We start from the raw sequence: 114,524 nt of genomic DNA on the forward strand, positions 1-114,524 counted from the left end.
CCCGTACCGCATCTACGGTGGCCAGCGCTTCTTCGAGCGTGCCGAGATCAAGAACGCCATGGCCTACCTGCGCTTGCTGGAAGGCCGCGGCAACGATGCGGCGCTGGAGCGGGTGATCAACATCCCGGCCCGTGGCATTGGCGAAAAGACTGTCGAAGCCATTCGCGACCACGCGCGCCATGCCGATGTGTCGATGTGGGAAGCCATGCGCTTGCTGATCGCCAATAAAGGCCTGACCGGCCGCGCCGCCGGGGCGCTGGGTGTGTTTGTCGAACTGATCGAGAACCTCGCCGCCAAGTGCGCGGAAATGCCTCTGCACTTGATGACCCAGACCGTGATCGAGCAGTCCGGGCTGATCGCCTACCACGAAGCGGAAAAAGGCGAGAAAGGCCAGGCCCGGGTAGAAAACCTTGAGGAACTGGTCAGCGCCGCCCGTGCGTTCGAAAACACCGAGGAAGACGAAGAGCTGACACCGCTCGCCGCTTTCCTCGGCCATGCGTCGCTGGAAGCCGGCGATACCCAGGCCGATGAGCATGAAGACAGCATCCAGTTGATGACCTTGCACAGCGCCAAGGGCCTGGAGTTCCCGTACGTGTTCCTGGTGGGCATGGAAGAAGGCCTGTTCCCGCACAAGATGAGCCTGGAAGAGCCGGGCCGTCTTGAGGAGGAGCGCCGCCTGGCCTACGTGGGCATCACCCGCGCGATGCAGAACCTGGTGATGACCTACGCCGAGACCCGACGCCTGTACGGCAGCGAGACCTACAACAAGGTGTCGCGTTTCGTACGTGAAGTGCCGAAGGGGCTGATCCAGGAAGTGCGCTTGTCCAACAGCGTCAGCCGCCCGTTCGGCGGAGGTCAGCAGCAGAACTCCAGCAGTATGTTCGCCGGTTCCGAGATTCCGGAAACCCAGTTCAGCCTTGGCCAGCAGGTCAGGCATTCGGTGTTCGGCGAAGGCGTGATCCTCAACTTCGAAGGCGCCGGTGCCCAGGCGCGGGTGCAGGTGAATTTCGCCGAAGGCAGCAAGTGGCTGATGATGGGTTACGCGAAGCTCGAAGCCATCTGACTGTGGCGAGGGCGCTTGCTCCCTCACCCCAACCAGCCCCTCTCATGAAACACTGCGTTACATGAAGATCATGGGCCCGCCCTTGTTTTAGACGAGCGCGGGCCAATATCTGTAATAAGTCCTACAGACCATTCTGAATCGGTCCTACGCAAAAGCCCGAAACATTATGTCGCTAGCCACTGTCACTACACCTGTGCAACATGGCGCGCGTGCAATCCACAAATGGGAATTCCCTTTATGAAACGTTTTCTTAGCATCGCCATGGCGTTGTGCATCGGCCTGACGATGAGCATCGACGCCAACGCCAAGCGCTTTGGTGGCGGCAAAAGCATGGGCTCGGCACCGACTCACCAGACCAGCCAAATGGCCCCATCCGCCGGTGCCGGCGGTGCTGCGGCTACCGCAGGCGCAGCCGGTGCTGCAGGCGCCGCTGCCAAGGCTGGCGGTGCTTCGCGCTGGTTGGGCCCTCTGGCCGGTATCGCCGCCGGTGGCCTGCTCGCTTCCATGTTCATGGGCGGCGGCTTCCAGGGCATGCAGATCTTCGACATCCTGATCATGGCGGTCATCGCCTTCCTGGTCTTCCGCTTCATCGCTGCCCGTCGCCGCAAGCAGCAGGAGCATCTAGCTCCCGCTGGCGCGCCAATGCAGCGTGAAGTGTTCGAGCAAAAACCAGCCATGGGTTCGATCTTCGGTGGTTCGGCAGCACCTGCTGCGGCCCGTCCGGTGATCAACGCACCGGCCTGGTTCAACGAAGAGCGTTTCGTCGAAGCGGCCCGCAGCCACTTCCAGTCCCTGCAACAGCATTGGGACGCCAACGAAATGGACAAGATCTCCGAGTTCGTGACCCCGCAACTGCTGGAGTTCCTCAAGCGCGAACGTGCCGACCTGGGCGACGCGTTCCAGTCGACCTACATCGACGACCTGCGCGTACAGCTGGAAGGTGTGGATGATCGCGCTGACAAGACCATCGCCACCCTGACCTTCAGCGGTGTATCGAAGACTTCGCGCTTCGACCAGGGCGAAGTGTTCAGCGAAAGCTGGAACATGGAACGTGCCCAGGGCGACAACCAGCCTTGGCTGGTCGCCGGTATCCGCCAGAACGGCTGATCCCTGCGCGCTTAGCAAGCAGATACAAAAAACCCCGGACCTGTCCGGGGTTTTCTATTTCACGGTTGCACTTATAGCGAGCTACTGTATAAAACGCCCCTATAAACCGCGCCATCTAGCAAGAGGATCCCGGCCGTGGAAGAAATCATCGAACAATTGCGTGAAGCCAACGAACCGGTTCCGGTTCCGCTGGAACTGCCTGACGAAGACCAACTGGTGGAAATCGAGGAACAACTGTTCATCGACATCCCGTTTGTCTTCCGTGAATTTTTGCTGACCGTCAGCGATGTGGTGTACGGCAGCCTGGAGCCGGTGACCGTCACCGACCCGCAATCCCATACCTACCTGCCGGACGTGGCCGCCAACGCCTGGGATGCCGGTGTTGATCGCAGCCTGATCCCTATCTGCCAGGACGGCGACGACTACTATTGCGTCGAAGAAGACGGCACCGTGGTGCTGTGGTCCGGCGAAGAAGAAATCGTCACCGAGGAAACCTGGGAATCCGTGTGGCACTGGGCCCGGGACGTCTGGCTGGAAAGCTGACCGGGCTTGCTGTAGTGAGCGGGCTTTGTGGTGAGCGGGCTTGCCCCGCGCTGGGCTGCGAAGCAGCCCCATAGCCTCACATCGCCAAACCTGAAAGAACGCGTCGCCTGGACCGGGCCTGCTACGCAGCCCAGCGCGAGCAAGCTCGCTCACCACAAAAAGCCCGCTCACCACCGTAAGTGGCCCGCCTACTTTAGTGCTCCGGCGTATCCTTGTGGTTATCCAGGGTCTCCAGCAAAGCGACCTGCATCCGCGTATGCACGCGGATGAACCACCGCCAGAGCACGGCCGCCACCGCTGCCGTGACGACGGCGATCAGCACCAGCAACTTGTTGGTCGGCAGGATACTGGCCGACAAGGCGGCCAATAGCAGGAAGATCACCAGCAGCGAGAGGATCGGGATCAGTTCCGCGATCACCCTTCGTACACGCTGGGTGTGTCGCCCAGCCATTTCCGGCTTCACGCTCATCTCCGCCAGCAGCATCGACAGCGCCTTGAGCTTGCGGTACGCCGCGATCAGGAATGGCAGCGACAACAGCAACGCCCCGCCCCAGATCAGCGCCTTCTGCCAGCTTGGATCGCTGATCCAGCCCTCCAGATACCCACCGATGCGCGCCGCAAAAAAGCTGCCGGCAAAGAAGATCGCGATCACCAGCGCCAGGTTTACCCCCACTTGCAGGATGATCTTGCGGATCATCGACGCCAACATGGCACCCTCGCCCTGAGGCTGGATGCTGCGCAACCATTCGCCGTACATGCCGAACACCCGGCTCATGCGCTTGGGCATGATTGCCGCAATCTTCAGCGACAGCGGGTCAGCGCCGCGAATCAAGTACGGCGTGAGCAGCGTGGTAATCGCTGAAACCGCCACGGCGACGGGATAAAGGAAATCACTGGTCACCTGCAGCGTCATCCCCAGCGCCGCGATGATGAAGGAAAACTCACCAATTTGTGACAGCCCCATCCCCACGCGCAATGAGGTCCGGCCATCATTGCCGGCGATAAATGCCCCCAAGCCGCAGGACAGCATCTTGCCGAGCACCACCGCCACGGTGATCACCGCAATCGGCCAGGCGTATTGCAGCAGGATCTGGGGATCGATCATCAAGCCAATGGCCACAAAGAAGATGGCGCTGAACATGTCGCGAACCGGCTCGATCAGGCGCTCGATCTTAATCAACTGTCGGGACTCGGCCATGATTGCGCCGATCAGGAACGCGCCCAGCACCATGCTGTATTCCAGCTTGACCACCAGCAGGCAGAAACCGAAACACAAGCCCAGTACGGTGATCAGCAACATCTCGTTGCTTTCGAACTTGGCCACGTAAGCCAACAGCCTCGGCACCAGCAAAATACCGATGACCAGCGCAACGATCATGAACAGCGAGAGCTTGCCGACCGTGGAAAACACCTCGCCGGAGCTGACCGTACCGCTGACGGCGATGCTCGACAGCAAGGCGATGATGCCGATGCCGAGGATGTCTTCCACAATCAGTACGCCAAAAATCAGCTGGGCGAAGCGCTGGTTTTTCATCTCCAGGTCGTTAAGCGCCTTGACGATGATGGTGGTGGAGGAAATCGCCAGGATTGCGCCGAGGAACAGCGAGTCCATGGTGTTCCAGTCAAACCAGCGGCCAATCTCGTAGCCGATCCAGATCATCAGGATGATTTCCAGGAAGGCTGCGATAAACGCCGTGGCGCCGACCTTGAACAGCTTGCGCAGGCTGAACTCCAGGCCCAGGCAGAACATCAGGAAGATCACCCCCAGCTCGGCGAGGGTCTTGATGGTGTCTTCATCGTGAATCAGGCCGAAAGGTGGGGTGTGGGGGCCAATGATGAACCCGGCGACGATGTAGCCCAGCACCACTGGCTGCTTGAGGCGGTGAAACAGGATGGTGACAACCCCTGCCACCAGCATGATCACGGCCAAGTCCTGGATAAAGCTGATGGCGTGCATGGCGAGGGGCTCCTTGAGGGTACTGGCGCTTTTCCCACTTCCGCCCGCGCCTTTGAAATATCGCAAAGTGCGGAAGGAAAAGTCTGCCTTGATCGTAAGAAATACCCTGAGACGGGCTTTTGAAGGTTAACACCGCGACTTCCGCCGGAAAGCCGGTGCAATATATGGAAACAGATCGGAGAGCGCGTGACGGCAAGGCGCCTACCGGCGTCCCGTTATGGATGGCGCTGTAAAGATTCCAGCACCCGCAGAGGTGCGCCCCCAACCAATGCCTACAACCCGTGAGTGTGCTATGGAACCCGGAAACGCCCAGCTGTCGATGACGGTATTGATGACCCCTGATATGGCCAACTTCTCAGGCAATGTCCACGGCGGCACACTGCTCAAGTACCTCGACGAAGTGGCCTACGCCTGCGCGAGCCGTTATGCCGGCCGCTATGTCGTCACCTTGTCGGTAGACCAGGTGATCTTTCGCGAGCCGATCCATGTCGGTGAGCTGGTGACGTTCCTCGCATCGGTCAACTACACCGGCAACACGTCGATGGAAGTGGGCATCAAGGTGGTGACCGAGAACATCCGCGAACGCTCGGTGCGCCATACCAACAGTTGCTTCTTCACCATGGTGGCCGTGGACGACCAGCGCAAACCGGCCGCCGTGCCACCGCTGCAACCTCACAATAGCGAAGACAAGCGCCGGTTCGTGCAGGCCCAGCAGCGCCGGCAGATCCGTCAGGAGCTGGAAAAGCGCTATCAGGAAATCAAGGCAGACGCGCTATAGGCCATGCCCCCCCGTGTAGGAGCGAGCAAGCCCGCTCCTACAACCTCCAGCACCCATCGTAGTGGGCACACACATCAAAGCGCTGATCCAACTGGCTCATGCGCTCCATGTGATGGTTCACGATGTCCACCATCACGGCTTTGCTGGTGTTCGTGTAGTACTGCGCCATCAACTTGTCGTTAGCCTTGACGCGCTCGACAACGGCGGCGTCCGTCGGGTTCTGCCATTGCTCCAGAATCGCATCTTCGGTGCCGCTCAGGCGCATGCGGTAAACCCGCTCATAAAGCTCCAGCGTACGCGCCTTGCGGCCAGCCATTTCCTGATTCACCCGTGCATAGTTCTGACGGAACTGAACCCAATAGGCCTCAGGTGGCGTGAATGTGCCTAATTTCGCCTTGCGCTCGGCGATCGCCTCTTCGGTAGCTTGCGGGCGCTGCGCGGTGTCAGGCTCCATCAACGTGATGAGCTGCATATGGGTTTCAACGATTGCGTTGATCAACGCGGTACGGTGTGGCGTAGCCGGGATCACCTTACCGAATATCGGGCTCTTGCCCGCGCACGACGGCATACCGTTCTCGAATATCGGCTGGGGGATGCGCACATCCTTGCCATCCGAGCGCGTCAGGCGCTGAAACGAGGTCGTGCACATGCCCCGTTCCATGTCGAAGGTCACTTCATACTCTTCCCCGGCCTTTGGCGTGATGCTCATTGATTTGCCGCAGACATAGCTGCCGCCATTGGTGTTGATCATCAGCATGGTTTCTTTGCCGGGTGCCAGCTTGAACTCCAGCAAGCCTCTGGCCTTGACCGGTGGGGGCACAGACATGCCGACACGCCGCCGGGTATCGACCAAGAAAATATTGTTGAGCATGCCAGTGGTCTGGCCCATGCAGTGCTCAGCGTCGTAGACGTCGATGGTGGTATTGGACGTATTAGAGATGAAGCGCAGTTTGGCGGCATCAGCCTCAGTGGCATCAGGGTAAGTGCCGTTCACACTGCAACCGGCCAGCAACGACGTCAGCACCAGGGCGGTCAGCGCCCGCGGCGAAGGGAATACGAGGGACATGGATCTTCCTTGAAAGCACAGTGGACTAGAAGGCGCCCGATAGTACCGGACGCCCTTTGCCTGGCTCAATCAGGAATATTCCTACAACTCGATGGGTGTCGCTTCGAAACGTACGCGAGGGTGGGCGATGCGATCCTGGGCCCGCACCAACTCCAGCTCGTAACTGGCGCAAGCCTGGGTTTCCAGCAGCACTTCGTGTACGGCGGCAGCGGTGAATTCGAAGGCGGCCAACAGGCTGTCGCCCAACAGAACACGCGCCAGGAACAGGCCCGAGGTCAAATCGCCGACACCCACCGGCTGACGCGCAAACGCCAACAGCGGCCGGCGCAAGTGCCAGCTGCCTTCGGCGGTCACCAGCAGTATCTCGAAACCATCCGGCAACTTGCCGGGATAATCCAAATGCTTGACCAATACAGCCTTCGGCCCGCGCGCCAGCAACGCCTTGGCCATGGCCAGGCAATCGAACAGCGATTGCGGCTTGCGCCCGGCAAAACTGTCCAGTTCCAACTGGTTGGGGCACAGGAAGTCGGCCATTGCCGCGGCTTCGTCCAGCAGGAAATCGCTGACTTCCTGGGGCACGATGCAGCCCTTTTCCGGATGGCCCATCACCGGGTCGCACAGATACAAAGCCTTGGGGTTGATGGCCTTGATGCGCGCCACGCCGGTCAGGATCGCCCGGCCCTGATCCGCACTGCCCAGGTAGCCGGACAAAATCGCGTCGCAGTTGCCCAACTCGCCGATCGCGGCGATGCCCTCCACCAACGCCGGAATCTGCTGCGGCGCCAACACTTCACCCGCCCACTGGCCATACTGGGTGTGGTTGGAGAACTGCACGGTGTTCAGCGGCCACACGTTCACCCCGACGCGCTGCATGGGGAACACGGCGGCGCTGTTTCCGGCGTGGCCGAAGACCACATGAGACTGGATCGCAAGCAAATGAGGTGTGCGTTTCATGCGGGGGATTTCCGTAAAGCCGTTGAAATTCTGGCCGCGCAGTATGCGACTAAAAGCAGCCTATACGACAGACCGGCGACACAGTTAAGCTGCTCTCACTTTGTTGGAGTCTTTCGCATGCTGACCCTGGGAAACATCTTCGTGTTGATGCTGCTGGCGACCGGTGCCGCCTGGGTGTGGCACAACCACGGCCTGCGCGAGCGTGCGCTGGAGCGGGTCAAGCAGCATTGCGCCAAGCTCGACATTGAACTGCTCGACGGTGCGGTGGCGCTCAAGCGGATCGGGTTTGTGAAGGATGCCAATGGCCGGCGGCGCCTGGCACGTATCTACAACTTTGAATTCACCGTCACCGGCGAAACCCGCCACCCAGGGACCATCACCCAATTCGGCGCCCACAGTGCGCAGATCGAACTGGCGCCCTACCCGTTCGAGATCAAGACACCACTGCCCAGCGCCGAAGTGATCGAGCTGAGCCAGTGGCGACAGGACCACGGCACCAAGAACCGTCAGTAACGACAGGCCGCCAGCGCGGTCTGCAATGCCGCCACGTCCTGTGGGTCGCTGAAAATCAATTCGATACGCGAATCGCGCCGCCATTCGCTGGTTTGCCAGGCGAGCGGGCTGTTATCCACAGCGTTGGCCGACAACCAGCCTTCGGCGCTGTGGATAACCAGCTTGGCGCGGTGCCACTCAAGGCTTGCCAGCCAATGATGCAGGCGCTGGGCATCGAATTGCTGGCTCGGGTGCCAGCGCCAACCGATGCTCCAGCCGCCCTCTTGTTCCTGGCTCAGGCAGATCGGTTGCGCGGGATCGCTCCAAATGGCCGGCATCTGCGCCAGCCCCTTGGGCACTTCGAAGTTATCCACAGCCGCAGCCGCCTGTGCGTTCAGCCCTGGCAACTGGGCCAGCGGCAAATGCGCCTGCCGGGTCCAGTAAAACGGGCAATCCGGTAACTGCTGTTCAATGGCGTGGCGCTGCGCGGCGTCCAGCGCTTCCTCCTTGTTCAATACCAGCAGCCCGGCACTCGCCAAGGCTTCCTGCTGCGCCGACGGCAAGGGTTTACCCGCCGCCAGCGCCTGGGCATCCAACACCAGCACACAGGGCTGCACTGCCAACACGTTCTGCCACGGCGCCTCTCGCAACTGCTTGAGCAATTGCGCCGGATGGCCCAGGCCTGACGGTTCGATAAACAGCCGATCGGGTTTGGCCTTACGCAACAAACGCCCAAGTCCTACCTGGAACGGCGCGCCATTCACACAGCACAGGCAGCCGCCAGCGACTTCGCCCAAGGCAATGCCGTCGTCATCCTGAGTGAGCAAGGCGGCGTCCAGGCCTATTTGCCCGAACTCGTTGATCAGCACGGCCCAGCGCTCGTTGGCTGGGCGCTGGGCAAGCAGGTGCTTGATGAGGCTGGTCTTGCCGGCGCCCAACGGCCCGGCAATCACATGAGTGGGAATGTTCTGCAGCATGAGGAGCATCGTTCAGACCGTGTAGAGCGTTTGATCCTACGCGGTTATGCGAGCCAATCCAGTGTCAGGATCAAGCGGCGTTCGTCAGCCTTGAGTGCGGGCGAACGGTGAATCAGGCCATGGCCTTCATTGCCATGCCACTTGGTGCCCTTGAGCAGGGCGACTTCCCCGCACTGGAGCTGCTCGATTCGGTCGCTGGGTTCGGCGTCCGGCTGGCTCAACTGGCGACGGTCCATCACGCCTTCACGCAACCACTGGCTGCCGATCCCGGCATAGGTGGTGATCAGCCGCACCGGCACATGGTCGACGTGAAAACGCGGGCACATGGCTTTATCCAACAGGCGCAAGCGCACGCCGATACGCTTGGCACCCAGCAAACAGGCAAACGCGCTGACCAGCCAAGACACATCGGCGATAAAGCCTTCGTAGCCTTCCAGGTCGCGGCAACTGGACGCCAGCCCTTGCAAGTCGGGCGCGGCGTCTTCGTTATTGAGCTCAATCACCCTGGAATCGGCCAACGGCTCATTGAGCGCTACCAGCAAGGCGCCGAACTCGGCGATGTGCAGGGGCAACTGGCGCTGCCACACCGCCAGGTTGACGCCGTCTTCAAGGATGTCGGACAGCGCCAGCGGAGTTTCACCACGGGTCTGGCGAATCACGGGACGCAGGGGAATCACCGGGGCCAGCATCAGGCGGCTGCCTCCTCATACCAAGGGCCAAAGGGATCGGCCAGCAGGCGCCAGCCTTCGACGCCCAGGGCCATTTCTTCATCGTCGAGCAAGCAGGCGTCCAGCTCGGCGCGCAGCTGGGTGAAGTCGATGTTCTGCCCGATAAACACCAGTTCCTGGCGACAGTCACCGGTGCTCAGTTGCCAGTTGCCCATGATCGCCGCGACGCTTTCCTCATCCTGGGGCCACTGGCTTTTTGGCACAAAGCGCCACCAGCGACCGGCAAACCCATGGCGCATCAAGCCGCCCGCCTGAGACCAACTGCCTGCATCCTGGTGCTTGCTGGCCAGCCAGAAAAAGCCCTTGGAGCGCAGCAGTTTGCCGTTGACCCACGGACGGTCGATAAAGTCGAAAAAGCGCTGGGGATGAAAGGGGCGGCGCGCACGGTAAGCGGTGGAGGCGATGCCGTACTCTTCGGTTTCCGGCACATGTTCACCCCGCAACGCCTGCAACCAGCCCGGGGCCTGCGCGGCGCGTTCAAAGTCGAATCGGCCAGTGTTGAGGATCTTGTTCAGCGGTACTTCGCCCATCACCATCGGGATGATTTCCGCCTGGGCGTTGAGGCGCTCAAGGATTGCCATCAACTCTTCACGCTCGCGGCTGCTGATAAGGTCGATCTTGCTGATAAGGATCACGTCGGCGAATTCGATCTGCTCGATCAGCAGGTCGGTGATGGAGCGTTCGTCTTCTTCACCCAGGGTTTCACCCCGGGAGGCGAGGCTTTCGGCGGCCTGGTAGTCGAGCAGGAAGTTCATGCCGTCGACCACCGTGACCATGGTATCCAGGCGTGCAATATCGGCCAGGCTTTGCTCGTTTTCGTCGCGGAAGGTGAAGGTTTCAGCCACCGGCAAGGGCTCGGAGATGCCGGTGGACTCGATCAGCAGGTAATCGAACCGACCTTCCTTGGCGAGTTTTCCGACTTCCTCCAGCAAGTCTTCCCGCAAGGTGCAGCAGATGCAGCCGTTGCTCATCTCCACCAGTTTTTCTTCAGCGCGGTTGAGGGTGACGTCGCGCTGGACTTCGCTGCCGTCGATGTTGATTTCGCTCATGTCGTTGACGATCACCGCCACCCGCAGGTTTTCGCGGTTGCGCAGGACGTAATTGAGCAGCGTGCTTTTACCGGCGCCGAGAAAGCCGGACAACACAGTAACGGGGAGACGGTTGGGCATCAGGTATTCCTCATCAAGGGTGGCCGGTCAAACTGTCCGTTTATGGCGTTCGCGCAGCTCTTCACGTTCTTTGGCTTCGATACAGAGTGTCGCAGTGGGACGTAGCAGCAGGCGTTGCAGGCCGATGGGCTCACCCGTATCGCGACACCAGCCGTATTCGCCGCGAGCCAGTAATTCGAGGGCATCGTCGATCTTGTCCAACAGCTTTTTTTCCCGTTCCAGCAGACGCAGCTGCCACTGGCGCTGCTCTTCGGCGCTGCCGACATCGGCCGGGTCGCTGTTGGTTTCCTGCTCGCGCAGTGCCAGGAACTCGGCGTCGATACGCACTTGCAGCTCATGGCGCTGGGTCAGCAGCAACTCACGGAAGAACCCTTGTTGGGCTTCGTTCATGTAGTCGGCGGGCGGCTGGGCCAGCAGGTCTTGTTTGGTCATGGGGAGCGGGTCACGGGTCAGGCTGTGCTTTAATGTTATAGTATAACAGTTCAAATAAGCCAATCCCCTCTTGCTCACCACGACGAAGGGCGCAATGCTTGAATACTTCCCTGCCTCGAGAAGCCCGATGAAATATTTGCTGTGCGCCCTGTTATTGGCTGCGGCAGGACCTGCCTGTGCCCAAGCGCCGAGCCTGCTGGCCAACTGCACGCGCAGCGCCAACCTGCTCGCATGCGTCGACCCACTGGGTAATGCCTACAGCGTGGCGACGGTCGGCAGCACCACGTATTTGCGTGGGTATGAGGTAATCGGCAAACGCTACTGGGCACAGACCAACAGCCGCTACGGGCAGCTGACGTTCTTTACCGGGTTGGCGTCGGACGGTGAGGCGTGGGTCGGCTATACACGGCGCGTGGGCTGGACCACCCTTAACCGGTTTTCCAGTTCGGGTGGCGCCAGCGCCAAATTCACCTGCAGCCGCATCACCGGCTGTTAGACCTGGGCGCTCTTCTGTTCCTGCACCCATGCCATGTAGCTGTTCATCGGCGGGTTCTTCTGGAAGTATTTTTTCAGGCCTTCGAACAGGCCATCGGCAACCGCCTGTTGATGCCGCGCGGTGACCAGGCGCGCACTGTCACGCGCATTGGAGATAAACCCGGTCTCCACCAGGATCGACGGCACGTCCGGTGACTTCAGCACCGCGAAACCCGCTTGCTCCACGCGCTTCTGATGCAAGCTGGTGATGCCCTCCAGGCTGCCCAGGATCGAGCTGCCGAGTTGCAGGCTGGAGGCGATGGTGGCGTTCATCGACATATCCAGAATCACCCCGGCCAACATCGGGTCCTTGTCCTTCAGATTGAGCAGACGGGTGGCGCCGAGCAGATCGGCACCGTTTTCTCGTTGCGCCATGAAGCGTGCGGTGGCTGACGTCGCACCGCCTTCGGACAACGCATACACCGAAGCACCCGACGCGGTGATGCGCGGTGCCGCATCCGCATGCACCGAGATAAACATGTCGGCATTGTGCTTGTGGGCGATCTCCACCCGTTTGCGCAGCGGCACGAAGAAGTCGTCGTTGCGCACCAACTTCACGTCAAAACCCTTCTCGCGCTTCAGGCGTTTGGCCAACAGCTGAGCGATGGACAACACCACGTCTTTTTCGCGCTGGCCCTTGGAGCCGACTGCGCCGGGGTCCTTGCCGCCGTGGCCGGGATCGACCACCACGATGATGTCGCGCTTGGGGTGCGCCTTATCCACCAGGGGCTTGGGCTCCGACGCTATTTGACGAGGCGCCAGGGTGGCGCTGGTCAGATCCAGCACCAGACGATGACCCTGCCCATCCTGGGGCGGCAACACAAAGCTGTTGAGCTGCATCGGCGCAGCCAGGTCGAGCACGATGCGCGTGTCGCCCTTGCCGAAATGCCCCGAGCGGATCGAGGTGATCCCGCTGTTCGTCAACGCCAGCTGAGAGAAATCACCACTGAGCCCGGCGCCGCTCAGGTCGATGATCAAACGCTCCGGCGCGCTCAGGGTGAAGGTCTTGTACTGCACCGGGCCGCTGAGGTCGAACACCAGCCGCAGCTTGTCGTCAGAGCGCCACAGGCGGGCGTTGCGTATCTGTGTGGCGTGGGCCGCAAACGGCAAGGTGAAAAGAGGGCTGGCCAGAAGCAGGTTAAGGAGCTGACGTCTGTGCATACAAATACCGCAAATAAAGGAGCGTCCCTACTCGACATGACTGAAAAAAGGCAGGAGCAGAATATTCATCGTCGACTCTATTGTTATACTATAACATGTCAAATCATTTCCAACGATGGACCTGCTCATGAATGCGCTGACTCTGCCGGATATCGCCGCGCAGGCTTCACGCCAAGCCTTGCCACTCGACTGGGTGGGGATGTGCGGCATCGCCCTGCCGATCCTTATCGACGGCCAACGCCTGACCGCCACCGCCGATGCCGGCGTGAGCCTGGACGACGGCGCCGCCCGTGGCATTCATATGTCACGCCTGTACCTGGCGCTGGAGATGCTCGACCAGCAGCCGCTTACGCCTGCACTTCTGCGTAATGTACTGCAGCGTTTTCTCGACAGTCATGAAGGTTTATCTAATAACGCCTACCTGCGTATCCACACCGATCTGCTCCTCAAACGCCCGGCGCTGGTCAGCCCACTGGCCGGTTGGAAACGCTATCCGGTGAGCATCGAAGCGCGTCTGGAAAACCAGATGTTCCACGTGGAACTAAAAATTGACGTTACTTATTCCTCAACCTGCCCTTGCTCTGCTGCACTCGCCAGGCAGTTGATTCAGCAGCAATTTCTTGATGACTTCGGCGACACATCGTTGCGGCATGAGGACGTGTTGACCTGGCTCGGCAGCGCCAACGGCATCGTCGCCACGCCCCACAGTCAGCGCAGCAGCGCGCAACTGTTGATCACATTGGACGGTGACCAAGCCGGCCTGCCCATCAATGACCTGATCGACAACGTCGAAGCCGCCCTCGGCACCGCCGTACAAACCGCCGTAAAACGTGCGGACGAACAAGCCTTCGCCCTGGCCAACGGGCAGAACTTGATGTTCTGCGAAGACGCCGCCCGCCGCCTGAACCTCGCCTTGAAACGCTCGGATGCCGTCAAAGCCTTCCACCTGAAAGTGATCCATGCCGAAAGCCTGCACGCGCACGATGCCGTGGCTGAAAGCCGCTGGACGAGAAACCCTGCATGATCACCTGCACCGCTTTGCGCTGGGGCGCCCCCGGCCAACCGCTGACGCCAGCCATAGATCTCACCCTGGAACAAGGCAGCCTCACCGGCATCATCGGCGCCAACGGCACCGGTAAAAGCAGCCTGCTCAAAGTCATTGCCGGCCTGCAAAAGCCCTTGGCAGGTAAAGTCTCGGTGGATGTTCCACGCCGTGGCGGCCTGTCGTTTCTGCCTCAGCAACAGCACCTGGACCGTCAGTTCCCCATCAGCCTGCAAGAACTGGTCGCCGCCGGATTCTGGGGTACCCAACTCACCCCGCAACAACGCAGCCAGCGCCTTGAAGCGGTGCTTGAAGACTGGTGCCTCAGCGGCCTGGAGCACCGCCCGTTGATGGCCTTGTCCGGTGGCGAATTGCAACGCGCCCTGCTCGCCCGCATGAGCCTGGCCGAAGCGCCGGTGTTGTTGCTCGACGAACCCCACGCCGCGTTGGATGAAGAAGGCCAAGCGCTGTGCTGGAAACACATCCATGCCTGGCACGACCAAGGCCGCACGTTGATTGTCGTCTGCCATGACCTCGCATCCGTTCGCCATCACACCCAGCAAGTGGTGCAGATCAAAAACACCGGCTGCGTCTTCGGGCCCAGTAAAGAACTGATCCGCCCGCAACCCCACATGCAGGTGGCCTGATGCACTTTGCCGCCCACCTGTGGATGCCCTTCGTCGACTTCGTCTTTATGCGCCGCGCGCTGATCGGCGGCCTGGTGCTCGCCTGCAGCACTGCGCCGCTGGGGGTGTTTCTGATCCTGCGGCGCATGAGCCTGATCGGTGACGCTGTGGCCCACGGCATCCTGCCCGGCGCTGCCCTTGGCTTCTGGTTCGCCGGCCTGAGCCTGCCGGCCCTGACCATCGGCGGCCTCGGCGCCGGTCTGAGCATGGCCGGCCTGTCCGCCTGGATCACCCGCCGCACCGGTCTGCGTGAAGACGCCAGCCTCGCCGCCATCTACCCCATCTCCCTCGCCGCCGGTGTACTGATCCTCGGCATCGCCGGCAAGCGCCTGGACCTGCTGCACCTGCTGTTCGGCTCCGCCCTGGCCGTCGACGAAACCACCCTCACCGGCATGCTCTGGGTCTCCGGTTTCAGCCTGATCGCGATGGCCGCGATCTATAAACCGTTGCTGCTGGACACCCTCGATCCGTTGTTCCTGCAAACCGTCAGCCGCCTCGGCCCGCTCGCCCATGGGTTGTTCCTGACCTTGGTGGTGCTGAACCTGGTGATCGGTTTCCAGGCGATCGGCGCCTTGATGGTGGTGGGCTTGATGATGTTGCCCGCCATCGCTTCACGCTTCTGGAGCCGGCGCTTGCCGGTATTGATCGCGGTATCGGCAGTGCTGGGATGCCTGTCGGTATGGCTGGGTTTGTTGCTGTCGTTCTACTACTCGTTGCCCAGCGGCCCGGCCATCGTGCTGGTGGCGGGCGCCGGGTATCTGCTGTCCGTGGTCTTCGGTCCGGTGCACGGCTTGCTGCGCCGCCCGCCTTTGCTGTCATCCCAATGAGGTGTTTCCCGATGCGCGCTCTACTCGTGCTGTTCAGTCTAATCCTGTCGTTATCGACGGCTCAGGCCGCAGACAAGCTCCAGGTGGTTACCAGCTTCAGCATCCTGGATGACATCACCCACCAGATCGGTGGCGATCACATCCAGATCAGCAACATGGTCGGCCCCGATGCCGATGCCCATACCTACGAACCGACACCCGACGACGCCAAGGCGCTGCTCAAGGCCAAGGTCATCATCAAGAACGGCCTGGGCTTCGAACCCTGGCTGGACCGCCTGGTGACCAGCACCGAAACCAAGGCCACGGTCGTCACCGCCAGCAAAGGCGTGATCTCCCACACCATGGAAGAGGACGGCGAAACCATCCCCGACCCACACGCCTGGCACAACCTGGCCAACGCCGAAATCTACGTGAACAACATCACCAAGGCGCTGGTGGCCGCCGACCCGGCCAACAAGGCTGACTACCTGCGCAACAGCCAGGCCTACCTCAAGGAAATCTACCGCCTGCTCGCTGAGGCCAAGACCAAGTTCGGCGCGTTGCCACCAGGCAACCGCCGCATCGTCACCTCCCATGACGCCTTCGGCTACCTGGGCCAGGCATATGGCATCGAGTTCCTCGCGCCTCAAGGCCTGTCCACCGAACGTGAGCCGTCCGCTGCCGAAGTCGCCGCGCTGATCACTCAGATTCGCAAAGATAAAGTCAAAGCCGTGTTCATGGAAAACATCAAGGATTCGCGCCTGCTCAAGCAGATCGCTGACGAAAGCGGCGCGCAGATCGGCGGCACGCTGTATTCCGACGCCCTCGCCGCAGAAGGCCCGGCCAGCACCTTTACCGGCCTGTTCGAATACAACCTCAACACGCTGTGCGCGGCGTTGAGCAAGCCATGAACTTGAGCATGCTCGACCTGGAAGGGGCTGCCGTCGGCAGTCGCTTTCCACTCGAACAGGTGCTGGATGCCCTGCCGTGGAACAGCGATGGCTTGGTGGCCGCCATCGCTCAGCAACATGGCAGCGGCGAAGTCTTGATGCTGGCCTGGATGAACCGCCGGGCCCTCAACGAAACCCTGCTCACCGGGCAAGTCTGCTACTGGTCGCGCTCGCGCCAGCAGTTATGGCGCAAGGGCGAAAGCTCGGGCAACTGGCAGCAGTTGGTGGAGGCGCGCCTGGATTGCGACGGCGATGCGGTACTGCTGATCGTCAACCAACTGGGCCCGGCGTGTCACACCGGCCGCCCCACCTGTTTCTATAACGCCATCGACGGCGACCACGTCTACATCATTACGGAGCCCGCTGCATGATCCGCAAAAACCCTTCCGGCGATCTGCCGGTCATTGCCGAATCGGCCTACGTCGACAAAACCGCGATCATCTGCGGCAAGGTCATCATCGGCGAGAACGTCTTCGTCGGCCCCTACGCCGTCATCCGTGCCGATGAAGTCGATGCCAGCGGCGCCATGGACCCGATCACCATCGGCGCCAACTCCAATATCCAGGACGGCGTGGTCATCCACTCCAAGTCCGGTGCGGCGGTCAACATCGGCGAATTCACCTCCATTGCCCATCGTTCCATCGTGCACGGCCCCTGCACCGTCGGCGACCGTGTGTTCATCGGTTTCAACAGCGTGCTGTTCAACTGCGCCGTGGGCGACGGCTGTGTGGTGCGCCACAACTCGGTGGTCGACGGTCGCGATTTGCCCGCCGCTTTCTACGTGCCCTCCACCACCCGCATCGGCCCCAACACCGACTTGTCGCAATACCCGCCGGTGAGTGTGAGCGCCTCGGAGTTTTCCGAAGACGTGGCACGCACCAATGTCGATCTGGTGCGCGGCTACAAAGCCCTGCAAAACGAGTTCTGAACCATGAGCCGCCTGCTGATTCGCAATGCCCGCCTGGTGAACGAAGGCCAGGAATTCGACGCCGATGTGCTGGTCGCCAACGGCCGTATCGAGAAGATCGCCAGCAGCATCGAGGGCTGCGACGCGCCCTTGGCCATCGACGCCCAGGGCCAATGGCTGCTGCCGGGCATGATCGATGACCAGGTGCACTTTCGCGACCCCGGCGCGCCGGACAAAGGCAGCTTTTACAGCGAATCCCGGGCGGCCGTGGCCGGCGGTATCACCAGCGTCATGGATATGCCCAACACCCAACCCGCTACGCTGACCTTGCAAGCCCTGGCCGATAAAAAGCGTCGCGCGGGCCTGCATTCGGTGGCCAACTATGGCTTTCACTTTGGCGTGAGCAACGACAACCTCGACCTCGTCGCAGCGCTGGACCCGCGGGAAGTGGCCGGCGTCAAAGTGTTCATGGGGGCCTCGACCGGCAATATGCTGGTGGATGATCCACGGGTTCTGGAGCGGTTATTCGCTGAAGTGCCGACCCTCCTGCTGGCCCACTGCGAACATACGCCGAGTATCCAGGCCAATGAACAACGCCTGCGTGAGCGCTTTGGCGACAATATTCCTGCCGTGGCCCATCCGCTGATTCGCGATGCCGAAGCGTGCTATCGATCGTCCTCTCTGGCCGTGGAATTGGCCCAGCGCCACGGCACACGCCTGCATGTGCTGCACCTGACCAGCGCCCGCGAGCTGGTGTTGTTCGAAGACAAGCCCTTGGCGCAAAAGCGCATCACGGCCGAGGTCTGCGTGCACCATTTGCTGTTCGATGACCGCGATTATCATCGGCTCGGTCATCAGATCAAATGCAACCCGGCAATCAAGACACGCGCCGACCGCGACGCGCTGCGCCAAGCCTTGTTGAGTGATCGTCTGGATGTGATTGGCACTGACCACGCGCCGCATACCTGGGCGCAAAAACAGTTGGGCTATCGCGAAGCGCCGTCGGGTTTACCCCTGGTGCAGCACGCGCTGCCGGCGTTGTTGGAGCTGGTCGCCGATGGGCTGCTACCGCTGACGACCCTCGTGGCGAAAACCAGTCACCGCGTGGCCGACCTGTTCGCCATCCCGGAGCGGGGTTATCTACGCGAAGGGTATTGGGCCGACCTGGTGTTGATCAACCCGGAGCCCGAAGGCAAGCCCGTCAGCAGCGAGCCGATCCTGGCCCGCTGCGGCTGGACGCCTTTTGCCGAGCGCAGCTTTCGCCACAGCGTCAGCACCACGCTGGTCTCCGGCCACCTGGCTTGGCACAACGGCCAGGTGGTCGACAGTTGCCAGGGCTTGCCCCTGCATTTCCTGCGTTAAGCGCGAGGCTTGACCGTCCCGCAATCGTTACCCAGCCACTGGGCATGGCTGTCCAGGCTGCCCTTCTGCTGAATACCGGTGGCATTGAAGGTGCCGTTGACGGTGGTGGTGAATTCTTTCTGGCTCTGGAAAGTAGCGACGCCGGTGCCCTGGGCTTTCGGGCAACTGAAGCGGAATTTCCACTGGTTACCGGTCTTGTCGGTGACTTCCTGTTTACAGCCCGATTGCGGGTCGGTCAGGGGGATCGAATCGGACGCGACCTGCGCCGGTGTCAGGCACACCTGCACGCCTTTGCCGGCCATGGTGATGCCTTGTTTTTCCAGCATGGCGCGCTGTTCAGGGGTCATCTGTTGCTTGAGTTGACCGAGGATCAGCGACAAGTCCGGCAGGTCCTGGTTATCGACCTTCATATTGCTGGTGGTCAATTCCCACAAGCCCGGCGCCAGCATCTGCGCCTGTGCTGCCACGGGCAGTGACAAACCAATAACCATGGCTAAACCAAGCAGACGAGCATTCATCGGGTAACTCCTGGGCAATTGTTGGCGTTAGACGCCGCGAAGGCGCCAGTGTTGCACGGCAAATAAAATAGCGACATTCGTCAGCGAACATGGTCTGTTAGGCACTCGATTGCCTGGAGTACCGTCGTCCATGGATTTTTTTGGCCCGCACCTGCTCGCCTACTTCATCGCCACGCTGCACTTTCTCGGGACACTCGCCGCGATCCACGCGGTGCTGACCGTCAGGACCGCCCAAGGCTCGATCGCCTGGGCCTTGTCGCTGATGTTCATGCCGTACCTCACGTTGATCCCCTACCTGATTTTCGGCCGCAGCACGTTCGACGCCTACATCCAGGCCCGTCGCCAGGCCAATCAGGAAATGCACACCGCCATCACCGCGCTGAACTGGCGGCCTTGGGTCGAGGAAGCCCTGGCCGCACGTAACTCCAGCGCCTACGCCTCCCTGCGCGCCATGCCCAAGCTGGGCCGCATGCCGTGCCTGGCGAACAATGAAGTGCATTTATTGATCAATGGCGATGCCACGTTCAGCGCGATCTTCGAGGCGATTCGCAACGCCAGGACAGCCGTGCTTTTCCAGTTCTTCATCATTCATGACGACGAGCTTGGCAGACAGTTACATGCCTTGTTGAAGGAAAAGTCCGCCGAAGGCGTAGCCATTTACGTGTTGTATGACCGCATCGGCAGCCATGCCCTGCCCCATCGCTACGTGCAATCCCTGCGCGACGCCGGTGTACAGGTCAAGGCGTTCGCCACCCGCAGCGGCTGGCTCAATCGCTTCCAGGTCAACTTCCGTAACCACCGCAAAATCGTGGTGGTGGACGGCATTACCGGGTTTGTCGGCGGGCATAACGTCGGCGATGAATACCTGGGCAAGAAGCCCCCGCTGGCGCCGTGGCGCGATACCCATGTGCAGGTCACCGGCCCGGTAGTGGCGTGCTTGCAGGAGTCGTTTGCCGAAGACTGGTTCTGGGCCGCGCGCGAGTTGCCACCGTTGATCCTGCCGGACGCCTACCCCGAGGATGGCGTGCTCTGCCAATTACTCGCCAGCGGCCCGGCCGACCCGTATGAAACCTGCTCACTGTTCTTCGTCGAAGCCATCCACGCGGCGACCGAGCGCGTGTGGATCACCAGCCCGTATTTCATCCCCGACGAAGCCGTGTTTGCCGCGCTGCGCCTGGCGGTGTTGCGGGGAGTGGACGTGCGCCTGCTGCTGCCCTCGCGACCCGACCACCGCATCGTCTACGCCGCCTCCAGCCTTTACGCGATCGAAGCGGTGCGCGCCGGCGTGCGGGTGTTCCGCTATACGCCGGGCTTTCTGCATCAAAAGGTGGTGTTGGTGGACAGTGAAATCAGCGCCATCGGCAGTGCCAACATGGACAACCGTTCATTCCGGCTGAATTTCGAAGTGATGTTGCTGACGGTGGACGAAGCCTTCGCCAAAGAAGTTGAGCACATGCTGCTCGACGACTTTGCCCTGGCCCATGAGGTCAGCCAGGAAGAAAGCCGCGAAACCCGCCGCCTGCAACAACTGGGCATGCGAGTTGCGCGGCTTATTTCACCGATTCTCTGACAAACGACGCGGTGAACTATGTGGGAGGGGGCTTGCCCCGATAGCGGAGGATCAGTGCCTGATGAGCTAGCTGACACACCGTCATCGGGGGCAAGCCCCCTCCCACATTTGGATCTCCAGTAGTGTTGAAATTCAGCGGTAGATATCTTCCCGCGTCCACGGCAGTTCATGGCTGCCATCGGCATGGGGTTTCACCGCCAGTATCTGGTGCAGGTTGATCCAGCCCCGTGCAAACGCGTACGCGCAACCGGCCAGGTACAGCCGCCAAATACGCAACGCTTGCTCCGGCACCATCGTCGCTGCCGCTTCCAGGTTGTCTTCCAGGCGCTCGCTCCAGTGGTCCAGCGTGCGCGCGTAGTGCAGGCGCAGGCTTTCGACGTCGACCACTTCCAGCCCGACTTCACTGATCTCTGCGGTCATCATCGCCAGGTGCGGCAGCTCGCCGTTGGGAAACACATAACGCTCGATAAACTCCCCGGCGCCACGGCCTACCGGACGGCCATCGGTGTGCTTGGCGGTAATGCCATGGTTCATCACCAGGCCGCCTTCGCGCACGGCGCCGTACAACGTCTTGCAGTACTCCGCCAGGTTGGCGTGGCCGACGTGTTCGAACATGCCCACGCTCACGACTTTGTCGAAACGACCGTCTTGCGGCAGGTCACGGTAGTCGAGCAGTTGCAGGTCCACCTGGTCTTCCAGGCCTTCGGCTTTCACCCGTTCCCGGGCCAGCGCCAACTGCTCCTTGCTCAGGGTGATGCCAAACACTCTGACTCCAAACTCCCGTGCCGCAAACCGTGCCAGCCCGCCCCAGCCACAGCCGACGTCGAGCAGATACTCGCCCGGCTGCAGCCGCAGTTTGCGGCACAGGTGGCGAAATTTGTCTTGTTGGGCCTGGTCGATGGATTCGCTGCCGGTTTCGAAGTAGCCGCAGGAGTACGCCATGTCCTGATCCAGCCATAGCTGGTAGAACTCGTTGGACAGGTCGTAATGGTAGGAAATGGCTGCTGCGTCAGTGGCCTTGTCGTGGATCGAGCGCACCGGACGACTCCCCTCGTCGTCCTCGATCAGGGCGTGACTCAATTCGTCACAGACCCGGATGACCTCGGAAATGGAGCCTTCCAGCTCCAATTTTCCCTCCACGAAGGCTTCGCCCAGTGAATCGAGCGTTGGATGGGTCAACTGGGACACGACCGTGGGGTCCTTCACCACGATGGTCACACTGGGCTCGGGGCCCAAGTTGAATTCATGGCCGTCCCAGAGTCGAAGACGCAGCGGTAGCTGAAGATTCTGTAAGGCCGGTGGAAGTTGCGCGAGCATGAGTAATCCCCCCTTGTTTCAGACGTCTGCTGTGAGGGTAGACCATCCCAAGACAAAGTAGGAGGCTATCGATTTGATAGCGCTCTCCTATGGGGCTCGGCGCTCGAGCAAACCGTCCTGGACCCACTGTTTCAGCCATGTAACGGCTTGCAGTGGCGCACCCTCTGCGTAACTGACTGCCAACGCTGCGCACAGTTCGGCAAAGTTCCAGCCGGTCGTCACCATCCCCGCCAGGGCGCAGGCCTCTTCAGGCTCCAGGCTACGGTAATGGCACACATTCTGATGACGCCATACCAGGCAGACTTCCGTCGGAGACAATGCCTGGCTGGCGGGAAAGGCTGACGCGTCCTTACTCGCACGCCAGATCGCTACGGTATTGAAATGGCACAGCAGCAGCTGCACCGACGGCGCCAGGGTCACTTGCAACAGCGGCCACGCTTCGGGCGGCAACACCGCCATCTCATTCAGCGTCAGCGGTTTGCCCTGCGGTGCATCAAACGCCAGGGTAAACGCCCATTCCAAACGCGCCAGTTCCGCCAGCGGCGCACTTTGCTCCGCCACCAGATGCTCAAGGATAAATGCCGGGAAACGCTCACCCAGCCAACGCAGACTGTAGTGGGCCGAAGGATAACGGCGCACAAAGGCCTCGGTCAGCGTTGCAAACTCATCATCACCCAACCAATAGCGGATGGCATTGAAGTCATGCCGCAAAACCTCCTGCAATCGCGAGATATAGGCGTTGTGGTAAATCGCCAGGCCCGAGTCCACATCCAGCGTCGGCCCGCCCAGCAGGGTGGCCGCGAAGTCACTGTTGGCCACTGGCGTTTCGGACAACAGGTGCTGCTCGAAGGCCAACTGCCAATCGGTCAGGCGCATAACGTTCTCCTGGCCAACGCCATGGCCCCCAGTTCACGGGCCTTGCTCAGTTCGGTGAGCAGATCTTCAAAGGGTGGAAAATGGTCGTCGCGCTCCAGTAGCGTCGATACGGGCCCCAGGTGCTCCAGCGTCTGTTCATAAAGCGCCCACACCGGATCGCATACCGGGTGGTCATGGGTGTCGACCACGTAGTCGCCATAGTCCATATGCCCCGCCAGGTGCAGTTGGCGGATGCTCTGCGGTGGCAGGTTGCGGATAAACGTCCAGGCATCGAAGCCATGGTTGCGCGAGCTGACATACACGTTGTTGACGTCGAGTAACAACTGACACCCTGTCAGATGCGCCAGGGCGTTGAGGAATTCCCACTCAGTGAATTCGTCCGCCTTGGAGCGCACATAACTGGAGACGTTTTCCAGTACCAGCGGGCGCTGCAACGCGTCCTGCACTTGGCGCACGCGGGCGGCCACGTGGTAGAGACTTTCTTCGGTGTAAGGCAGCGGCAGCAGGTCGTGCAATTGGTGCGCGCTGCCGCGACTCCAGCACAGGTGATCAGACACCCACGCCGGGCGGATTCGCTCGGCGAGCTGTTTGATTTGCTTCAGGTAATCGGTATCGAGGGCATGGGGACCACCGATGGACAGGGACACGCCGTGCATCACCAGGGGATAACGCTCGGCGATCGCGTCCAGGTAGTACAAGGCTTTACCGCCCTGGACCAGGTAATTCTCAGAGATCACCTCGAACCAATCCACAGCCGGCGATTGTTCAAGGATCTGTTCGTAGTATTCGTTGCGTAAACCCAGGCCGTAACCCAGGAAGGGAAGAGACGTGGCCATCATGGACTCCTGCAAACGTGTCCGCAGCGGCGGGGAACGTCGCTGCGGTTGCACTCGGCTTCTACTTACTCGCCGACTTTACCGCCGGCGGCGTCGCAGGCAGCCTGGGTCATGGCCTTGAAACCGTGGCCCTTGCAGACAGCCTGGCCTTTGCAGGCGTTTTCAGCGGTCTTGCAGTCGTTCATGCCTTTGCAGGAAGTCACGCCGTAGCAATGAACGGTAGCGCCGGCGGCCTGTGCCTGGGTAGCGACACCGGCGAACAGAGTGGCGGCTGCGATAGCCAGGGCAGCACCGGACATAGCATTCTTGATGTTCATTGTGTAGTCCTCATCGATCAGTAGGTGGGTCGGTCTGAACGGATTGCTCAGTCTCGACACACCACTAGAGTGAGGTCCCCCAACGGCGTTACAGCGTTCCCCAAAAATTTCTGAACATTAATCTTCTAGCTTTAACAGTGGCTCCTGAAAGCGCAGCAAACGCCCGGCATTCCCCAGTACCAGCAAGGTGCTGAGGTTGTGCAGCACCGCCGCGATCATGGCGCCGGCCGCACCCAACCAGCCAAACGCGGCAAACACGACAATTGCCAAGGTCCAGCCCAGGCCGATGATCACGTTGACCTGCAACGTCTGCCGACACTGACGGCTCAAGCGCACACAGGTACCCAGGCGCCGCAGGTCGCTGCCGATCAACACCACATCCGCCGACGCCAAGGCAATATCCGCCCCGCCCGCGCCCATGGCCACACCAACCACGCCAGCCTTGAGCGCGAGCGAATCGTTGATGCCATCCCCTACCACCATCGGCCGGAAGCCGCTGCCGATCTCGCCCAGCACGCGGTTGAGCTTGTCTTCCGGCAAGGCCTGGGCTTCGACATCGCTGATGCCCACCTCCAGCGCCAGGCTGTCAGCCACGCTCTGGCGGTCGCCGGTGAGCAACAGTTGGCGGCCGAGGCCAAGGTCACGCAGCTCTTGCAGCGCTTGGCGCGCTTCCGGCTTGACGCTATCGGCCAGCAACAACCAAGCGAGAAACACCCCGTTCAGCGCCAACCCGGCGATGGGGCCATCGTGATTCGGGACGGCGGTGGTGAGGATACCCAGTTGCTCGAACAACTCCGGCCGCCCCAAGGCCGCTTCACCCTGCTCGGTCTGCGCCACGACACCCAGGCCCTGGCGCTCGCGAATATCCGTCAACGCCAGCATCTGTTCCTGCGTCGCCAACCCCGCCAATGCCCGGCTGACCGGGTGGCTGCTGGCCGAGCCCAAGCTGGCCGCCAGGTTCAGCAACACCTGCCGGTCCGGCGCCGTGGTGTCGATGGCGTGCAGGCGCAAGGTGCCGAAGGTCAGGGTGCCCGTCTTGTCGACCACCAACGAGGTCAGGTCCGCCAGCTCTTCGAGGAACGCCGAGCTGCGAATCAGGATGCCATGCCGCGCCGCCACGGCGATCCCGGCAATCGCCGTGGCCGGCGCCGACAGCACCAACGCACACGGACACGCCGCCACCAGCACCGCGAGCATCGCCTGGGCGTCGTTGGTCACAAACCAGGTGACCGCCGCCAGCAGCAACACCAGCACCATATAGCTGCCGGCATACCGCTCCAGTAGCCGCGTGATCGGCGGCTTAGAGCGCTCGGCGTTCTGCATCAGCGCGATGACTTTGCCCAGGGTCGACTCATTGCCAGTGCGGGTCACCTCAAGACGCAGCAGGCCGTCGAGGTTGATCGCCCCGCCAAACACCTGCACGCCCACACTCGCTTCCAGCGGCACCGACTCGCCGGTGATCGGCGCGGTGTCCAGGCTCGCCTGCCCCGATAGCACCACACCGTCGGCGGGCACGCGGTCACCGGCGCGCACTTCGACGATATCGCCAGTATTCAGCGTGCTGTTATCCACTTCGATAATGCTGCCGTCAGCCTGCACCAGCCGCGCATGGCTGCGGGTCAGTTTGCCCAGGGCATGGATCGCTTCCTGGGAACCGATCACGCTGCGCTCTTCCAGCACATGGCCAAAGATCATGATGATCGGCAGCAGCGCGGCGGTCAGCAGATCACCCGTGGCCCAGGCGCCGAGCATGGCCAGGGCGATCAGTTGATCGGTGATCCCGTGCAGGCTGGGGAACCGCAGGCTGTACCAGGCCGAACGCATCACCGGCACGGCCACCAAGAACGACGCGACACCCAGCAGCAATTGGCTCACGCCGGTCTGGTCAGGCGCCAGCCAGCGCCATATCAGGCCCAACACCAGCAAGCCCAAGGCAAGCATGGCCAGGGTCAATTGCCGGGCAGCGCTGCGCTGCTCGGCGGAGGTCAGCATAGGTGCGCTCATTGTTCGGCTCCCTGGATGATCAAGCGGGAGTCGTCTTTAGGATCGACCGTGGTCACGGAGCCGGCCTGGCCGAGAATCTTCGGCAGGCGCTCGCGGTACAGGCGCAACATCAGGCCCGGGTCTTTTACCTGGGCCAGGCTGGCGACCGTGGCGGTTTGCGCCTGGGCATTGGCCAGGCGTTCGCTGGCCTGGGCGTGGGCGACTTGCACCAGGCGATCGGCTTGCTGAGTGGCGGTCTGGGTGAGTTTTTCCGCGTCGTTACGGGCATTGGCCACGGCTTTATCGGCCTGCTGGCTGGCGGTCAACACCGCATTGAACGCGTTCACCGCCGGGCCTGGCAGGCTCGATTGCACATCCACGCGGGTGACCTGGATACCCAATCCCAACCCGGTGGACGTCAACTCCGCCAAGCGTTTATTGATGCCTTGCACCAAGTCGCCGCGCAGCCGTTCGCGGCGTTCAGCAGCGCCGTTATCAGTACCGATCAATTCCGGCCTTGCCACCAAAATCGTGTCCAGGTCCCGCGCCGCCGTGAGGGCAACCGCGCTGCGGGTCACGAGTCGATCCAAGGCAGGCAACACATGCTCGCCCTGCAGCACAAACGCATAAGGTTCGGTGACTTTGTAAAACACCCGCACATCCAGTTGCACCACGCCGGCATCGCCGGTCAGCAGGTAACCGGAACCGGCCAATGCATCACTCAACGGCGTGGCAAACGTGGCCACGCGGTCGGCCTGGACCGCCGCGTCAGAACGCAGCAGGTTCTGCACCCTGCGCTCGATCACGCGGTCAGCGGCCGGCAACAGCACCACCTGCTCGAACGGCTGCGGCCAGGCCAGCAACAGCCCGGCATTCTGGATACGGTCGAGGGCGCCGAAATGCAGGACCACTGCACGGTTCTGCGGGTCGATCTGGCGCACATTGGAAAATGCCCAGGCCAGCGCGGCCAGCACGGTCACCGCGTACAACGCCAGGAATGTCAGGCGTCCGGCCTGGATCCATGGGCTGTCCGGGCTGTCACGCTCGGTCATGGCTGGACATCCTTCGGCCCGTCCACCAAGGCGCGGAACGGCGCAGCGTCGGTGCGCAGGATGATCTTGGTGCCCGGCGTGACCACGGTGCCCAGGGTATCCAGGGAGCGCAGCAGGTTATACAGCTGCGGGTTGCCGGCGTAGGCACGGCCATAGATCTGCGCGGCCTCGACCCGCGATTGCGCTTCGATATCGGCGGCTTTCACCGTGGCATCCGCCTGCACGATGCGTGCATCGCGCTCGGCAGCGGAGCGGATCTGCGCCGCCTCACGCTTGCCCACGGCGGTGCGCTCGGTGGCGATGGTTTCCCGCTCGGCGCGCATGCGGTCGACGGTGGCGGTGAGGGTCACCGACGGCAAGGTCAGCCGTTCGATACCGATTTGGGCCACGCGCACGCCGTAGGTCGCGAGCAATTGTTGATCAATCTGCTGGCGCAACTGCGCTTCGAAATCAGCGATGCGCACTTGGCTGGCATCGGTGTTGATCAGGCTCGACAGGTCGAAGCTGGCCGCCGTGGTTTCCAGCGCCGAACCCACGAAGGTACGAATCTGCCGCGCCGCTTCGTCCGGCTGGTTCTGCACGGCGCGCATGAAGCGCTGCACATTGTCCGCATCACCCTGTACCTGCCACGCCACGTACGCCTGCACGATGATGCGCAGGCCATCACGGGTGCCCACATCCTGCAAACCGCTGGAAGTGGTGCGCAGGCGCAGATCCACCGGGATCGCCGCCTCGAACGGCGCCGGCCAGCGCCAGCCCAGGCCCGGTTCCAGCAGCACCCGCGAGGGGTTGCCGAAGCGGGTAACCACCGTGGCCTCGCCGGACCGCACTTGCACCAGGCTGGCGGCGGCGACCGCAAACAGCACCAGCAACAGCGCCCAGGCCATGCGGCGCCACGGGAATGGGCCGGCGGCTTGTTCGTCACCGTGATGATGGTGGTGGCCATGGTGATGACCGTGATCATGAGAATGAGCGCTCAACAGACCGACTCCTTATTGAACGGCTTTACGCGGCACCGAGGGATCGGCCGGCAAGGTAAAAGAACGCAGATCGATCGTCGGCGCGCTATCGGCGCCCAGGCGATGATCCAGAATGAGCAGCTTGGCGTGGGCCAGGCCTTGGCTGAGTTGGCCGAGGTATTGCTCCAGCACGAACGCCTGGCCGGCCGTGGCGTAGGCCTTTTGTTCGGCGGCGAAACGCAGGTCGGCGGCTTGGGCACCGGCATTCACTTCCCGCGCGGTGGCCTGGGCCTGATCATGCGCGGTGCTGGCTTGCAGCAGCGCCTGGTTGGTTTGCTCACTGGCTGCACCGCGCTCGCGGGAGATCAGGGCCTGGGCGCCGATCTGCGCGGCTTGCACGCCGTGATAAGCATTGGCGGCACCGGCCGGTGGGTGGATCGCCTCAACCACGGTCGCGAGGATTTCCACGCCGCTGTCGAGTGTTTGCAGGTCCGCCTGCACGGCGCGGCCGATCTCGTCGGCCAGGCGGGTGCGTTGTTCGCCGAGCAACTCATCAAGGGTGCGCGAGGCAAAGTCGTGCACCAGGATGCGACTGGCGGTGCTGCGGATCAGGGTCGGCACGTCCGCGCTGTTGTAGGTGGCGGCCAGCGCGGCCTGATCGGTGAGGCCGATGCGGTAGACGAAGCGCACATCCATATTGACGATCTGGAAGCTCTGCTTGTCGCCGCTGCTGCTGGCGATCACTTGGGATTTGTCATTCACATGGCTGGCGTCCCACAACCGGTTGGCAATCAACGGCGGCGGGCCTTCGGCGGGGGCGAGCTCCGGGGCGGCGGCGTCGCTGACACTGGTGGCCAACTCATGCACCACGCCGTTTTCCACGCTGATGACACGCCCCAACGGCCACGGTAAGCCCGCCTGCAGACCGGGGCCGAACACCTCGACGGGTTTACCGAAGCGCTCATAAATCCCACGGCCTTGCAGGGGTACTTCGTGCACACCGGTGAGCGCCCAGCCTACCGCGAGAACCACCAGCAACACCGGCAGAAACGCCCGGCGCATGTAGGTAAACGCCCAGATCTGGCGCAGGTCGATGCCGAAGCGGTTGTGCAATTCATGCTGCAACGCGAGCAAAGGTTGAGGCGGCCAACGCAGCAATCCGGCGATAAAACTTTGCGCCATCAGGCGGGGCTCGAGCCGTGGCTGGCGCGGGCTGAACAGCGACAGCACGGCCCTTAATAGAAACTCCAGCGCGACCAATGCCGGCAGCAGGCCGATCAGTGCCGCCAGGCGCAACGGCCATACCGACGCCGCACCCGCAAACAGCAGGCACACCGCACTGACCACCAGGCAGATGATCGCCACCCGGCTCAACTGCGCCAGTTGCGAGGCTTCCGGCCATTGCGCGGCGGTTTCCTGAGCGAGGCGACGCTCGAACACCAACAGGCCAAACGCCAAGGCCAGCGCCAGCGCGGCACCGATGCTTGCCGATTGACCGATCGGTGCGGCGGGTAACGCCAGGTTCCAGAATTCGATAATGCTGACCAGCGCCAACAGCGACCAACCGCCAAGCCACAACACCGGCGCGCCGATCTGTTGGCCAAAACGCTCAACCAGGCGTGCGTAGCGGCGCGTGTCTTCGACCTGCACTTCAACCGCCGGTGCCTCCAACGCCTGGGCGCGCCAATCGGCCACCCACCACGCCGATTGCAACCCGGCCACCAGCAGCAGCAACGCCGACGCACAGTTGATCAGCACCACCGGCCAGATCGACAGCGGCGCAAACAGCGCGACAAACAGCGCCAACACCCAACCGGCAACGCCCAGCACCGTCAGGCTGATACCGGCCTGGCGCAATCGACGGGCATGGAACAGCCCCTGTTGAAAACGCGGAAGGCCTTCCACCGAAGCGCCGTCAGCTTCCAGATCCACTTGCATCCACTCAACGCCTGCTTGTACATAATTCGTTACGATATAACACGATGCGTGAAATTTTTGTTCGAAAAACATCGCTTTAAGCGGCACACCGTTACCCTGTGGGAGGGGGCTTGCCCCCGATAGCAGTGTGTCAGCCAACACCGGTTTCAACTGGCCCATCGCCATCGGGGGCAAGCCCCCTCCCACATTTGATCTACCGCACCGTCAAGATCGTGACTAAACCCCCATAAACACGCGCCATCACTGGTGCAAGCCACATTTAATCGGCACACTCCAAAACAGTTTTTCGCGGGCCCACGGACAAGGAAGCGTCACCCCCATGATTTCGATCTATCAGCTCAAGCCGCGCTTTCAAAACCTGCTGCGTCCTCTTGTGCAGCGCCTCTACGACAACGGCACCACCGCCAACCAGATCACCGTGCTGGCCGGCGTGGTTTCCCTGCTGGTCGGCCTGTTGATCGCCAGCTTCGCCCAACACCTCTGGCTGTTTGCGCTGATTCCGCTGTGGATGATCCTGCGCATGGCCCTCAACGCCATCGACGGCATGCTCGCCCGAGAATTCGGCCAGCAGTCACGCCTGGGTGCCTACCTCAATGAACTCTGCGATGTGATCGCCGACAGCGCGCTGATCCTGCCGTTTGCGCTGATCCCCGGTGTGAGCCTGGCGCCCGTGCTGCTGGTGGCGTTGCTGGCGGTGTTCAGTGAATACGCCGGGGTGCTGGGGCCGATGGTGGGTGCATCGCGCCGCTACGACGGGCCGATGGGCAAAAGTGATCGCGCCTTCGTACTCGGCGTACTGGCCACCGGCGTGGCGCTGGGCTGGCTGGGCGCCGGTTGGGTCGACGGGGTGATGTGGCTGGTCGCCGCCCTGCTCGCCTACACCCTGTTCAATCGGGTGCGCCAAGGCCTCAACGAACAACAAGATACTTCCCCTTCTGCATAAGGATTTTGCGATGCGCGAACAGCAAGAGCACACCTTCAGTACCCATGATGGCGTCGAGCTTTTCTACCGGCACTGGCCGGCTGCCGCTCCAGCAGACGGTGAGCCACGCAAGGCGATTGTGTTGTTCCATCGCGGCCATGAGCATTCGGGGCGTATCGCCCATCTGGTCGATGAACTGAACCTGCCGCAGTTCGACTTCTTCGCCTGGGACGCCCGTGGTCACGGCCAGTCCCCCGGCGAGCGTGGTGACAGCCCCAGCTTCGCCACCAGCGCCCGTGATGTGCAGACCTTTTGCGACCACATCGGCACCACCTATGGCATCGAGGAAGAGCACTTAGCTGTCATCGCCCAAAGCGTCGGTGCGGTGATTGCTGCGACCTGGGTGCACGATTACGCGCCGAAAATCCGCGCGTTGGTGCTTGCCTCCCCCGCCTTCAAGGTCAAGCTGTACGTGCCGTTCGCGCGGCCGGGCCTGGCGCTGATGCGCAAGTTTCGCGGCAACTTTTTCGTCAACAGCTACGTCAAGGCCAAGTTCCTCAGCCATGACCCGGAACGCGTAGCCTCCTACGACAGTGACCCGCTGATCACCAAGGCGATCTCGGTGAATGTGCTGCTCGGCCTGTATGAAGCGGCTGACCGGGTAGTAGCCGATGCCCAGGCGATCCAGGTGCCGACTCAACTGCTGGTTTCGGGCTCGGACTTTGTGGTGCATCGCAAACCCCAGCAGCAATTTTTCGACCGCCTTGGCAGCCTGAAAAAAGAGCTGCATATCCTCCCCGGTTTCTTCCACGACACCCTCGGCGAACGCGACCGCGCCACCGCCGTGAACAGCGCCCGGCGCTTTATCCTGCAGAATTTCGAACATCCGCTGGACCGCGCCTCGCTGTTGGATGCGGACAAACTGGGCGCCACCTGCGTCGAATCCGAAGCCCTCGCCGCGCCACTGCCGCGCAATTCCCTGCGCGACCTGTACTGGCGCCTGACCCGCGCCAGCATGGGCCTGGGCAAGAACCTGTCGGACGGGGTGAAGCTGGGCTTCGATACCGGTTTCGACTCCGGCAGCACCCTGGACTACGTGTACCGCAACACCCCCACCGGCAAGGGCGGGCTGGGGCGGATGATCGACACCAACTACCTCAATTCCATCGGCTGGCGCGGCATCCGCCAACGCAAGCTGAACGTCGAGGAACTGCTGCGCCTGGCCATGGCCACATTGCGGGATGAACAGCGTGAAGTGCGCATCGTCGACATCGCTGCCGGCCACGGTCGCTACATTCTTGAAGCCTTGCAGGGCGTGTCACCGCTGCCGGAATCGATCCTGCTACGCGACTACAGCGACATCAACGTGCGCGACGGTGGTGCACTGATCCGTGAGAAAGGCCTTGGGGATATCGCGCAGTTCGTCAAAGGTGATGCGTTCGACCGCCTGGATCTGGCGGCGCTGGACCCAAAACCGACGCTGGCGGTGGTGTCCGGGTTGTATGAATTGTTCGCCGATAACGCCATGGTCGGCGGCTCATTGGCCGGACTGGCCGAAGCCGTGGAGCCGGGTGGCTACCTCGTCTACACCGGCCAACCGTGGCACCCGCAGTTGGAACTGATCGCCCGGGCGCTGACCAGCCATCGCCAGGGCCAGGCCTGGGTGATGCGCCGGCGCAGCCAGGCGGAAATGGACCAACTGGTGGAAGCCGCCGGTTTCCGCAAGATCACCCAGCGTGTGGATGAGTGGGGCATTTTCACCGTGTCCCTGGCACAGAAGATCTGAACATGCGCGAACCCGGCTTGTTGAAACCAGCGGTCCTCTGGCTGCTGCTGTTGGCGCCGCTGTTTTTCAGCACTTACGGCTTTGCCACGTGGGTGACCAGCCAGCGCAGCGACGTCGGCACGCTGGTGTTCGGCTGGGAAACCCATATGCCGTTCTGGGCATGGACCATCGTGCCCTACTGGTCCATCGACCTGCTCTACGGGTTTTCCCTGCTACTGCCCAATAGTCGGCATGAGTTGAGACAGCATGCGCTGCGGCTGCTGTCAGCCCAGGTCATTGCGGTCAGCTGCTTCCTGATCTGGCCGTTGCGCTTCACCTTCGAACGGCCGGAACTGGACGGCGTATTCGGCTGGCTGTTCGCCGTGCTGGCGGGCTTCGATAAACCGTTCAACCAGGCGCCATCGCTGCATATCGCGCTGCTGGTGATCCTGTGGGTCATGTACCAGCGCCATACCCAAGGCCTGTGGCGTTGGCTGGTGCATGGCTGGTTCGCATTGATCGGTATTTCGGTGCTGACCACTTATCAACATCACTTTATCGACTTACCCACAGGCGCCCTCGCCGGGTGGATATGTGTGTGGCTCTGGCCGGTGGAGCATCCGAGCCCATTGTTGAACGCGCGGCTGACGCGGGACCCCAAGCGCAGGGGGTTGGGCATACGCTACGGGCTGGCTGCTTTGGTACTGGGCATTCTTGCCTTGGTGTTGGGCGGTGGTTGGCTGTGGATACTGTGGCCGGCGGTGTCTCTGGCGTTGATCAACGCCAATTACGGGGTGCTGGGCGCTTCGGGTTTCCAGAAACGCGCCGATGGCCAACTGACGCCCGCCGCGCGCTGGCTGTATGCGCCGTATCTGGCGGCCGCACGGATCAACTCGCGCCTGTGGACGCGCAAACATCCACAACCCGACCTGATTGTGGATAACGTCTGGCTTGGTCGAATTCCTACGACAAGCGAGCAGTCGCCCTTCAAGGCCATCGTCGATCTCTGTGCTGAATTGCCGATTAATCCACAGGGCCGCGCCTATCAATGCATCCCCGTGCTGGACCTGATCGCCCCCACGCCCGACGAATGCCTGCAAGCTGCGCACGCTATCGAGCGGCTGCGCGCCAATGGGCCCTTGCTGGTGTGCTGCGCCCTCGGCTACTCACGCAGCGCAACGGCCGTCGCCGCCTGGTTACTGCACTCAGGGCGCGCCGCGACGGTAGAGCATGCGCTGACTATCATTCGTACAGCGCGGGCCGATGTGGTCCTGCACCCCGCACACCGTCAAGCGTTGGAGGGTTTGCCCCATGCCGGCTGATATGGAACTCCAGGTGGTCGCCTGCCTATTGCGACGTGGCCGTTCGCTGGATCAGTTATCCACAGGCCTGACCTTGGTCGGCGTGTTGTTCGGCTTGGCGCAACTGCTGATGGCGAGTGTCGCGCCTATCTGCCTGCTGCTGAGCCTGTGGATGATTATCCTCGGGCTGCTGCAAAAGTACTGGGCGCTGCGCGTGGCCTTCGATGCTGACCTGTTCGCCCTGCTGGCCCGTGACATCGAGCGCACCGCAGACCTCGACCAGGCCCTGCAAACCCTCGGCCTGCAGTCGCCCAAGCGTGCCGGCCGGCCTTGGACCGAGCGTCGTCGCGGCGCGCTCAAACTGTTGCGCAAACAAGCCTGGCTACTCGGCGCGCAAGCGCTGCTGACCCTGGGCGTGATCCTCGCCAGCCCTTGGCTGCCTTTCGCCGGATAAGGAACCCCCATGTTCGAACCCGTGGTCGCCACGCTGATTACCTCTATGGCCCGCACCGTCACAGGAGCGCGCAGCCTGTGGCTGGGGTGCGCGCCGGTGCCGGTGCAACGCATCTATTTTGCCAACCACAGCAGCCACGGCGACTTTGTGTTGCTGTGGGCGTCACTGCCGCAGAACCTGCGCAAATTCACGCGCCCGGTTGCCGGCAGCGATTACTGGAATAAAAGCGCCTTGCGCCGCTACATCATCAACCGCGTGTTCAACGGCGTGTTGATCGACCGCGAACGCAAGAACCCTGGGGATAACCCGTTGCAGCCGATGCTTAACGCCCTGGAAAGCGGCGACTCGCTGATCATCTTCCCCGAAGGCACGCGCAATCTCGAAGACGGCCTGCTGCCGTTCAAAAGCGGCTTGTATCACCTGGCCAACAGTTACCCACAGGCCGAATTGATCCCGGTGTGGATCGCCAATCTCAACCGGGTCATGCCCAAGGGCCGCGTGTTGCCGTTGCCTCTGCTGTGCACCACCAGCTTCGGCGCGCCGCTGCAATTGGAAGACGGCGAAGACAAAGCCGCCTTCCTCGCCCGCACCCGCGATGCCCTGCTCGCCCTTGCCCCGGAGCATGTCTGACATGGATAGCCAAACCCTGATGTTGTTCGGCGGCATCGGCGCGATCCTGGTGCTCGCCTCGTTGATCGGCCTGATCCTCAAGCTGCGCACCCGTGGCACGCCCAACGCGGTGGTCGAAAACCTCAATGCCCGCATCAACGCCTGGTGGGTGATGGTGGTGGTGATCGGCATCGCCTTCTGGCTCGGCACCGCCGCAGTGATCCTGCTGTTCTACGCGGTGTCGTTCTACGCCCTGCGCGAATTCCTCACCCTCACGCCCACCCGCCGCAGCGACTACCCGGCACTGGTGGCCGCGTTCTACCTGGCCTTGCCGCTGCAATACCTGCTCATCTACGCCGACTGGTACGGGCTGTTCTCGATCTTCATCCCGGTGTACGTGTTCCTGCTGCTGCCAATCCTTGCCTCCCTCGGCGGCGACAGCACCCACTTCCTGGAGCGCGCCTCGAAGGTGCAGTGGGGCCTGATGATCGCGGTGTTCTGCGTGTCCTTCGTGCCCGCCCTGCTGACCCTCGACATCCCCGGCTACGAGGGCCGCAACCTGCTGCTGATCGCCTACCTGGTAATCGTGGTGCAACTGTCCGACGTGCTGCAGTACGTGTGCGGCAAGCTGTTCGGCAAACACAAGATCGCGCCGAACCTGTCACCCTCGAAGACGGTGGAAGGGTTCGTCGGCGGGATTCTGCTCTCGTCCCTGATCGGCGCAGCACTGTGGTGGACCACACCGTTCAACCCGTGGCAGTCGTTCTTGATTGCGCTGCTGATCAACCTGCTCGGGTTTGCCGGCGGCATCGTGATGTCGGCGATCAAGCGCGATCGCGGCGTCAAAGACTGGGGGCATATGATCGAAGGGCACGGCGGGATGCTGGATCGGCTGGATTCGGTGTGCTTCGCCGCGCCCATCTTCTTCCACCTCGTGCGCTACTGGTGGACCTGAGGTCACCGCTCTAAAGCCAAATAACGATCAACATGTGGGAGGGGGCTTGCCCCCGATGACGGTGTGTCAGACAACATAGTGGTAGCTGACTCGCTCTTACATGCAACACGCCTAGCGGGGCGGCGAATCGCGTCATCTTTTGTATCAAAGACGCGTGTAAGATACGCCGCACTTAGCCAGGGATGCTCACCATGTTCGATTCGTTCAAAGCGATCAGCCGCCGCATTGTCGGTGCGTTATTGACTGTGGTGGGGGCCGTCTTTGGCCAATGGCATCCGCCAGTCTGGCTGCGTGCCATCGGCCGTGGGCTGGCGAACCTGGGCAGCAAAGCCCGCGCTTATCCACGTCAAACCGGTGCCGGTTTATTAGGGCTGGTCTTGCTGGCCGCCGCCGGCTTCTATGGCTGGCACTGGTATTCCAACCTGCCGCAGCCGCATACCGCGAGCTATTCGCTGCACAAACCGAACCTCACCGATTACACCCAGCAAACACCGGTTGTGGATAACTTGCAGGTGCGTTTCGGCGAGTCCGTGGCCCCGCTGGCGGCCATCGGCAAGCCGGTCACCGAGGGCATCACCCTCAAACCCGCGGTCGCGGGCACCTGGCGCTGGGCGGATGACCGCAGCCTGTTGTTCGTACCGGAAAAAGACTGGCCCATCGACGCTCATTACACCGTCGACCTGGCAAAGAAAAACCTGCTGGCCGACGGCGTGTTGCTGGACCAATACAGCACGCAGTTTTCCACCCAACCGTTCCGCGCCACCCTGGCGCAAAACGAGCTGTATCAGGACCCGTCCAATCCGACACTGAAACAGCTGGTGGCGACCTTCCATTTTTCCCACCCGGTGGATGAAGACAACCTACGCAAGCGCGTCACAGTAACCCTCGGCAAAGGCCTGGCCTACCGCGACGCCCAGTTGCCCAACCGCCCGGAAATCACCTTCGACGAGAAAAAACTCAACGCCTACGTACGCTCCGCCGCCCTGGCTACCCCACTGGAAAGCACGCCGGTCAGCGCCAAACTCGACGACGGCATCAAGGCCCGCGACGGCGGCAACGCCAGCGCCGCCCCACTGGTGGCGGAAGTCACCGTGCCCGGTCGCTATCGCCTGACCTTCACCGGGGCCGAAGTCAGCTTTGTCGACAACGCACGTGGCGAGCCGGAGCCGGTGCTGATGTTCAGCAGCTCCAGCGCCGTGGCCGACGAAACCATCGCTGGTAAGGTCCAGGCCTGGTTGCTGCCGGAAAAAGCCCAGGACGACACGCGTCCCTACAACAGCAACGACATAGATGACGCCCTGCTCGCCCGCAGCACCAAGGTCAACCTGACCCACGTGCCCAGCGTCGAACCGCTGAATACCTTGCACGCCTTCAAGTTCAAGGCCCCGGCAGGCCGTGCGGTGTATGTACGCGTGCCCGCCAACCTGGAAGCCATCGGCGGCTATCTGGCGAAGAACCCTACGGCGTCGCTGATCAGCATGCCGGCGTACCCGCGCACCCTTCAGTTCCTGTCTGACGGCGCCTTGCTCAGCCTCAACGGTGAAAAACGCCTGGGCTTTATGGCCCGTGGTGTACCCGGCGCCCATGTAGAAATCGCCCGCTTGCTGCCCAACCAGCTGCAACACCTGGTGGACCAGAGCAGCGGCAGCTTTGCCCGGCCGAATTTCGGCAATGAGTATTTCGATCGCATGGTCGAGCGTCAGTCGTTGGATATCCCGCTGTCATCCAATGACCCGGCGAAAACCGTCTACGACAATGTCGACCTCAGCCGCTACCTCACCGCCAATGGCGGCCGGCGCGGCATTTTCGTGCTCAAGCTCAGCCCGCAGGATGACCCGGCCCCGCGCACGTTCGAGTACGACCGCAGCAGCACCAGCGACCTGCGTTTTATCGTGGTGACGGACTTGGGCATCATCGCCAAGCGTTCCAGCGATGGCAGCCACGATGTGTATGTGCAGTCCATCGGCAATGGTTCGCCAGTCGCCGACGCGCAAGTCGACATCATCGGCCGCAACGGTTTGCCGGTGAGCAGCGGCCACACTGACGGCGAAGGCCACGCGCATTTCGCCAAGCTCGATGAACTGCGCCGTGAGAAAACGCCGCTGATGTATGTGGTCACTCGCGGCAATGACCAGTCGTTCCTGCCGATCGCCCGCCAGTCCCAGCAGTTGGATTTGTCGCGTTTCGACGTAGGCGGTTTGGAAGAGGACGGCGCGATTGATCGCCTCAGCGCCTACCTGTTTACCGACCGTGGCCTGTACCGGCCGGGCGAAACGGCACATCTGGGCATGATTGTGCGCAGCGGCAACTGGAAGGGCGCACTGCAAGGCTTGCCGGTGGAGCTGCAAATCACCGACCCGCGCGGGCTGGAGGTGATTCGCCAGCCGCTGAAGCTGTCCGCCAGCGGTTTTGAGACCTTTGATTTCCCCAGCAGCGAAGTCGCCCCCGCCGGGGAGTACACCGCGACCCTGCAGTTGATTGGCGAAAAGCAAACCCGCACCGACCTGGGCAGCGTCAACTTCAAGGTCCGCGACTTCGAGCCGGACCGCATGAAGGTCAGCTTGAGCCTGCATGACACGCCTGTTCAGGGTTGGATTCCACCGGACCAGGTGGTGGCCAAGGTCACCGCCATGCACCTATTCGGCGCTCCGGCATCAGGGCGTCGTGTCACCGCGAAGATGTCCCTGAGCCCGACGCTCGCAGCGTTTGACCGTTACCCGGATTACCGTTTCCGCCTCAACGATGCCCTGGAAGAGGCCAGCACCGAAGACCTGGCCGAAACCACCGTCGACGACAACGGCCAGGCCGTGCTCGACCTCAACCTGCAACGCTTCGCCAACAGCACCTACCGCCTTCAGGTGATGACCCAGGTGTTCGAGGCCGAAGGCGGCCGTAATGTCGCGGCGCAAAGTGCCTTGCTGGTGTCGTCCGCACCTTATCTGGTCGGTGTGAAAAGTCAGGATTCGCTGTCGTACGTCGCCAAGGATGCGCCGCGCCAGGTGCAATGGCTGGCCGTCGCGCCGGACCTTACGCCGGTGGCGGTGGACGGCCTGACCAGCGAAGTGGTCGAACACCGTTATGTGTCGGTGCTGGTGAAACAGTCCAACGGCACCTACAAGTACGAGTCGCGCATCAAGAACATCAGCCAGCCCGCCTCGCCGCTGGCGATGACGAAAGAAGGCGCCAAGCAGACGTTGAACACGTCAGCGCCGGGCGATTTCACCCTGCAACTGAAAGACGCCAACGGCAACCTGCTCAACCAGATCGACTACAGCGTGGCCGGACGTGGCAACACGTCGCGCTCGCTGGAACGCAATGCCGAACTGCAATTGCGCCTGGATAAACGCAGTTACGCCACCGGTGATGAGATCGCCATCAGCATTCGTGCCCCGTATACCGGTGCCGGCTTGATCACCATCGAACGCGACAAGGTCTACACCCAGCAGTGGTTCAAGGCCGACAGCACCAACAGCGTGCAGCACATACGCGTACCTGCGGGGCTTGAGGGCAATGCCTACGTCAACGTGCAGTTTGTGCGCGATATGGGTTCGGCCGAGGTGTACATGAGCCCGCTGTCCTACGGCGTGGTGCCGTTCAGCATCAACCTGGATGCCCGACGCATGGCATTGAAGGTTGAAGGCCCGGCGAAGATTGAGCCGGGGCAGACGCTGGATATCAAGGTCAACGCTGACCGTCCGGGCCGCGCTGTGGTGTACGCGGTAGACGAAGGCATCCTGCAAGTGGCGCGCTACCAGACGCCGGACCCGCTGGGCTTCTTCTTCCAGAAGCGTGCGCTGGAGGTCGGCACCAGTCAGATCCTTGACCTGATCCTGCCGGAATTCAGCCGCCTGCTCAGTGGGGCAGCGCCCGGTGGCGATACGGAAGGCGCCCTGGCCAATCATCTCAACCCGTTCAAGCGTAAACATCAGCCGCCGGTGGCTTGGTGGTCCGGGCTGGTGGACTTACCGGCCGGTGAAACCGTGCTGCATTACCAGGTGCCGGACAGTTTCAACGGCAAGCTGCACCTGTTCGCGGTGGCAGTGGACAGCGACAGTGTCGGCGTCAGCGAAGCCAATACCGAGGTGCGCGGGCCGATCGTGATCACGCCAAACGTGCCGGCCTTTGTGGCGCCGGGGGATGTGTTCAACGTCAGCGCCGGAGTGTTCAGTAACCTCGACGCGGCGGCGGACGTGAAGTTTGAAGTGCAGACCAGCGCTGGCCTGGTTGTGCAGGGCGACAAGGGCAATACCTTGTCGCTGCAACCGCGCAAGGAAGGCACAGCCGAGTTCAAGATCAAGGTCGGCGACACCCTCGGCTCGGCAGACCTGCGTTTTATCGCAGTGCTGCCGGACGGCAAACGTATCCAGGTGGCGGAAACCACCTCGATCCGCCCTCTGAGCGAACATCGCGTTGCCCTGAGCCTGGGCCGCTTCGACAGCGCCAGCAAGGAGCTCAAACCCACTCGCGAGCTGTTCAGCCAACTGCGCGACGTGCAACTGGGCGTGGCCGCCTCGCCGCTGGTATGGGCCAACGGCCTCAAGCATTACCTGGATGACTACGGCTACGCCTGCACCGAGCAACTGGTGTCCAAGGCCATGCCGGCATTGATCTGGGGCGGCAATGCACCCGAGGCCGAACAAGCGTTCGGCAGCGCGGTACGCATGCTGCGCCAACGCCAGAACCAGGCCGGCGGCTTTGGTTTGTGGGCGGCCAACCCGGACGTGGCACCATACGCCAGCCTCTACGCCACCGACTTCCTCATCGAAGCCAAGGAGCGCGGGTTGCCAGTGCCGGAGGACCTGCTGGTGCGCTCGAATGCGTATCTGACAGACCTGGCCAATGGTCCTAGCGAAGGCCTGTCGGAATTGCGCAACCGTGCCTACGCCAGTTACCTGTTGAGCCGTCAGGGGATTCTGGTAAGTGGTGCATTGAGCGATATCCGCGAACGCTACGAAAGCTACTTCAAGGACAGCTGGCAGAACGACTTGGGCGCCGCTTACCTGGCGGCCAGTTACAAGCTGCTCAAGCAGGATCGCCAGGCCGATACGCTGTTCCGCAAAATCCCATGGCGTTCGCTTGTGGATAAGTGGGACAGCGACGGCCTGTATTACGACCCGCTGGTGCACGACGCCGAACACCTGCACCTGCTGGCGCGCCACTTCCCTGAGCTGATGGACGATGTGCCCACGACGTTGCTGGATAAACTCGGCAAGCGCCTCAACGAACAGCGTTACAACTCGCTGTCGGCGGCCCTGTTGCTGCGCGCGCTGGACAACTACGGCCAGCGTGCGCAAAGCGACATGACCCTCAAGGCCACCGCTTGGCTGGGTGACAAGCAACAGCAATTGCTGGAGATGGCCGGTCAGCCGCCGCGCGCCGCCGTGCCGGGCAACACGCAAAAACTGGTGATGGAAAAATCCGACGGTCCGGCCGCGTTCTACATGCTCAGCGAAGCCGGTTTCGACAAGGGCGCCAAGCTCAAGCCGATCAATAACGGGCTGGAAATCATCCACGAATACCTCGACCTCAAGGGCGAGCCGGTGAGCAAGGTCGCCGTGGGTGATGAGTTCCTGGTGCGCCTGCGCCTGCGGGCTACCGACCGCGATCAGGTGCAGCAAGTGGCCGTGGTCGACCTGCTGCCCGGTGGCGTCGAGCCTGTGTATAACTTGCCGCCGGAGCCGGAAGCCGCCAGCAGCGAGGAAAGTGAGGGTGAAGAGTCCGAGTACGTCGAAGAAGACAGCCAGGAAGAACAAAGCTGGCAAGCGCCCATCGGTGAAACCGAACTGAGCAACTGGCAGCCGGAGTATGTGGACGTGCGTGATGATCGGGTGGTGTTGTACGGCACCGCACTGCGTGATGTCGGCACGTTCGTGTACCGCGTGCGCGCCACCAACGCCGGTACCTTCAACACGCCACCGGCCTACGCCGAAGGCATGTACGAAACCACCCTGCAAGGGCGCGGCAAAGTAGGCCAGCTTGAAATTACCAAGCCTTAAACGCCTGACGCCGCCGCTGCTCGCAGCGGTGGTGGTGCTGGCGGGGTTGCGGCTGTGGCCCCATGCCCCGCTCGAGCAGACTGTGACCTCATCGCGGGTGGTACTGGCCGACGACGGTTCGCTGCTGCGCATGACGTTGGCGGATGACGGGCAATACCGCTTATGGCTACCGCTGGAGCGGATCTCTCCTTCACTGGTCGAAGCCTTGTTGCTCAAGGAAGACCGCAATTTCTACTGGCACCCGGGGATCAATCCCCCGGCATTGCTGCGCGCCGCCATGACCACCTACAGCGGTGGCCAGCGCCAGGGCGGCTCGACCTTGAGCATGCAATTGGCACGGCGCTTGTGGGACCTGAACACACGCCAGGTGCCAGGCAAATTGCAGCAGATGGCGTTGGCGCTGTGGCTGGAAGCACGCTACAGCAAGCACGACATCCTGGAGGCCTACCTGAACCTGGCGCCCATGGGCGGCAATATCGAAGGGGCCGAGGCGGCGAGTCGTATCTATTTCGGCAAGTCGGCGGCGCAGCTGTCGTTGTCCGAGGCGCTGGCGCTGGCGGTGATTCCCCAGCAGCCAGGCCGGCGCGCACGCTTCGGGCCGTCGCTGCAAAACGCCCGCCTGCGCTTGATGAACGACTGGCGCGAGACTTATCCACAAGACCCGCGTAACGACAGTCTGCTGCAATTGCCCCTCGAAGCGCGCAACCGCCAGCAGATCCCGTTCCTGGCACCGCACCTGAGTGAACAGCTGCTGGCCTCCCAGGTCGGTAATGAACTGAACAGCACCCTCAACCTGCCGTTGCAACAATTGCTCGAACGCCTGATCACCGGCTTTATCGCCGAGCGACGCAGTACGGGTGTGGAAAACGCCACGGCGATCCTGATCGACAGCCGCGACCAGAGCGTCAAAGCGCTGGTGGGTTCGGCGGATTACTTATCCACAGGCATCCACGGGCAGGTCAACGGCGTGCTGTCGCGACGCTCGCCCGGTTCCACGCTCAAACCGTTTCTGTATGGGCTTGCGCTCGATCAAGGGGTGATCCACCCTATGAGCATCCTCAAAGACCTGCCGAGTAACTTCGGCTACTTCCAGCCAGAAAACTTCGACGGCAGTTTTGTCGGCCCGCTGACAGCGCGAGATGCCCTGATCCGTAGTCGCAACATCCCGGCAGTGTGGCTGGCCAGCCAAGTCAAGTCGCCGTCCTTGTACGGGCTGCTGCAACGCGCCGGAATCAAAGGCCTGCGCGACGAAAGCCATTACGGCCTGGCCTTGGCCCTAGGTGGCGGTGAGATGACCCCGGAAGAACTGGCGCAGCTGTATGTGATGCTGGCTGGCGATGGGCACCTGCGCCCGTTGCGCTATGTGCAGGAACAGCCCCAGACCACGGGCGCCCAACTGCTCACGCCCCAGGCGGCCTTTATGGTGCGCGACATGCTGCGGCGCAACCCACGCCCGGATGGCCTGCCGGGCCGTCACTGGCGCACCGCGTGGAAAACCGGCACCTCCTGGGGCTTTCACGATGCGTGGAGCGCCGGCCTGGTCGGCCCCTATGTGTTGGTGGTGTGGGTGGGTAACTTCGACGGCCGACCGAACCCGGCGTTTATCGGTGCCAAAACCGCTGCGCCGCTGTTCTTCCGCATCGCCGACGCCCTGCCCCTGGCCTTACCCACGGTGGTGATCAAGCCTGACAAGCCGCCCGCTGGACTGGTGCGCATCGACGTCTGCGCCGCCTCCGGTGAACTGCCCAACCGCTGGTGCCCGCAAACCCGCAAGACCTGGTACATCCCCGGCGTGTCGCCGATTCGCGTGTCCAACCTGCACCGCCCGGTGCTGATCGACACCCGCACCGGCAAGGCCGCATGCCCGCCGTTCGAGGCGCAATACACCCGCGAAGAAGTCTTCGAATTCTGGCCCAGCGACGTGCAACGCCTGTACCGCGCCGCCGGACTGCCAAGGCGCACACCGCCCAACGTGATGAAAAACTGCCAGCCCAACCGCGTCAGTGATTCAAGCGAAGCACCGCAGATCCGTTCGCCGTTGACCCAGGTGAGCTATCAGTTGCGCCTGTCCCAGCCGCAGGAAAGCATCCCGCTGAATGCCAACGCCGCCAGCGATGCGGCGATGCTGTATTGGTTTGCTGATCAAACCTTGATCGGCCAAGGCCCGCCGCAAACCACGCTGAACTGGCGGCCGGGCAAGTCGGGGGAGTATCGGTTGCGGGTTACGGATGACCAGGGGCGCAGTGCGGGTCGGGGGTTGAAGGTGGAGTTTGTGCCTTAGGAATAACTCACACGCTCGACAAGCTCGACATAGTTTGACTCTCCGCCTCCCGACGCGCCCGACAACCAGCCCCATACAAAACTCAGGGTAGGCCGCCCGGCTTGATCCAGGCCGACCCTGCCACGCGACCAACCGGACAGCAGCTCACCTTCCAAGGTCAGGCACTGATACAGCAGTTCGATGGTATCCGCACCGGTCACTCGCCCCACTTGCGTACCCAGGCGAATCCGCCCGCCCTGGTAAGTGCCGGAAATGGCATCACCTTCAACAAGGTAATGAAACACCGTACCCGCGCCAGATAGTCCTTGGGCGTTGTTGGCGACAGTGAATCGGCGATTGTTCAGACGTTGGTGGATCAGGGAGGGGGTTTGCATCGAGGTCGCGTCCTTTCGCGGTAGCCTGGAGACCCGGGCGGGTCTCCAGGGCGTAGCGGGTTACTCCACCGTCACCGACTTCGCCAGGTTGCGCGGCTGGTCCACGTCGGTGCCCTTGAGCACGGCAACGTAGTACGACAGCAGTTGCAGCGGGATGGTGTAGAGGATCGGCGACAGGGTGTCATTGATGTGCGGCATGTTGATGACGTGGGTGCCTTCACCGTTGGTCATGCCGGCTTTCTCATCGGCGAACACCACCAGCTGGCCACCACGGGCGCGGACTTCCTGCAGGTTGGATTTGAGTTTTTCCAACAGTTCGTTGTTCGGCGCCACGGTGACCACCGGCATGTCGTCATCCACCAGGGCCAATGGGCCGTGTTTGAGCTCACCGGCCGGGTAGGCTTCGGCGTGGATGTACGAAATTTCCTTGAGCTTGAGTGAGCCTTCCATCGCCACTGGGTATTGCGCGCCACGGCCAAGGAACAGGGTGTGGTTCTTGTCGGCGAACAGTTCGGCGACTTTTTCCACGGTGCTGTCCATTGCCAGGGCTTCACCCAGGCGGGTTGGCAGGCGACGCAGTTCTTCGACCAGGGTCGCTTCGACGCCTTCGGCCAGGGTGCCGCGAACCTGGCCCAGGGACAGGGTGAGCAACAACAGGCCAACCAGTTGGGTGGTGAAAGCTTTGGTGGAGGCCACGCCGATTTCGCGACCGGCCTGGGTCAGCAAGGTCAGGTCGGATTCGCGCACCAGGGAGCTGATGCTGACGTTGCAGATGGCCAGGCTGGCCAGGAAGCCCAGCTCCTTGGCATTGCGCAGGGCCGCCAGGGTGTCGGCGGTTTCGCCGGACTGGGAGATGGTCACGAACAGGGTGTCGGGTTGCACCACCACCTTGCGGTAGCGGAACTCACTGGCGACTTCCACCTGGCACGGGATGCCGGCCAGTTCTTCCAGCCAGTAACGGGCAACCATGCCGGCGTGGTAGCTGGTACCGCAGGCCACGATCTGCACGTTGCGCACTTTGGCGAACAGTTCGGCAGCCTGCGGACCGAAGGCGTTGACCAGTACCTGGTTCTGGCTCAGGCGACCTTCCAGGGTGCGTTGCACCACGGCTGGCTGCTCGTGGATTTCCTTGAGCATGAAGTGGCGGTATTCACCTTTGTCGGCGGCTTCGGCACCGTCGCGGTATTGCACGGCTTCGCGCTCGACGGATTGACCGTTAACGTCCCAGATCTGCACGCTTTCACGGCGGATGTCGGCGATATCGCCTTCTTCCAGGTACATGAAGCGGTCGGTGACCTGGCGCAGGGCCAGTTGGTCGGAGGCGAGGAAGTTTTCACCCAGGCCCAGGCCGATCACCAACGGGCTGCCACTGCGGGCGGCAACCACGCGGTCGGGCTGGCTGGCGCTGACCACGGCCAGGCCATAGGCGCCGTGCAGTTCCTTGACCGTGGCCTTCAGGGCGACGGTCAGGTCGCCAAGGTCCTTGAGTTTATGGTTGAGCAGGTGAGCGATGACTTCGGTGTCGGTGTCCGAGGTGAACACATAACCCAAGCCTTTGAGTTGTTCACGCAGCACTTCGTGGTTTTCGATGATGCCGTTATGGACCACCGCCAGGTCACCGGAGAAGTGCGGGTGGGCATTGCGTTCGCACGGCGCACCGTGGGTCGCCCAACGGGTGTGGGCAATCCCCAGGCGACCGACCAGCGGCTCGCCAAGCAGGGCTTGCTCCAACTCGCTGACCTTGCCCGGGCGGCGCATGCGCTCGAGCTTGCCGGCATTGGTGAAGACGGCCACACCGGCGCTGTCATAGCCACGGTATTCCAGGCGCTTGAGGCCTTCGAGCAGGATGGCGGTTACGTTACGTTCAGCGACTGCGCCTACGATGCCACACATGGTGTTTCTCCTAGATGATTGCCGCGCATATCAGCGTAATGCCGCGGGCTTGGATCTGGTCGCGGGCCTCAAGCGGCAGGCGATCATCGGTGATAAGGGTATGGACGCTGCTCCAGGGCAGTTCCAGGTTGGGAATCTTGCGGCCGATCTTGTCCGATTCGACCATCACCACCACTTCACGGGCGACCTCGGCCATGACACGGCTCAGGCCCAGCAATTCGTTGAAGGTGGTGGTACCACGCTGCAAATCGATGCCGTCGGCGCCGATGAACAGTTGATCAAAGTCGTAGGATCGCAGCACTTGCTCGGCGACCTGGCCCTGAAACGAATCCGAATGCGGGTCCCAGGTGCCGCCGGTCATCAACAACACCGGCTCGTGTTCCAGTTCGCTCAAGGCGCTGGCCACGTGCAGGGAGTTGGTCATCACCACCAGGCCGGGCTGGTGGCCCAGCTCGGGGATCATCGCGGCGGTGGTGCTGCCGCTGTCGATAATGATGCGTGCGTGTTCGCGCAGGCGCATGACCGCAGCACGCGCAATCGCACGCTTGTAGACCGACACCGGTTGAGTGGCATCGCCCACCAGCTCCTGAGGCATGGTGATTGCGCCACCGTAGCGGCGCAGCAACAGGCCGTTGCTTTCCAGCGCGGCCAGGTCCTTGCGGATGGTGACTTCCGAGGTTTCGAAACGCTTGGCCAATTCGTCCACGCTGACTTCGCCCTGTTCATTGAGCAAGGTCAGGATGTTGTGGCGCCGTTGGGGTGTATTTCGTTTCGACATGGCGATGATAAGTTTCGTTTCGAAAGATAACGAAGGCAATCAAAACCTATCGGCGAAAGATCGTCAAGCAGCAAACCTCATTTTTTCAAGCTATACAAAACAAATGTGGGAGGGGGCTTGCTCCCGATCGCGGCAGATCAGTCAACTTTGCATCGACTGAACCACCGCCATCGGGAGCAAGCCCCCTCCCACATTGGCGTTATGCTGCCTGTGAAATTGTGGATAACTCAGGTCTTTTTGATTTTGACCGGGCGTTTCCAGCCGTCGATATTGCGTTGGCGGGCGCGGGCTACGGCCAGTTGGGACTTATCCACATCCTGGTTGATGGTTGAGCCCGCGGCAGTGTTCGAACCATCACCGATAGTCACTGGCGCAATCAACGAGTTATTCGAGCCGATAAATACGTCCTCACCAATAGTGGTCTGGTACTTGTTGGCACCGTCGTAGTTGCAGGTGATTGCGCCAGCGCCGATGTTGCTGCGAGCACCGATCACGGCATCACCGAGATAGGCCAAGTGGCCGGCCTTCGCATCGTCACCCATTTTCGCGTTTTTCAGCTCGACGAAATTGCCAACGTGCGCCCTGGCGCCCATCACTGTCCCCGGACGCAGCCGCGCAAACGGGCCGGCATCGCTGCCCTCCCCCATTACGGCGCCATCGATATGGCTGTTGGCCTTGATCACCGCCCCCTTGCGCAGGGTACTGTCCTTGATCACACAGTTAGGGCCGATCACCACGTCGTCTTCGATGATCACACGGCCTTCGAGGATCACGTTGATATCGATCAGCACATCGCGACCCACGCTGACTTCTCCGCGCACATCGAAGCGTGCCGGGTCGCGCAGGGTCACACCCTGGGCCATCAGGCGACGACCTTCGCGCAACTGATAGTGGCGTTCAAGCTCTGCAAGCTGCTTACGGTCGTTGGCGCCCTGCACTTCCATCGGGTCGTGGGGTTGTTCGGTGGCGACCAGCAGGCCATCGCTCACGGCCATCTCGATGACATCGGTGAGGTAGTACTCGCCTTGGGCATTGTTGTTGGACAGACGGCTCATCCAGTCAGCGAGCTTATTGGCCGGTACTGCAAGAATGCCGGTGTTGCCTTCGGTGATCGCGCGTTGGGCCTCGCTTGCGTCCTTGTGCTCCACGATAGCCGCGACCTTGCCGTCGGCATTACGCACGATGCGCCCATAGCCGGTAGGGTCGTCCAGTTCGACGGTCAGCAGGCCCATCTGGCCAGGCACGACGTGCTTGAGGAGGCGTTGCAGGGTTTCCACTTCGATCAACGGTACGTCGCCGTAGAGGATCAACACCGTATCGGCGGTGATGAACGGCACCGCCTGCGCAGTGGCGTGGCCGGTACCCAATTGCTTGTCTTGGAGAACGAAATTCAAGTCGTCTGCGGCGAGGCGTTCACGCACCACGTCCGCACCGTGACCGATCACCACGTGAATGCGCTGTGGGTCGAGTTGTCGAGCGCTGTGGATAACATGGCCAAGCATGGAGTTGCCGGCAACCGGGTGCAGCACCTTGGGCAGGGCCGAACGCATACGGGTGCCCTGGCCTGCGGCGAGAATGACGATTTCAAGAGACATGAATGGCTACCAATCCTGGGCGGTCCGGCGTCAGACCAACGAAGTGTTTTGCTGAAAAAGAAAAAGGGTAGCCGAGGCTACCCTTTTTAATCAATCGCGCATGAAGCATGACGGCGTGGCCGCTTACTTCTTACGGATCTGCTGGAGCGTGCGCAGCTGAGCTGCAGCCTCAGCCAGACGTACAGCAGCAGCGCTGTAGTCGAAGTCCGCACCCTTTTCGTTCAGGGCTTTCTCGGCAGCCTTGACGGCTTCCTGAGCGGAGGCTTCATCCAGGTCGCCAGCACGTTGCACAGTGTCGGCAAGTACCTTGACCATGTTCGGCTGAACCTCGAGGAAACCACCAGAGATGTAAAACACCTCTTTTTCCCCGCCTTGCTTGGTCAGCGTGATCGGACCTGGCTTCAAGCTGGTGATCAACGGCGCGTGGCCCATGGCAATACCCAGGTCACCCAGGTCGCCGTGTGCAATCACCATTTCTACCAGACCGGAGAAGATTTCCCCTTCCGCGCTGACGATATCGCAATGGACTGTCATAGCCATCTGATTGCCTCAACCTGATGAGCGCCCGTTGCCGGGCGCTTGGATTACAGTTTCTTGGCTTTCTCGATCGCTTCTTCGATGCCGCCGACCATGTAGAACGCTTGTTCTGGCAGGTGGTCGTAGTCACCGTTGAGGATGCCTTTGAAGCCAGCAATGGTGTCTTTCAGGGAAACGTATTTACCCGAGGCACCGGTGAAGACTTCAGCCACGAAGAACGGCTGCGACAAGAAGCGCTGGATCTTACGAGCGCGAGATACCAACTGCTTGTCGGTTTCCGACAGCTCGTCCATACCCAGGATCGCAATGATGTCCTTCAGTTCTTTGTAACGCTGCAGCACGTACTGAACGCCGCGAGCGGTGTCGTAGTGCTCCTGGCCGATCACGTTCGGGTCCAGCTGGCGCGAAGTCGAGTCGAGTGGATCGACCGCTGGGTAGATACCCAGGGAAGCGATGTCACGGGACAGTACGACGGTGGCGTCCAAGTGGGCGAAGGTGGTCGCAGGCGACGGGTCGGTCAAGTCATCCGCAGGTACGTATACCGCTTGGATCGAAGTGATCGAACCTTCCTTGGTCGAAGTGATACGTTCTTGCAGAACGCCCATCTCTTCAGCCAGGGTCGGCTGGTAACCTACTGCCGAAGGCATACGGCCCAGCAGTGCGGATACTTCAGTACCGGCCAGGGTGTAACGGTAGATGTTGTCGACGAACAGCAGAACGTCGTTACCTTCGTCACGGAACTTCTCGGCCATGGTCAGGCCAGTCAGTGCTACGCGCAGACGGTTTCCCGGCGGCTCGTTCATCTGACCGTAAACCAGTGCCACTTTGTCCAGAACGTTGGAGTCCTTCATCTCGTGGTAGAAGTCGTTACCCTCACGAGTACGCTCACCCACACCAGCGAACACGGAATAACCGCTGTGCTCGATGGCGATGTTACGGATCAGTTCCATCATGTTTACGGTCTTGCCTACACCGGCACCACCGAACAGACCGACTTTACCGCCCTTGGCGAACGGGCAAACCAGGTCGATAACCTTGATGCCGGTTTCCAGCAGGTCGTTGCCGCCAGCTTGTTCGGCGAACGAAGGTGCTGGACGGTGAATGCCCCAGCGCTCTTCGGTGTCGATCGGGCCAGCTTCGTCAATCGGGTTGCCCAGTACGTCCATGATCCGGCCCAGGGTCGCTTTACCGACTGGTACGGAGATGGCAGCGCCAGTGTCGACAACGTCCAGACCGCGCTTCAAGCCTTCGGTGGAACCCATCGCAATGGTACGAACTACGCCGTCGCCCAGCTGCTGCTGAACTTCCAGAGTAGTTTCCGCGCCTTGTACTTTCAGCGCGTTGTAGATGCTCGGTACGCTGTCGCGTGGAAATTCCACGTCGATAACGGCGCCGATGATTTGAACGATACGTCCGCTACTCATAGCTGGATCCTCTGAATATTTGAACCGTTAAACCGCGGCAGCGCCGCCGACGATTTCCGAGATCTCTTGGGTGATCGCAGCCTGACGCGCCTTGTTGTAGATCAACTGCAAATCGCTGATCAGATCACCGGCGTTATCGGTAGCGTTTTTCATCGCGATCATCCGCGCCGCTTGTTCAGCTGCGTTGTTCTCGACCACCGCCTGGTACACCTGCGACTCCACGTAGCGCACCATCAAGCCGTCAAGCAGCTCTTTGGCGTCTGGTTCGTAGAGGTAGTCCCAGTGGTGCTTGAGTTCCTGATCCGGAGTCGCCACCAGTGGAATCAATTGCTCCACGGTTGGCTGCTGGGTCATGGTGTTGATGAACTTGTTGGATACCACGGACAGGCGGTCAATCCGGCCTTCCAGGTACGCATCCAGCATCACCTTCACACTGCCGATCAAATCATTGATCGACGGCTCTTCACCCAGGTGGCTGATAGCTGCAACGACGTTACCGCCGAAGTTACGGAAAAAGGCCGCACCCTTGCTACCAACAACACACAGATCGATCTCGACGCCGTTTTCGCGGTTTACCGCCATGTCCTTGACCAGGGCCTTGAACAGGTTGGTATTCAAACCACCGCACAAACCACGGTCACTGCTCACTACCACATAACCCACACGCTTGACGGCGCGTTCGATCATGAACGGGTGGCGGTATTCCGGGTTGGCGTTGGCCAGATGCCCAATTACCTGGCGGATACGTTCCGCATAAGGACGGCTAGCAGCCATGCGCATTTGTGCCTTGCGCATTTTGCTGACCGCCACTTTTTCCATGGCGCTGGTAATTTTTTGCGTGCTTTTGATGCTCGCAATCTTACTGCGAATCTCTTTTGCGCCTGCCATGTAACACCTATCAGGTTAGCAAGCGGGAGCCTTGCGGCTCCCGCTGCGGCTTACCAGGTTTGGGTGGCCTTGAACTTCTCGATACCGGCTTTCATGCCAGCGTCGATATCGTCATTGAAGTCACCCTTCACGTTGATCTTCGCCATCAATTCGGCGTGATCGCGGTTGAAGTAAGCAATCAGCGCTTGTTCAAAGCTGCCGACCTTGGCGATTTCAACGTCGGTCAGGAACCCACGCTCAGCGGCATACAGCGACAACGCCATGTCAGCGATCGACATTGGGGCGTATTGCTTCTGCTTCATCAGCTCGGTAACGCGCTGACCATGCTCAAGTTGCTTACGGGTCGCTTCGTCCAGGTCAGAAGCGAACTGGGCGAATGCCGCCAGTTCACGGTACTGAGCCAGAGCGGTACGGATACCACCGGAGAGCTTCTTGATGATCTTGGTCTGAGCGGCACCACCCACACGGGATACCGAAACACCGGCGTTCACTGCAGGGCGGATGCCCGAGTTGAACATGGCCGATTCCAGGAAGATCTGACCGTCGGTGATGGAAATCACGTTGGTCGGAACGAACGCGGAAACGTCGCCAGCCTGGGTTTCGATGATCGGCAGTGCGGTCAGGGAACCGGTTTTGCCGGTCACTGCGCCGTTGGTGAACTTCTCTACGTATTCTTCCGAAACGCGGGATGCGCGCTCCAGCAGACGGGAGTGGAGATAGAACACGTCGCCTGGGTAGGCTTCACGGCCTGGTGGACGGCGCAGCAGCAGGGAAATCTGGCGGTAAGCCACTGCTTGCTTGGACAGATCGTCATAAACGATCAGCGCGTCTTCACCGCGGTCGCGGAAGAATTCACCCATGGTGCAACCGGAGTACGGTGCCAGGAATTGCAGCGCAGGAGATTCCGAAGCACTGGCAGCCACGATGATCGTGTTGGCCAGGGCGCCGTTTTCTTCCAGCTTGCGAACCACGTTGGCGATGGTCGATTGCTTCTGACCGATGGCTACGTAGACGCAGAAAATGCCGCTGTTCTTCTGGTTGATGATCGCGTCGATCGCCAGAGCGGTTTTACCGATCTGACGGTCACCGATGATCAGCTCACGCTGGCCACGGCCGACAGGGATCATGGCATCGACAGCCTTGTAGCCAGTCTGTACAGGCTGGTCTACCGACTTACGCCAGATCACGCCTGGAGCAACTTTCTCGACCGCGTCGGTCTCGGTGTTGCCCAGTGGACCTTTACCGTCAACAGGGTTACCCAGTGCGTCGACTACGCGACCCAGCAGTTCCTTACCAACCGGAACCTCCAGGATGCGGCCGGTGCACTTGGCGCTCATGCCTTCAGCCAGACTGGTGTACGCGCCCAATACAACGGCACCTACGGAGTCTTGCTCCAGGTTGAGGGCCATACCGTAGACGCCGCCCGGAAACTCGATCATCTCGCCGTACATAACGTCGGCCAGACCGTGAATCCGCACGATGCCGTCAGATACGCTGACGACAGTGCCTTCGTTACGGGCTTGGGAGGTCACATCGAGCTTGTCGATGCGGCCCTTGATAATTTCACTTATTTCGGAAGGATTGAGTTGCTGCATTGCTCTGCTGCCCCTTCAAACTCAAGATTTCAATGCTTCGGCAAGTTTCGCGATTTTGCCGCGAATCGAGCCATCGATAACCAGGTCGCCGGCACGGATAACAACACCACCAATCAGGGATGCGTCCTCCGAAGCTTGCAGGCGCACTTCCCGATTGAGTCGTGCACTGAGAACCTTGGCGAGTTTGTCTTGCTGTTCTTGGTTCAATGCAAAAGCACTGGTCACTTCAACGTCTACCGATTTCTCTGCTTCGGCCTTGTACAGGTCGAACAGAGCGGCAATCTCCGGCAAAAGCGGGAGACGGTCGTTTTCGGCAACGACGTGGATGAAGTTCTGCACTTTCACATCAAACTTGTCGCCGCACACTTCAATAAAAGTGGCGGCCTTGTCTGCGCTCGTCAGGCGCGGGGCCTTGAGCACGCGCTGCATGGTGTCGTCTTGCGACACTGCTGCAGCCAGGCCGAGCATGGCTGACCAAGAGGCCAGCTGCTGGTGGGCCTGGGCGTGCTCGAAGGCTGCCTTAGCGTAAGGTCGGGCCAACGTGGTCAGTTCTGCCATGATCGCCCTCGCTTAAATTTCAGCAGCCAGTTTGTTAACCAGCTCCGCGTGCGCGTTTTGATCGATTGTGGCACCGAGGATCTTCTCAGCACCGCCGACCGCCAGAGCACCCAGTTGGGCACGCAGCGCGTCTTTGACGCCGTTCAGTTCCTGTTCGATCTCGGCATGAGCCGAAGCCTTCACACGGTCAGCTTCGACGCGGGCTTTTTCAACAGCCTCTTCGACGATCTGGTTACCGCGCTTCTTGGCTTGCTCAATGATTTCAGCTGCCTGTGCTTTAGCATCGCGCAGTTGATGACCCACTTTCTCTTGGGCCAACTCCAGGTCGCGAGCTGCACGGCTGGCAGCGTCCAAGCCATCAGCGATCTTCTTCTGACGTTCGTGCAAAGCCGCGATGACCGGAGGCCACACGAACTTCATGCAAAACACTACAAAAATGAAGAACGCAACGGATTGGCCAATCAGGGTTGCATTAATGTTCACGCCAACACCTCGCTCATTCGTTGTCCATCACTCCAATCAACTCGAAAATTCGAGTGATTAGCCAGCGAGTTGACCAACGAAGGGGTTCGCGAAGGTGAAGAACAGAGCGATACCAACGCCGATCATGGTCACGGCGTCGAGCAGGCCGGCGACGATGAACATTTTAACTTGCAGCATTGGAACCATTTCTGGTTGACGCGCTGCGCCTTCCAGGAATTTGCCGCCCAGCAGGCCGAAACCAATGGCAGTACCCAGGGCGCCCAGGCCGATCAACAGTGCAACAGCGATAGCGGTTAGACCAACTACAGTTTCCATCTTTCCTCCCGACTTTTACGTCGTATGGTTTAGGTTTTTTAGATTTTAAAGCGGTAAAACAAATCGTTTCATAGCCCTGGTGGGCCACCTTCCCGTTTCACCGGGAAGGACATCAGACTAGTCGAGACTGGTCTTAATGGTTCTCTTCGTGTGCCATCGACAGGTAGACGATGGTCAGCATCATGAAGATGAAGGCCTGCAGGGTAATGATCAGGATGTGGAACACAGCCCACGCCCACTGCAGAACCACGCCCAGGCCGCTAAGCCAGAGCAGACCACTGCCGAACATCACAGCGATCAGAATGAACACCAGCTCGCCGGCATACATGTTGCCGAACAGTCGCAGCGCCAGGGAAATCGGCTTGGCGATCAGGGTCACGAATTCCAGCAGGAAGTTCACCGGAATCAGCAGGGCTTGAACGAAGATGTTCTTGCTGCCGAACGGGTGCAGGGTCAGTTCGCCGATAAAGCCGCCGATGCCCTTGACCTTGATGCTGTAGAAAATGATCAACGCAAACACCGACAGGGCCATGCCCAGGGTGGCGTTAGGGTCAGTCGTCGATACGGCACGGAATGGAATGTGCGCATCGCCCGTAATCAGGATGGCCAACTGAGGAATCCAGTCGACCGGGATCAGGTCGACGGCGTTCATCAGGAACACCCAGACGAAGATGGTCAGTGCCAACGGTGCAATCACCGGGCTACGGCCATGGAAGCTGTCTTTCACGCTGCCATCGACGAATTCGACCAGTACTTCAACGAAGTTCTGCAAAGCACCTGGCTGACCGGACGTTGCCTTCTTTGCCGCCATGCGGAAAATCAGGACGAAGATCAGACCCAATGCGACCGACCAGCCCAGAGTGTCCAGGTGGAAAGCCCAGAAGCCCATTTCTTTGGCCTCTGCTGCGGAGTGGGCAAAGCCCCAGCCGCCATTAGGAAGCTGACCGAAGGTCAGGTTCTGCAAGTGGTGCTGGATATAGCCCGAAGCGGTTGTTTCTGCCATGGTTGCCTCAAACGCCCTAAGGTTTCGAAAGTCTTGTTTTCATTAGCAGGGGAGCGAACCAGCTGACCAGTTGGGTCAACACGAAGACGCCGAATACAGCCAGCGGCGCCAATGGCTTCACACCTGCAAAGGTCAGTGCAAACAGCACTGCCGTCAAAATCAGTTTCCCCGCCTCGCCGGCATAAAAAGACCGGACGATAGCCTGGGCTGCTCGGGCGCCGGAAAACCGAAAGGCCCTGTGAGCAAAATACATATTGGGCAGCAAGGCTATCAGGCCTCCGCAGAGTCCTGAATATCCGGCTACGACTCCATGCCAATACCAAAGCGCCAATGCGGCGATCAGCAAAACGACAAATTGAGCCAATAAAACCGGAAAAACGGCCAAGCGATGGAACGGCAACGTGTTTGGCGTGCGGGTTTCCATCACTCTTGCTCCTCAATGGTCGGCTGCCGGAAATCAATAACTTGGCATAATTTGTGCCGACAAAATGCGCGCAGAGTATAGGGGCGGTTCTGCCCCTATTCAACTGCCGGGTAGTGATTTCCGATCACGCGCTACATAAGCAAATGTTTCAGCGGATGTGAGCAAGGACGCCCTGAAGCTCATCAAGGGAGTTATATCCGATGACCAATTGTCCTTTGCCTTTCTTACCGTGGCGAATTTGCACCGCAGAGCCTAGGCGCTCGGCCAGGCGCTGCTCGAGACGTGCGATATCCGGATCAGGTTTGGCCGTTTCGACCGGTGCAGGTTTGCCGCTGAGCCATTGGCGAACCAGGGCCTCGGTCTGACGAACGGTGAGACCTCGTGCGACAACGTGTCGCGCCCCTTCAACCTGTTGATTTTCCGGCAAACCGAGCAAAGCACGGGCGTGACCCATCTCCAGATCGCCGTGGGAAAGCATGGTCTTGATGACTTCCGGCAGTGCGATCAGGCGCAGCAAGTTCGAAACGGTAACGCGGGATTTCCCCACCGCCTCGGCCACTTGTTGTTGGGTCAGCTGGAATTCCTGCTGCAAACGTTGCAGCGCGATGGCTTCTTCAATCGGGTTGAGGTCTTCGCGCTGGATGTTCTCGATCAACGCCATGGCGATGGCGGTTTCATCCGGCACATCGCGCACCATCGCCGGGATGGTGTCCTTGCCGGCCTGCTGGCTCGCGCGCCAGCGGCGTTCACCGGCGATGATTTCAAAGCGGCCACCCCCAATCGGACGCACCACGATCGGCTGCATCACGCCCTGAGCCTTGATCGAATTGGCCAGCTCTTCCAGCGCCTGCGGGTCCATGTCCCGGCGAGGCTGGTATTTGCCGCGCTGGATAAGGTCCAGGGGCAGGTGTTGCAGCTCGCGTTCGTCGGCCTGCACCGCCTGTTCTTCAAGCGATGTGACGGTCGGACCACTCAACAGTGCATCCAGTCCACGTCCGAGACCTCGTTTCTTGACGGCCATGGGGATTCCTTAAGTTGGCTGGGCTGCAGCGGTGCGTGAGTTGCGGCGTTGGCGACGAACCATCTCGCCGGCCAGCGCCAGGTAGGCAATGGCACCACGCGAAGTCTTGTCATATGCCAGCGCAGGCATGCCATAGCTGGGTGCTTCGGCCAGGCGGATGTTGCGCGGAATCACGGTGTCGTACAACTGCTCGCCGAAGTGTTCCTTGAGCTGGGCCGACACATCATTCATCAGGCTCAGGCGCGGATCGAACATGGTACGCAGCAAGCCTTCGATCTGCAGGTTCGGGTTGAGCAGCTCGGCAATACGCTTGATGTTATCCACAAGGTCACTCAAGCCTTCCAGTGCGTAGTACTCGCACTGCATGGGGATAATCACGCCGTCGGCGGCCACCAGCGCGTTCAATGTCAGCATCGACAATGACGGTGGGCAGTCGATCAAAATGTAGTCGTAGTTCTCGCGGATCGGCGCCAATGCGCTGCGCAGACGGCTTTCTTTCATCTGCATTTCCAGCAGCACAACTTCCGCCGCGGTCAAATCGCGGTTGGCCGGCAGCAGTTGGTAACCGCCGTGTTCGGAGTAGTGCATGGCTTGGGCCAGGTCGCACTCACCAATCAGCAGGTCGTAGACCGAGTTTTCCAGGCCGTGTTTATCCACACCGCTACCCATGGTGGCGTTGCCCTGTGGATCGAGATCGATCAGCAGCACCCGACGCTTGGTGGCGACCAGGGATGCTGCGAGGTTGATGCAGGTGGTGGTTTTGCCCACGCCACCTTTCTGGTTCGCTATCGCGAATACCTTAGCCATTCTTGCTTGTGTTCCCAATCATGCCGTGCGGCGCAGTATCAGCAGATGGCGTTGGCCTTGGCAACCGGGTACGGCCAAGGCGTGTTCGCTATCGAGGTGGAAGTCTGCCGGCAATGCTAACAGCTCGTCGCTTGGATGAACGCCCTTCATTGCCAGCCAACGGGTATCACGATCGCCCAGATGGCGGGTCCAGTTGCTGAAGTTCTCCATGCTGCTGAATGCCCGGGAAACGATTCCGTTGAAAGGCTGTTCAGGCGTGAAGCCTTCGACCCGGCTGTGGATAACTTGCAGGTTATCCAGTTTGAGTTCGAGTTTGACCTGGGTCAGGAAGCGGGTTTTCTTGCCATTGCTATCAAGGCAGGTCACTTGCGACTCGGGAAACAGGATCGCCAGCGGGATGCCGGGCATGCCGCCGCCACTGCCCACGTCGAGCCAACGACCGTTTTCGATAAACGGCATCACGCTCAAGCTGTCGAGCAGATGGCGGGAGACCATTTCGTCGGGATCACGCACTGCGGTCAGGTTGTAAGCCTTGTTCCATTTGATCAACAGGGCCAGGTAGCCCAACAGCAATTCATGCTGGGCCGGGGTCAGGTCGACGCCCAACTGGCGCGCACCTGTGGATAACTCTTCGGCGTGTTGCGAGGTGACCAACGAACTCAAGCGCTTTGCTCCAACTGACGGCCCGCGCCGCGTTTTTTCAAATGGATCATCAACAGCGAAATCGCTGCCGGGGTGACGCCGGGGATACGTGAAGCCTGGCCCAAAGTCTGCGGCCGAGTTATCCCCAGCTTGCTTTGGATTTCTTTCGACAGCCCGGAAATTCCGGTGTAGTCGATATCCGTAGGCAGCTTGGTGTCTTCACTGGCGCGCAGGCGAGCGATCTCATCCTGCTGGCGGTCAATGTAACCGGCGTATTTGGTCTTGATTTCGACCTGCTCGGCAACCTGTGGGTCTTCTGCGCCCTGGCCAGTCACTTCGACCAGACCCGCGTAGTCGATTTCCGGACGCGACAGCAGGTTCAGCAAGTTGTACTCGTGGGTCAGCGGCGTGCCGAATTTTTCCGCAATCGCGTCGCCTTGTTCAGTGCCCGGGCGAACCCAGGTGCTTTTCAGGCGCTGCTCTTCGAGCGTGATGCTTTCGCGTTTTTTGCAGAAGGCTTCCCAGCGTGCGTCATCAACCAGGCCCAGCTCGCGACCTTTTTCGGTCAGGCGCAGGTCGGCGTTGTCTTCCCGCAGGATCAGGCGATATTCCGCCCGGGAAGTGAACATCCGGTACGGTTCCTGGGTACCCAGGGTAATCAGGTCGTCCACCAACACGCCGATGTACGCTTCATCGCGACGCGGGCACCAGCTGTCTTTGCCTTGAGCACGCAGTGCAGCATTGGTCCCGGCCAGCAAACCCTGGGCGCCGGCTTCTTCGTAACCGGTGGTGCCGTTGATTTGCCCAGCAAAGAACAGACCGCCGATCACTTTGGTTTCCAGGCTGTACTTCAGGTCACGCGGGTCGAAGTAGTCGTACTCGATGGCGTAGCCCGGACGCACGATGTGTGCGTTTTCCATACCGCGAATCGATTGCACGATCTGGATTTGCACGTCGAACGGCAGGGAAGTGGAAATCCCGTTCGGGTACAGCTCGTGAGTGGTCAAGCCTTCGGGTTCGATGAAGACCTGGTGGCTTTCCTTGTCGGCAAAGCGATGGATCTTGTCTTCGATCGACGGGCAATAACGCGGGCCAATGCCTTCGATCACACCGGAATACATCGGCGAACGGTCGAGGTTCGCGGCGATGATCTCGTGGGTACGTGCATTGGTGTGGGTAATCCAGCAGCTGACCTGTTTGGGGTGCTGCTCTTTGGAACCCATGAACGACATGACTGGGATCGGCGTATCGCCGGCTTGTTCGGTCATCACCGAGAAGTCCACAGAACGCCCGTCAATACGCGGCGGGGTCCCGGTTTTCAAGCGACCGACGCGTAGCGGCAGTTCACGCAGGCGTTTTGCCAGGGCAATCGATGGCGGATCGCCGGCGCGGCCACCGGAGTAATTCTGCATACCGATGTGGATAAGTCCGCCGAGGAATGTGCCGGTGGTCAACACCACGGATTCTGCCAGGAAGCGCAGGCCCATTTGCGTGACAACACCGCGTACCTGGTCCTGCTCGACGATCAGGTCATCCGCTGCTTGTTGAAATATCCACAGGTTCGGCTGGTTTTCCAGGGTTTCGCGAACGGCAGCCTTGTACAGGATGCGGTCAGCCTGTGCCCGAGTGGCACGTACGGCCGGACCTTTGCGGCTGTTGAGCACGCGAAATTGGATGCCACCTTTGTCGGTCGCCATGGCCATCACACCGCCAAGGGCGTCGATTTCCTTGACCAGGTGGCTTTTGCCGATCCCACCGATGGCGGGGTTGCAACTCATGGCACCGAGGGTTTCCACGTTATGCGTCAACAACAGGGTTTTTACGCCCATGCGTGCTGACGCCAGTGCTGCCTCGGTACCGGCATGACCGCCGCCGATGACGATCACTTCAAAACGGGAAGGGAAATCCACCACGCACCTCGTGCCTGCTTATGTAGGTAATTAGGAATTGATTGGTTGAGCTGGTTTTAGAGCTTTGGCGGCAAGTATAGGGACTTAGCCCTTCCTAAAGAACCCTTTGCACAAAATTTAACCAGCTGTGGATGAATCACAGACAATAGAAATTAAAAGAGAGAAATATATTAAAGCTTTGTTTTTATGTTTATTTCTACTGAACAACATTTCTGTGGATAGATCTCTACAGGCCTTAATTTACGTTGTGTACAGCGATTCAAAAGTCTGTGGTCATGTGCCAATGAGGCCGTTGGATAAGTGCGTTAAGCCTGTGGATTAAACAGGTGGTTATCCACATAGGGGTTTTTGCTCAGGTTTCAGGCCCTGTTATCAACTGGGCACAGGAGCGGTTATTCACAGGGCTTAATCCACAGAAATCAGTGAATCTGGCTGTATTCTGTCCACGACAACGCCAGCCGAAACCTTCCACTCGGTGGTGAGCACGGCAAAAAGAGATCTATTGTGAGAAAACCGCAGGACAGTTAATAATAGCGATTATCATTAACCTGCCTTGTCATGCCCTATGTCCCCTTCCTCACACACGGCTGCGGTCCAGAACATCTATGAGCAGCACCATTCCTGGCTGCATGGGTGGCTCAAAGGTAAGTTGCATAACGCCTGCGATGCGGCCGATGTGGCGCACGATACGTTCGTGCGCATCCTGGGCGGGCGGCATGCGGCGCAGATCGTTGAACCGCGTGACTATTTGGCGACCATCGCCAGAGGCCTGGTGATTGATCGTTACCGTCGGCACGCCATCGAACAGGCTTACAAGCAGACCTTGGCCGAACGGCCTGAAGCGAATGCCATCAGCGAAGAAGATAAAGCCATCATCCTCGAGACGTTAGTGGCTGTGGATAAAGCCTTGTCTGCACTCGGTGAGCGGGCCCGGCGGATTTTCATGCTGTCGCAGATCGAGGGGCTGACTTATCAACAGATTGCCGATCAGCTCCAGGTGTCACTGACCACGGTGAAGAAGCATATGATCCGTGCATTGACTGAATGCTCGCTGATCATGGCCAGCTTGTAATGGCGGCGCCTGATCGCAAGACCTTCGAGGCCGCTGCCAGTTGGTATGTGCAGTTTCAATCCCAGACACCGACCGCCGCCGAGCGCCATGCCTGGCAACAATGGCTCAACGGCGATCCGTCCCATCAGGCCGCGTGGAACCAGATGGAGCAGTTGCAGCGCAGCCTCGGCGCCCTGCCCCAGGATTTCACCCGCCGCGCATTGTCGACCAGCCAGCAACGTCGCCAGGTGTTGAAGTGGATGCTGGTGTTGGGCGGTACCGGGTACCTCGGCTGGAATGTTCAGCAACACACGCCCCTTGGCAACGTATGGGCCGACTACCGGACCTCCGTGGGTGAGCGCCGACGTGTCGAGTTGGCTGACGGCACGCGAATTGATCTGAACACCCGTACGGCAATTGACGTGGTATTCGATGGGCGTCAGCGTTTGATCCGCCTGCGTGAAGGTGAAGTACTTATCCACACAGGCAAGCGGGGTGGTCAAACGCCCTTTTATGTCGAGACGCGCCAAGGCCGAATCCAGGCCTTGGGCACCACATTCAACGTGCGCCAGTTGCCAGATTCCACACGTGTCGGCGTCCTGGAGGATAGGGTGAGCGTAGCGCCTGGTGACCAACCCAGCCATGCGCGGCTACTCAGTGCCGGTGAAAGCGCTGACTTTGATCGCCAACACGTGGGGGTTAACCACGCGTACCGCAGCTCACAGGCGGCCTGGGTCGATGGTCAGTTGATCGTATTGAATGCTCGCCTCGGAGAGGTGATCGAAGACCTCGCCCGCTACCGCCCTGGCGTCCTGCAATGCGACTTGGCGTCGGCACGCCTGCGTGTCTCCGGGACCTTCCGCCTGGATTCCACCGATGCGGTACTGGCCAATCTGCAGGCAACACTGCCGATCCAGGTGAAGTACTTCACCCGTTATTGGGTTTCGGTCAAGCGAATCGGTTGATCGCAAAAAATATCCGCACCAGGGGTTATCTTTTTTTTACCTGACACGGCCCTACAGGTAATCACGACGTCACCTTCAGGGCTTATCCACCTATGCGCCTCCCTTCCAAGCTCCGCCAACGACTTTCCTACCACGGTATGACGTGCAGCCTGCTGCTCGGCACGGCAGCCACCGCCAGTGTTTTGTTATCCACTGATGCCCTGGCCGCCAGCGCGGTGCAGCACTACGTCATTGCAGCCGGTCCCCTGGACAATGCCTTGAGCCAATTTGCGGCCAAAGCGAACGTGATTCTGTCTTTCTCACCCCAGCAAACCGCGCGTTTGAGCACGACCGGGCTTGAGGGCGAGTATTCGGTGGAGCAAGGCTTTGCGCTGTTGCTGCAGAACTCGGGGTTACAAGCGGTATCCCAGGCGCCCGGCAGCTATGTCCTGCAAGTCATTCCCGCAGGGCAACTCACGCTTGCACCCACCACGGTCAGCACTTATCAACAGAGCGGTTTCAACCAGGAGATCGCCGGGGATGTGGGCTACAAGGCACAAAACAGCCGCATCGGTACCAAGACCAGCACGCCCCTGTCAGAAACACCGCGTTCGGTATCGGTCGTCACCAGCCAGCGTATCAAGGACCAAAAGTCGCAAACCCTGACGGAAGTGTTGGGCTACGTGCCGGGTATCTTCGCGCCACCCTTTGCTGCCGGCGACGGTCTTGCCGGTGACCTGTTCTTCATTCGTGGTTTCAATGCCACGGATTACGGCTACGGTTTGCTGCGAGATGGCCTACGCGTACAAGGCAATCGGTATGACACCACCAGTGAGCCGTATGGCCTGGAGCGCGTCGAAATCTTCCGTGGCCCCTCTTCCCTGCTCTACGGCGAAAACGCACCTGGCGGCTTGGTGAACTTGGTGAGCAAACACCCGACTGCCACGCCGCAAGGTGAAGTCCAGCTGGGGTACGGCTCGAATAATCGGCGTCAGTTGGGTGTGGATATCTCGGGGCCGCTCAATGACAGCGGCAATATCCTTGGGCGGGTTGTGATGCTTGGTCGAAAATCCGACACGCAGACTGACCATGTGCCAGATGATCGCCTGTACATAGCCCCCTCACTGACCCTGAATTTCGACGACTACAACACCCTCACCCTGTTAGCCAATTACCAAAAGGACCACACCAATCTCGAACTTGGCCTACCAGCCGCGGGCACCTTGCTGAAAAATCCCAATGGCAAGCTGTCCAAGCACACCCTGCTCGGCGACCCGGACTGGAACACATTTGAACGTGAAGCCTGGAGCACCGGTTACGAATTCAGCCACAGCTTCAACGATGATTGGCAGTTCCGTCAGAACTCGCGGTATATGCAGTCCCGCATCAACCGTCATGAAACCTGGCCCAGCGCGCTGAATAACCGCGGATTCGGTACGCAACTGAACATGACTGCCTACGACCGCTACAACAAGTCGATGGTGTATTCCCTGGATAACCAGTTGGAAGGCAAATTCCAGGTGGGTGGCCTGGAAAACACCGTGCTGTTGGGTGCTAGCTATGACCGCACCTCTTTCAATCAGGATTGGGATGCCGGTTTCGCCGGCACCATCAATGTATATAACCCCGTGTATCTGCGTGATCCACTTACGCCCGTGGCGGTGCAAAACACCTTGCTCGAGCAGCAGATGAAAGGCGTTTATGCACAGATCCAGAGCAAATATGACCACTGGCTGTTCCTGCTGGGTGGTCGTCAGGACTGGGTCGACAGCGATTTCCGCGACAAGGTCAACAAGGCCAGCAACACCGGCTCGCAAGACCGCAAGTTCACCTACCAGGGCGGGGTGATGTACCAGTTCGACAACGGCCTGACGCCGTACGTCAGCTACTCCACCGCATTTGTGCCGGTGCAGCAGATCTCCAATGCCGGTTCGCCGCTGAAGCCGATTACCAGCAGCCAGTACGAAGTGGGTGTGAAGTACGAGCCGATCGGCTGGGATACGGCGATGACCCTGTCGGTGTATGACCTGCGCAAGGAAGACGACACCTACCTCGACGCCACCACCAACAGCTATCGCCAGGTGGGCGAAAGCCGGGCTAAAGGTGCGGAAGTCGAGGTGAACAGCAACATCACGCCCAACCTGAATGTGACGGCCGCCTACACCTACACTGACGCTCGGATTACCAAGGATTCGGCTACATCGCTGGTCGAAGGGCACCAGATGACGGGAGTTCCACGCAACCAGGCTTCGGTGTGGGGCAAGTACCGATTCCTTGATGGCCAACTCAAAGGCTTGTCCCTGGGCGGCGGTGTGCGTTATTTCGACAGCACCTTTTCCTACACCGCGCCAACGCTGTACGGGAAGTTGGATGCAGGAAGCGTCACCTTGGTGGACGCAGCCGTTGGCTATCAGATCGACAAACATTGGTCTGTGGACGTGAACGCCAAGAACCTGTTCGACAAGGAATATGTATCTGGTTGCAACGACGCGGGCCGCTGCTATTGGGGTGAAAGCCGTACGCTGCTTGGGACGGTTTCGTATAACTGGTGATGGATGAGGGCCTGAAGAATTCTGCTGTTCTTCAGGCCGCTATCGCTGGCAAGCCAGCGCCTACAGGGGTGTGGATAACTTGGTTATTTGCCGATGCAGAAGCTGGAAAATATCCGCCCCAACAAATCATCGGAGCTGAATGCGCCGGTGATTTCTCCCAGCAGTTGCTGCGCCTGGCGTAAATCCTCAGCCAGCAGCTCCCCTGCCCCCGCCAAGGTCAATTGCGCCCGACCATGCTCCAACGCTGCGCTCGCATGACGCAACGCCTCCAGGTGCCTGCGGCGCGCACTGAAGCTGCTTTCCGACGTCTGCTCGTAACCCATGCAGGCCTTGAGGTGCTCGCGCAGCAATTCCAGACCTTCACCTGCCGATTTCGCGCTCAAGCTTAGAGTGACATGGCCATCCGCGCTGGTTTCCATGGCAATGGCTTCACCCGTCAAGTCGGCTTTGTTGCGAATCAAGGTGACTTTGGCCGGGTCCGGCCGTTGCTCGAGGAATTCCGGCCACAATGCAAAAGGATCCACAGCCTCGGGCGCCGTGGCATCCACCACCAGCAACACCCGATCCGCTTCGCCGATGGCTTTGAGTGCGCGTTCCACGCCGATCTTTTCCACCTGATCGTCGGTATCACGCAAACCTGCGGTATCGACTACATGCAGTGGCATGCCGTCGATGTGGATATGTTCGCGCAGGATATCCCGGGTGGTACCGGCAATCTCGGTGACGATGGCGGCTTCACGCCCCGCCAGCGCATTGAGCAGGCTGGATTTACCCGCATTCGGCCGCCCAGCGATCACCACCGTCATGCCGTCACGCAGCAGCGCGCCTTGCCCCGCTTCGCGCAGGACTGTGGATAACTCATCACGAACTTTATCCAGCATCGCCAATACGTGGCCATCGGCGAGAAAGTCGATTTCTTCCTCGGGAAAATCAATCGCGGCCTCGACGTAAATACGCAGGCTGATCAGTTGCTCGGTCAAGTTATGCACACGCAGGGAGAACGCGCCCTGCAGCGAGCGCAGTGCATTACGTGCAGCCTGTGCAGAACTGGCTTCGATCAAATCAGCAATGGCTTCAGCCTGGGCCAGGTCGAGCTTGTCATTGAGAAAGGCCTGTTCGCTGAATTCACCTGGCCTGGCCAAGCGACAGCCCAGTTGCAGGCAACGTTGCAGCAACATATCCAGGACAACCGGGCCACCGTGACCCTGCAATTCCAGGACATCTTCCCCAGTAAACGAATTCGGGCCTGGAAAATAGAGGGCCAACCCCTCGTCCAGCACGCTTTGGTCAGCGTCCAGGAACGGTCCGTAATGGGCATAACGTGGCTTCAATTCACGGCCGCTGATAGCGTTGGCTGCAACGCTTGCGAGCGGCCCGGAAATTCTAACGATGCCGACACCGCCGCGACCTTGAGCGGTAGCGACGGCAGCGATGGTTTCACGAGGTGCGCTCATCAGCAGATTCCAAAACAAAAGTGACGGAAAGCAAAACGCCCCACTAGGGGGCGTCTTGAGTGGTTATCCACAGAGTAAATTACGCCGCGGCTTTTGCAGTAGCCGCTTCGATTTTACGTGTGATGTACCACTGTTGAGAGATAGACAACACGTTGTTGACCACCCAGTACAGCACCAGACCGGCTGGGAACCACAGGAAGAAGAAGGTGAAGATGATTGGCATCATTTTCATTACCTTGGCCTGCATCGGATCCGGCGGAGTCGGGTTCAAGCGCTGCTGGATGAACATGGTTGCGCCCATGATGATCGGCAGGATAAAGAACGGGTCTTTGATCGACAGGTCAGTTATCCACAGCATGAACGGCGCCTGGCGCATTTCCACGCTTTCCAGGAGTACCCAGTACAGCGACAGGAACACCGGCATCTGCACCAGAATCGGCAAGCATCCACCCAGCGGGTTGATCTTCTCTTTTTTGTACAGCTCCATCATGGCCTGCGACATCTTCTGCCGGTCATCGCCATGTTGTTCTTTCAGTGCCGCCAGTTTCGGGGCCACGGCACGCATACGAGCCATCGACTTGTAGCTGGCTGCCGACAGAGGGAAGAAGATCCCCTTGATCAGCATGGTCAGGAAGATGATCGACCAGCCCCAGTTACCGACGATGCTGTGGATATGTTGCAGCAGCCAGAAAATAGGCTGGGCAATGAACCACAGGAAGCCGTAATCCACAGTCAGTTCCAGACCTGGGGACAACTCTTTGAGCACGGCCTGGCTTTTCGGACCGGCGTACAGGGTAGCGCTGGTTTCAGCCTTGGCACCTGGTGCGACCGTCAACGCCGGGCCAGTAAAGCCGATGATGTAGTTACCTTGGCTGTCCTTGCGGGTTTGAACCAGGTTCGCATCACCTTTGTTCGGGATCCAGGCGGTCACGAAGTAGTGTTGCAGCCAAGCAACCCAGCCACCTTGAACGGTTTCTTTCAGCGAGCCCTTGTCGATATCTTTCATCGACACTTTTTTGTACGGCTCGTTACTTGTCCACAGGGCTGCGCCCAGGTAAGTCGCGGTGCCGGTGGCGGTGCTGGAAGAAGGATCGGAGCTCGCGTCACGCTTGAGCTGGGCAAACAGGTTGCCGCTCCACGGTTTGCCGCTTTCGTTGTCGATCAGGTAAGTGACCTTCAAGTCGTACAAACCACGGGTGAAGCTGAAGCGCTTGATGTAGTTGACGCCGTCGAGGCTGAATTTCAGGTCGACGTTCAACTGGTTCTGGCCATCGGCCAGTTGATAAGTCTTCTGCTCGGTCGAATAAACCGGACGACCGGTAGCACGTGCATCCGGACCGTTGGTGCCGGTCAGGCCGCTTTGCGCCAGATAAGTACGCTCACCACCGTTATCGAACAGTTGGAACGGAACATCCGGATGGTCTTGGCGACGTGGATACAGCGGCAGTTTCAACTGCGCAATATCACCACCTTGTGGGTCGATAGCCAGGTCGAGCACATCCGTTTTGACGTGGATGAGGTCTTTATTGGTGACCACTGGCGTTTCTAAAGGGGCGCTTGTCTCGCCATTCGCGCTGGGAACATCGGCACTCGCGGACGCATTGTTACCCAGCGGGGTGTCCGGAATAGCCGGCGCAGCCTGGTTGGTAGCAACATTCTGAGTCGGCAGGGCAGCCTGGCCATAGTCCTGGTTCCACTTAAGAACCATGACGTAGGACACGATTGCCAGGGCGACGATCAGGATCGTGCGTTTAATATCCATGATTACTCGGCCATCGAAGAAGAACGGGAGGTAGGGATAGGTGGAACCGGGTCATAACCACCGGGATTCCACGGATGACAGCGACCTAAACGACGAAAGGTCAGCCAGCCACCGCGCAGAAGACCATGGTTTTCTATGGCCTCTAACGCGTAGCAGGAACAACTGGGGTAGAAACGACAGTGGTTGGCCATCAGAGGACTAATGGCATAGCGATAAAACTGGATCGGAACGAGGGCCAGTTTACGCATCAAGGCTGTCTACCCCTACAGTTTCGGTGCTGACTGCTGGTGCTGGCTTGTTGGTACGCGCCAAACGTTTCCAGAGCTTGCCGAAATGCTGAATCAATTCGGGGTTTTCTACGTCCCCCAAGCCTTTGCGCGCGACGATAACAATATCCCAACCAACCAGAGTGTCCTGGTGGAGGCGAAACGATTCGCGCATCAGACGCTTGAGGCGATTGCGCTCAACGGAGAGCTTTACGCTCTTCTTGCCGATCACCAACCCGAGACGGGGGTGATCCAGATCGTTGTTACGCGCAAGGAGCAGGAGATTTTTCCCCGGAACCTTGCCGGTGGGGGAGTCAAAGACTGCCTTGAAATGCCGGGGGGTTAGCAGACGCTTTTCCCGACTGAAGTCCTGACTCACCACCAGTACCGGATTATCAAACTGCCAGACGCGCACGACCTTTGGCGCGACGACGCGACAGGACAGCACGGCCGTTCTTGGTAGCCATGCGAGCACGGAAACCGTGGGTGCGGGCGCGTTTGATGGTGCTTGGTTGGAAAGTACGTTTCATGGCGTTGTTACCTGGTTCGTCCACAACGGGCCGGAATGGCCCCCGTTTTAAGAGACCGGCGATTCTAGTGAAAGCAAGCCTCTAGGTCAATTTCCAACCAGCTTTTCCTTTAATTAGATCTCTGCAGCCGATTTGCCCTTTTGCGTCCGCGCCGCTTCCACGGGCAATGCCATAGATATAAAAATAAAGAAGGAAGTTATTTAAAGCTTTTCTGTAAAGCTTATAAAAGCTAGGCAGGCGATCATCTGTGGATAACTACCTTGAGGCCATGTTCTACGTGATGTACAGAGAATGACAACACGGGGGAGAAACGGTGCTCTGCCTGTGCTGCGCTGTCGGATAAGCTGTGTGTGGAATGGGTTGTTATCCACAGGCCAGTTACCCACAGACTTTCTCCCCCACTTGTGCAACGACCTTAGGGGGGCTTATCCACAGAGCTTATGCACAGACCATTGGTCGCCTTTATTACCCTTAAGACGTTGATTTTGGCCGGTCCGTGATCAACCTACATGTGGATAAGTGGGCGGCTCGCCGCTACAATGGCGGCTGTTTTTGCCTCACCGGCTTTCAACTTAGGGGATATCCGTGTCAGTGGAACTTTGGCAGCAGTGCGTGGAGCTTTTGCGCGATGAGCTGCCTGCCCAGCAATTCAACACCTGGATCCGTCCACTACAGGTCGAAGCCGAAGGCGACGAGTTGCGTGTTTACGCGCCCAATCGTTTTGTTCTCGACTGGGTCAACGAGAAGTACCTGAGCCGCGTGCTCGAATTGCTCGATGAACACGGCAACGGCCTCGCACCCGTGCTCTCCTTATTAATAGGCAGCAAACGTAGCTCCGCACCTCGTGCTGCGCCGAACGCGCCATTGGCCGCTGCTGCGTCGCAAGCCCAGGCGGCACCGGTTGCCAGTACACCTGCACCGGCTCCTTCCAAATCGTCTGCGAAGAAAAATGCAGCCGAGAATGAAGAACCGTCGCGCGATAGCTTCGACCCGATGGCCGGTGCCAGCTCCCAGCAAGCCCCGATCCGTGCCGAACAGCGCACCGTTCAGGTTGAAGGTGCGCTCAAGCACACCAGCTACCTGAACCGCACGTTCACGTTCGAGAATTTCGTCGAAGGTAAATCCAACCAGCTGGCTCGTGCAGCCGCCTGGCAGGTCGCCGACAACCCCAAGCACGGTTACAACCCTCTCTTCCTTTATGGTGGCGTCGGCTTGGGTAAGACTCACTTGATGCACGCTGTGGGTAACCACCTATTAAAGAAGAACCCGAATGCCAAGGTCGTGTACCTGCACTCGGAGCGCTTCGTGGCTGACATGGTCAAGGCCCTGCAGCTCAATGCCATCAATGAATTCAAGCGTTTCTACCGCTCGGTTGATGCGTTGCTGATCGATGACATTCAATTCTTTGCCCGTAAAGAGCGTTCCCAGGAAGAGTTTTTCCATACCTTCAACGCCCTGCTCGAAGGTGGCCAGCAGGTCATCTTGACCAGTGACCGTTATCCGAAAGAGATCGAAGGTCTGGAAGAACGCCTGAAATCGCGTTTCGGCTGGGGCCTGACTGTTGCAGTAGAGCCGCCGGAGCTCGAAACCCGCGTCGCGATCCTGATGAAAAAGGCCGACCAGGCGAAAGTCGACCTGCCTCACGATGCTGCGTTTTTCATCGCTCAACGCATCCGCTCCAACGTGCGTGAGCTGGAAGGCGCACTCAAGCGGGTCATCGCGCACTCGCACTTCATGGGCCGCGACATCACCATTGAGCTGATCCGCGAGTCCCTGAAGGACTTGTTGGCACTTCAAGACAAGCTGGTGAGTGTGGATAACATCCAGCGCACCGTGGCCGAGTATTACAAAATCAAGATTTCCGACCTGCTGTCCAAGCGCCGTTCGCGCTCGGTAGCACGTCCCCGTCAGGTGGCCATGGCACTCTCCAAGGAGTTGACCAACCACAGCCTGCCGGAAATCGGCGATGTGTTTGGCGGGCGTGACCACACCACGGTCTTGCACGCGTGCCGCAAGATCAATGAACTTAAGGAATCCGACGCGGATATTCGCGAGGACTACAAGAACCTGCTGCGTACACTGACAACGTGATGACACCAGCGCAGCTTATTAAGGCAAGGGACTAGACCATGCATTTCACCATTCAACGCGAAGCCCTGTTGAAACCCCTGCAACTGGTCGCAGGCGTCGTCGAGCGCCGACAGACCTTGCCGGTGCTCTCCAACGTATTGCTGGTGGTCGAAGGCCAGCAATTGTCCCTGACCGGTACCGACCTGGAAGTCGAGCTGGTTGGTCGTGTGCAGCTGGAAGAGCCCGCCGAACCTGGCGAGATCACCGTGCCGGCGCGCAAGCTGATGGACATCTGCAAAAGCCTGCCGAACGACGCGCTGATCGACATCAAGGTTGATGAAGCGAAGTTGGTCGTCAAAGCCGGTCGCAGCCGCTTCACCCTGTCCACCTTGCCGGCCAATGATTTCCCGACGGTGGAAGAAGGTCCTGGTTCGCTGACCTGCAGCCTGGAGCAAAGCAAACTGCGTCGTTTGATTGAGCGCACCAGTTTCGCCATGGCCCAGCAGGACGTGCGTTACTACCTCAACGGCATGCTCTTGGAAGTGTCGGAAGGCATTATCCGCGCCGTGGCTACCGACGGTCACCGTCTGGCGATGTGCTCGATGCGTGCTGATATCGGCCAGCCGGACCGTCACCAGGTGATCGTGCCACGCAAGGGTATCCTTGAGCTGGCGCGTCTGCTCACTGAGCCGGAAGGCAATGTCAGCATCGTGTTGGGCCAGCACCACATTCGCGCTACCACTGGCGAGTTCACCTTCACTTCCAAACTGGTCGACGGCAAGTTCCCGGATTACGAGCGCGTGCTGCCTAAAGGCGGTGACAAGCTGGTACTCGGTGATCGCCAGGCCTTGCGCGAGGCGTTCAGCCGTACCGCGATTCTGTCCAACGAAAAGTACCGTGGTATCCGTCTGCAACTGGCCAACGGTCAGTTGAAGATTCAGGCGAACAACCCGGAGCAGGAAGAAGCGGAAGAAGAAGTGGGCGTCGACTACAACGGCGGTTCACTCGAGATTGGCTTCAACGTGAGCTACCTGCTGGACGTACTGGGTGTGATGACCACCGAACAGGTTCGCCTGATTCTGTCGGACTCCAACAGCAGCGCCTTGGTACAGGAATCCGACAACGACGACTCGGCTTACGTCGTCATGCCGATGCGCCTGTAATCATGCTCAGCAGAAGCTAGATGTCCCTCAGTCGCGTCTCGGTCACCGCGGTGCGCAATCTGCACCCGGTGACCTTCTCCCCCTCCCCCCGCATCAATATCCTCCACGGCGCCAACGGCAGTGGCAAAACCAGCGTGCTGGAAGCCATTCATCTGTTGGGACTTGCCCGTTCCTTTCGCAGCGCTCGCCTGTTGCCGGTCATCCAGTACGAGCAATTGGCGTGCACGGTGTTTGGCCAAGTTGAGCTGGCTGAGGGTGGGCACAGTAGCCTGGGGATATCCCGTGATCGCGGCGGAGAGTTTCAAATTCGCATTGATGGGCAAAATGCTCGCAGTGCTGCACAGCTGGCGGAAATCCTGCCGCTGCAATTGATCAACCCCGACAGTTTCCGTCTGTTGGAAGGTGCGCCAAAAATCCGCAGGCAATTCCTCGATTGGGGAGTGTTCCACGTGGAACCACGCTTTATGGCCACCTGGCAGCGCTTGCAGAAGGCCCTGCGGCAGCGGAACTCATGGCTGCGGCATGGTACACTTGACGCCGCTTCGCAAGCGGCCTGGGACCGGGAACTGTGCCTGGCCAGCGACGAAATAGATGAATACCGCCGTGCCTATATCAAAGCCTTGAAACCAGTCTTTGAGCAGACCTTGAGTGAGTTGCTGGATCTCGAGGGGCTGACACTGAGTTACTACCGTGGTTGGGACAAAGAGCGCGAGCTGAGTGCAGTGCTCGCCACGTCCTTGCAGCGGGATCAGCAAATTGGCCATACCCAGGCCGGACCCCAGCGGGCTGATTTGCGTCTTAGATTAGGCGCGCACAATGCTGCGGACATCTTGTCCCGTGGCCAGCAGAAGTTGGTGGTGTGTGCACTGCGTATCGCACAGGGTCATCTGGTTAGCCAGGCCCGACGCGGACAGTGTATTTATCTGGTGGATGACTTGCCGTCTGAACTGGACGAGCAGCACCGCCGCGCGTTATGCCGCTTGTTGGAAGAATTACGCTGCCAGGTGTTTATCACCTGTGTAGACCACGAATTATTGAGGGAAGGCTGGCAGACGGAAACGCCAGTCGCTTTGTTCCACGTGGAACAAGGCCGTATCACCCAGACCCACGACCATCGGGAGTGAAGGCATGAGCGAAGAAAACACGTACGACTCGACCAGCATTAAAGTGCTGAAAGGTTTGGATGCCGTACGCAAACGTCCCGGTATGTACATTGGCGACACTGATGACGGTAGCGGTCTGCACCACATGGTGTTCGAGGTGGTCGACAACTCCATCGACGAAGCTCTGGCCGGTCACTGCGACGACATCAGCATTATCATCCACCCGGATGAGTCGATTACTGTGCGCGACAACGGTCGCGGCATTCCGGTAGACGTACACAAAGAAGAAGGCGTTTCGGCGGCAGAGGTCATCATGACCGTGCTTCACGCCGGCGGTAAGTTCGACGACAACTCCTATAAAGTCTCCGGTGGTTTGCACGGCGTGGGCGTGTCGGTTGTGAACGCGCTGTCCGAAGAACTGATTCTGACGGTTCGCCGTAGCGGCAAGATCTGGGAACAGACTTACGTCCACGGCGTTCCACAAGAACCGATGAAAATCGTCGGCGACAGCGAGTCGACCGGTACGCAGATCCACTTCAAGCCATCGGCTGAAACCTTCAAGAATATTCACTTCAGCTGGGACATCCTGGCCAAGCGTATTCGTGAATTGTCCTTCCTCAACTCCGGTGTGGGTATCGTCCTCAAGGACGAACGCAGCGGCAAGGAAGAGCTGTTCAAGTACGAAGGTGGTCTGCGTGCATTCGTTGAATACCTGAACACCAACAAGACTGCGGTCAACCAGGTGTTCCACTTCAACATCCAGCGTGAAGACGGCATCGGCGTGGAAATCGCCCTGCAGTGGAACGACAGTTTCAACGAGAACCTGTTGTGCTTCACCAACAACATTCCTCAGCGCGATGGCGGTACTCACTTGGTGGGTTTCCGTTCCGCACTGACGCGTAACCTGAACACCTACATCGAAGCCGAAGGCTTGGCCAAGAAGCACAAAGTCGCCACCACCGGTGACGATGCCCGCGAAGGCCTGACCGCGATTATCTCGGTGAAAGTGCCGGACCCTAAGTTCAGCTCCCAGACCAAAGACAAGCTGGTGTCTTCCGAGGTGAAGACCGCAGTGGAACAGGAGATGGGCAAGTACTTCTCCGACTTCCTGCTGGAGAACCCGAACGAAGCCAAGCTGGTCGTCGGCAAGATGATCGACGCTGCACGTGCCCGTGAAGCTGCGCGTAAAGCCCGTGAGATGACCCGCCGTAAAGGCGCGCTGGATATCGCTGGCCTGCCAGGCAAACTGGCTGACTGCCAGGAGAAGGACCCTGCCCTCTCCGAGCTGTATCTGGTGGAAGGTGACTCTGCTGGCGGTTCCGCCAAGCAGGGTCGTAACCGTCGCACCCAAGCCATCCTGCCGTTGAAGGGTAAGATCCTCAACGTCGAGAAGGCCCGCTTCGACAAGATGATTTCTTCCCAGGAAGTTGGCACCTTGATCACGGCGTTGGGCTGCGGTATTGGCCGCGACGAGTACAACATCGACAAGCTGCGCTACCACAACATCATCATCATGACCGATGCTGACGTCGATGGTTCTCACATCCGTACCCTGTTGCTGACCTTCTTCTTCCGTCAGTTGCCGGAATTGATCGAGCGCGGCTACATCTATATCGCCCAGCCGCCGTTGTACAAAGTGAAAAAGGGCAAGCAAGAGCAATACATCAAAGACGACGACGCCATGGAAGAGTACATGACGCAGTCGGCCCTGGAAGATGCCAGCCTGCACTTGAACGACGAAGCCCCAGGCATTTCCGGCGAGGCCTTGGAGCGCTTGGTTAACGACTTCCGTATGGTCATGAAAACGCTGAAGCGCTTGTCACGCCTGTACCCTCAGGAGCTGACCGAGCACTTCATCTACCTGCCGTCCGTGAGCCTCGAGCAATTGGGTGACCACGCACACATGCAGGAATGGCTGGCCCAATACGAAGTGCGCCTGCGCACCTCGGAGAAGTCCGGCCTGGTGTACAAAGCCAGTCTGCGTGAAGACCGTGAACGTAACGTGTGGCTGCCAGAGGTCGAACTGATCTCCCACGGCCTGTCGAACTACGTCACCTTCAACCGCGACTTCTTCGGCAGCAATGACTACAAGACCGTAGTAACCCTGGGCGCGCAACTCAGCACGCTGCTGGACGACGGCGCTTATATTCAGCGTGGCGAACGCAAGAAGCAGGTCAAGGAATTCAAAGAAGCCCTCGACTGGCTGATGGCCGAAAGCACCAAGCGTCACACCATCCAGCGATACAAAGGTCTGGGCGAAATGAACCCGGATCAGCTGTGGGAAACCACCATGGACCCGGCTCAGCGTCGCATGCTGCGCGTGACCATCGAAGACGCCATTGGCGCGGACCAGATCTTCAACACCCTGATGGGTGATGCGGTCGAGCCTCGTCGTGACTTCATCGAGAGCAATGCTTTGGCGGTGTCTAACCTGGACTTCTGATTCAAGTAACAGCTGAACCCAAAAGGCCAACGCTTAGCGTTGGCCTTTTTTATTGGGTAGTTTTCGGTGATCTACAAAATGCTCCACGTGGAACATCAGCATTTTCAGCCTTCAGAAGCGGCTGCCACGCTCTCTAATCGGTACCCATACCCGTAGATCGTCAACAGCTGCCAGCCCCGGTCTGCGGTCAACCCCAGCTTATTGCGCAACCGATAGATATGCGTATCGAGCGGCCGCGACGACACCATTTCTTCATGGGTCCAAAACCGCTCGTAGAGGTACTCGCGAGACAATGGCCGCGCCAGGTTGGCAAACAGGCAGCTCGCCAGCCTGTATTCACGTTCGGTAAGGTTGATAGGTTTACCCGCCCGCGTTACGGTCAATTCAGCATCATCAAACGTCAGGTCATTGAAGCTTTGTACTTCATGGGTCGCTGACTTCTGCAGTCCATGTCGACGCAGAACAGCCGTCACTCGCGCTTTCAGTTCATTGGGGCGAAAGGGTTTGCTGACGTAGTCGTCCGCACCGCTGTTCAGCGCAGTTACGATATCGCTCTCGGCGTCACGGCTGGTGAGCATGATGACGGCGGGTGGCGACTCCATGTGTTCACGGGTCCAGCGCAGCAGTGCGATACCGGTAATATCCGGCAGTTGCCAGTCGAGGATCAGCAGGTCAAACGTCTCCCGACGTAGCTGGCGCAGCAGGTCTTCCCCACGTTCGAAGCAATGCAGAGTCCAGGGCTGTTCGGCGGTGCTGGGGATTTGTCGCAGTGTCTGTTCCACCCGGCGCAGTTCCGCGGGTTCGTCATCCAATATTGCGACACGCATGGGTGGGTCCTTTCGTCTTGAAGTACGGCAGCCGTCGGCCGGTTTCGTTTATGGGCACGGACTGCTCAGATGCCGGCCATGGAATCTGAAGAATTGTGCTCAGATTCGTTGGCCCTTGGATCTCTCGATACGCTGAGACCAATGAGGGTTTAATCCATTGAACGTCCTCGCCACCGATGTAGGAAAGATACCGGCTCCCGACCATAAGGAAAAGGATCAGCCGACGCATGCGCTGCCGTAAACTCTTGCGTGCTGATGTCAGTTGCCCTCTGGAACCCCAACCTTGATGAGCGCCATGATCCTTTCTCCGAACCGCTTGCGCCGCGCCCTCCCCCCATTATTGATCATGGTGGTCAGCTCTGTGGGGGCGGCAGCCAAGGTTCGTTCGCCTTATATCGATGACAACGTTCTGTGCCGAGCCCAGCCTTTACCGGCGATTGTCCAGCACCTCACGGGTGAGGCGTGGAAACTCGATGCCAGGGGCACGGCGAGCCCCTTGCTAGAGGGTATGACCATCGATGAGCAGGAAGGTGTGAAGACATCGGCTTCGGCGTTCGTCAGCCTGTTGCTCGGTGACGGATCCAGGGTGGTATTGCCCTCCAGTTCGCAAGTGCGATTGCGTCTGGAAAAGAAGCAGTCCATTCCCCAGGTGGTGCTTGAGCAAGGCCAGGCCGAGGCGTATGTGATCAAGCGCATCAGCGACCATGATCGTTTCCAGATCGTGACGCCAGTGGGTGTGCTGGGTGTGCGTGGCACGCACTTCCGGGTGCGCAATGACGCTGAGCAATCGGTACTGGAAGTGTTGGACGGACAGGTCGCCGTCAACCGCGAGGTTAAGACCAAGTCGGTGGAGCAAGAGGTAAAAGTAGGCGCCCGGCAAGGTCTGCTCTTCAAGAAACAGGGCGATTTGAAACCCGTTGAATTACTCGCCGCGCCCACGCTTGTGGGACAGGATGGCCAGAAAGGTGATGCACCGGTCTGGAGTCTGTACCTTCGGCCCTTGCCCGGCGCACAGAGGTACCGGGCCCAGGTCGCCACCGACAAGGCCTTTATGAATATCAAGCAGGAAAACTTTTCCGCTGCGCCGAAAATGAGCTTCACTGGGCTCAAAGCCTCGTTCTATCACGTGCGCTTGTCGGCGTATGACGAAAACGGCCTGGAGGGAGAAACCGGGGTCTATGACATCTTCTACTACCCACCTACCGCTCAGGCACGTTGACCTATGATGCTTTGGGGCAAGGCCGAGAAACGTCAACCCACCCATGCCCAGCGCTTGTTCCACGGCTTGGTGCGTGAGTGGCTGTGGATCGGTTTGCTACTGCTGCCCGTCACCGCCTACCTGTCGGTGAGCCCAGGCCTGGCCTTGAATAATCCGTTGTACGACAGCCTGCGCCGCCTCACGCCTCTGCCTGTAGACCCGCGCATCCTGCTGGTGACCATCGACGATTCCAGCCTGAAAAAACTCGGCCAATGGCCCTGGCCGCGCAGCCTGCACGCTGACCTGATCGACCGTCTGAGTGCGGCGCAACCGGCGGGTATCCTGTTCGATGTGATCTTCAGTGAGCCCGGCGATCCGGCTAATGACAAACGCTTGGCCGAGGCGGTCTGCAATGCCGGCAATGTCTTGCTGCCGTTGGTGCGTGAAGGCACAGCGAGCTACAGCCAACCCAGTGCACAGATGCTGCCACTGCTTAAATGTGCCAAAGGCGTAGGTCATATCAATGTCGAGGCAGACAGCGACGGCGTTGTCCGTAGTTTGTTTATGCGTGAAGGTCCACCCGATGCCACCGCGCCGCAGCTCACCTGGCTGGCCTACGAGATGAGTGGCGAGTTATCAGAGATGCCGGGTGAGCCTCAGCCGTTGGTAGCCCAACCCTGGCATCGTGAACATTCAATCCGCATCCCCTTTATCGCGCCGCATAGTCATTTTCCCAGCGTGTCCTACGTCAGCGTATTGCGTGGAGAAGTACCTCCAGAGCAACTGCGCAACCGGCTGATCCTGGTGGGGTCGACGGCATCCGGGATGGGGGATCGATTTGTCACGCCCCTCTCCTCCACGGTGGGCACCACGGCCGGTGTGGAGATCCAGGCCAATGTGCTCAATGGCTTGCTGCAAGGTCGCATTATCGTGGATCTTCCGGGCTGGCTGGCGGCATTGATGGCGACTGCCCTCGTGGCGTTGCTGCTGGGCCTGCTGCTCTACCGTCCACGCTACGCGCTGTGGATGACCCTCGGCTGCATGGCCGGCGCGTTGCTCGGTTCCTGGGCCCTGTTGCGTCTTGGCCACTGGTGGTCGCCTGCGGCCTGCCTGATTGGGTTGTTGCTCAGCTACCTGATCTGGAACTGGCGTCGCCTCAGTGTGATCATCGCTTACTTCGGCTGGGAACTGACACGCCTGGATAACGAACCCAAAGTCCTGCCTGAACGCCGCCGAGCACCCGCCAGCAAAGGCGATGTATTGCAGGCGCGTATCTTCGCCCTGGAGCAGGCCGTAAGCCGCACACGCGACACCCGGCGCTTCATGGCTGACGGCCTGGAGTGCCTGCCGGTGGCGACACTGATCACCGACCCCAAAGGCAATATCCTGCTGGCCAACCGTATTGCCCGCGAGGTGTTCGGCAATGACCTTGTCACCGAAAACTTGCTGGAGCAGTTGGCGGACCTGGGCTACCCGCCGCTGCACAACGGTGTGCGCCCTGCTCTCTCAGCGATGGAGCTGGTGGAGTTCCGCGATATCCACCAACGCAGCCTGCGCATGGAATTGGCGCCCATGCTCCCCGCCGAAGGTGATGTCGCACTTGGCTGGCTGCTGAGCCTCACCGATTTGAGCAAGGAGCGCGAAGCCCAGCAACACCGCGAGACGATGTTGCGGTTCCTCTCCCACGACCTGCGTGCGCCGCACTCGGCGATCCTCGCGCTGTTGGATGTGCATGACGGTGAGTCGCCGGTGTTCGCCAAGATCGAACAACAAGTTCGTCGCGCCTTGAGCCTCACGGAATCCTTCGTCCAGTTGGCCAAGGCTGAGGCTGACGGTTACCAGTTCCAGCCAACATTGTTCGCCATGTTGGTGATGGACGCCTTTGATCAAGTCGCGTTGATTGCCCAGCTCAAGGGTATTCATTTGGTTCACGACTTGGATGAAGCCGACGAGGGCATGGTGTCTGCGGACCAGTCATTGCTCACTCGTGCGTTGTTCAACGTGCTGGAGAACGCGGTCAAATACTCGTCCTCCGGTACCACCGTGAGGTTGCGACACAGCAGTGCGCAAGGCTGGTTGGAATGCCGTATCAGTGACCAGGGACCGGGGATTGCCGCGCAGGACTTGCCTGAGCTATTCAGCCAATACCGTCGTTTTGATTCCGCCCAGGGCAGTGAGGGCTTGGGGTTGGGGCTGACCATGGTCAAGGCGGTGGTTGAGCGCCACGGTGGGCGCATCAGCTGTGAAAGCGTGGTAGGCAAAGGCACCACGTTCAGCCTGCAATTACCCCTGTTGGACGACTGAAAAAACGTACTTTCCTGCTGTGCATAAAAAACCGGTCACAAGGACCGGTTTTTTTATGCGGAAAAAACTTATGCACCTTTTCCGTGATTTTATGAGCTTAGGAAATATGTAAGTAAATCAGCTTCTTAAGAGTCAAAAAGCACAATTCGCCAACAAACCGTGCACAGGTTATCCACAGATGGTCAGGTCACCGGGGTGTCGACTACAACCGGCTCTGGCGGCAGTGAGCCCATGGCCCGTTGCTGCGCTTCATTCCATGCGGCAGCACGGTCATTCAGTGCGGCAATGGCGCGTGGTCCTTCGCCTTCGGCGTACATAGGTTCACCGATCACCACCGTGATAGTGCCTGGGCGTTTGGCCCAGCCAGTCTTTGGCCAAAACTTGCCGGCGTTATGAGCAATCGGCAACACGGGCAGGTTAGCGTTGACCGCCAACGCGGTACCGCCGCGTGAGAACTTGCCTACGGTGCCATAGGGCACGCGAGTACCTTCGGGGAAGATCAGCACCCACACGCCATCCTTGAGCAGCTCGTCGCCCTTCTTGGCCACGTGTTTCAGGGCCGCCTTGGGGTTGTCACGGTCGATGGCGATCGGACGCAGCATGGCCATGGCCCAGCCGAAGAACGGCACGTACAGCAATTCACGCTTGAGCACTTGGCTCAGCGGAGAAAAGTACGCCGAGAGAAAGAACGTCTCCCAGGTGCTCTGGTGGTTCGACAGAATCACGCAGGGTTGGTCCGGGACGTTTTCCGCGCCTTTGATCTCGAAGCGAATGTTCAGGAACACCTTGGTCAGCCACAACGCACAGCGGCACCAATAGACGTTGATAAAACGATAGCGCGCCTTGAACGGCAGGAACGGCGCGATAAAAAAGCTCAGGGTGCACCAGAGAAACGAACTGGTGCCCAACAGCAGGTAAAAGAAAAAGGTTCTGATGGCCTGCAAAATCGACATGGCGGCATTTACCGTTGCGGGACGCGGCCCGCCTGTTAAAAGCGCACTCCCGAACAGTCCTTGGTCAGGAAGTCGAGGGCGGCTAGTTGTTGATAAGTTCTGCGGCAACGGCCGCCAGATCGTCAAAAATCAAGGTGCCTACCGGCAGGTTTTTCGCCTGGGTCTTTTCGCCTTTCCCGGTCTTAACCAAAACTGGCTGAGAGTCGACGGCTTTGGCCGCCTCCAGGTCACCGAGGCTATCCCCGACGAACCATATCCCAGCCAAAGGCACCTTGTAATGTTCTGCAATGGTTTTCAACATGCCAGGCTTGGGTTTGCGGCAATCGCAGCCCTCATCCGGTCCGTGGGGGCAGTACACCACCAGCCCCACCTCACCGCCCTGCTCGGCCACCAACGTGCGCAAGCGCGCGTGCATGGCGTCCAGGGTGGCGATGTCGTAATAACCGCGGGCGATACCGGACTGGTTGGTGGCAATGGCCACCGTCCAGCCGGCTTTGCTCAACTGCGCGATGGCCTCGATCGAACCGGGAAGTGGAATCCACTCCGCCACCGACTTGATGTAAGCGTCGGAGTCGTAGTTGATCACCCCGTCCCGATCGAGAATCAGCAGTTTCAGCATGGTCAGCTCAGCGTCGAAATGTCAGCGATATTGACGAACAAGCCACGCAGGCGCGCCAGCATCGCGTAACGGTTTTTTCGCACGCCGGCATCTTCGGCATTGATCATTACCGCTTCAAAGAACGCATCCACCGGCTCACGCAAGGTCGCCAGGCGCGCCAACGCTTCGGCATAGTTGCGTTCGGCGATCAGCGGCTTCACAGCGTTTTCAGCTTTGGCGATGGCCGAGTTGAGCGAGAACTCCTTGGCATCGGCGAACAGGCCAGGGTCGACGTCGGCGTTGCCCAGGCCTTCGGCCTTGCTCAGCAGGTTCGACACACGCTTGTTCACGGAGGCCAGGGCATCGGCTTCCGGCAGTTTGCGGAAGGCCTGCACGGCTTGTACGCGTTGGTCGAAGTCCAACGCCGAACCCGGCTGCAGGGCACGTACCGACAGGTACACCGACACATCCACGCCTTCGTCTTCGTAACGCGCACGCAGGCGGTCGAACACGAACTCCAGCACTTGCTCGGCCAGGCCGGCCTGCTTGACCTTGGCACCGAACTGGCCGACGGCGAACACCACGGCCTGGGTCAGGTCGAGGTCGAGCTTCTTGTCGATCAGGATGCGCAGTACACCCAGCGCCGCACGGCGTAAGGCATACGGGTCTTTGCTGCCGGTTGGCAGCATGCCGATACCGAAGATACCCACGAGGGTGTCCAGCTTATCGGCGATTGCCACGGCTGCACCGGTCAGGGTGGTCGGCAGTTCAGCACCGGCACCGCGCGGCATGTACTGCTCGTTCAACGCCAGGGCGACATCGTCCGGCTCGCCGTCGTTGAGGGCGTAGTAGTAGCCGGCAACGCCTTGCATTTCCGGGAACTCGCCGACCATCTCGGTGGCCAGGTCGCACTTGGACAGCAGGCCTGCACGCGCAGCCCAGGCCGCGTCGCCACCAATACGTTGTGCAATATAGGCGGCCAGCTTGGAAACCCGCACAGCCTTGTCGTAGACGCTGCCCAGTTTTTCCTGGAACACCACGTTCTGCAGGCGCAGGTTGAAGTCTTCCAGCTTCTGCTTCTTGTCTTGCTTGAAGAAGAACTCGGCGTCGGTCAGGCGCGGGCGAACGACTTTCTCGTTACCGGCGATGATCTGCTGCGGGTCCTTGCTCTCGATGTTGGCCACGGTGATAAAGCGCGGCAGCAATTTGCCGTCCACGTCCAGCAGGCAGAAGTACTTCTGGTTGTCCTGCATGGTGGTGATCAGGGCTTCCTGCGGCACGTCGAGGAAACGTTCCTCGAACGAGCACACCAGCGGCACCGGCCATTCAACCAGCGCGGTCACTTCGTCGAGCAGGCTTGGCGGCACGATGGCGGTGCCTTCCTGCAGGCGGGCCAGCTCTTCGGTGCGCTTGCTGATCAGCTCGCGACGCTCGTTGGCATCGGCCAGCACGTAAGCGGCGCGCAGGTCGGCGGCGTAGTTGGCTGGCGAGGTGATGCGCACGGCTTGCGGGTGATGGAAGCGGTGACCACGGGAGTCACGGCCGGCCTTCTGGGCAAGGAGGGTGCAGTCGATGACTTGGTCACCGAGCAGCATCACCAGCCATTGGGTTGGACGCACGAACTCTTCCTTGCGTGCACCCCAGCGCATGCGCTTGGGGATCGGCAGGTCGTTCAGGGAGTCTTCAACGATGGTCGGCAGCAGGCTGGCGGTCGGCTTGCCGGTGATGACCTGGCTGAAACGCAGTTTCGGGCCGCTCTGGTCGATCTCGCTCAGCTCCACGCCACACTTCTTGGCAAAACCAAGGGCGGCCTGGGTCGGGTTGCCTTCGGCGTCGAACGCCGCCTGGCGCGGCGGGCCGTCGAGGTTGATGCTGCGGTCCGGTTGCTGGGTTTCCAGTGCGGTCAGCAACACGGCCAGGCGACGTGGCGCGGCGTAGACTTTCTTCGCTTCGAACTTCAGGCCAGCGCTGTGCAGGCCTTTTTCGATACCGGCCAGGAACGCGTCGGCCAGGGTATTGAGTGCCTTGGGTGGCAGCTCTTCGGTGCCCAGTTCAACCAGGAAATCTTGAGCACTCATTGTGCAGCCTCCAACTTAGCCAACACTTCATCACGCAGGTCCGGGGTTGCCATCGGGAAGCCCAGCTTGGCGCGAGCCAGCAGGTAGGCTTGGGCGACGGAACGCGCCAGGGTGCGCACACGCAGGATGTATTGCTGGCGTGCGGTTACCGAGATGGCACGGCGCGCGTCCAGCAGGTTGAAGGTATGCGATGCCTTCAATACCATTTCGTAGCTCGGCAACGGCAGCGGCTGGTCGAGTTCGATCAGGCGCTTGGCTTCGCTTTCATAGAAGTCGAACAGTTCGAACAGCTTGTCGACGTTGGCGTGTTCGAAGTTGTAGGTGGACTGCTCCACTTCGTTCTGGTGGAACACGTCGCCGTAGGTGACTTTGCCGAACGGGCCGTCAGCCCATACCAGGTCGTAGACCGAATCCACGCCTTGCAGGTACATGGCCAGGCGCTCAAGACCGTAGGTGATCTCGCCGGTCACCGGGTAGCACTCGATGCCGCCCGCTTGCTGGAAGTAAGTGAACTGCGTCACTTCCATGCCATTGAGCCAGACTTCCCAGCCCAGGCCCCAGGCGCCCAGGGTCGGCGATTCCCAGTTGTCTTCGACAAAACGGATGTCGTGGACCAGTGGGTCCAGGCCCACATGCTTGAGCGAGCCCAGGTACAGTTCCTGGAAGTTGTCCGGGTTCGGCTTCAGTACCACCTGGAACTGGTAGTAATGCTGCAGACGGTTCGGGTTTTCGCCGTAGCGGCCGTCAGTCGGGCGACGACTGGGCTGCACATAAGCGGCGTTCCAGGTTTCCGGGCCGATGGCCCGCAGGAATGTAGCGGTGTGGAAAGTGCCGGCGCCTACTTCCATATCGTAGGGCTGAAGTACCACACAACCTTGCTCGGCCCAGTATTGCTGGAGGGCGAGGATCAAGTCTTGGAAGGTACGCACGGCTGGCGTAGGCTGGCTCACGAAATTCACCTGTTACTTGGGCTGCGATTTAAAGAGCGGGAGTATACCCGATTCGGCCGCGCCACCATCCCCTGGAGCCTTATGCCACGCTGCTTTTGGTGTTCTGAAGATCCGCTGTACATGGCTTATCACGATCAGGAGTGGGGAACGCCGCTGCGCGATGCGCAGGGTCTGTTCGAGTTGCTTTTACTCGAAGGGTTCCAGGCGGGCCTGTCTTGGATCACCGTTTTACGCAAACGCGAGCATTATCGAAAGGTCTTGTTCGGTTTTGATGCGCAGCGGTTGGCAAAGCTGACCGATGCCGAAATTGAAGCGTTGATGCTGGATCCGGGCATCGTACGCAATCGCCTCAAGCTGAACGCCACCCGCCGCAACGCCGCCGCCTGGCTGGCGCTGGAGGACCCGGTCGGGTTGCTCTGGTCCTTCGTCGGCGGCGTGCCCAAGGTCAATCATTTCAAGGACCGCAGCGAGGTCCCGGCGATCACGCCGGAGGCTGAAGCCATGAGCAAAGCCTTGAAAAAAGCCGGCTTTACCTTTGTCGGCCCCACCATCTGTTACGCGTTCATGCAGGCCTCGGGCATGGTCATGGACCACACCCAGGACTGCGACCGTTACGCGGACCTGGCCAACGCCGGTTAGAATGACGGCTTTGCGCACCACACACACGATCAGGAGTGACCTGTGGAAAAGTTTAAAGGCGCCTTGCTGGTAGGCGCTCTTCGATTGTTTGCCTTGCTGCCCTGGCGCGCTGTCCAAGCGGTCGGTACGGCGATTGGCTGGATCATGTGGAAAACCCCCAACCGCTCCCGCGACACGGTGCGGATCAACCTGTCCAAATGCTTCCCCGATATGGACCCGGCTGCACGCGAGCGCCTGGTTGGCCAGAGCCTGAAGGACATCGGCAAGTCCCTCACCGAAAGCGCCTGCGCCTGGATCTGGCCGGCCCAGCGCTCCATCGACCTGGTGCGCGAAGTCGAAGGCCTGGAAGTGCTGCACGAAGCCCTCGCCTCGGGCAAAGGCGTGGTCGGCATCACCAGCCACTTGGGCAATTGGGAAGTGCTGAACCACTTCTATTGCAGCCAGTGCAAACCGATCATTTTCTACCGGCCGCCGAAGCTCAAGGCAGTGGATGAGTTGCTGCGCAAGCAGCGCGTGCAGTTGGGCAACCGCGTAGCGGCGTCGACCAAGGAAGGCATCCTCAGTGTGATCAAGGAAGTGCGCAAAGGCGGCCAGGTGGGAATCCCGGCCGATCCTGAGCCTGCGGAATCCGCCGGGATCTTCGTGCCGTTCTTCGCCACCCAGGCACTTACCAGCAAGTTCGTGCCGAACATGCTCGCCGGCCACAAGGCGGTGGGCGTGTTCCTGCATGCGCTGCGGCTGCCGGATGGCTCGGGCTACAAAGTGATCCTGGAAGCGGCGCCGGAAGACATGTACAGCACCGACACCGCCACGTCCTGCGCAGCGATGAGCAAGGTGGTGGAGCGATATGTCGGCGCTTATCCGAGCCAGTACATGTGGAGCATGAAGCGCTTCAAGAAACGCCCACCGGGTGAAGAGCGGTGGTACTGATTCACCGCTGACTCACCGGCAGTACAAAACCAATGTGGGAGGGGGCTTGCTCCCGATGGCGGTGCTTCAGTCATATAGGCATCGACTGACACTGCGCTATCGGGAGCAAGCCCCCTCCCACATTTGAATCCCACTCAGGCTTGGCGGTCGAGTTTTCTCAGGAACACCGTCATCTCTTTCTCGGCTTGTTTGTCGCCATGGGCCTGGGCCGCTTCGATACCCTTCTCCCACGCCTGTCGCGCGGCGTCACTGTCACTCTGCGCTTGGTGGGCCTTGCCCAACAACTTCCACGCCGCCGAATACTTCGGATCGAACTCGACGCACTTCTGCAAATGCTCCGCCGCCTTGGCGTTGTCCTTCAGGTCCAGATAACCCTTGCCCAAACCAAACCGCAGCAGCGCGTTATCCACACCCTTGGCGAGCATTTTTTCCAGGGATTCGAGCATTTACTGTCACCTTGAGCGAAAGAAGGCTGTTGTGGCGAGGGAGCTTGCTCCCGCTCGAGTGCGAAGCGCTCGCAAAATCTATGGGACCGCTACGCAGTCCAACGGGAGCAAGCTCCCTCGCCACAGTGGAATACTCCGATTTAGAAGAAGCTCAACCCCACGTGGAACAGTTTCTCCACATCGCGGATATGTTTTTTATCCACCAGGAACAAGATCACATGGTCACCGGTGGCGATCACCGTGTCGTCGTGGGCAATGATCACTTCTTCATCACGAATGATCGCGCCAATGGTGGTGCCCGGTGGTAGGCCGATATCGCGGATTGCCTTGCCGATCACCTTGCTCGATTTCGAGTCACCGTGGGCAATCGCTTCGATGGCTTCCGCCGCGCCCCGACGCAGGGAGTGCACGCTGACGATATCGCCACGGCGTACGTGGGCCAGCAGGGTGCCGATGGTGGCCAACTGCGGGCTGATGGCGATGTCGATATCACCGCCCTGGATCAAGTCCACATAGGCCGGGTTGTTGATGATGGTCATCACCTTCTTCGCCCCCAACCGCTTGGCCAGCAGCGACGACATGATGTTGGCTTCGTCATCGTTGGTCAGGGCCAGAAAGATATCGGCGTCGGCGATGTTTTCTTCCATCAGCAGGTCGCGGTCCGAGGCGCTGCCTTGCAGTACGACGCTGCTGTCCAGGGTGTCGGATAAATGCCGGCAGCGTGCCGGGCTCATCTCGATGATCTTCACCTGGTAGCGGCTTTCGATGGCTTCGGCCAAGCGCTCGCCGATCTGCCCGCCACCCGCGATGACGATGCGTTTGTAGGTCTCGTCGAGGCGGCGCATTTCGCTCATGACGGCGCGAATATTCGCCTTGGCGGCGATGAAAAACACTTCGTCGTCAGCCTCGATCACCGTATCGCCCTGGGGCAGGATCGGTCGGTCACGGCGGAAAATCGCCGCGACGCGGGTTTCCACATTCGGCATGTGTTCACGCAGCTGCCGTAGTTGCTGGCCGACCAGCGGGCCGCCGTAATAGGCCTTCACCGCGACCAGTTGCGCCTTGCCACCGGCAAAGTCGATCACCTGCAGGGCGCCGGGGATTTCGATCAGGCGCTTGATGTAGTGGGTGACCACTTGCTCCGGGCTGATCAACACGTCCACCGGAATCGCGTCGTTGTCGAACAGCCCGGCGCGGGTCAGGTAGGCCGCTTCGCGCACACGGGCGATCTTGGTCGGCGTGTGGAACAGCGTGTGGGCGACCTGGCAGGCGACCATGTTGGTTTCATCGCTGTTGGTCACGGCGACAAGCATGTCGGCATCATCCGCACCCGCCTGGCGCAGCACCGTCGGGAACGACGCGCGGCCCTGCACCGTACGGATGTCCAGGCGGTCGCCGAGGTTGCGCAGGCGCTCGGCATCGGTGTCGACCACGGTGATGTCGTTGGCTTCGCTGGCCAAATGTTCAGCCAGCGTACCGCCGACCTGCCCTGCCCCAAGGATGATGATTTTCATCCGGTCACTCCCTTAAAACCATTCAGCCGCGCGCGGCGGCGATCTTGATCAGTTTGGCGTAGTAGAAGCCGTCGTGTCCGCCTTCTTGCGCGAGCAATTGGCGGCCGTGGGGCTGCTTGATGCCGGCTGTGGTGGCAAGGTCCAGTTCCCGTGCGCCGCTGGTACGGGCGAGAAAGGCTTCGATCACCTCGGTGTTTTCGGTCGGCAAAGTGGAGCAGGTGGCGTAAAGCAGGATGCCGCCGACGTCCAGGGTCGGCCACAGTGCGTCGAGCAGCTCGCCTTGCAGTGCGGCCAGGGCGGCGATGTCGTCGGGTTTGCGGGTGAGCTTGATGTCCGGGTGGCGACGGATCACACCGGTGGCTGAGCACGGCGCATCAAGCAGGATGCGCTGGAACGGTTTGCCGTCCCACCAGGTGGCAGTGTCGCGGCCGTCGGCAGCGATCAGCTCGGCGCTGAGGCCCAGACGGGCGAGGTTTTCCCGCACGCGTACCAGGCGCTTGGCTTCCAGGTCGACAGCGACCACCCCGGCCAGGTCTTTTTCGACTTCCAGGATGTGGCAGGTCTTGCCGCCCGGTGCGCAGCAGGCGTCGAGCACGCGTTGGCCGGGCGCCAGGTCGAGCAGGTCGGCGGCCAGTTGCGCCGCTTCGTCCTGCACGCTGATCCAGCCTTCGGCAAAGCCCGGCAGGCTGCGGACGTCTGCGGCGGCTTCCAATACGATGCCGTCGACGCTGTACACGCACGGCGTGGCGTTGATACCGGCAGTGGTGAGCAGTTGCAGGTAGGCGTCACGGCTGTGGTGACGACGGTTGACCCGCAAAATCATCGGCGGGTGCGCATTGTTCGCCGCGCAGATGGCTTCCCATTGCTCAGGCCAGAACGCCTTCAGGGACTTTTGCAGCCAGCGCGGGTGGGCGGTGCGCACCACGGGGTCATGTTCCAGCTCGGCCAGCAGCGCTTCGCTTTCGCGCTGGGCGCGGCGCAGTACGGCGTTGAGCAAGGCTTTGGCCCAAGGCTTTTTCAACTTGTCGGCGCAACCGACTGTCTCGCCGATCGCGGCGTGAGCGGGTACGCGGGTGTAGAGCAATTGGTAGAGGCCGACCAGCAGCAGCGCTTCGACATCCGCATCGGCCGCCTTGAAGGGTTTCTGCAACAACTTGGCCGACAGCGCCGACAAGCGTGGCTGCCAGCGCGCCGTGCCAAAGGCCAGGTCCTGGGTGAAGCCGCGATCGCGGTCTTCGACCTTGTCCAACTGCGTGGGCAACGAACTGTTCAGCGACGCCTTGCCGTTGAGGACGGCGGCGAGAGCCTTGGCGGCGGCCAGACGTGGGTTCATTGGGCGACCACTCCAAGGACGGTGCCCAGGGCGAATTTCTCACGACGGCTGTTGAACAAATCGCTGAAATTAAGCGCCTTGCCGCCAGGCAATTGCAGACGGGTCAGGCACAGCGCCTGTTCACCGCAAGCGACCAACAGGCCGTCCTTGCTGGCGCCGATGATTTCACCGGGAGCGCCTGCGCCCTCGGCGAGGGTCGCGGCCAGCACTTTCAAGGCTTCGCCGTTGAGCGTGCTGTGGCAGATCGGCCACGGGTTGAAGGCGCGTACCAGACGCTCCAGTTCCACGGCCGGGCGGCTCCAGTCGATGCGTGCTTCGTCTTTGTTCAGCTTGTGGGCGTAGGTGGCCAGGCTATCGTCCTGGACCTCACCTTCCAAGGTGCCGGCAGCCAGGCCGGCGATGGCCTGGATCACGGCAGGCGGGCCCAGCTCGGCGAGGCGGTCGTGCAGGCTGCCACCGGTGTCTGCGGCGGTGATCGGGGTGGTGACTTTCAGCAGCATCGGGCCGGTGTCCAGGCCCGCCTCCATGCGCATCACGGTCACGCCGCTCTCGCTGTCACCGGCCTCGACGGCACGTTGGATCGGCGCCGCACCGCGCCAACGTGGCAGCAATGACGCATGGCTGTTGATGCAACCCAGGCGCGGGATATCCAGTACCGCTTGCGGCAGGATCAAACCGTACGCCACGACCACCAGCAAGTCCGGGTTCAGCGCCGCCAGCTCGGCCTGGGCCTCGGCGTTGCGCAAGGTCGGTGGTTGCAGCACGGGAATGTTGTGCTCCAGCGCCAACTGCTTCACCGGGCTCGGCATCAGTTTTTGCCCGCGCCCGGCCGGGCGATCCGGCTGGGTGTACACCGCGACAACGTCATGAGGGCTGGTGAGCAGCGCCTTGAGGTGTTCGGCGGCAAATTCGGGGGTACCGGCAAAAACAATGCGCAGTGGCTCGGTCATGGGAGGTCTCGGTTAAAAGCAGTCACAAAAGAAAAAGGCTTGCCGCAGCAAGCCTTTGGAAGGGGGGCATCAAGCTTGCTGGCGATGCTTTTTTTCCAGCTTCTTCTTGATCCGGTCGCGCTTGAGCGTGGACAGGTAGTCGACAAACAGCTTGCCATTGAGGTGGTCGCATTCGTGCTGGATGCACACTGCCAGCAGGCCTTCGGCGATCAGTTCGAACGGCTTGCCGTCGCGGTCCAGGGCCTTGATTTTCACGCGCAGCGGGCGTTCGACGTTCTCGTAGAACTCCGGCACCGACAGGCAGCCTTCCTGGTATTCGCCCATCTCGTCGGTCAGCGGTTCGAACTCTGGGTTGATGTACACCCTTGGTTCGCTGCGATCTTCCGACAGGTCCATGACCACGACGCGAAGATGCACGTTGACCTGGGTCGCGGCGAGGCCGATGCCCGGCGCTTCATACATTGTTTCAAACATGTCATCGACCAACTGACGAACCTTGTCGTCCACTACGGCCACCGGTTTGGCGATCGTGCGCAGGCGCGAGTCGGGGAATTCGAGGATGTTCAAAATAGCCATAAGCGTAATTGCTGCACATGTGAGGTAGAGGCAAATCGGCGTTGGGATGGACCCAAACAGCCGGTGTGAAACGTCCCGAGGCCGCGAAGGCTCTGGCATTTCACGCGAACGCACATAATAAAGGAGATTCACCCCATGAGGAAATCGCTACTCGTCTTGCTGCTGTGGGCCCCGCTTGCTATGGCCCCGCTTGCCATGGCCTTGGTGCCGCAGCCCGCCCAGCGCCTGGATCAACCGACGCAACAGGCCATCCAGCGCTTTTTACTGCATAACCGCATTCTTGATTCGCCCCACGACCTGGACAGCGCACCCTACATCGTCGCCGCGGATGCTGGCCGAGTGCTGGGCGCGAATGGCGAGCAAGTGTATGCCCGGGGCGTCCTGGACGCTTCCCAGCCAAGTTATGGAATATTCCGGCGAGGCAAGACCTACACCGACCCGCAAACCCGAGAGCTGTTGGGCATCAATGCCGACGACATCGGCACTGCCCGGTTCGTAACGGCGGGCGACCTCACCACCCTGGCCGTGCAGCGGATCACCCAGGAAGTGCGCCCCGGTGATCGCCTGCTACGCGCGCAATCTTTCGTCGACCCGGCAACCCTTGCGGTCACGCCTACAGCGCCGTTCATCGAAGGGCAAATCATCGATATCCCCAAGGGTGTCACCCAGATCGGCGTACTCGACGCGATAACCCTGAATAAAGGCCGCCGCGACGGCCTGGTTGAGGGCCAACTGCTCAACGTGATCAAGACCGGCGCCAGCGTACGCGACAGCTTGACGGGCGCGCCAACCCAACTTCCTGATGAACGCGCCGGCACCCTGCTGGTGTTTCGCACCTACGAAAAGCTCAGCTACGCCCTGGTGCTCAGTGCCTCACGGCCGCTGGCCGTGACGGACCGTTTCGAGACTGCCCATCAAACACAATAAATAGCCTGCTAAATAAGTTACCAACAGAGTTATCCACAGCTTGTTCCGGTCAAGGATGATCAAATGAATCCGATAAACTGTCATGAAATATCCCCGTCAGAACTGGAAGCCCGACTACGCTTGCACAGGCTGCCTGAGCTGGGTCCGAAGCGTTTTCGCTTACTGATCGAAGCCTTCGGGTCTGCGTCAAAGGCCATCAGCGCGCCTGCCAGTGCCTGGCGTTCGTTGGGGGTACCAGCCATCAGTGCCGATGCCCGGCGCAGCCATGAAGTCCGCGACGGTGCCAGTGCGGCATTAGCCTGGCTGGCGTGTCAGGGCCAGCATTTGCTGATGTGGGACCAGCCGGACTACCCCGCGCTGCTCGCCCAGATTGATGACGCGCCACCGCTGTTATTTGTCGCTGGCGACCCTCTGATCCTGGAAAAACCGCAACTGGCGATGGTCGGCAGTCGCCGTGCTTCTCGCCCCGGCATGGACACGGCGGCTGCGTTTTCCCGCAGTTTGGCGAGCGCCGGTTTTGTCATCACCAGCGGTCTTGCACTAGGCATCGACGGCGCAGCCCATCAAGCGGCATTGGATGTGGGCGGCCAGACAATCGGCGTGCTCGGCACCGGGCTCGAAAATTTTTATCCACAGCGCCACAAACGGCTGGCGGCGGCGATGATTGATCAGGGCAGCGCCGTGATTTCCGAGTTTCCCTTGGACGCCCCGCCCCAGGCCGGCAACTTTCCCAGGCGGAATCGGATCATCAGTGGCCTGTCCCTGGGCGTGCTGGTGGTGGAAGCCAGCATGGCCAGTGGTTCGCTGATCACTGCGAAACTGGCGGCCGAACAGGGGCGCGAGGTGTATGCGATCCCCGGCTCCATTCATCATCCCGGCGCCAAGGGCTGTCACCAGTTGATCCGCGATGGCGCCGTGTTGGTGGAAACCATCGAGCACATCCTGGAGGGCTTGCGCGGTTGGCAGGCGCTGTCGCGCCCTACGCCGATGCCGGTCGTGCATCCGCTGGTGGCCCTGCTGCACGCGGCGCCCCATACCAGTGAAGGCCTGGCGATTGCCAGCGGGCGGTCGTTGTCCCACGTGTTGGCGACCCTTACCGAGCTGGAGCTGGAGGGCCAGGTCATCTGCGAAAGCGGGCGCTGGCTTGCGCGCTGCTAGGTTTTGTAACGAAGATCGGTAAACTGCGCAGAGCTTTAGTCTGGAGAGTCAACAATGGTCAACCGGTGGCGTGTGCTGGAAACCGCACGAGAAATTCGCGCAGGCGCGGTGATTGCCTATCCAACCGAAGCGGTTTGGGGCCTGGGCTGCGATCCGTGGAACGAAGAAGCAGTGGACCGTTTGCTCGCCATCAAGAACCGTTCGGTGGACAAGGGCCTGATCCTGGTGGCGGACAACATCCGTCAGTTCGACTTCCTGTTCGAAGACTTCCCGCAGGATTGGATCGACCGCATGGCCAGCACTTGGCCTGGGCCGAACACCTGGCTGGTGCCTCATCAGGGCCTGCTGCCGGAATGGGTGACAGGTGTGCACGACACCGTGGCGGTGCGGGTCACGGACCATCCGCTGGTGCGGGATCTGTGCTCGCTGGTGGGGCCGTTGATTTCCACCTCGGCCAACCCTCAAGGCCGCCCGGCTGCCCGCACACGGATTCGCGTGGAGCAGTATTTCCGTGGGCAGGTGGATCTGGTGTTGGGTGGCGCCCTGGGTGGGCGCAAGAACCCGAGCTTGATTCGCGATCTGGTGACGGGTGAGGTGGTGCGGCCTTCGTAGCGCTTTTGTGGCGAGGGCGCTTGCTCCCATTGGCCTGCGAAGCAGGCCCAAAGCCAGCGAATGCGGTTTATCTGAAAAAACATCATCGCCTGTTTTGGGGCCGCTTCGCGGCCCAACGGGAGCAAGCTCCCTCGCCACAAGGGGCAGTCAAGGCAGCAAAATTGTTGAGCCTGTGGTCCGGCGCCCCGACAACTCCGTCTGCGCCTTCGCCGCATCCGCCAGCGCATACCGCTGGTTGATATCAATGCGCACCTTGCCGCTCTTGATCATCGAGAACAGGTCATCCGCCATCGCTTGCAGGTTCTGCGGGTTGTTGGCATACGTCGCCAGGGTCGGTCGGGTGACGTACAGCGAGCCTTTGGCCGACAGAATCCCCAAGTTCACCCCATCCACTGCGCCTGACGCATTACCGAAGCTCACCACGAGCCCACGTGGCGCCACGCAGTCCAGCGATGTCAGCCAGGTGTCCTTGCCGACGCCGTCGTACACCACCGGCACCTTTTTGCCGTCAGTCAACTCCAGCACGCGCTGTGCGACATCTTCCTTGCTGTAGTTGATCGTTTCCCAGGCACCGAGGGCTTTGGCCACTGCGGCTTTTTCCGGCGAACTCACGGTACCGATCAACTTCACGCCCAGGGCCTTGGCCCATTGGCAGGCCAGCGATCCCACGCCACCGGCAGCGGCGTGGAACAGGATGGTTTCACCGGCCTTCACTTCGTAGGTCTGGCGCAGCAGATACTGCACGGTCAGGCCCTTGAGCATGGCGCCGGCGGCTTGTTCGAAGCTGATGTCGTCCGGCAGGTGCACCAGATTGGCGACGGGCAACACGTGCAGTTGGCTGTAGGCACCCAGCGGGCCGCTGCCATAGGCCACGCGGTCGCCGACCTTGAATTGGGTGACTTCGCTGCCAACCGCGTCGACCACACCGGCGCCCTCTGCGCCCAACCCCGATGGCAATGCGGGCGGGGCGTACAGACCGCTGCGGAAATAGGTGTCGATGAAGTTCAGGCCGATCGCCTCATTCCGCACGCGCACCTGCTGCGGGCCCGGCTCCGCCGGGGTGTAGTCCACATACTCAAGCACTTCGGGGCCGCCATGGGCGCTGAACTGGATACGTTTTGCCATCTGCCTTCTCCTTGGGTCGAATTCGCGTAGCCCACTATCCCACTCCTAAGCTTGATCTTCGTCAACTGCGGCGCAATGGGGTGCAGTGGTATCCTGTGCGCCCATTTGCCGCCGATGCCCAATGGCCTCGCGTAGCTTTGCCCGATTCAAGGTGATGCCATGACTACCCGCACCGAGGCTGTAAAGGCCTACCTGCTTGACCTGCAAGACCGCATTTGCAGCGCCCTGGAAACCTTCGAGACGGACACTCGCTTTATCGAAGACGCCTGGACCCGGCCAGCTGGCGGCGGTGGTCGCACCCGTGTGATCGAAAACGGTTCGGTGATCGAAAAAGGCGGCGTTAACTTTTCCCACGTGTTTGGCAGCGGTCTCCCACCCTCGGCCAGCGCGCATCGGCCTGAGCTGGCCGGCCGTGGCTTTGAGGCCCTGGGTGTGTCGCTGGTGATCCACCCGCACAACCCTCACGTCCCCACGTCCCACGCCAACGTACGGTTCTTCATCGCCGAAAAAGAAGGCGAAGAGCCGGTGTGGTGGTTTGGGGGCGGCTTCGACCTCACGCCTTACTACGGCAACGAAGAAGACTGCATCCACTGGCACCGCGTGGCCGAGCAGGCCTGTGCGCCGTTCGGTCCGGACGTGTACTCACGCTACAAGGCATGGTGCGACACCTACTTCCATATCAAGCACCGCAACGAACCGCGCGGCATCGGCGGCCTGTTCTTCGATGACTTGAACGAGTGGGACTTCGACACCTGCTTCGCCTTCATCCGCGCCATCGGCGACGCGTACATCGATGCTTACCTGCCGATCGTGCAACGCCGTAAGGCTATGGCCTATACCGAGCAACAGCGTCAGTTCCAAGAGTTTCGCCGCGGCCGCTACGTTGAATTCAACCTGGTCTACGACCGTGGCACCCTGTTCGGCCTGCAGTCGGGCGGGCGCACCGAGTCGATCCTGATGTCGCTGCCGCCGCAAGTGCGCTGGAGCTACGACTGGAAGGCCGAGGTCGGCAGCGAAGAAGCGCGCCTTACCGACTACTTCCTGCAAGACCGCGACTGGCTGGGCCTTACTGCGCCTAAGGCGGCGGTCTGATGGACCGTTATGTGGTGTTCGGCAACCCCATCGGCCACAGCAAGTCGCCGCTGATCCACCGTATGTTCGCCGAGCAGACCGGCGAGCAACTGGACTACAGCACCTTGCTGGCGCCTTTGGAGGATTTCACCGGCTGTGCCCGTAAGTTTTTTCAACAGGGTCGTGGCGCCAACGTCACCGTGCCGTTCAAGGAAGACGCCTACCGCCTGGCCGACATCCTCACCGAACGAGCTCAACGCGCTGGCGCGGTGAATACCCTGAGCAAGCGGCCCGACGGTAGCCTGCTGGGCGACAACACCGACGGCGCCGGCCTGGTGCGCGACCTCAAGGTCAACGCCGGGCTGAGCCTGCGAGGCAAGCGCATCCTGCTGCTGGGCGCCGGTGGCGCGGTACGTGGCGCGCTGGAGCCGTTACTGGCCGAGCAGCCTGCCTCGCTGATCATCGCCAACCGCACCGTGGAAAAGGCCGAGTTGCTCGCCGAGTTGTTCGACGATCTGGGCCCGGTGTCTGCCAGCGGTTTCGATTGGCTGCGTGAGCCGGTGGACGTGATCATCAACGCCACGTCCGCCAGCCTGTCAGGCGATGTACCGCCGATTGCCGGCAGCTTGATCGAACCGAGTAAGACGTTTTGCTACGACATGATGTATGCCAAGGAACCGACAGCGTTCTGCCGCTGGGCGACTGAACAAGGCGCGACGGTGGCGATGGATGGTTTAGGGATGTTGGTGGAACAGGCAGCGGAAGCGTTCTTCCTGTGGCGCGGTGTGCGTCCGAAGTCGGCGCCGGTGTTGGCCGAACTGCGCCGCCAATTGGCCTAACCTCAATTCAATGTGGGAGGGAGCAAGCCCCCTCCCACAGTTGAACTGCATTCAGTCTTGAAAGTGAATGGGGCATTGGTCGGCCCCTTCCAGTTTCCTCAACTCTTCCACCACTTGCGGCCTGGCCCGGCGCAACGTCAGGCTACGCCCCAAGCCCTTCAAGCGCCGCGCCTCCTGGTGCAGCATCTCCACCCCGGAATAGTCGATAAAGTTGATCTGCTGCGCCTCGATCACCACCCGCTCGCCTTGTAAACGTTGGAGGCGCACTTGCAGGTAGTGGCTGGCGCCGAAAAAGATCGAGCCGCCCACCCGCAACACATCCTCATCGCCATCGCGCCATTGCTGAACCCGTGGTTGCGAGGTGCGCTTGAGGTAGAAGAACAGCGACGCCAGCACCCCGGCATAAATCGCGGTTTGCAGCTCCAAGAGCAAGGTGGCGACGCACGTCAGGCCCATCACCACAAACTCGGCGCGACTGACGCGGAACAACGCACGAATGCCGCGATGGTCCACCAACCCCCAGCAAATCAGCAGGATGCTCGCGGCCATGCTCGGGATCGGAATGTGTGCGATCAGCGCCGCACCAAACAATGCGAACAACGCCACCCACAGTGCGGAAAACACCCCGGCCAACGGCGAGCACGCGCCCGCCTCATAACTGAGGCCCGAGCGCGTAAACGAACCGGCTGACAAGTAGCCGGAGAAAAAGCCGCCAACGATATTGGATAAACCCTGCGCGCGAACCTCTTGGTTGGCATCGAGCAATTGTTGCGAACGCGCCGACAGCGAGCGGGCAATCGACAGGCTGGTCACCAGCCCGAGCATGCCCACCGCCACGGCGCTGGGCAGCAGGCGCAGGATCATGTCCAGGTCCATCGGCAACGGGCTGAACGGCGGCAGCTTGCCAATAAACGAACTGACCAGCGCCACATGCCCGAACATCGCCGGCCACAACCACGCCACCAGGCTGCCCAACGCCAGCGCGATCAACAGCGTCGGCCAGCGGGGCACCAGGTACTTGAGCAGTGCGCCCACCAGTAGAGTCCCCAGCCCGAGGGCAAGGGATGCATGGTCCCATTCGCCGCTGTGGTGGATCAGCGCCAGCAGGCTATTGATCGCCGTGGCCTGGCTCGGCAGATCCAGCCCCAACAGGTTGGGCAACTGCCCCAGGGCAATCACCACGGCGGCGCCCAGGGTGAAACCGAGCACCACCGAATGGGAGACGAAATTCACCAGCGCGCCGAAGCGCAGCATGCCCAGCAGCCACTGGAAAACCCCGGCGAGGAAGGTGAGCAGCAACATCAGGGTGATGTAGTCCTGGGAGCCCGGCACGGCCAAGGGACTGACGCTGGCATACAGCACAATGGAAATCGCCGCCGTAGGCCCGCAGATCAGGTGCCAGGATGAACCCCAGAGGCACGCGATCAGCACCGGGATGATCGCAGCGTACAGGCCGTATTCGGGGGGCAGGCCGGCGATCAGGGCGTAGGCAATCGACTGTGGCAACGCGAGAACCGCGCCACTGAGGCCGACGATTGCATCCCGGCCGACGCTGGCGCGGGTTTGGCGCGGGAGCCAGCTGAGGAAGGGGAACAGTGTATGGCGGTTGGGCCGGGGCATCGCAGACTCGGTTTAAAGGTTTGGCGCAGAATATCAGTCCAGATCAGTTCCCGTGGGAGGGGGCTTGCCCCCTCCCACATCTGGATTGCATCACGCCTTAGAGTTTGGCTTTAACTGCAGAAAGTGCGTCTTTGCCGTCCAGTGTTTTTACACCCTCCAGCCACTTGTCCAATACCGCCGGGTTGGCTTTGATCCACGCCTTCGCCGCCTCGGCGTTGCTGACCTTGTTATTGGCCACCTGCGCCATGATTGCGTTCTCCATCTCCTGGGTAAAGCTCAGGTTGGTCAGCAATTTCCCTATATTCGGGCAGGCCTGTGCATAGCCCTTGCGGGTCAAGGTATACACACTGCCGGTGTCACCAAAATATTTCTCGCCACCCTTGAGGTAGTGCATTTTCAATTGCACGTTCATCGGGTGCGGAGTCCAGCCGAGGAAGGTCACGAATTTCTGCTTCTTAACAGCCCGTGATACTTCGGCGAGCATCGCCTGTTCGCTGGATTCCACCAGCTTCCACTGGCCGAGATCAAAGTCGTTTTTCTTAATGATTTCCTGCAACGAGATATTTGCAGGTGCACCGGAGCCGATGCCGTAGATCTTCTTGTCGAATTTGTCGGCAAATTTGTTTAAGTCGGCGAAGTCATGCACCCCGGCGTCCCACACATAGTCCGGCACGGCGAGGGTGAACTCGGTGCCGTCGAGGTTTTTCGCCAGTTGCACCACATCGCCATTAGCCACGAACTTGTCGTAGAAGCCTTGCTGCGCCGGCATCCAGTTACCCAGGAACACATCCACCTGGCCGTCCTTGAGCCCCCCGAAGGTGATCGGGACCGCGAGGGTGTCGACCTTGGCCTTGTAGCCCATGCCGGTCAGCAAAAAACCGGTGATGGCATTGGTGGCCGCGATATCGCTCCAGCCTGGATCGGCCATCTTTACCGTTTCGCAGCTGGCGTCCGCGTACACGTTGGCGCTACTCAGTACCAACATACCCAACACCACAGTTAACTTTTGCATGGCCTTCCCTCTGACTATTTATTGGTTTTGGCAGGGTTGTGGATAACGTGCCTTGCGCTCCAGGTCGTCGAGGTCGATGTGGTTGCGCATGTATTGCTGACTGGCGTCCACCAGTGGCTGGTGATCCCAGCTCTTCAGCTTGCCTTGGGTCAGTGCTTCAAACACCAGACGGCGGCGGCGTTGGCTGGCGAGCACCTGTTGGTGGATCGCCGGGATGTCCCATTTGGCCCGCGCCTCGTCCAGGAAGGCTGCAAACAGCGCCTGATGCGGCGGCGACTGGCTGAGTTCTTCCTGTTCCCGAGGGTCGTTGTGTACATCGAACAGTAGACAAGGGTCGTCTTCGCTGTAGATGAATTTGTAGGCGCCACGGCGAATCATCATCAGCGGGCTGATGGTGCCTTCGGCCATGTATTCGCCGAACACCTCGTCGTGCCCGCCCTGCCCTTGCAGGTGCGGGACCAGCGAACGGCCGTCCAGCGGCAGGCGCGGGTCCAGCTCGCCGCCGGCCAGTTCCACCAGGGTCGGCAACAAGTCGGCGGTGGACACGGCTTTGGACACGCGGCCTGCCGCGAATTGCCCCGGCGCACTCACCAGCAGCGGCACGCGGGCGGCCATTTCAAACCAGTGCATTTTGTACCAGAGGCCGCGCTCGCCGAGCATGTCGCCGTGGTCGCCGGAGAAGATGATGATCGTGTCGTCTGCCAAGCCGGTGTCTTCCAGGGTTTGCAGGAGCTTGCCGACATTGCTGTCGATGTAGCTGCACGCACCGAAGTAGGCACGGCGGGCATCACGGATCTTATCCACAGGCAGCGGCTTGTCCCACAGGTCGTAGACCTTGAGCAGGCGTTGGGAGTGTGGATCGAGATCGCCCTGCGCGGGCGTTGTAGGCAAAGGGATGTCGGCGTCGTCGTACAGGTTCCAGAACGGCTTGGGAATCGTGTAGGGGTCGTGGGGGTGGGTCATCGACACGGTGAGGCAGAACGGCTGGTCGCCGTCTTCGCGGATATGGTCGAACAGGTACTGCTGGGCCTTGAACACCACCTCCTCGTCGAAATCCAGCTGGTTGGTGCGCACGCACGGCCCGGCTTGCAGCACCGACGACATGTTGTGGTACCAGGTGGGGCGCACGTCCGGCTCGTCCCAGTTGACGGCCCAGCCATAGTCGGCGGGATAGATGTCGCTGGTCAGGCGCTCTTCATAACCATGCAGTTGGTCTGGCCCGCAGAAATGCATCTTGCCCGATAATGCCGTGCGGTAACCGAGGCGGCGCAGGTAGTGGGCGTAGGTCGGCACATCGGCGGGGAAATCGGCGGCGTTGTCGTAGGCGCCGATCTTGCTCGGCAATTGCCCGCTCACCAGCGTAAAGCGCGAGGGTGCGCACAACGGGCTGTTGCAGTAGGCAGCCTCGAACACCACGCCCTGGGCGGCGAGGCGGCTCAGGTTCGGCAACTGGATCGGGGAAGGTCCGTAGAACGGCAGCATCGGCGCGGCCATTTGATCGGCCATGATGAAAAGAATGTTCTTGCGCTTCATGATCTATCGGCATTCCATAGGCGGTGTTTATGCGAATGAGCATGCAGCCCATGGAAAATGGGGTAAAGCCCACCCAAAGCAATGTCTAGGATAAGCACAGCTTATGTATGAAGCCCTCGGTGACCTGTCCCTCGATTTGCTGCGCGCGTTCGAAGCGGCAGCGCGTCACCGCAGTTTTACCGCCGCCGCGATGGAACTGGGCACCACCCAGCCCGCGATCAGCCAGCAGATCAAGCGCCTGGAAGAACAGCTGGCAATCCGCCTGTTTGATCGCATCTACCGGGGCATCGAGCTGACCGATGCCGGCGCCCTGTTGTTCGAGCATGTGCAGGGTGGTTTGCAGGCCATCAACGCGGGCCTCAGCGTGATCACCCAGCAGGATCAGCACGAAGTGCTGCAAGTGGCCACCGACTTCGCGTTCGCCGCCTATTGGCTGATGCCGCGTTTGCATCGCTTTCACGCGGCCAACCCTCAGGTGGATGTGAGCCTGGTGACCAGCGAACGCAACCACGCCACGTTGCGCAGCGACATTGACGTGGCAGTGCTGTTTGGCGACGGGCGTTTCAAGCAGGGCGACAGCCTGTGGTTGTTCAACGAGGAAGTGTTCCCGGTGTGCAGCCCGCAGTGGCTGAAGGACCAGGCCACACCGCTGACTGTACAAAATTTGCACGATTTCCCCTTGCTGCACCTGCGCCAGGAAAATAACAGCCAGTGGTTCGACTGGAGCGGCGTGTTTCGCGAACTGGGCATCGCCACGGCGCCCACGCCCGGCCAACTGCGCTTCGACAACTACACTCTGCTGATCCAGGCCGCGATTGCCGGCCAGGGTGTGGCCATCGGCTGGCGCCATCTGGTGGATAACCTGTTAGAGCAGAACTGGCTATGCCGACCGCTCAGCGACACCGTCATCTCGCGTTTCGGCTATTACGTGGTGCAGCCCCAGCGCAAACGCCGAGGGCAGTTGGTGGAGCGCTTTGTCGACTGGCTGGTGGCCGAGCAGGCCAGCAGCGCGCAGTCGCTGACCGGGCTGGCCCTGCCGTCGATTGCGGTCTAGCATCTGGCGCCTATTGGATTCGGAGTCCGTCATGCAACGTATCAAGGGTTACCACGCCCATATCTACTTCGACGCGAACACTATCGAACAGGCGCGCACCTTGTGCGAAGACGCCGCCAAGCTTTTCCCGCTGCGCATGGGGCGCGTGCACCAACGGCCGGTAGGCCCGCACCCGGACTGGAGCTGCCAGCTGGCGTTCGATGCCGAATACATCGGCGTGGTGCTGCCGTGGCTGGTCATCCATCGCAATGGGCTGGTGGTGTTTCTGCACCCGGATACCGGCGATGACCTGAAGGATCACACCGACTATGCCATCTGGATGGGCGCCATGCGGGAACTGAACTTGTCAGCCTTTTCCTAAACTACATCCCTAAATATGGGATTGATATTTATATATTGAGACTTCCTCGCGCGTAGGTTTATATTCGCTGCATCCGCTCAGAACTCAGGTGAAGCGATGCAGGCGCAATTGATCGCGCTCGATTGGGGGACCAGCTCCCTTCGTGCTTATAAACTCGGCCCCGCAGGCGTGGTGCTGGAACAGCGCTCGCTGGCGTGGGGCATCATGCATTTGCCCAGCGAGCCGCGGGTTATCGCAGGCGTTCACTGCAGCGATGGCTTCGAGTTGGCGTTCGATGCAGCCTGCGGCGATTGGCTCGACGCCGCGCCCACCCTGCCGGTGATCGCCTGTGGCATGGTCGGCAGCGCCCAGGGCTGGAGCGAAGCGGCCTACCGCAACACCCCGGTCGACGTGGCGAGCCTGGGCCAGGCCCTGCACCGGGTACGCAGCTTGCGTGGGGTCGACGTGCATATCGTGCCGGGTGTGATCGAGCAGGTTGGCTTGCCCAACGTGATGCGCGGCGAAGAAACCCAGGTATTAGGCGTGCTGCAAGGGCTGGGCGTCGATGGGTTGATCGGCCTGCCCGGCAGCCATTCCAAATGGGTCGAAGTGGTCGAAGGCTGCATCACCCACTTCGACACCTTCATGACCGGCGAGCTGTTCGCGGTGCTGAGCAAGCACAGCATCCTCGGGCGCACCCAGCAACCTTGCGAGCATTTCCAGGCCGAAGCCTTTGACCGAGGCGTGCACGTGGCGCTGTCGACGGACGGCGAGCGCGGTGTGCTGTCGACCCTGTTCAGTGCACGCACCCTCGGGCTCACTGGCGCACTCGCCCCCGACCAGCAGCCCGACTACCTCTCCGGGCTGCTGATTGGCCATGAACTCGCCGGCTTGCCCGGCAGCGCAAAACACACGCCGATCGTCCTGGTCGGCGCCGCTCCTCTCTGCGCCCGTTATCAACGCGCCCTTGCCCTTTGCGGCTTTGCCCACGTCAGCCTGGCGCAGGAAGCCACCGAGCGTGGCCTGTGGCAACTGGCCGTGGCGGCCGGGCTCACTCAACCTGTATCGGAGGCCTGACATGCTCAAGCAAGCACTCGCGCAAAACGGTTTGATCGCCATCCTGCGCGGCATCCGCCCGGACGAAGCCGAGGCCGTTGGCCAGGTGCTGTACCAGGCCGGGTTTCGCGTGATCGAAGTTCCGCTGAATTCGCCTGACCCTTACACCAGCATCCGCACCCTGCGCGACAGCCTGCCCGCCGATTGCCTGATCGGTGCCGGTACGGTGTTGCTGCCTGAGCAGGTCGAGCAGGTGAAGGCGGCCGGTGGCCAGGTGATCGTAATGCCTCACAGCGATGCCAAGGTATTGCGTGCCGCGAAAGCGGCGGGGCTGTACCTGTCACCGGGCGTGGCGACGCCGACCGAAGCCTTCGCCGCATTGGCCGAAGGCGCCGACGTATTGAAGCTGTTCCCGGCTGAGCAAATGGGCCCGGCGGTGATCAAGGCGTGGCTGGCGGTATTGCCGGCCGGCACCTTGCTGCTGCCGGTGGGTGGCATCACCCCGGACAACATGCAGGTGTTCATCGACGCCGGCGCCAAAGGTTTCGGGCTGGGTTCCGGGTTGTTCAAACCGGGTATGACAGTGGATCAGGTAGCGAGCCGCGCCCAGGCTTATGTCGCCGCCTGGAAAGCCCTGAGCTGACTTCAAGTTCCGCGCCCACAGGCGCCGCATCTATAAGAGAGATAACAGATGAAAATCACCAAACTGACGACCTTCATCGTCCCGCCGCGCTGGTGCTTCCTCAAGGTCGAGACCGACCAGGGCGTGACCGGCTGGGGTGAGCCCGTGGTCGAGGGCCGCGCCCACACCGTGGCAGCTGCCGTCGAAGAGCTGTCCGACTACCTGATCGGCAAAGACCCCCGCAATATCGAAGACATCTGGACCGTACTCTATCGTGGCGGCTTCTACCGGGGCGGTGCCGTGCACATGAGCGCCCTCGCCGGTATCGACCAGGCGCTGTGGGACATCAAGGGCAAGGCCCTCGGCGTTTCCGTCAGCGACCTGCTCGGTGGCCAGGTGCGCGACAAGATTCGCGTGTACTCGTGGATCGGCGGCGACCGCCCGGCCGACACCGCCCGCGCCGCTCAAGAGGCCGTGGCCCGTGGCTTCACGGCGGTAAAAATGAACGGCACCGAAGAACTGCAGTTCGTCGACAGCTTCGAAAAAGTCGACCTGGCCCTGGCCAACGTGGCCGCCGTGCGTGATGCCGTGGGCCCCAACGTCGGTATCGGCGTCGACTTCCATGGCCGGGTGCACAAACCCATGGCCAAGGTGCTGATGAAGGAGCTGGACCCGTACAAGCTGATGTTTATCGAAGAGCCGGTGCTCAGCGAAAACTACGAAGCGTTGAAAGAACTGGCACCGCTGACCAGCACGCCGATTGCCCTGGGCGAACGCCTGTTTTCGCGCTGGGACTTCAAGCGCGTGCTCAGCGAAGGTTACGTCGACATCATTCAGCCGGATGCGTCCCACGCCGGTGGCATCACCGAAACCCGCAAGATCGCCAACATGGCCGAAGCCTACGACGTGGCCCTGGCCCTCCACTGCCCGCTGGGCCCGATTGCCTTGGCAGCCTGCCTGCAACTGGACGCGGTCTGCTACAACGCGTTTATCCAGGAGCAAAGCCTGGGCATTCACTACAACGAGAGCAATGACCTGCTCGACTATGTGAAAGATCCGCGAGTCTTCGACTACGACAAAGGCTTCGTGAAGATCCCTAACGGGCCGGGCTTGGGCATTGAGATCAACGAGGAATACGTGATCGAACGCGCGGCCATCGGCCACCGCTGGCGCAACCCGATCTGGCGCCACGCCGACGGCAGCTTCGCCGAGTGGTGATTTTCCTCTGAACAAACGCGGTTAGAGAATGTGGGAGGGGGCAAGCCCCCTCCCACATTTACCTCGTTTCTTCAGTCAGATCTGTCCTCAATAAACATAAGAAGAGGCATCCCCCATGCACCCTGAGTCCTTCACCGGGCAGGCTTCTCTCGTCACGCCTACCAGAAAGCGTTTTTTCATCATGGTGCTGCTGTTTATCACTGTGGTGATCAACTACCTCGACCGCAGCAACCTGTCGATCGCAGCGCCCGCGCTGACCAGTGAACTGGGCATCGACCCGGTGCACGTCGGGCTGATTTTCTCCGCGTTCGGCTGGACCTACGCCGCCATGCAAATCCCCGGCGGCTGGCTGGTGGACCGCGTGCCGCCGCGCATTCTCTACACCGCTGCACTGCTGTTGTGGTCCATTGCCACCGTGATGCTTGGCTTCGCTGCCAGCTTTATCGCGCTGTTCGTGCTGCGTATGGCGGTGGGGGCGTTGGAAGCCCCGGCTTACCCGATCAACAGCCGCGTGGTCACCACGTGGTTTCCCGAGCGCGAGCGCGCCACGGCGATTGGCGTGTACACCTCCGGGCAGTTTGTCGGGCTGGCGTTTCTCACGCCGGTATTGGCTTGGCTGCAGCACGCATTTGGCTGGCACATGGTGTTTGTCGCCACGGGCGGCGTGGGCATCTTGTGGGCGGTGATCTGGTACGCGGTGTATCGCGAGCCCAAGGATTTCAAAGGCGCCAACGCCGCGGAGATCGAGCTGATCCGTGAAGGGGGCGGGCTGGTGGATATGCAGGCGAAAACGGTCAAGGCGCCGTTCAGCTGGGTCGACCTGGGCATCGTGTTGAGCAAGCGCAAACTCTGGGGCATCTACCTGGGTCAGTTCTGCCTGAACTCCACGCTCTGGTTCTTCCTGACCTGGTTCCCGACCTACCTGGTGAAATATCGCGGCATGGACTTCATCAAGTCCGGCCTGCTGGCGTCGTTGCCGTTTCTCGCGGCGTTTGTCGGCGTGCTGTGTTCCGGGGTGTTTTCCGACTGGCTGATTCGTCGCGGCGCGTCGGTGGGGTTTGCGCGCAAGTTGCCGATCATTGGTGGGTTGCTGATTTCCACGGCGATCATCGGCGCCAACTACGTGGACTCGACGGCGTGGGTGATTGCGTTCCTGGCGGTGGCGTTCTTCGGCAATGGCCTGGCCTCGATTACCTGGTCGCTGGTGTCGACACTGGCCCCCGCACGCTTGCTGGGATTGACCGGTGGCGTGTTCAACTTTATCGGCAACTTGGCGGCGATTACCACGCCGATTGTGATTGGCTTCCTGGCCAGTGGCGACTCGTTTGCGCCGGCGATCACTTATATCGCGGTGCTAGCGTTGCTGGGCGCGCTTTCCTATGTGTTGCTGGTCGGTAAGGTGGAGCGAATCGAGCTCAATGAATAACCCACGGTCAGGCGCTTGTCGTGGTGAGCGGGCTTGCCCCGCGTTGGGCTGCGCAGCAGCCCCATTGAGGCCGCTGCGTTTGGTCAGGTGTTACGCGCTGACCGTTCTGGGGGCGCTTTGCACCCCAACGCGGGGCAAGCCCGCTCACCACAGAAGCTAAGTCGCCACCCTATCGTCCGGGCTTAGTTGAGGACGCCGTCGAGAATCTCGTAGACGATGCCGGTGCCCACCGCGATCAACACCACGTCCGGCCCGGAGCGGCGCCATTCGTAGCCTGGATACACCGGCAGGCGCGCCAGCGCACGGTTGTCCAGGCGTTCGCCGTAATAACCACGAGGCAACGGCTGGCCACGCACCAGGCGTACATTCGGCGGCGGCGGCGCGCCACGGGAGAACTGGCCGTGGTTGTCGTGGATGATCTGCCGAACTGGGCCAAAGTCCTGGGGTGGGCCGCCGCGACGGTTATCCGGCGGGCCGCGATGGTCGTCGCCACGTTGTTCGTGCTGGCCTTGCGGGCCGCCACGGTCTGGGCCGCCTTGGTCATAAGGCGCGGCCTGCACCAGGGCGCTGGCGCCAAGCACCAGCACGCCAAGGCCCGCAATCACGGATTTGGGCATTTTCATCGGGTATTCCTCAGGGCACACCTACAAAAAAGGGATCTCGAACACGGTTCGAAATCCCTTGGTCTTGCTGTTTAGGCCGTGCCCGAGCGGGTTGATTCCTCTGTATCAGGAACTTTACCTACTGGTTACGGAGCCTTTACTTACGAGCGTTACGAACGCCTTCCGATAGCGCCGCACACAGGCTCAACACGCCGTCGATGGCTTGCTGGTCGTTGCTGGCGTTGGCGATGTGATCGATCAGCGCCGAACCCACCACCACTCCGTCGGCCAGACGGGCGATGGCCGCCGCTTGTTCCGGCGTACGGATACCGAAGCCGATGCTGATCGGCAGGTCGGTATGACGACGCAGACGGGTCACGGCTTCCTCGACGTGTTCCAGGGTCGCGGCGCCGGCACCGGTCACGCCGGCCACCGACACGTAGTACACAAAGCCGGAGCTGCCGTTCAGGACTGTCGGCAAGCGCACATCGTCAGTGGTCGGCGTGGTCAGGCGGATAAAGTCGATGCCGGCGGCCTGGGCCGGGTCGCACAGCTCGCCGTTATGCTCTGGTGGCATGTCGACCACGATCAGGCCGTCGACCCCGGCTTCCTTGGCGTCAGCGATGAACTTAGGCACACCGTATTTATGGATCGGGTTGAAGTAGCCCATCAACACCAGTGGCGTGTCGTTGTTGTCCTTGCGGAACTCGCGAACCATCTGCAGGGTTTTCACCAGGTTCTGCTTGGCTTCCAGCGCGCGGATGTTGGCCAGCTGGATTGCCGGGCCGTCGGCCATTGGGTCGGTGAACGGCATGCCCAGTTCGATCACATCGGCGCCGGCGGCCGGCAAACCTTTGAGGATCGCCAGGGAGGTGTCATAGCCAGGATCGCCAGCAGTGACGAAGGTCACCAGGGCGGCGCGATTCTGTTCTTTCAGCTGCGCAAAGCGGGTTTGCAGGCGGCTCATCAGTGTTTCTCCTGCTTAGCGGTTTCCATATGGTGCATCACCGTCTGCATGTCTTTGTCGCCACGGCCCGAGAGGTTGACCACCATCAGGTGATCCTTCGGCAAGGTCGGTGCACGCTTGAACACTTCGGCCAGGGCGTGGGCGCTTTCCAGTGCAGGAATGATCCCTTCCAGGCGGCAGCATTTGTGGAACGCGTCCAGGGCTTCGTCGTCGGTCACCGAGGTGTACTGGACGCGGCCGATGTCATGCAACCAGGCGTGTTCAGGGCCGATGCCGGGGTAGTCCAGGCCTGCGGAAATAGAGTGGGCGTCGATGATCTGGCCGTCGTCGTCCTGCAACAGGAAGGTGCGGTTGCCGTGCAGCACGCCCGGTACGCCGCCGTTGAGGCTGGCGGCGTGCTTGCCGGTCTCGATGCCGTAGCCGGCCGCTTCAACGCCGATGATCTCGACGCTGGTGTCATCCAGGAACGGGTGGAACAGGCCCATGGCGTTGGAACCGCCGCCGATGCACGCCACCAGGCTGTCCGGCAGGCGGCCTTCCTGGGCTTGCAACTGGTCGCGGGTTTCCTTGCCGATTACGGCCTGGAAGTCACGCACCATGGCGGGGTACGGGTGCGGGCCGGCCACGGTGCCGATCAGGTAGAACGTGTCGTCGACGTTGGTCACCCAGTCACGCAGGGCTTCGTTCATCGCATCTTTGAGGGTGCCGGTGCCGGCCACCACCGGGATCACTTCGGCGCCCAACAGCTTCATGCGGAACACGTTGGCTTGCTGGCGCTCGATGTCGGTGGTGCCCATGTAGATCACGCATTGCAGACCAAAGCGAGCAGCCACGGTGGCAGTGGCCACGCCGTGCATGCCGGCGCCGGTCTCGGCGATGATGCGTTTTTTGCCCATGCGCCGTGCCAAAAGGATTTGGCCGATGCAGTTGTTGATCTTATGCGCGCCGGTGTGGTTCAGCTCTTCGCGCTTGAGGTAGATCTTGGCGCCGCCGCAGAACTCGGTCAGCCGCTCGGCGAAATACAGCGGGCTTGGACGGCCGACGTAGTCGCGCTGGAAGTAGGCCAATTCTTCTTTGAATGCCGGATCGTCCTTGGCCGCTTCGTATTCGCGGGCCAGGTCGAGGATCAACGGCATCAGGGTTTCAGCGACGTAACGGCCGCCGAACGCGCCAAACAGGCCGTTGGCGTCTGGGCCGTTGCGTAGATCGGTCTGGGACTGAGTCATGGGAGGCTCCAGGTAAGCATTCGTGTGAAAAGCAATGACGGCCACTCTACCCCTGACGTTCCACGCTGAAAACCGATAAGATCGCCGCAACCTGTCAGGAAAACTCACAAATGAGCCGAGACCTCCCGCCCCTTAACGCGTTGCGTGCCTTTGAAGCGACAGCGCGGCTCAATAGCGTCAGCCAGGCCGCCGAGCAATTGCACGTGACCCATGGCGCCGTCAGCCGTCAGTTGAAGGTGTTGGAAGAGCACTTGGGTATCAGCCTGTTCGTCAAGGATGGGCGTGGCCTTAAACTCACAGATTCCGGCGTGCGTTTGCGTGATGCCAGCGCCGAGGCGTTCGACCGGCTGCGGGATGTGTGCGCCGAGCTGACCCAAAGCAGCGCCGATGCACCGTTCGTGCTGGGTTGCTCGGGTAGCTTGCTGGCACGCTGGTTGATCCCGCGCCTGGGGCGCTTGAACGCCGACCTGCCGGATTTGCGCCTGCACCTCTCGGCGGGTGACGGTGATCTCGACCCCAGGCGGCCGGGTCTGGATGCCTTGCTGGTATTCGCAGAGCCGCCGTGGCCGGCGGATATGCAGGTGTATGAACTGGCCAGCGAGCGCATCGGGCCTGTGATGAGCCCACGGTATGCCGGCTACGAGCACTTGCGCCAGGCTCCCGCCCAGGCCTTGTGTGATGAAGCGTTATTGCACACCACCTCCCGCCCGCAAGCCTGGCCCAGTTGGGCGCAGCAACACGGCATCGCGCCCGGCGCACTGAAGCATGGCCAGGGGTTCGAGCATTTGTATTATTTGCTGGAGGCGGCAGTGGCGGGATTGGGGGTGGCGATTGCACCCGAGCCATTGGTGGCAGAGGACCTGCGAGCAGGCCGCCTAGTGGCGCCGTGGGGGTTCAGTGAAACCCCGGCGCACTTGGCGTTGTGGCTACCCAAGCGCGCCGCAGACGGGCGCGCTGGGCAACTGGCGCAGTGGCTCAAGGCTGAGCTGTTGCGCGAGCCGGTTTAGCCGGTAAACAATCAGTCACCACGTTTGCACAGCAGATAAGCAGCCAGCAGACCCAGTGCACCGACAGCGACGCCGGCTGTGGTCCATGGGTGCTCTTGTGCGTAATCCCGGGTGGCAACACCGGTTTCGCGGATTTTGACTTTGCTTTCTTCGTAGGCATCGCTGATCAGGTGACGGGAGTGCTTGAGGGCATTCTCGGCGTTGCTTTTCAGGGCCTTCAACGTTTTGCGCGACTCATCGGACGCATCGTCCTTGAGGCTCTCCAGAGACTTGAGCAGGCTCGAAATCTCGGCTTCCATGCTTTCCAGCGATGCTTTGCGTAAAGAAGTGTTAGCCATTTGGACTCTCCTGAAGTGATTGAGTGGCGTGTGTAGATACCGACTGCGGCCGTTTCAGAAAGTGCAGTAAATCTGAACTTTCAGGTAGGAACCGTCGCCTGAAGCAGTACGAACATTGACTGCTACGCTCACTAGAGACCTCAGGAGAAACGCCATGTCTGATCATCACACGTACAAGAAAGTCGAACTGGTGGGTTCATCGACGACCAGCATCGAGGACGCCATCAACAACGCAATCGCCGAAGCCAACAAGAGCATCAAGCACTTGGAGTGGTTTGAGGTGGCTGAAACCCGTGGCCACATCAAAGACGGCAAGGTCGCGCACTATCAGGTCACCCTCAAGGTGGGATTCCGAATTGCCAGTAGTTGATCGCATCGGTTGAACTTGCCGACTGGCCGATTGCCATAACCTGCGCTACAACCAATGGGTGCCGATGCCACGAGCGTCGGCACGCTCTTTTTGATCAGCGCAAGGAAAGTAACGGATGAAGAAGTTCCTGTTAGCGGTAGGTTTGTTGAGCATTGCCGGCACAGCCCTGGCGGCGGGCAAGCCTTGTGAAGAGCTGAAAAGCGAGATTGCAGCGAAAATCGACGCCAAGGGCGCTTCGGGTTATTCGCTGGAAGTGGTGGACAAAGGCGCTGCAGCCGATGGCTACACCGTAGTCGGCAGCTGCGAAGCCGGCACCAAGGAAATCGCCTACAAGCGCGGTTAACCTCGTGCTCCGGACATAAAACCGACGTACTTGTGGCGAGGGAGCTTGCTCCCGCTGGAGTGCGCAGCACTCCCGTTTTTTGGGGCCGCTACGCAGCCCAGCGGGAGCAAGCTCCCTCGCCACAAGTGCGTCGGTTTTTTTCGCGTGGGATTTAGCCCTTCATTACTTGCGCGAGCAGCTCGTAGGAATGAATCCGGTCAGCATGTTCGTACAGGTCGCTGGTAAAAATCAGCTCGTCGGCGCCGGTTTGCTCGATCAACACTTCCAGTTTGGCGCGGATTTTCGCTGGGCCGCCGACCATCGCCAGCCCGAGGAAGCTGCCGACCGCCTCTTTTTCATGGGGTAACCACAGGCCATCCATGCTGTCGACCGGGGGGCGCTGGACCAGGCTCTGCCCACGCATCAGCGCGAGAATGCGTTGGTACACGGAGGTCGCCAAGTAGTCCGCCTGTTCATCGGTGTCCGCCGCAACCAACGGAATGCCGAGCATCACGTAGGGCTTGTCCAGCACGGCCGAAGGCTTGAAGTGGTTGCGGTACACGCGGATCGCTTCATGCATCAGGCGCGGTGCGAAATGCGAGGCGAAGGCGTAAGGCAAACCGCGCTCACCGGCGAGCTGCGCACTGAATAGGCTGGAGCCCAGCAGCCACACCGGTACATTGGTACCGGTGCCCGGTACGGCGATCACCCGTTGGTCAGGCGTACGTGGGCCGAGGTAGGCCATCAATTCGGCTACATCGTCCGGAAAGTCATCGGCGCTGCCGGAGCGTTCACGGCGCAGGGCGCGGGCGGTCATCTGGTCGGAGCCGGGCGCGCGGCCCAGGCCCAGGTCGATACGGCCGGGGTAGAGACTTTCCAGGGTACCGAACTGTTCGGCAATCACCAGAGGCGCGTGGTTGGGCAGCATCACACCGCCGGAACCGACGCGAATGGTCGAAGTGCCACCGGCCAGGTAACCCAGCAACACCGAGGTGGCCGAGCTGGCGATGCCGTCCATGTTGTGGTGTTCAGCCACCCAGAAACGGTTGTAGCCGAACTTTTCCACGTGCTGGGCCAGGTCCAGTGAATTGCGCAGCGACTGCGCCGGGCTGCCGTTGGCCCGCACGGGCACCAGGTCGAGGGTCGAGAACTTTACGTCGGACAGCGATTTCATAAGCCTGCTTCTCCAATGGGGGCGCAGGCTTCTTAGACGAACCAAAACCTGCCGCTTCATGTGCATGTTCTATGCAATGAGGGCATATACCCGAGATTCAATAGCGAGCGTAGAAATTTCCTACTAAATCGCTAGGTTTCTCCGACAAGATGAACTTTGCCGGGCCGTCTATCCTCAGAACCCTTACTGAAGCAAAACCACCGTTCGAGGAGACCGCTATGAGTATCGTTAAAAAAGCATCCGCGCATTGGGAAGGTGACCTGAAGACTGGCCTGGGTTCCATTTCCACGGAAACCGGCGTGCTGCGTGAAGCGCCCTACGGCTTCAAGGCCCGTTTCGAGGGCGGCAAGGGCACCAACCCGGAAGAATTGATCGGCGCAGCCCATGCCGGCTGTTTCTCCATGGCGTTTTCCATGATTCTTGGCGATGCCGGGCTCAAGGCTGACAGCATCGACACCCAGGCCGAAGTGACCCTGGACCAGGTTGAAGGTGGTTTTGCGATCACCGCCGTGCATTTGATCCTTAAGGCCAAGATTCCCGGCGCGAGCCAGGCGCAGTTCGATGAACTGAGCAAGAAGGCCAAGGAAGGGTGCCCGGTGTCGAAAGTGCTGAACGCGAAAATCAGCCTGGATGCCACCTTGGTTGGCTAACGCAGCAGGTCCAATGTGGGAGGGGGCTTGCCCCCGATAGCGGTGAAGCAGTCAACATCTCTGTTGCTGATCGACCGCCATCGGGGGCAAGCCCCCTCCCACATTTAGTTCTGCGTTGGATCAGAACTCGTGTTTTGTAAGTGTGGTCCTATTACCATGCAGCCTTAGCCGCACACTCGTGCGCAATGCATTCAGGGAGCTTCAAACATGAAACGTTTTGCCTTGGCAATCATCTGCGGTGTATTGGCCACCTCGGCCGTGGCCGCACCCAAAGACTGCGAAGAGCTCAGGAAAGAGATCGAGGTCAAGATCCAGGCTAACGCGGTTCCGTCCTACACCCTGGAGATCGTCAGCAAGGAAGAAGCCGACAAGCACGACAGCGCCATGGTTGTCGGCAGCTGTGAGAACGGCACCAAGGCCATCGTCTACCAGAAGAACAACGACTGATCAGAGGCAGTTGACGCTGCGTTCTTCCGCGAGCAACTGACGCGCCGAGTCATACAACCGGATATTGGGTGTGAAGGCCAGCGAGCGCCCTTCCAGCACATAGTGCTGGCCGGCCCGGAAGTGATCGTATTCCAGGGTCATGAAGCAGGTGCGGTACATCATCTGGCTCAGCCCACCCAAACCGCCGCCCGCGGGGACTTCAAAGTCGAAGCGCACCATCAGTTCATGATGGCCGGGCGGGAACTGGAAGAAACGCCCGTCATCCAGGTTCTTGCCGTCCAGACGCTGCGCCATCACCAGCTTGGACCCCGGCGTCGGCGTGGTGAAATCGACCCAGGCTTGCTGCGGGTCCACCGGCGGTACGGGCGTAGTGGTGCAGGCATTGAGGAACAGGGCGGCGACGGGAAACAAGAGCTGACGCATGGCAGGCACTCGACGGAATAGAGAGAATTGAGCCCGGCGCCGACGGCAGCAGACTCCCTATGAGTATAAACACGTCATGCGATGGAAAAATTCCGTGCGGGCGCGATAGTCTGGCGAGCAAATTACCCAGGAGCGGTCGGG

Annotated in this window: 108 protein-coding genes (1 of these 108 only partly in view); 49 read left to right on the forward strand and 59 right to left on the reverse strand. The window is 60.5% G+C overall.

Annotated features, from left to right (window positions below; translation table 11 throughout):
* The 3 genes from uvrD to K7431_RS08170 form a co-directional block, all read left to right on the forward strand.
* A protein-coding gene (gene uvrD, locus K7431_RS08160; protein ID WP_015886602.1) for a DNA helicase II crosses the window boundary here: on the forward strand, window positions 1-1,063 show its 3' portion. Its footprint begins 1,121 nt before the window's first position; only the last 1,063 of its 2,184 coding nucleotides appear in the window; its start codon lies beyond the left edge, outside the window; it ends in the stop codon at window positions 1,061-1,063.
* A 237-nt stretch (window positions 1,064-1,300) separates the two neighbouring features.
* Entirely contained in the window at window positions 1,301-2,170 is an 870-nt protein-coding gene (locus K7431_RS08165) for a Tim44 domain-containing protein (RefSeq protein WP_015886603.1), read from the forward strand.
* Window positions 2,171-2,305: 135 nt separating this feature from the next.
* On the forward strand, window positions 2,306-2,713 hold the full coding sequence (locus K7431_RS08170) for an SMI1/KNR4 family protein (protein ID WP_028618538.1): 408 nt from the start codon (window positions 2,306-2,308) through the stop codon (window positions 2,711-2,713).
* Between the two features lie 193 nt (window positions 2,714-2,906).
* On the opposite strand, the gene K7431_RS08175 is transcribed toward K7431_RS08170, so the two are convergent.
* The gene (locus K7431_RS08175; protein ID WP_015886605.1) at window positions 2,907-4,670 is read right to left on the reverse strand and encodes a cation:proton antiporter; all 1,764 of its coding nucleotides are present in this window, start codon (window positions 4,668-4,670) and stop codon (window positions 2,907-2,909) included.
* A 292-nt stretch (window positions 4,671-4,962) separates the two neighbouring features.
* On the opposite strand from K7431_RS08175, the gene K7431_RS08180 reads away from it, so the two are divergent.
* The gene (locus K7431_RS08180; RefSeq protein ID WP_003177014.1) at window positions 4,963-5,448 is read left to right on the forward strand and encodes an acyl-CoA thioesterase; all 486 of its coding nucleotides are present in this window, start codon (window positions 4,963-4,965) and stop codon (window positions 5,446-5,448) included.
* Between the two features lie 37 nt (window positions 5,449-5,485).
* Here the strand turns inward: K7431_RS08180 and K7431_RS08185 are convergent, their stop codons facing one another.
* On the reverse strand, window positions 5,486-6,514 hold the full coding sequence (locus K7431_RS08185) for a hypothetical protein (protein WP_015886606.1): 1,029 nt from the start codon (window positions 6,512-6,514) through the stop codon (window positions 5,486-5,488).
* 81 nt (window positions 6,515-6,595) lie between these two features.
* Entirely contained in the window at window positions 6,596-7,468 is an 873-nt protein-coding gene (pdxY, locus tag K7431_RS08190; RefSeq protein WP_015886607.1) for a pyridoxal kinase PdxY, read from the reverse strand.
* Between the two features lie 117 nt (window positions 7,469-7,585).
* Between pdxY and K7431_RS08195 the strand changes: the two genes are divergently transcribed.
* Window positions 7,586-7,981 carry a DUF3301 domain-containing protein gene (locus tag K7431_RS08195; RefSeq protein WP_015886608.1) on the forward strand — a complete coding sequence of 132 codons (396 nt, stop codon included), beginning with the start codon at window positions 7,586-7,588 and terminating at the stop codon, window positions 7,979-7,981.
* Here K7431_RS08195 and K7431_RS08200 read toward each other — a convergent pair.
* From K7431_RS08200 to dksA, 4 genes are read right to left on the reverse strand one after another with little or no spacing between them, the layout of a single operon-like run.
* Window positions 7,975-8,937, reverse strand: coding sequence for a CobW family GTP-binding protein (locus K7431_RS08200; protein ID WP_015886609.1), 963 nt, complete (start codon window positions 8,935-8,937; stop codon window positions 7,975-7,977). The two genes, K7431_RS08195 and K7431_RS08200, sit on opposite strands and share 7 nt — an antisense overlap.
* A gap of 44 nt (window positions 8,938-8,981) precedes the next feature.
* On the reverse strand, window positions 8,982-9,626 hold the full coding sequence (locus K7431_RS08205; RefSeq protein ID WP_015886610.1) for a DUF1826 domain-containing protein: 645 nt from the start codon (window positions 9,624-9,626) through the stop codon (window positions 8,982-8,984).
* Window positions 9,626-10,834, reverse strand: a complete 1,209-nt coding sequence (gene zigA / locus K7431_RS08210; protein WP_015886611.1) for a zinc metallochaperone GTPase ZigA — start codon at window positions 10,832-10,834, stop codon at window positions 9,626-9,628. Before zigA ends, K7431_RS08205 begins: the two co-directional genes overlap by 1 nt.
* A gap of 27 nt (window positions 10,835-10,861) precedes the next feature.
* Entirely contained in the window at window positions 10,862-11,266 is a 405-nt protein-coding gene (gene dksA, locus K7431_RS08215) for an RNA polymerase-binding protein DksA (protein WP_015886612.1), read from the reverse strand.
* A gap of 127 nt (window positions 11,267-11,393) precedes the next feature.
* Between dksA and K7431_RS08220 the strand changes: the two genes are divergently transcribed.
* On the forward strand, window positions 11,394-11,762 hold the full coding sequence (locus K7431_RS08220; protein ID WP_015886613.1) for a hypothetical protein: 369 nt from the start codon (window positions 11,394-11,396) through the stop codon (window positions 11,760-11,762).
* Here K7431_RS08220 and K7431_RS08225 read toward each other — a convergent pair.
* Window positions 11,759-12,961, reverse strand: coding sequence for an N-acetylmuramoyl-L-alanine amidase (locus K7431_RS08225; RefSeq protein ID WP_015886614.1), 1,203 nt, complete (start codon window positions 12,959-12,961; stop codon window positions 11,759-11,761). The two genes, K7431_RS08220 and K7431_RS08225, sit on opposite strands and share 4 nt — an antisense overlap.
* 127 nt (window positions 12,962-13,088) lie before the next feature.
* Between K7431_RS08225 and folE2 the strand changes: the two genes are divergently transcribed.
* Genes folE2 through K7431_RS08260 form a run of 7 tightly spaced genes read left to right on the forward strand, consistent with a single transcriptional unit; the run spans window position 13,089 to window position 18,714 of the window.
* Window positions 13,089-13,985: a GTP cyclohydrolase FolE2 gene (folE2, locus tag K7431_RS08230; RefSeq protein WP_015886615.1), complete on the forward strand. Its 897-nt coding sequence runs from the start codon at window positions 13,089-13,091 to the stop codon at window positions 13,983-13,985.
* Window positions 13,982-14,650, forward strand: coding sequence for a metal ABC transporter ATP-binding protein (locus K7431_RS08235; RefSeq protein WP_015886616.1), 669 nt, complete (start codon window positions 13,982-13,984; stop codon window positions 14,648-14,650). Before folE2 ends, K7431_RS08235 begins: the two co-directional genes overlap by 4 nt.
* On the forward strand, window positions 14,650-15,516 hold the full coding sequence (locus K7431_RS08240) for a metal ABC transporter permease (RefSeq protein WP_015886617.1): 867 nt from the start codon (window positions 14,650-14,652) through the stop codon (window positions 15,514-15,516). The genes K7431_RS08235 and K7431_RS08240 overlap by 1 nt, the downstream gene beginning before the upstream one ends.
* A gap of 11 nt (window positions 15,517-15,527) precedes the next feature.
* Window positions 15,528-16,406, forward strand: a complete 879-nt coding sequence (locus K7431_RS08245) for a metal ABC transporter substrate-binding protein (RefSeq protein WP_015886618.1) — start codon at window positions 15,528-15,530, stop codon at window positions 16,404-16,406.
* Entirely contained in the window at window positions 16,403-16,816 is a 414-nt protein-coding gene (gene hisI / locus K7431_RS08250; protein ID WP_015886619.1) for a phosphoribosyl-AMP cyclohydrolase, read from the forward strand. Before K7431_RS08245 ends, hisI begins: the two co-directional genes overlap by 4 nt.
* Window positions 16,813-17,373 (forward strand): gamma carbonic anhydrase family protein, encoded by a 561-nt coding sequence (locus tag K7431_RS08255; protein ID WP_015886620.1) that lies wholly within the window; start codon window positions 16,813-16,815, stop codon window positions 17,371-17,373. The genes hisI and K7431_RS08255 overlap by 4 nt, the downstream gene beginning before the upstream one ends.
* A gap of 3 nt (window positions 17,374-17,376) precedes the next feature.
* Window positions 17,377-18,714, forward strand: a complete 1,338-nt coding sequence (locus K7431_RS08260) for a dihydroorotase (protein WP_015886621.1) — start codon at window positions 17,377-17,379, stop codon at window positions 18,712-18,714.
* Here K7431_RS08260 and K7431_RS08265 read toward each other — a convergent pair.
* The gene (locus K7431_RS08265) at window positions 18,711-19,232 is read right to left on the reverse strand and encodes a DUF3617 domain-containing protein (protein ID WP_015886622.1); all 522 of its coding nucleotides are present in this window, start codon (window positions 19,230-19,232) and stop codon (window positions 18,711-18,713) included. The two genes, K7431_RS08260 and K7431_RS08265, sit on opposite strands and share 4 nt — an antisense overlap.
* Before the next feature lie 130 nt (window positions 19,233-19,362).
* Here K7431_RS08265 and cls point away from each other — a divergent pair, with 130 nt between their 5' ends.
* Window positions 19,363-20,802: a cardiolipin synthase gene (cls, locus tag K7431_RS08270; protein WP_015886623.1), complete on the forward strand. Its 1,440-nt coding sequence runs from the start codon at window positions 19,363-19,365 to the stop codon at window positions 20,800-20,802.
* Window positions 20,803-20,934: 132 nt separating this feature from the next.
* Here cls and cfaB read toward each other — a convergent pair whose 3' ends face one another.
* The 8 genes from cfaB to hflK (K7431_RS08310) all read right to left on the reverse strand — a co-directional run bounded on the left by cfaB (window position 20,935) and on the right by hflK (K7431_RS08310) (window position 30,080).
* Window positions 20,935-22,119 carry a C17 cyclopropane fatty acid synthase CfaB gene (cfaB, locus tag K7431_RS08275; RefSeq protein WP_015886624.1) on the reverse strand — a complete coding sequence of 395 codons (1,185 nt, stop codon included), beginning with the start codon at window positions 22,117-22,119 and terminating at the stop codon, window positions 20,935-20,937.
* Window positions 22,120-22,206: 87 nt separating this feature from the next.
* Entirely contained in the window at window positions 22,207-22,995 is a 789-nt protein-coding gene (locus K7431_RS08280) for an HvfC/BufC N-terminal domain-containing protein (protein WP_015886625.1), read from the reverse strand.
* A complete protein-coding gene (gene bufB / locus K7431_RS08285; RefSeq protein ID WP_043206083.1) occupies window positions 22,986-23,831 on the reverse strand; it encodes an MNIO family bufferin maturase in 846 nt (281 codons plus the stop codon). The genes K7431_RS08280 and bufB overlap by 10 nt, the downstream gene beginning before the upstream one ends.
* Before the next feature lie 65 nt (window positions 23,832-23,896).
* Window positions 23,897-24,148 (reverse strand): BufA2 family periplasmic bufferin-type metallophore, encoded by a 252-nt coding sequence (bufA2, locus tag K7431_RS08290; RefSeq protein ID WP_015886627.1) that lies wholly within the window; start codon window positions 24,146-24,148, stop codon window positions 23,897-23,899.
* Between the two features lie 117 nt (window positions 24,149-24,265).
* Entirely contained in the window at window positions 24,266-26,152 is a 1,887-nt protein-coding gene (locus K7431_RS08295) for a cation-translocating P-type ATPase (RefSeq protein WP_015886628.1), read from the reverse strand.
* Window positions 26,149-27,183, reverse strand: coding sequence for a protease modulator HflK (hflK, locus tag K7431_RS08300; protein WP_015886629.1), 1,035 nt, complete (start codon window positions 27,181-27,183; stop codon window positions 26,149-26,151). Before hflK (K7431_RS08300) ends, K7431_RS08295 begins: the two co-directional genes overlap by 4 nt.
* Window positions 27,180-28,163 carry a protease modulator HflC gene (gene hflC / locus K7431_RS08305; protein WP_043206085.1) on the reverse strand — a complete coding sequence of 328 codons (984 nt, stop codon included), beginning with the start codon at window positions 28,161-28,163 and terminating at the stop codon, window positions 27,180-27,182. The genes hflK (K7431_RS08300) and hflC overlap by 4 nt, the downstream gene beginning before the upstream one ends.
* A 12-nt stretch (window positions 28,164-28,175) precedes the next feature.
* Window positions 28,176-30,080 (reverse strand): protease modulator HflK, encoded by a 1,905-nt coding sequence (gene hflK / locus K7431_RS08310; RefSeq protein ID WP_015886631.1) that lies wholly within the window; start codon window positions 30,078-30,080, stop codon window positions 28,176-28,178.
* 319 nt (window positions 30,081-30,399) lie between these two features.
* Here hflK (K7431_RS08310) and K7431_RS08315 point away from each other — a divergent pair, with 319 nt between their 5' ends.
* The 8 genes from K7431_RS08315 (at window position 30,400) to pbpC (ending at window position 44,363) form a co-directional block, all read left to right on the forward strand.
* Window positions 30,400-31,023: a CDP-alcohol phosphatidyltransferase family protein gene (locus tag K7431_RS08315; RefSeq protein ID WP_015886632.1), complete on the forward strand. Its 624-nt coding sequence runs from the start codon at window positions 30,400-30,402 to the stop codon at window positions 31,021-31,023.
* Between the two features lie 10 nt (window positions 31,024-31,033).
* Entirely contained in the window at window positions 31,034-32,788 is a 1,755-nt protein-coding gene (locus K7431_RS08320) for a bifunctional alpha/beta hydrolase/class I SAM-dependent methyltransferase (protein WP_015886633.1), read from the forward strand.
* Window positions 32,789-32,790: 2 nt separating this feature from the next.
* Window positions 32,791-34,089: a phosphatase PAP2/dual specificity phosphatase family protein gene (locus tag K7431_RS08325; RefSeq protein WP_015886634.1), complete on the forward strand. Its 1,299-nt coding sequence runs from the start codon at window positions 32,791-32,793 to the stop codon at window positions 34,087-34,089.
* Window positions 34,079-34,522, forward strand: coding sequence for a hypothetical protein (locus tag K7431_RS08330; RefSeq protein WP_015886635.1), 444 nt, complete (start codon window positions 34,079-34,081; stop codon window positions 34,520-34,522). The genes K7431_RS08325 and K7431_RS08330 overlap by 11 nt, the downstream gene beginning before the upstream one ends.
* A gap of 9 nt (window positions 34,523-34,531) precedes the next feature.
* Entirely contained in the window at window positions 34,532-35,152 is a 621-nt protein-coding gene (locus K7431_RS08335; protein ID WP_015886636.1) for a lysophospholipid acyltransferase family protein, read from the forward strand.
* 1 nt (window position 35,153) lies between these two features.
* A complete protein-coding gene (locus K7431_RS08340) occupies window positions 35,154-36,086 on the forward strand; it encodes a phosphatidate cytidylyltransferase (protein WP_015886637.1) in 933 nt (310 codons plus the stop codon).
* A gap of 191 nt (window positions 36,087-36,277) precedes the next feature.
* Complete coding sequence (locus K7431_RS08345; protein WP_015886638.1) at window positions 36,278-42,082, forward strand: MG2 domain-containing protein; 5,805 nt, start codon at window positions 36,278-36,280, stop codon at window positions 42,080-42,082.
* Window positions 42,063-44,363, forward strand: a complete 2,301-nt coding sequence (gene pbpC / locus K7431_RS08350; RefSeq protein ID WP_015886639.1) for a penicillin-binding protein 1C — start codon at window positions 42,063-42,065, stop codon at window positions 44,361-44,363. Before K7431_RS08345 ends, pbpC begins: the two co-directional genes overlap by 20 nt.
* Here the strand turns inward: pbpC and K7431_RS08355 are convergent.
* From K7431_RS08355 to mnmG, 17 genes are all read right to left on the reverse strand, one after another.
* A complete protein-coding gene (locus tag K7431_RS08355; protein WP_015886640.1) occupies window positions 44,360-44,737 on the reverse strand; it encodes a hypothetical protein in 378 nt (125 codons plus the stop codon). The genes pbpC and K7431_RS08355 overlap by 4 nt on opposite strands.
* 60 nt (window positions 44,738-44,797) lie before the next feature.
* On the reverse strand, window positions 44,798-46,630 hold the full coding sequence (gene glmS, locus K7431_RS08360; RefSeq protein WP_015886641.1) for a glutamine--fructose-6-phosphate transaminase (isomerizing): 1,833 nt from the start codon (window positions 46,628-46,630) through the stop codon (window positions 44,798-44,800).
* A 10-nt stretch (window positions 46,631-46,640) separates the two neighbouring features.
* Window positions 46,641-47,408: a DeoR/GlpR family DNA-binding transcription regulator gene (locus tag K7431_RS08365; protein ID WP_015886642.1), complete on the reverse strand. Its 768-nt coding sequence runs from the start codon at window positions 47,406-47,408 to the stop codon at window positions 46,641-46,643.
* 227 nt (window positions 47,409-47,635) lie between these two features.
* Window positions 47,636-49,003, reverse strand: a complete 1,368-nt coding sequence (gene glmU, locus K7431_RS08370) for a bifunctional UDP-N-acetylglucosamine diphosphorylase/glucosamine-1-phosphate N-acetyltransferase GlmU (protein ID WP_015886643.1) — start codon at window positions 49,001-49,003, stop codon at window positions 47,636-47,638.
* A gap of 123 nt (window positions 49,004-49,126) precedes the next feature.
* Window positions 49,127-49,543: a F0F1 ATP synthase subunit epsilon gene (locus K7431_RS08375; RefSeq protein WP_015886644.1), complete on the reverse strand. Its 417-nt coding sequence runs from the start codon at window positions 49,541-49,543 to the stop codon at window positions 49,127-49,129.
* A gap of 44 nt (window positions 49,544-49,587) precedes the next feature.
* Window positions 49,588-50,964: a F0F1 ATP synthase subunit beta gene (gene atpD, locus K7431_RS08380; RefSeq protein WP_015886645.1), complete on the reverse strand. Its 1,377-nt coding sequence runs from the start codon at window positions 50,962-50,964 to the stop codon at window positions 49,588-49,590.
* Window positions 50,965-50,991: 27 nt separating this feature from the next.
* Window positions 50,992-51,852, reverse strand: a complete 861-nt coding sequence (gene atpG, locus K7431_RS08385) for a F0F1 ATP synthase subunit gamma (protein ID WP_003195829.1) — start codon at window positions 51,850-51,852, stop codon at window positions 50,992-50,994.
* A gap of 50 nt (window positions 51,853-51,902) precedes the next feature.
* A complete protein-coding gene (gene atpA, locus K7431_RS08390; protein WP_003177064.1) occupies window positions 51,903-53,447 on the reverse strand; it encodes a F0F1 ATP synthase subunit alpha in 1,545 nt (514 codons plus the stop codon).
* Window positions 53,448-53,468: 21 nt separating this feature from the next.
* Window positions 53,469-54,005, reverse strand: coding sequence for a F0F1 ATP synthase subunit delta (locus tag K7431_RS08395; RefSeq protein WP_015886646.1), 537 nt, complete (start codon window positions 54,003-54,005; stop codon window positions 53,469-53,471).
* Window positions 54,006-54,017: 12 nt separating this feature from the next.
* Window positions 54,018-54,488 (reverse strand): F0F1 ATP synthase subunit B, encoded by a 471-nt coding sequence (locus K7431_RS08400; protein WP_015886647.1) that lies wholly within the window; start codon window positions 54,486-54,488, stop codon window positions 54,018-54,020.
* A gap of 57 nt (window positions 54,489-54,545) precedes the next feature.
* Complete coding sequence (atpE, locus tag K7431_RS08405) at window positions 54,546-54,803, reverse strand: F0F1 ATP synthase subunit C (RefSeq protein ID WP_002555987.1); 258 nt, start codon at window positions 54,801-54,803, stop codon at window positions 54,546-54,548.
* Between the two features lie 133 nt (window positions 54,804-54,936).
* The gene (gene atpB / locus K7431_RS08410; protein WP_015886648.1) at window positions 54,937-55,806 is read right to left on the reverse strand and encodes a F0F1 ATP synthase subunit A; all 870 of its coding nucleotides are present in this window, start codon (window positions 55,804-55,806) and stop codon (window positions 54,937-54,939) included.
* A 16-nt stretch (window positions 55,807-55,822) separates the two neighbouring features.
* A complete protein-coding gene (locus tag K7431_RS08415; protein ID WP_015886649.1) occupies window positions 55,823-56,230 on the reverse strand; it encodes a F0F1 ATP synthase subunit I in 408 nt (135 codons plus the stop codon).
* A 148-nt stretch (window positions 56,231-56,378) separates the two neighbouring features.
* Window positions 56,379-57,251 (reverse strand): ParB/RepB/Spo0J family partition protein, encoded by an 873-nt coding sequence (locus tag K7431_RS08420; protein ID WP_015886650.1) that lies wholly within the window; start codon window positions 57,249-57,251, stop codon window positions 56,379-56,381.
* Window positions 57,252-57,260: 9 nt separating this feature from the next.
* Entirely contained in the window at window positions 57,261-58,058 is a 798-nt protein-coding gene (locus tag K7431_RS08425; protein ID WP_015886651.1) for a ParA family protein, read from the reverse strand.
* 18 nt (window positions 58,059-58,076) lie between these two features.
* A complete protein-coding gene (rsmG, locus tag K7431_RS08430) occupies window positions 58,077-58,721 on the reverse strand; it encodes a 16S rRNA (guanine(527)-N(7))-methyltransferase RsmG (protein WP_015886652.1) in 645 nt (214 codons plus the stop codon).
* On the reverse strand, window positions 58,718-60,610 hold the full coding sequence (gene mnmG, locus K7431_RS08435; protein WP_043206345.1) for a tRNA uridine-5-carboxymethylaminomethyl(34) synthesis enzyme MnmG: 1,893 nt from the start codon (window positions 60,608-60,610) through the stop codon (window positions 58,718-58,720). Before mnmG ends, rsmG begins: the two co-directional genes overlap by 4 nt.
* A 565-nt stretch (window positions 60,611-61,175) precedes the next feature.
* On the opposite strand from mnmG, the gene K7431_RS08440 reads away from it, so the two are divergent.
* From K7431_RS08440 to K7431_RS08450, 3 genes are all read left to right on the forward strand, one after another.
* Complete coding sequence (locus tag K7431_RS08440; RefSeq protein ID WP_043206089.1) at window positions 61,176-61,682, forward strand: sigma-70 family RNA polymerase sigma factor; 507 nt, start codon at window positions 61,176-61,178, stop codon at window positions 61,680-61,682.
* Window positions 61,682-62,626 carry a FecR domain-containing protein gene (locus K7431_RS08445; RefSeq protein WP_015886655.1) on the forward strand — a complete coding sequence of 315 codons (945 nt, stop codon included), beginning with the start codon at window positions 61,682-61,684 and terminating at the stop codon, window positions 62,624-62,626. Before K7431_RS08440 ends, K7431_RS08445 begins: the two co-directional genes overlap by 1 nt.
* Before the next feature lie 92 nt (window positions 62,627-62,718).
* A complete protein-coding gene (locus K7431_RS08450) occupies window positions 62,719-65,157 on the forward strand; it encodes a TonB-dependent siderophore receptor (protein WP_015886656.1) in 2,439 nt (812 codons plus the stop codon).
* A gap of 83 nt (window positions 65,158-65,240) precedes the next feature.
* Here K7431_RS08450 and mnmE read toward each other — a convergent pair whose 3' ends face one another.
* The 5 genes from mnmE to rpmH all read right to left on the reverse strand — a co-directional run bounded on the left by mnmE (window position 65,241) and on the right by rpmH (window position 69,169).
* The gene (gene mnmE / locus K7431_RS08455) at window positions 65,241-66,611 is read right to left on the reverse strand and encodes a tRNA uridine-5-carboxymethylaminomethyl(34) synthesis GTPase MnmE (RefSeq protein WP_015886657.1); all 1,371 of its coding nucleotides are present in this window, start codon (window positions 66,609-66,611) and stop codon (window positions 65,241-65,243) included.
* Window positions 66,612-66,690: 79 nt separating this feature from the next.
* Window positions 66,691-68,373 carry a membrane protein insertase YidC gene (gene yidC / locus K7431_RS08460; protein ID WP_015886658.1) on the reverse strand — a complete coding sequence of 561 codons (1,683 nt, stop codon included), beginning with the start codon at window positions 68,371-68,373 and terminating at the stop codon, window positions 66,691-66,693.
* 2 nt (window positions 68,374-68,375) lie between these two features.
* The gene (yidD, locus tag K7431_RS08465) at window positions 68,376-68,621 is read right to left on the reverse strand and encodes a membrane protein insertion efficiency factor YidD (RefSeq protein WP_003213574.1); all 246 of its coding nucleotides are present in this window, start codon (window positions 68,619-68,621) and stop codon (window positions 68,376-68,378) included.
* On the reverse strand, window positions 68,614-69,018 hold the full coding sequence (gene rnpA, locus K7431_RS08470; RefSeq protein WP_010565857.1) for a ribonuclease P protein component: 405 nt from the start codon (window positions 69,016-69,018) through the stop codon (window positions 68,614-68,616). Before rnpA ends, yidD begins: the two co-directional genes overlap by 8 nt.
* Window positions 69,019-69,034: 16 nt before the next feature.
* Window positions 69,035-69,169: a 50S ribosomal protein L34 gene (gene rpmH, locus K7431_RS08475; RefSeq protein WP_003213577.1), complete on the reverse strand. Its 135-nt coding sequence runs from the start codon at window positions 69,167-69,169 to the stop codon at window positions 69,035-69,037.
* A 585-nt stretch (window positions 69,170-69,754) separates the two neighbouring features.
* On the opposite strand from rpmH, the gene dnaA reads away from it, so the two are divergent.
* From dnaA to gyrB, 4 genes are read left to right on the forward strand one after another with little or no spacing between them, the layout of a single operon-like run.
* On the forward strand, window positions 69,755-71,260 hold the full coding sequence (dnaA, locus tag K7431_RS08480) for a chromosomal replication initiator protein DnaA (protein ID WP_012721451.1): 1,506 nt from the start codon (window positions 69,755-69,757) through the stop codon (window positions 71,258-71,260).
* A gap of 38 nt (window positions 71,261-71,298) precedes the next feature.
* The gene (gene dnaN, locus K7431_RS08485) at window positions 71,299-72,402 is read left to right on the forward strand and encodes a DNA polymerase III subunit beta (protein ID WP_010207719.1); all 1,104 of its coding nucleotides are present in this window, start codon (window positions 71,299-71,301) and stop codon (window positions 72,400-72,402) included.
* Window positions 72,403-72,422: 20 nt separating this feature from the next.
* On the forward strand, window positions 72,423-73,526 hold the full coding sequence (recF, locus tag K7431_RS08490) for a DNA replication/repair protein RecF (RefSeq protein WP_012721452.1): 1,104 nt from the start codon (window positions 72,423-72,425) through the stop codon (window positions 73,524-73,526).
* 4 nt (window positions 73,527-73,530) lie between these two features.
* On the forward strand, window positions 73,531-75,948 hold the full coding sequence (gene gyrB, locus K7431_RS08495) for a DNA topoisomerase (ATP-hydrolyzing) subunit B (RefSeq protein ID WP_012721453.1): 2,418 nt from the start codon (window positions 73,531-73,533) through the stop codon (window positions 75,946-75,948).
* A gap of 104 nt (window positions 75,949-76,052) precedes the next feature.
* Here the strand turns inward: gyrB and K7431_RS08500 are convergent, their stop codons facing one another.
* Window positions 76,053-76,775: a response regulator transcription factor gene (locus K7431_RS08500; RefSeq protein ID WP_012721454.1), complete on the reverse strand. Its 723-nt coding sequence runs from the start codon at window positions 76,773-76,775 to the stop codon at window positions 76,053-76,055.
* 295 nt (window positions 76,776-77,070) lie between these two features.
* On the opposite strand from K7431_RS08500, the gene K7431_RS08505 reads away from it, so the two are divergent.
* Together K7431_RS08505 and K7431_RS08510 are read left to right on the forward strand one after the other, a co-directional pair.
* Window positions 77,071-77,994: a FecR family protein gene (locus tag K7431_RS08505; RefSeq protein ID WP_046035912.1), complete on the forward strand. Its 924-nt coding sequence runs from the start codon at window positions 77,071-77,073 to the stop codon at window positions 77,992-77,994.
* Between the two features lie 3 nt (window positions 77,995-77,997).
* On the forward strand, window positions 77,998-80,277 hold the full coding sequence (locus K7431_RS08510; RefSeq protein ID WP_012721456.1) for a CHASE2 domain-containing protein: 2,280 nt from the start codon (window positions 77,998-78,000) through the stop codon (window positions 80,275-80,277).
* Between the two features lie 182 nt (window positions 80,278-80,459).
* Here the strand turns inward: K7431_RS08510 and K7431_RS08515 are convergent, their stop codons facing one another.
* The 4 genes from K7431_RS08515 to glyQ form a co-directional block, all read right to left on the reverse strand.
* Window positions 80,460-81,230 (reverse strand): lysophospholipid acyltransferase family protein, encoded by a 771-nt coding sequence (locus K7431_RS08515; protein ID WP_012721457.1) that lies wholly within the window; start codon window positions 81,228-81,230, stop codon window positions 80,460-80,462.
* Window positions 81,231-81,312: 82 nt separating this feature from the next.
* The gene (gene gmhB, locus K7431_RS08520; protein ID WP_012721458.1) at window positions 81,313-81,849 is read right to left on the reverse strand and encodes a D-glycero-beta-D-manno-heptose 1,7-bisphosphate 7-phosphatase; all 537 of its coding nucleotides are present in this window, start codon (window positions 81,847-81,849) and stop codon (window positions 81,313-81,315) included.
* A 2-nt stretch (window positions 81,850-81,851) separates the two neighbouring features.
* Window positions 81,852-83,906, reverse strand: coding sequence for a glycine--tRNA ligase subunit beta (gene glyS / locus K7431_RS08525; RefSeq protein WP_012721459.1), 2,055 nt, complete (start codon window positions 83,904-83,906; stop codon window positions 81,852-81,854).
* A complete protein-coding gene (gene glyQ / locus K7431_RS08530; RefSeq protein WP_003187265.1) occupies window positions 83,903-84,856 on the reverse strand; it encodes a glycine--tRNA ligase subunit alpha in 954 nt (317 codons plus the stop codon). Before glyQ ends, glyS begins: the two co-directional genes overlap by 4 nt.
* A gap of 81 nt (window positions 84,857-84,937) precedes the next feature.
* Between glyQ and K7431_RS08535 the strand changes: the two genes are divergently transcribed.
* Together K7431_RS08535 and K7431_RS08540 are read left to right on the forward strand one after the other, a co-directional pair.
* Window positions 84,938-85,495, forward strand: a complete 558-nt coding sequence (locus tag K7431_RS08535; protein ID WP_012721460.1) for a DNA-3-methyladenine glycosylase I — start codon at window positions 84,938-84,940, stop codon at window positions 85,493-85,495.
* Between the two features lie 42 nt (window positions 85,496-85,537).
* Window positions 85,538-86,425 (forward strand): lysophospholipid acyltransferase, encoded by an 888-nt coding sequence (locus K7431_RS08540; RefSeq protein WP_012721461.1) that lies wholly within the window; start codon window positions 85,538-85,540, stop codon window positions 86,423-86,425.
* 134 nt (window positions 86,426-86,559) lie between these two features.
* Here K7431_RS08540 and K7431_RS08545 read toward each other — a convergent pair whose 3' ends face one another.
* From K7431_RS08545 to def, 5 genes are all read right to left on the reverse strand, one after another.
* Window positions 86,560-86,871: a tetratricopeptide repeat protein gene (locus K7431_RS08545; RefSeq protein ID WP_012721462.1), complete on the reverse strand. Its 312-nt coding sequence runs from the start codon at window positions 86,869-86,871 to the stop codon at window positions 86,560-86,562.
* 140 nt (window positions 86,872-87,011) lie between these two features.
* Window positions 87,012-88,385, reverse strand: a complete 1,374-nt coding sequence (gene trkA, locus K7431_RS08550) for a Trk system potassium transporter TrkA (protein ID WP_012721463.1) — start codon at window positions 88,383-88,385, stop codon at window positions 87,012-87,014.
* Between the two features lie 22 nt (window positions 88,386-88,407).
* The gene (gene rsmB / locus K7431_RS08555) at window positions 88,408-89,718 is read right to left on the reverse strand and encodes a 16S rRNA (cytosine(967)-C(5))-methyltransferase RsmB (RefSeq protein ID WP_012721464.1); all 1,311 of its coding nucleotides are present in this window, start codon (window positions 89,716-89,718) and stop codon (window positions 88,408-88,410) included.
* Complete coding sequence (fmt, locus tag K7431_RS08560) at window positions 89,715-90,668, reverse strand: methionyl-tRNA formyltransferase (RefSeq protein ID WP_012721465.1); 954 nt, start codon at window positions 90,666-90,668, stop codon at window positions 89,715-89,717. The genes rsmB and fmt overlap by 4 nt, the downstream gene beginning before the upstream one ends.
* 69 nt (window positions 90,669-90,737) lie before the next feature.
* Window positions 90,738-91,244, reverse strand: a complete 507-nt coding sequence (gene def / locus K7431_RS08565) for a peptide deformylase (RefSeq protein WP_005783383.1) — start codon at window positions 91,242-91,244, stop codon at window positions 90,738-90,740.
* Between the two features lie 135 nt (window positions 91,245-91,379).
* Here def and K7431_RS08570 point away from each other — a divergent pair, with 135 nt between their 5' ends.
* The 3 genes from K7431_RS08570 (at window position 91,380) to K7431_RS08580 (ending at window position 93,941) form a co-directional block, all read left to right on the forward strand.
* Entirely contained in the window at window positions 91,380-92,171 is a 792-nt protein-coding gene (locus tag K7431_RS08570; protein WP_012721466.1) for a hypothetical protein, read from the forward strand.
* A 63-nt stretch (window positions 92,172-92,234) separates the two neighbouring features.
* The gene (gene dprA / locus K7431_RS08575; protein WP_012721467.1) at window positions 92,235-93,329 is read left to right on the forward strand and encodes a DNA-processing protein DprA; all 1,095 of its coding nucleotides are present in this window, start codon (window positions 92,235-92,237) and stop codon (window positions 93,327-93,329) included.
* Window positions 93,330-93,383: 54 nt separating this feature from the next.
* On the forward strand, window positions 93,384-93,941 hold the full coding sequence (locus K7431_RS08580; protein WP_012721468.1) for an L-threonylcarbamoyladenylate synthase: 558 nt from the start codon (window positions 93,384-93,386) through the stop codon (window positions 93,939-93,941).
* Between the two features lie 147 nt (window positions 93,942-94,088).
* Here the strand turns inward: K7431_RS08580 and K7431_RS08585 are convergent, their stop codons facing one another.
* On the reverse strand, window positions 94,089-95,066 hold the full coding sequence (locus K7431_RS08585; protein ID WP_012721469.1) for an NADPH:quinone reductase: 978 nt from the start codon (window positions 95,064-95,066) through the stop codon (window positions 94,089-94,091).
* 159 nt (window positions 95,067-95,225) lie between these two features.
* On the opposite strand from K7431_RS08585, the gene hemF reads away from it, so the two are divergent.
* Both hemF and aroE read left to right on the forward strand, forming a co-directional pair.
* Complete coding sequence (gene hemF / locus K7431_RS08590; RefSeq protein WP_012721470.1) at window positions 95,226-96,158, forward strand: oxygen-dependent coproporphyrinogen oxidase; 933 nt, start codon at window positions 95,226-95,228, stop codon at window positions 96,156-96,158.
* On the forward strand, window positions 96,158-96,976 hold the full coding sequence (aroE, locus tag K7431_RS08595) for a shikimate dehydrogenase (RefSeq protein ID WP_012721471.1): 819 nt from the start codon (window positions 96,158-96,160) through the stop codon (window positions 96,974-96,976). Before hemF ends, aroE begins: the two co-directional genes overlap by 1 nt.
* A 51-nt stretch (window positions 96,977-97,027) precedes the next feature.
* Here aroE and K7431_RS08600 read toward each other — a convergent pair whose 3' ends face one another.
* The 3 genes from K7431_RS08600 to betC form a co-directional block, all read right to left on the reverse strand.
* Window positions 97,028-98,596, reverse strand: coding sequence for a SulP family inorganic anion transporter (locus tag K7431_RS08600; RefSeq protein WP_012721472.1), 1,569 nt, complete (start codon window positions 98,594-98,596; stop codon window positions 97,028-97,030).
* A 97-nt stretch (window positions 98,597-98,693) separates the two neighbouring features.
* The gene (choX, locus tag K7431_RS08605; RefSeq protein ID WP_012721473.1) at window positions 98,694-99,608 is read right to left on the reverse strand and encodes a choline ABC transporter substrate-binding protein; all 915 of its coding nucleotides are present in this window, start codon (window positions 99,606-99,608) and stop codon (window positions 98,694-98,696) included.
* An 18-nt stretch (window positions 99,609-99,626) separates the two neighbouring features.
* A complete protein-coding gene (gene betC / locus K7431_RS08610; RefSeq protein WP_012721474.1) occupies window positions 99,627-101,141 on the reverse strand; it encodes a choline-sulfatase in 1,515 nt (504 codons plus the stop codon).
* A gap of 103 nt (window positions 101,142-101,244) precedes the next feature.
* On the opposite strand from betC, the gene K7431_RS08615 reads away from it, so the two are divergent.
* The 6 genes from K7431_RS08615 to K7431_RS08640 all read left to right on the forward strand — a co-directional run bounded on the left by K7431_RS08615 (window position 101,245) and on the right by K7431_RS08640 (window position 106,857).
* Window positions 101,245-102,195, forward strand: a complete 951-nt coding sequence (locus K7431_RS08615) for a choline sulfate utilization transcriptional regulator (protein WP_012721475.1) — start codon at window positions 101,245-101,247, stop codon at window positions 102,193-102,195.
* A 31-nt stretch (window positions 102,196-102,226) separates the two neighbouring features.
* Window positions 102,227-102,556, forward strand: a complete 330-nt coding sequence (locus K7431_RS08620) for a DOPA 4,5-dioxygenase family protein (RefSeq protein WP_043204594.1) — start codon at window positions 102,227-102,229, stop codon at window positions 102,554-102,556.
* A gap of 96 nt (window positions 102,557-102,652) precedes the next feature.
* Entirely contained in the window at window positions 102,653-103,612 is a 960-nt protein-coding gene (locus K7431_RS08625; RefSeq protein WP_012721477.1) for a 2-dehydro-3-deoxygalactonokinase, read from the forward strand.
* 1 nt (window position 103,613) lies between these two features.
* Entirely contained in the window at window positions 103,614-104,234 is a 621-nt protein-coding gene (locus K7431_RS08630) for a 2-dehydro-3-deoxy-6-phosphogalactonate aldolase (RefSeq protein ID WP_012721478.1), read from the forward strand.
* Between the two features lie 48 nt (window positions 104,235-104,282).
* On the forward strand, window positions 104,283-105,431 hold the full coding sequence (gene dgoD, locus K7431_RS08635; RefSeq protein WP_012721479.1) for a galactonate dehydratase: 1,149 nt from the start codon (window positions 104,283-104,285) through the stop codon (window positions 105,429-105,431).
* A gap of 115 nt (window positions 105,432-105,546) precedes the next feature.
* Window positions 105,547-106,857 carry an MFS transporter gene (locus K7431_RS08640; RefSeq protein ID WP_012721480.1) on the forward strand — a complete coding sequence of 437 codons (1,311 nt, stop codon included), beginning with the start codon at window positions 105,547-105,549 and terminating at the stop codon, window positions 106,855-106,857.
* A gap of 182 nt (window positions 106,858-107,039) precedes the next feature.
* On the opposite strand, the gene K7431_RS08645 is transcribed toward K7431_RS08640, so the two are convergent.
* The 3 genes from K7431_RS08645 to trpB all read right to left on the reverse strand — a co-directional run bounded on the left by K7431_RS08645 (window position 107,040) and on the right by trpB (window position 109,652).
* Window positions 107,040-107,480, reverse strand: a complete 441-nt coding sequence (locus K7431_RS08645) for an anti-virulence regulator CigR family protein (RefSeq protein ID WP_012721481.1) — start codon at window positions 107,478-107,480, stop codon at window positions 107,040-107,042.
* Window positions 107,481-107,616: 136 nt separating this feature from the next.
* A complete protein-coding gene (trpA, locus tag K7431_RS08650) occupies window positions 107,617-108,426 on the reverse strand; it encodes a tryptophan synthase subunit alpha (RefSeq protein ID WP_012721482.1) in 810 nt (269 codons plus the stop codon).
* Window positions 108,426-109,652, reverse strand: a complete 1,227-nt coding sequence (trpB, locus tag K7431_RS08655) for a tryptophan synthase subunit beta (protein ID WP_012721483.1) — start codon at window positions 109,650-109,652, stop codon at window positions 108,426-108,428. The genes trpA and trpB overlap by 1 nt, the downstream gene beginning before the upstream one ends.
* A 110-nt stretch (window positions 109,653-109,762) precedes the next feature.
* On the opposite strand from trpB, the gene K7431_RS08660 reads away from it, so the two are divergent.
* Window positions 109,763-110,659, forward strand: coding sequence for a LysR family transcriptional regulator (locus K7431_RS08660; RefSeq protein ID WP_012721484.1), 897 nt, complete (start codon window positions 109,763-109,765; stop codon window positions 110,657-110,659).
* A gap of 11 nt (window positions 110,660-110,670) precedes the next feature.
* On the opposite strand, the gene K7431_RS08665 is transcribed toward K7431_RS08660, so the two are convergent.
* Window positions 110,671-110,997, reverse strand: a complete 327-nt coding sequence (locus K7431_RS08665) for a DUF883 family protein (RefSeq protein WP_003170746.1) — start codon at window positions 110,995-110,997, stop codon at window positions 110,671-110,673.
* Between the two features lie 154 nt (window positions 110,998-111,151).
* On the opposite strand from K7431_RS08665, the gene K7431_RS08670 reads away from it, so the two are divergent.
* On the forward strand, window positions 111,152-111,367 hold the full coding sequence (locus K7431_RS08670) for a dodecin (protein ID WP_012721485.1): 216 nt from the start codon (window positions 111,152-111,154) through the stop codon (window positions 111,365-111,367).
* A gap of 115 nt (window positions 111,368-111,482) precedes the next feature.
* Entirely contained in the window at window positions 111,483-111,710 is a 228-nt protein-coding gene (locus K7431_RS08675; RefSeq protein ID WP_012721486.1) for a DUF1161 domain-containing protein, read from the forward strand.
* 151 nt (window positions 111,711-111,861) lie between these two features.
* Here the strand turns inward: K7431_RS08675 and K7431_RS08680 are convergent, their stop codons facing one another.
* On the reverse strand, window positions 111,862-112,863 hold the full coding sequence (locus tag K7431_RS08680) for an LLM class flavin-dependent oxidoreductase (protein ID WP_012721487.1): 1,002 nt from the start codon (window positions 112,861-112,863) through the stop codon (window positions 111,862-111,864).
* A gap of 218 nt (window positions 112,864-113,081) precedes the next feature.
* On the opposite strand from K7431_RS08680, the gene K7431_RS08685 reads away from it, so the two are divergent.
* Entirely contained in the window at window positions 113,082-113,513 is a 432-nt protein-coding gene (locus tag K7431_RS08685) for an OsmC family protein (RefSeq protein WP_012721488.1), read from the forward strand.
* A gap of 207 nt (window positions 113,514-113,720) precedes the next feature.
* Complete coding sequence (locus tag K7431_RS08690; protein ID WP_010207769.1) at window positions 113,721-113,960, forward strand: DUF1161 domain-containing protein; 240 nt, start codon at window positions 113,721-113,723, stop codon at window positions 113,958-113,960.
* Here K7431_RS08690 and K7431_RS08695 read toward each other — a convergent pair whose 3' ends face one another.
* On the reverse strand, window positions 113,961-114,383 hold the full coding sequence (locus tag K7431_RS08695) for a PA0061/PA0062 family lipoprotein (protein ID WP_012721489.1): 423 nt from the start codon (window positions 114,381-114,383) through the stop codon (window positions 113,961-113,963).
* Window positions 114,384-114,524: the final 141 nt, after the last annotated feature.

The organism is Pseudomonas fluorescens group sp. (assembly GCF_020093335.1).
GTDB classification, from domain to species: Bacteria; Pseudomonadota; Gammaproteobacteria; order Pseudomonadales; family Pseudomonadaceae; genus Aquipseudomonas; species Aquipseudomonas petroselini.

Coding starts and splice junctions, on each gene's coding strand:
- K7431_RS08665 (WP_003170746.1), bottom strand. CDS start 110,997: ATGGCTAACACTTCTTTACGCAAAGCATCGCTGGAAAGCATGGAAGCC.
- K7431_RS08685 (WP_012721488.1), top strand. CDS start 113,082: ATGAGTATCGTTAAAAAAGCATCCGCGCATTGGGAAGGTGACCTGAAG.
- K7431_RS08580 (WP_012721468.1), top strand. CDS start 93,384: ATGGTCAACCGGTGGCGTGTGCTGGAAACCGCACGAGAAATTCGCGCA.
- pdxY (WP_015886607.1), bottom strand. CDS start 7,468: ATGAAACGCACACCTCATTTGCTTGCGATCCAGTCTCATGTGGTCTTC.
- K7431_RS08440 (WP_043206089.1), top strand. CDS start 61,176: ATGTCCCCTTCCTCACACACGGCTGCGGTCCAGAACATCTATGAGCAG.
- K7431_RS08625 (WP_012721477.1), top strand. CDS start 102,653: ATGCAGGCGCAATTGATCGCGCTCGATTGGGGGACCAGCTCCCTTCGT.
- K7431_RS08180 (WP_003177014.1), top strand. CDS start 4,963: ATGGAACCCGGAAACGCCCAGCTGTCGATGACGGTATTGATGACCCCT.
- dnaN (WP_010207719.1), top strand. CDS start 71,299: ATGCATTTCACCATTCAACGCGAAGCCCTGTTGAAACCCCTGCAACTG.
- K7431_RS08205 (WP_015886610.1), bottom strand. CDS start 9,626: ATGCTGGCCCCGGTGATTCCCCTGCGTCCCGTGATTCGCCAGACCCGT.
- K7431_RS08615 (WP_012721475.1), top strand. CDS start 101,245: ATGTATGAAGCCCTCGGTGACCTGTCCCTCGATTTGCTGCGCGCGTTC.
- hemF (WP_012721470.1), top strand. CDS start 95,226: ATGACTACCCGCACCGAGGCTGTAAAGGCCTACCTGCTTGACCTGCAA.
- K7431_RS08690 (WP_010207769.1), top strand. CDS start 113,721: ATGAAACGTTTTGCCTTGGCAATCATCTGCGGTGTATTGGCCACCTCG.
- trkA (WP_012721463.1), bottom strand. CDS start 88,385: ATGAAAATCATCATCCTTGGGGCAGGGCAGGTCGGCGGTACGCTGGCT.
- K7431_RS08545 (WP_012721462.1), bottom strand. CDS start 86,871: ATGCTCGAATCCCTGGAAAAAATGCTCGCCAAGGGTGTGGATAACGCG.
- K7431_RS08225 (WP_015886614.1), bottom strand. CDS start 12,961: ATGCACAGACGTCAGCTCCTTAACCTGCTTCTGGCCAGCCCTCTTTTC.
- K7431_RS08195 (WP_015886608.1), top strand. CDS start 7,586: ATGCTGACCCTGGGAAACATCTTCGTGTTGATGCTGCTGGCGACCGGT.
- K7431_RS08295 (WP_015886628.1), bottom strand. CDS start 26,152: ATGAGCGCACCTATGCTGACCTCCGCCGAGCAGCGCAGCGCTGCCCGG.
- glyS (WP_012721459.1), bottom strand. CDS start 83,906: ATGAGTGCTCAAGATTTCCTGGTTGAACTGGGCACCGAAGAGCTGCCA.
- cls (WP_015886623.1), top strand. CDS start 19,363: ATGGATTTTTTTGGCCCGCACCTGCTCGCCTACTTCATCGCCACGCTG.
- aroE (WP_012721471.1), top strand. CDS start 96,158: ATGGACCGTTATGTGGTGTTCGGCAACCCCATCGGCCACAGCAAGTCG.
- K7431_RS08325 (WP_015886634.1), top strand. CDS start 32,791: ATGCGCGAACCCGGCTTGTTGAAACCAGCGGTCCTCTGGCTGCTGCTG.
- bufB (WP_043206083.1), bottom strand. CDS start 23,831: ATGGCCACGTCTCTTCCCTTCCTGGGTTACGGCCTGGGTTTACGCAAC.
- atpE (WP_002555987.1), bottom strand. CDS start 54,803: ATGGAAACTGTAGTTGGTCTAACCGCTATCGCTGTTGCACTGTTGATC.
- rpmH (WP_003213577.1), bottom strand. CDS start 69,169: ATGAAACGTACTTTCCAACCAAGCACCATCAAACGCGCCCGCACCCAC.
- K7431_RS08330 (WP_015886635.1), top strand. CDS start 34,079: ATGCCGGCTGATATGGAACTCCAGGTGGTCGCCTGCCTATTGCGACGT.
- K7431_RS08640 (WP_012721480.1), top strand. CDS start 105,547: ATGCACCCTGAGTCCTTCACCGGGCAGGCTTCTCTCGTCACGCCTACC.
- K7431_RS08240 (WP_015886617.1), top strand. CDS start 14,650: ATGCACTTTGCCGCCCACCTGTGGATGCCCTTCGTCGACTTCGTCTTT.
- K7431_RS08600 (WP_012721472.1), bottom strand. CDS start 98,596: ATGCCCCGGCCCAACCGCCATACACTGTTCCCCTTCCTCAGCTGGCTC.
- K7431_RS08200 (WP_015886609.1), bottom strand. CDS start 8,937: ATGCTGCAGAACATTCCCACTCATGTGATTGCCGGGCCGTTGGGCGCC.
- K7431_RS08510 (WP_012721456.1), top strand. CDS start 77,998: ATGATGCTTTGGGGCAAGGCCGAGAAACGTCAACCCACCCATGCCCAG.
- betC (WP_012721474.1), bottom strand. CDS start 101,141: ATGAAGCGCAAGAACATTCTTTTCATCATGGCCGATCAAATGGCCGCG.
- choX (WP_012721473.1), bottom strand. CDS start 99,608: ATGCAAAAGTTAACTGTGGTGTTGGGTATGTTGGTACTGAGTAGCGCC.
- K7431_RS08365 (WP_015886642.1), bottom strand. CDS start 47,408: ATGTCGAAACGAAATACACCCCAACGGCGCCACAACATCCTGACCTTG.
- def (WP_005783383.1), bottom strand. CDS start 91,244: ATGGCTATTTTGAACATCCTCGAATTCCCCGACTCGCGCCTGCGCACG.
- bufA2 (WP_015886627.1), bottom strand. CDS start 24,148: ATGAACATCAAGAATGCTATGTCCGGTGCTGCCCTGGCTATCGCAGCC.
- K7431_RS08395 (WP_015886646.1), bottom strand. CDS start 54,005: ATGGCAGAACTGACCACGTTGGCCCGACCTTACGCTAAGGCAGCCTTC.
- dgoD (WP_012721479.1), top strand. CDS start 104,283: ATGAAAATCACCAAACTGACGACCTTCATCGTCCCGCCGCGCTGGTGC.
- K7431_RS08265 (WP_015886622.1), bottom strand. CDS start 19,232: ATGAATGCTCGTCTGCTTGGTTTAGCCATGGTTATTGGTTTGTCACTG.
- K7431_RS08220 (WP_015886613.1), top strand. CDS start 11,394: ATGAAATATTTGCTGTGCGCCCTGTTATTGGCTGCGGCAGGACCTGCC.
- glmS (WP_015886641.1), bottom strand. CDS start 46,630: ATGTGTGGCATCGTAGGCGCAGTCGCTGAACGTAACGTAACCGCCATC.
- rsmB (WP_012721464.1), bottom strand. CDS start 89,718: ATGAACCCACGTCTGGCCGCCGCCAAGGCTCTCGCCGCCGTCCTCAAC.
- hflK (WP_015886631.1), bottom strand. CDS start 30,080: ATGCAAGTGGATCTGGAAGCTGACGGCGCTTCGGTGGAAGGCCTTCCG.
- K7431_RS08645 (WP_012721481.1), bottom strand. CDS start 107,480: ATGAAAATGCCCAAATCCGTGATTGCGGGCCTTGGCGTGCTGGTGCTT.
- K7431_RS08670 (WP_012721485.1), top strand. CDS start 111,152: ATGTCTGATCATCACACGTACAAGAAAGTCGAACTGGTGGGTTCATCG.
- K7431_RS08425 (WP_015886651.1), bottom strand. CDS start 58,058: ATGGCTAAGGTATTCGCGATAGCGAACCAGAAAGGTGGCGTGGGCAAA.
- K7431_RS08185 (WP_015886606.1), bottom strand. CDS start 6,514: ATGTCCCTCGTATTCCCTTCGCCGCGGGCGCTGACCGCCCTGGTGCTG.
- dksA (WP_015886612.1), bottom strand. CDS start 11,266: ATGACCAAACAAGACCTGCTGGCCCAGCCGCCCGCCGACTACATGAAC.
- K7431_RS08375 (WP_015886644.1), bottom strand. CDS start 49,543: ATGGCTATGACAGTCCATTGCGATATCGTCAGCGCGGAAGGGGAAATC.
- K7431_RS08335 (WP_015886636.1), top strand. CDS start 34,532: ATGTTCGAACCCGTGGTCGCCACGCTGATTACCTCTATGGCCCGCACC.
- K7431_RS08535 (WP_012721460.1), top strand. CDS start 84,938: ATGCCACGCTGCTTTTGGTGTTCTGAAGATCCGCTGTACATGGCTTAT.
- atpA (WP_003177064.1), bottom strand. CDS start 53,447: ATGCAGCAACTCAATCCTTCCGAAATAAGTGAAATTATCAAGGGCCGC.
- K7431_RS08445 (WP_015886655.1), top strand. CDS start 61,682: ATGGCGGCGCCTGATCGCAAGACCTTCGAGGCCGCTGCCAGTTGGTAT.
- cfaB (WP_015886624.1), bottom strand. CDS start 22,119: ATGCTCGCGCAACTTCCACCGGCCTTACAGAATCTTCAGCTACCGCTG.
- hflK (WP_015886629.1), bottom strand. CDS start 27,183: ATGACCGAGCGTGACAGCCCGGACAGCCCATGGATCCAGGCCGGACGC.
- K7431_RS08165 (WP_015886603.1), top strand. CDS start 1,301: ATGAAACGTTTTCTTAGCATCGCCATGGCGTTGTGCATCGGCCTGACG.
- K7431_RS08235 (WP_015886616.1), top strand. CDS start 13,982: ATGATCACCTGCACCGCTTTGCGCTGGGGCGCCCCCGGCCAACCGCTG.
- yidD (WP_003213574.1), bottom strand. CDS start 68,621: ATGCGTAAACTGGCCCTCGTTCCGATCCAGTTTTATCGCTATGCCATT.
- K7431_RS08340 (WP_015886637.1), top strand. CDS start 35,154: ATGGATAGCCAAACCCTGATGTTGTTCGGCGGCATCGGCGCGATCCTG.
- K7431_RS08450 (WP_015886656.1), top strand. CDS start 62,719: ATGCGCCTCCCTTCCAAGCTCCGCCAACGACTTTCCTACCACGGTATG.
- K7431_RS08675 (WP_012721486.1), top strand. CDS start 111,483: ATGAAGAAGTTCCTGTTAGCGGTAGGTTTGTTGAGCATTGCCGGCACA.
- dprA (WP_012721467.1), top strand. CDS start 92,235: ATGAATCCGATAAACTGTCATGAAATATCCCCGTCAGAACTGGAAGCC.
- K7431_RS08280 (WP_015886625.1), bottom strand. CDS start 22,995: ATGCGCCTGACCGATTGGCAGTTGGCCTTCGAGCAGCACCTGTTGTCC.
- K7431_RS08255 (WP_015886620.1), top strand. CDS start 16,813: ATGATCCGCAAAAACCCTTCCGGCGATCTGCCGGTCATTGCCGAATCG.
- yidC (WP_015886658.1), bottom strand. CDS start 68,373: ATGGATATTAAACGCACGATCCTGATCGTCGCCCTGGCAATCGTGTCC.
- K7431_RS08585 (WP_012721469.1), bottom strand. CDS start 95,066: ATGGCAAAACGTATCCAGTTCAGCGCCCATGGCGGCCCCGAAGTGCTT.
- K7431_RS08260 (WP_015886621.1), top strand. CDS start 17,377: ATGAGCCGCCTGCTGATTCGCAATGCCCGCCTGGTGAACGAAGGCCAG.
- fmt (WP_012721465.1), bottom strand. CDS start 90,668: ATGACCGAGCCACTGCGCATTGTTTTTGCCGGTACCCCCGAATTTGCC.
- zigA (WP_015886611.1), bottom strand. CDS start 10,834: ATGCCCAACCGTCTCCCCGTTACTGTGTTGTCCGGCTTTCTCGGCGCC.
- K7431_RS08515 (WP_012721457.1), bottom strand. CDS start 81,230: ATGTCGATTTTGCAGGCCATCAGAACCTTTTTCTTTTACCTGCTGTTG.
- K7431_RS08500 (WP_012721454.1), bottom strand. CDS start 76,775: ATGCGTGTCGCAATATTGGATGACGAACCCGCGGAACTGCGCCGGGTG.
- K7431_RS08680 (WP_012721487.1), bottom strand. CDS start 112,863: ATGAAATCGCTGTCCGACGTAAAGTTCTCGACCCTCGACCTGGTGCCC.
- K7431_RS08315 (WP_015886632.1), top strand. CDS start 30,400: ATGATTTCGATCTATCAGCTCAAGCCGCGCTTTCAAAACCTGCTGCGT.
- K7431_RS08695 (WP_012721489.1), bottom strand. CDS start 114,383: ATGCGTCAGCTCTTGTTTCCCGTCGCCGCCCTGTTCCTCAATGCCTGC.
- K7431_RS08570 (WP_012721466.1), top strand. CDS start 91,380: ATGAGGAAATCGCTACTCGTCTTGCTGCTGTGGGCCCCGCTTGCTATG.
- gmhB (WP_012721458.1), bottom strand. CDS start 81,849: ATGCTGAAACTGCTGATTCTCGATCGGGACGGGGTGATCAACTACGAC.
- hisI (WP_015886619.1), top strand. CDS start 16,403: ATGAACTTGAGCATGCTCGACCTGGAAGGGGCTGCCGTCGGCAGTCGC.
- atpD (WP_015886645.1), bottom strand. CDS start 50,964: ATGAGTAGCGGACGTATCGTTCAAATCATCGGCGCCGTTATCGACGTG.
- atpB (WP_015886648.1), bottom strand. CDS start 55,806: ATGGCAGAAACAACCGCTTCGGGCTATATCCAGCACCACTTGCAGAAC.
- K7431_RS08245 (WP_015886618.1), top strand. CDS start 15,528: ATGCGCGCTCTACTCGTGCTGTTCAGTCTAATCCTGTCGTTATCGACG.
- K7431_RS08505 (WP_046035912.1), top strand. CDS start 77,071: ATGATCCTTTCTCCGAACCGCTTGCGCCGCGCCCTCCCCCCATTATTG.
- K7431_RS08660 (WP_012721484.1), top strand. CDS start 109,763: ATGAGCCGAGACCTCCCGCCCCTTAACGCGTTGCGTGCCTTTGAAGCG.
- K7431_RS08345 (WP_015886638.1), top strand. CDS start 36,278: ATGTTCGATTCGTTCAAAGCGATCAGCCGCCGCATTGTCGGTGCGTTA.
- K7431_RS08415 (WP_015886649.1), bottom strand. CDS start 56,230: ATGGAAACCCGCACGCCAAACACGTTGCCGTTCCATCGCTTGGCCGTT.
- trpA (WP_012721482.1), bottom strand. CDS start 108,426: ATGAGCCGCCTGCAAACCCGCTTTGCGCAGCTGAAAGAACAGAATCGC.
- trpB (WP_012721483.1), bottom strand. CDS start 109,652: ATGACTCAGTCCCAGACCGATCTACGCAACGGCCCAGACGCCAACGGC.
- K7431_RS08630 (WP_012721478.1), top strand. CDS start 103,614: ATGCTCAAGCAAGCACTCGCGCAAAACGGTTTGATCGCCATCCTGCGC.
- K7431_RS08620 (WP_043204594.1), top strand. CDS start 102,227: ATGCAACGTATCAAGGGTTACCACGCCCATATCTACTTCGACGCGAAC.
- K7431_RS08355 (WP_015886640.1), bottom strand. CDS start 44,737: ATGCAAACCCCCTCCCTGATCCACCAACGTCTGAACAATCGCCGATTC.
- folE2 (WP_015886615.1), top strand. CDS start 13,089: ATGAATGCGCTGACTCTGCCGGATATCGCCGCGCAGGCTTCACGCCAA.
- mnmE (WP_015886657.1), bottom strand. CDS start 66,611: ATGAGCGCACCTCGTGAAACCATCGCTGCCGTCGCTACCGCTCAAGGT.
- glmU (WP_015886643.1), bottom strand. CDS start 49,003: ATGTCTCTTGAAATCGTCATTCTCGCCGCAGGCCAGGGCACCCGTATG.
- recF (WP_012721452.1), top strand. CDS start 72,423: ATGTCCCTCAGTCGCGTCTCGGTCACCGCGGTGCGCAATCTGCACCCG.
- K7431_RS08320 (WP_015886633.1), top strand. CDS start 31,034: ATGCGCGAACAGCAAGAGCACACCTTCAGTACCCATGATGGCGTCGAG.
- gyrB (WP_012721453.1), top strand. CDS start 73,531: ATGAGCGAAGAAAACACGTACGACTCGACCAGCATTAAAGTGCTGAAA.
- K7431_RS08420 (WP_015886650.1), bottom strand. CDS start 57,251: ATGGCCGTCAAGAAACGAGGTCTCGGACGTGGACTGGATGCACTGTTG.
- K7431_RS08175 (WP_015886605.1), bottom strand. CDS start 4,670: ATGCACGCCATCAGCTTTATCCAGGACTTGGCCGTGATCATGCTGGTG.
- atpG (WP_003195829.1), bottom strand. CDS start 51,852: ATGGCAGGCGCAAAAGAGATTCGCAGTAAGATTGCGAGCATCAAAAGC.